Source organism: Pedobacter xixiisoli (assembly GCF_900215335.1).
Classification (GTDB): Bacteria; Bacteroidota; Bacteroidia; order Sphingobacteriales; family Sphingobacteriaceae; genus Pedobacter; species Pedobacter xixiisoli.
Map to the genome: position 1 here is coordinate 403,700 of NZ_OCMT01000003.1, position 115,343 is coordinate 519,042.

Below are 115,343 nucleotides of genomic sequence, written 5' to 3' on the forward strand. Positions count from 1 at the left end.
AGCGACTTAATTTAGCACGTAAATCATTCATGTCATTGTGTGCGTACTTAATAGAACGAGAGAACGATAACCTACTGCCGTCAATAATTGAAGCATGATCATATTCGTCTAAAATCAAATAATCGTTTCTGTCTAATAAGCAAGAAATTACGCCCAAATTTACTTGAAAACCTGTACTGAATAATACCGCTGCAGGCTTATCTACATAAGCAGCTAATCTTTGTTCCAATTCAAGGTGGATATCAAGTGTGCCGTTCAAAAATCTAGAGCCTGCACAGCCAGTTCCATATTTTTCAATCGCTTTTTGAGCAGCTTCTTTAATTTTTGGATGGTTGGTTAAGCCTAAGTATGAGTTCGAACCAAACATCAAAACTTCTTTGCCATCAATGATAACTTCTGTATCTTGCGCAGAAGATATAGAGCGGAAATAAGGATAAAGCCCTTGCTCTTTAATTCTTTTGGCATCTTGAAATGAAGCTACCCTATCTTGTAATTTTTTACGCATATAGTCCCTGTGTGTATTAGATATTAATCCCTCTGGTGGTCAAAAGAATAACTTCGATACGAAGTTAGACTATGGTCATGTTAAACTTGTTACTCTTTTGATAACATAAATTTAACGATTTAATAAATGGGAATTAATAAATTCTGGCAAATTTAACAAAAGTTTACTTCTGGTGCGGTGGTTTAAAAGTACGGCTTATTGGTCAAAAAGTATTATTTTGGTAAATCTGACATTTTGCAAACAAATTTAAAGGCTAGTTGTTTAACAATGTTAATTGTTTCTTTTCTGCATTTAACAGCTTATTCACGGTAAAAAACGTTAAATTTTAATCATTTGATTAATTGGTAGTTTTGTAATTCTAGTGCAGGCTTAAAACTATTGAAAAAATTTATCAACGTATCCATTAATGATTGCCGATAAAAGAGCAATTGCCTAAGTTTTTGTGAAAGTAGAGAGTTTTAAAACTTTTATTTTTGGATTAGCTTGTTAAAGTGATGTCATTAAACGGGATAAAATCATATTTTATTATTTTTTTCGATTTGGTTAACGACCTTTGCTGATAATAATTTACTCTTTTAGCAGTTAACTTCTTCATATGAATAGCATAGTAGAACAAAGATGCATGGAAAAGGATTTGGTAAATGGTGGCAAGATGAACGTGCTCACTAGTGCCGAGATTAAACCTTTGATGATATTCAATGAACCTTTTCGATCAAATTCGTTTGCTGTAATTGTGGTTCAAAAAGGCTCTTTTGTATTCCAGAACAATTTCGTGAAGAACACGATGAATGCCAAAGATGTGTATTTGGTTACACCTGGAAGTTTATGTGAGCTGCATGAAATGTCTGATGATCTGGAATTCATTAGTATGGGCTTCAAAAAAGAGTATCTTAAAGAACAAGGTGTTTTTTTAAATGGAGCGGAAATAGTTCATCTTTTTTCTTCTGATTTAGTACACAAATTTTCGCTAAATGACGAAGAGTTTGAGGAAATGGTTTTTTCGCTTCGCTCATTAAAAAGAAAAATTAATCTTCCAGCCAGTACACCGCATTTCAGAGATGTAATTCGCCACAGTTTTATTTCTGTGCTTTATGAGGTATTAATTGTATACAGTAAGTATCGTGTCTTTATTCCCGTAAAATTAAATAGACAAGAAGAATTAACTACTCATTTTTTGAATTTATTAAGCGATAACTTTAAGGAAGAAAAACGTGTGCAGCATTATGCGAAAGAGCTTTTTGTAACCTCTAGGCATTTATCTCAAGTGGTAAAACAGGTGACTGGGAAAACGGCTGGAGAAATTATCGATGAGATGGTGATTAATGAAGCAAAGGTGTTGCTTTCTTCTCATGTAATGAATGTATCGCAAGTTGCGGATGAGTTGAGGTTTAGCGACCAATCATTTTTTGGTAAGTTTTTCAAAAAGTACACTGGTATTTCTCCATCCATTTATAGGTCTAATAGTACTATTGCGATTAACCCTCCTTTTTAGATGAAATAAAGTTTTAAGGAGCTGTGTTTTTGCAAAATAATGGGGTAAAAGAGAAGATAAAAACTGTGAAATTTGGTTGTGTTATAAAATGATTGTAAAATCGTTAATAAAACTTCAATATTATTACATAATAATTTGATTTTAAGCGCTAAATTTGTGAAAATTCTAGACTATGGCAACATCGAAAATAATCTATAACGGAGATTTAAGAACAACATCTGTACATCTTAAATCTGGTAAGGAGATTATTACAGATGCCCCAACGGATAATCAAGGTAAGGGAGAGGCATTTTCGCCAACAGATTTATTGGCAACATCTCTAGGCAATTGTATGTTAACTATTATTGGTATTGCTGCCAAAAGCCATGGTTTTAATATAGATGGAACTACAGCTGAAATTACGAAGGTAATGGCCGAAAATCCGCGTAGGGTAGGAGAGATTCATGTTGGTCTGCAATTTCCAGCAAACAACTACACTGATAAGGAAAAAGCGATTATTGAAAAATCTGCCAAAACTTGCCCCGTAGCGTATAGTTTGCATCCCGATATTAAGCAAGAAGTAACTTTTAGTTATTGAATTTTATAGCCCTCGATTTTAATTGAGGGATTTTATATTTGGTTTAAAATGAGTAGAAAAAAAAAGACGGTTGTTGAAACCGACGCAGATGTTATTTTAATAGGAGCTGGCATCATGAGTGCAACGCTTGGCGTACTGCTCAAAGAGCTTAACCCTGATTTAAGTATAGAAATTTACGAACGTTTAGATGTAGCAGCCGCAGAAAGCTCTGATGCTTGGAACAATGCAGGAACTGGGCATTCGGCATTTTGTGAATTGAACTATACACCTCAAAAAGCTAATGGTACTGTAGATGTAAAGAAGGCAATTTCTATTGCCGAATCTTTCGAGGTTTCCAAGCAATTTTGGACTTACTTACTAGATAAGGGAATTTTAAACGACCCTTGTTCATTTATCAGAAATATTCCTCACTTAAGCTTTGTGTGGGGTGAGAAAAATGTAGATTATCTAAAAACTCGATATACTAACCTTAAAGCTTGCAACTTGTTTAACGAGATGCAATACAGTGAAAATCCAGCAGAGATTAATGAATGGATTCCATTGGTTATGGAAGGTAGAGACGAAACCGAGCCTATCGCCGCTACCAAAGTGGATTTAGGTACGGATGTGAACTTTGGTGCTTTAACTAGAGAAATGTTTAATTACTTAGCCAAGCAAGAAAAAGTAGCACTTCATTTTCATCATGAAATCCGTGATTTAAACAAACAAGATGATGGAAGCTGGGAAATAAAGGTTAAAAATTTAGACAGTGGAAAGAAAAAGAAGCGCTTAGCTAAATTTGTGTTTATTGGTGCAGGCGGCGGTTCTTTATTGTTGTTAGAAAAAGCAAATATCAAAGAAGGTAAAGGTTTTGGCGGTTTTCCTGTAAGCGGGCAATGGTTAAAATGCACTAATGAAGAAGTTATTGCTCGTCACCATGCTAAAGTTTATGGAAAAGCTGCCGTAGGAGCACCCCCAATGTCTGTCCCGCACTTAGACACAAGAATTATTAATGGTAAACAAGCTTTATTGTTTGGTCCTTATGCAGGTTTTTCTACTAAGTTTTTAAAGAATGGCTCGTATTTCGATTTGGCAGCTTCTTTAAGATTCAGCAATATCCGTCCTATGATTTCAGCAGGATTGAAGAGCATAGATTTAACGAAATATCTGATTGAACAAGTTCGTCAATCGCCAGAGGATAGATTTAAAGCTTTACAAGAATACATGCCGAACGCTGATATCAAAGATTGGGAATTGGAAGTTGCTGGTCAGCGTGTGCAGGTAATTAAAAAGAAGCCGAGTGGTGGTGGCATTTTGGAATTTGGTACCGAAGTAGTAAGTGCTGGCGATGGCTCTATTGCAGCTTTGTTAGGCGCTTCTCCAGGGGCGTCAACAGCGGTTTCGATTATGATTGAGCTAATGAACAAATGCTTCAAAAAAGAGATGCAGACTGCAGATTGGCAAAGTAAAATTAGAGAGATGATTCCTAGCTTTGGACAGAAATTAGCTGAAGATGATGAGCTTTGTCAAGAAACTCGTCAACGTACATCAGCTGCGCTAAAGTTAAGTGAAACAGTGGTGGCTTAATTAGAAAGCTGCCTTATATAGAAAAGCTCTGAAATTAATTTCGGAGCTTTTTTTATTTTTTGATGCCATCTTGAGCTTATTAAAGCATATTAGTCAAATTGTCTTCAAGGTTAGACTGAAAAGTTAAAATTATTTGCTCATTACTTCGGCCACTTCATCTGCAGAAATATCACTGTGTGAAGCATCTAAAATACAATCGCCATTTTTAATTAATAAAAGTTGTGGAGATTCGTGGTGTACTTGAAAAGTTTCGGCAATATGGGCAGAAATATCACGATGATTGATCAAATCAAGGAAATAAAAACTAACGTTAGTAGGTATGGCATCCCAATCTCTTTCGAAAGTTCTTTTAGCCATTAAACTGATAGAGCAGCGTGTGCTGTGCTTGAAGATTACGGTGTAACCCTCCGCCGCTTTAATTTCTTCTATTTGCTGAATTTGATTTAAATCAATCCAATTATTCATTTTTACCTTCTTCTTTTTGAGTCCGGATAAGTGCTATATGCGGGACAAAGTTTATTAGAGCATGATTCTAAAACTGCGATAGCGCAGAATACAAATAACAATAGTATAGCTACTTTCTTCATTTTATTGAATTTTGAGCTACTAAGTTAAATAATAGAAATGTACTTTACAACCTACAGGAGTAATCGGCCATTTTTAATGCGGTTATTGCTGCTTCATCTCCCTTGTTTCCGTGTTTGCCTCCTGCTCTATCAATAGCTTGCTGCTCATCATTGGTAGTTAATACCCCAAAAATTACTGGCTTACTGTATTTGATGCCAACATTGGTAATACCTTGAGCAGCTGCATCGCAGATAAAATCAAAATGTTTTGTGTCACCTTGAATTACGCAGCCAATACAGATTACTGCATCAATATCACTCATTTTATTTAGTAGTATATCTGCTGCGCCTGCAAGTTCAAAAGTGCCAGGTACGGTTAAAGAAAGAATATTTTCTTCACTTACTTCGTGTTTTATTAATGTATCAAATGCACCTTGGTAAAGTGCACCGGTTATTTTTGCATTCCACTCGGCTACAACAATTGCAATTTTAAAGTCTTTACCCGAAGGAATAGTAGTATGTGAAAAATCTGATAGATTTTTAAGATGTGTTGCCATATTTTTAAATGTTGGGGCGAAAAATCTTCGCCCGTAAGAGAAATATTTATTTTGCGAAAATCCTTTCGACCTTATCTGTTATATAAGAAAGCCCCGGAATTTTCCGAGGCTTCTTTATCCATTTTATAGAAAAATTATTTTACCTGAGCTGCAACTCTAGCGATATAAGAATCAATCATTTGAGCTTCTTGGCTTTCAGGGAACTGGGTTTTTATTTTAGTATAAGCTTCTTCAGCACCTTTTAAGTCTTTCAAAGTCTCGTTTACCAAACCTAATTTCTTAAGGAACATAGGAGAAGTAAATTTGTTGGTAGACTTATCAATTGCTTTTTTGTAATAAGTAGCAGCTTGTTTGTAGTCTTTTAACTCGCTATAAGCATCACCCAATAAACCTAAAGCTAAAGGATCTGCTACTGGGCTACCTGTTGCACTGTATTTACTCAAAGCATCAACTGCTTTTTTGTATTCGCCTTTACGTAAGTAAATACCACCTAAGTATAAGTTAGCTAAGTTAGCTGATTTAGTATTTTCGTATTCTGCTGCAATTTTCTCCAAACCTGGGTAACCACCTTCGCCGTTAATTGCTTTGTTAGCTAAAGAGTCAACGCCTACAAATTGTTCAGCTTTGAACATTTGATTAGCTGCATCTTCGGATCTGTTTTTTAAATAAACACCTTGATACCAGATAAAAATTCCAACTAAAACGATGATAGCTACAGCTATAAAAGCTAAGCTCTTCGTGTTTTCTTGTATAAATGAACCTTTTTTAACTGGTTGTTCTGTTTGTTGCTCTGTTGAAGACATTTGTAGTTTAAAATTATAGGATTGCAAAAATACATTTTTCATTCAAAGTATCAACTCTTTTTAAATCATTTAATTAAGGGAAGTTAAAAAAGGTAATCAGATGGAAACATAGGTTTTCTTTTCAAACTGTTTGCTTTGCCTTTCTATTTGTATTAAAATATCTCGTTATGATAGGGAATTAGCAGTTCTATATTTCTATGTGGTTAATAAATCTATGAGATGTGTAGGTGATGCTATAAAAATGGGTAACTTTGAAAGTCTGATATGTGGTTAAAAAATCTTACCCTTTTAAATTTTAAAAATTACAACGCTGCCGATTTGAGCTTCTCGAAAACGGTAAATGCTTTCGTAGGTAATAATGGCGCAGGAAAAACCAATCTCCTCGATGCGATACATTACCTGTGTTTGTGCAAAAGTTATTTCAATCCGATAGATAGTCAGCAGATAAAAACGGGCGAAGAATTATTTTTGGTGCAGGGTGATTTCGATAGAGATGATAAGAAAGAAAAAATCTCCTGTGGGTTGAAACGCAATCAGAAGAAATCTTTCAAACGAAATAAGAAGGAATATGATAAACTGGCAGACCACATTGGTTTGTTTCCAGTGGTGATGATTTCGCCTTACGATATCAACCTAATTATGGATGGAAGCGAAGAACGTCGTAAGTTTATTGATAATGTAATTTCGCAGACCGATAGTAGGTATCTTGATGAATTGATTGTTTACAACAGACATCTCCTCAATAGAAATGCCCTATTGAAGCAAGTTGCTGCTACTAGGAAGCTGGATGTGGCTTTGCTTCAAATACTAGATGAGCAGTTAATTCACTCGGGAAATGTGATTTTTGAAAAACGGAAACAGTTCTTGTTAGATTTTATTCCGTTATTTGATAAGCATTATCGTTTTTTAACAAATGAGGCTGAACAGGTTTCGCTAACTTATCATTCGCAACTAAATGAGCAAAGTTTTGAGAATCTACTCAGTCAATCTATAGAAAAAGACAGATTGTTAGAGCGTACCACAACGGGTATCCATAAGGATGAGTTACAATTTGAAATTGCGGGAATGCCCATGAAAAAATTCGGTTCGCAAGGACAGCAAAAATCTTTCTTAATTGCGTTGAAATTAGCTCAATACAGCTATCTGCAGAAGTTCAAGAGTTTTAAACCCTTGTTATTGCTCGACGATATATTTGATAAGTTAGATAATCATCGTGTTCATAAACTAATGGAAATGGTTTCGCATCAAGATTTTGGGCAGATTTTTATAACAGATGCAAATAAGAGTAGAGTAGAGGCAGTTTTCAATGAAATTGCGGTAGAAATAAATTTGTTTGAAGTTAATGATGGAGGAGTAAGCAATGCGTAAGCCAAATGATATCACACTAAAACAGGCGATAGATAAACTCCTGAATCATTACAAACTTCGTGGTAAATTTGACGAAACTGGTATTGTTGCTATGTGGCCAGAGATTATGGGTAGTGCGGTAGCTAATAGAACCAAGCAGATTTATATCCACCAAAAGAAACTATTTGTTAGAATAGAATCTTCGGTGGTTAAAAATGAATTGCTTATCGTAAAAAGCGCTATCGTTGATAAATTAAACGAGAGATCTGGCTCTAAGGTAATTACCGATATTGTTTTTTTGTAGTTAATCCTTTCTGCCGCCAAATAATTTCGCAAACAGCCAAATTACAATGGCAATAACGACTACCACAAGGATAACTCCAGTCCACATACCGGCTTTAAAAATTCCTTCGACTAATTCGCAGCTACTAAGTGTAGTTACCAATAATGCGACAAGCGCTAGGGGCATCAATTTTTTCATCTGTTCAGAATTTGTTTTTAAAGGTGATGAAGCTACCAAGGTTTTGTAATGTATAATTAGTTACCCGTGGCGGTTTCCTATCTGTAAATTTTGATAACCTAACAGCAAAATAAGGAAAAAGGTTTGCGGAAATATATTTTGATGCTCATAAAAAAGGCTTACGAAGTTCTGAAACCTCGTAAGCCTAATCATTATCTGCAATTGCTATGAGCTGCTATTGCGCTTTATCCTTCTCGCCAACCTTAATTAGTTCAACTTCAAAAATTAAAGTGCTATAAGGAGGAATATCCTGTCCTGCACCCCTTGAGCCATAGGCTAATTTGTAGGGGATAAAAAATCTATATTTTCCACCTTCTTTCATCAACGCTACTCCTTCAGTCCAGCCTGGGATAACCTGATTTAAACCAAAAGAAGTAGGTTCGTTTCTTTTGTAAGAACTATCGAACTCTTTCCCATTTAATAGCATGCCTTTATAATGTACGGTAACTTGATCTGTAGCTTTTGGCTGTACACCAGTTCCTTCGGTAATTACTTCGTATTGCAAACCACTAGCGGTTGTTTTAATGCCAGCTTTAGTTTTGTTTTGAGCTAGAAAAGCTTCACCTTCTTTAATTGTAGGCTCAAATTTCGACTTGTCTTTCTCTTCGCGAACCTTGCTTAAGCTTTCGAACAAACTGTTGATGGCACTTTGCGAAACCTGCTCGGTCATTAGTGGTTTAGCATCTTTGTTAAAGGCATCCTTTAAGCCTTTGGTTAATAGGTCGTAATTTAAACTTTCTAATCCGCCAGCTTTTAAATTACTAGCCATAGCTAAGCCAAAAGCATAACTGGCAGAGTCTAATTTAGTTTTGAAAACAACTGGTTTCGCAACAGGTTTAGCTGCTGTTTTTTTTGTTGGAACCGCTTTTTTAGTGATGGTAGTTTTAGGTTTGGTTTGTGCTGTAGCGTTAAAAATAGCTGCAGAAGCTAATGCTATAAAAAATATTTTCTTCATTATTTATGTTAAAAGGCGAAATATACAACAAAAAAATAAGCACCCGAAAGAGTGCTTATCTATACTTTAATCGTTTTTAGAATATATTTTTCTAGAAACGTTCTCTAAAAATGTTTTCTAGAAACGCTCGTCTGCCGAGAAGAAGAAATCACCTTCAATTTGAGCATTCTCATCAGAATCAGATCCGTGAACAGCATTAGCATCAATTGACTTAGCATATTTCTGGCGGATAGTTCCTTCAGCAGCTTCAGCTGGGTTAGTAGCACCAATTAAGTTTCTGAATTCTTCAATTGCGTTATCTTTTTCTAAGATTGCAGCAACGATAGGACCAGAAGACATAAAGCTTACCAAGTCGTTATAGAAAGGGCGCTCTTTGTGCACAGCGTAAAATTCGCCAGCTTTTTCAGCAGAAAGTTTAGTGTATTTTAAAGCGATGATTTTGAAACCAGCTTTAGTGATATCATTTACGATTGAACCGATGTGGCCATTAGCAACAGCATCAGGCTTAATCATGGTGAAAGTTCTATTTGTGCTCATTTTTTATAAATTTTTTGCAAAAGTACGATTATCGACTTAAATAATTGAGTGTGAAGTAAGAAAACTTCTAAACGTGGTTAGAATAACAATGCTCGATGAACTTTTGTTCCGATAGGCCTGCTTTCCGCTACAATCAGGTTTGATTTACAACGGATGGCATGGTTTGCAAAAACCTTTCAACATTCCAATCCCGAACAGTTGGGATTTAGCTAAGCTCAGCAACAAATCAATCCATCAACTAAACAATTAACCAAATCAAACAGTTAACCAATAAATCACTAACTTCGCCACTTATATAATTATGATATCAGTTCCCGAACTTAAGAAACTACTTTCTACGCCTCAGCAAATTGTAATTACCACGCACCATAAGCCCGACGGCGATGCGATGGGTTCTTCGCTAGGTTTATATGCCTATTTAATCCAAAAAGGACATCACGTTAGTTTAATTACGCCAACAGATTATCCAGAGTTTTTGCACTGGTTGCCCAACAATTCGGATGTAATTATCTATACTGAGCAGGTAGAAAAATCAATCCAATTGGTTAACGAAGCGGCTTTGATTTTCTGCTTAGATTTCAACACCTTGAGTCGTATTAACGAATTGGGCGAGCACATTAGAAATACTACTGCAATAAAATTGATGATCGACCATCACTTAGAGCCAGAAGATTTTGATGATTATCGTCATTGGGATATCAATGCTTGTGCTGCCGCTCAGCTGGTTTATGATTTCATTGTTAATGTGATGGAAGAGCCAGAGAAAGTGAATAAAGATGTGGCTACTTGTTTGTACACAGGTATTATGACAGATTCGGGTTCATTCCGTTTCCCGTCAGCAACATCTACCGTTTATCGTATCGGAGCCGATTTGATTGACTTAGGTGCTGAACATTGGCGTATCCACCAATTGGTGTATGACAATGTTTCTGAGAACAGGTTAAAGTTTTTAGGCTATTGCCTATCAAGTAAATTAGAAATTTTAAGAGAGTATAATACAGCTATTATCAGCGCTACCAAAGAAGAACTGCAAAAATATAACATCGTAACTGGCGATACAGAAGGTATTGTGAATTACGCACTTTCTATCAATGGAATAAAGTTAGCTGCCTTTATCATAGAAAGAACTGATAGAGTTAAATTGTCGTTACGTTCTACGGGAGACTTTCCTGCTAACGAGATCTGTAAGAAATATTTCCAAGGTGGTGGCCATAGAAATGCTGCAGGTGGCGCTTCTGATAAGAATTTGGAAGAAACCATTGCAGATTTTAAAGCTATTTTACCAGAGTATAAAACCCAACTACTACAATAGTTTAGAAATTAAAAATAAAATATTAGAAATAGAATAAAGCTAGTTAACTTAGCGGGCTTTAAAAAAGAAATAAAAAGACAATTAAATAAATAAATGAAAAAAAGTTTAGTAATTCTGTTTGCTGCTACATTAGGTTTAGCTGCTTGTAACACAGAGAAAAAAGGACCAGGTGGTTTATTGTATAAAATCCACAAAGATGGCGGTAGCAAAGATAAAATTAAAGAAGGTGATATCGTAAAATTGAACTTCATCCAAAAAAATGAGAAAGATTCAATCTTAGGTAGTACCTACGATAATGACCAAGCGCAAGTTTTTCCGGTAGGTAAAAAACAATACGCTGGTGATATGCAAGATGTATTAACCCTTTTCGGAGAAGGCGATAGTGCTACTTTCAAAATCAATTTGGATACCATGGCTGCACAAACTAAACAGCCTAAACCAGAGCAGTTCAAAAACGATAAATACATTGTTTTCACTGTAAAAGTTGAGAAAGTATTCAAAAAAGGTCCAAAAGAAGACGATGCTACTTTCCAAAAACGTGCTAGCGATTTCTTCCAAGCAGATTTTAAAGCTGATATGGATAAAAAGAAAACTGCTGAGCCAGCAAAAATCAAAGCTTACGTTGAGGATAATAACTTAAAAGTGCAAACTTCTGCAAGTGGTTTACAGTATGTGATTGAGAAACCAGGAGATGCGGCAAGAGCTGTAGAAGGTGACACAGTAAATGTAAACTACACTGGTAGATTCACTAAAAAAGGTGATGATAAAAAATACAAAGTTTTCGATACTAGCGACGAGAAAATTGCTAAGGAAGCTAAAGTTCACCAACCAGGAAGACCTTATGGTCCAACTAAAATGGTAATCGGTAGCACTGTTCCAGGTTTCACTGAGGCTTTAAAATTAGTAGGAAAAGGTGGTAAAATCACTGCTATTATCCCTTCTAAATTAGGTTACGGTGAGCAAGGTGGTGGTCCAATCGCTCCTTATAGCCCATTGGTATTCGAAATCGAAATTATTGATATCATTAAACCAAAAGCAGGTGCTGCTCCAGCTGCAGCAACTCCAGTAGCTCCGGCTGCAGGTCACTCTGCAAACGATGGTCATAACCACTAATCAAAATACTTAATTTGTAAAAGCCATTCGCCTAGCGGATGGCTTTTTTTATGCCGTTTTCTCCCAATAAACTAAACAACAAACCAACCAAACAACTAACTTTGCATCATGTTATTTACCGATACCCATACCCATCAATACTACGAGAAGGATTTAGAAAAAAGAGCAGAGCAAATGCAACGCTGCTTTGATAATGGTGTAAAACGATTGTTTTTACCTAACGTAGACGTCGCTTCTATCGCCATGATTGATGAAATGGTTAAAAGCTATCCTGACAACTGTTTTGCTATGGCAGGCTTGCATCCTTGCGATGTGAAGGAAGATTACCAATCGGTTTTAGAAGCAATCTATAACAGCATAGCTGATAGAAAAATTTACGCGATAGGCGAAATTGGTATCGATTTGTATTGGGATAAAACCACATTGGCTATTCAACAAGATGCTTTCAAGCAACAAATAGAATGGGCTAAACAACTTGATTTGCCTTTTGTAATCCATTGTCGGGAAGCTTTTGATGAAGTTTTTGAAGTACTAGATGAGATGAAGCACGATAAAATGAGAGGCATCTTTCATTGCTTTACAGGTAACGTTGAACAGGGCAGAAGAGCAATCGATTTGGGTTTTTACTTAGGTATTGGCGGTGTAGTTACCTATAAAAAATCAGGTTTGGATTTGGTGCTGTCTGACATTCCTTTAGAGCATATCGTTTTAGAAACAGATTCTCCTTATTTAGCGCCAGTGCCATTTAGAGGGAAGCCAAATGAGAGCAGTTACTTGTTGCACGTAGCACAGAAAGTGGCAGATATCTATGTAATGGATCTTGAAGAAATAGCTGAAGTTACTACTGAAAATTCAAGAAAGATTTTTGGGGTTTAATCTTTGGCTGAACCACAAAGGTACTAAGGCCACAAAGTTTTTAGTATTAAATTTTTACATCAACAGTAAGGTATAGAGAATACCGCATGTAACAAGCTAATGAATAAATCTAATAAAATAGATTTCTTGTGCCTCGAAATGACAGGCCGTTATAGGATTTAGTGAAATACTAAGCAATTTAAAGAGGGAAATAACGTCCTTTGTGTTCTTCGTGTCTTGGTGGTTACAGATTTTCAGACAAAATGCCATTTTCATTTATATATTTCTTAATCTATTGCCCAAATGGTTAATTATTTGCTAAATCTTTGTGAAATTGTAAAAAGCTGTGGGATTGTTACTTAATTTGTAACCAGAACCCAAAGCTGTACTTTTTTAATGACCAAGATACTTATCATCTACACTGGAGGCACCATAGGCATGGTAAACGATGCCAAGACTGGTGTTCTAATCCCTTTTGATTTCGAGCAGATTAAAGAAAACGTTCCTGAGCTTGCCCGTTTGGATTACGAGATGGTGGTACACTCATTTGTGCCAATTATTGATTCTTCAAATATGCATCCAGACCAATGGAAGATTTTGGCAGAATTAATTAAAAGTAATTATGATGAATTTGATGGGTTTGTAATCCTACATGGTTCAGACACCATGTCTTTCACCGCATCGGCCTTAAGTTTTATGTTAAAGAACCTGGCAAAACCAGTGGTGCTAACAGGTTCTCAATTACCAATCGGCGAAATCCGTACAGATGCCAAAGAAAATTTAATTACAGCGTTGGAAATTGCAGCAACAAAAAGCAAGGGAAAAGCAGTAGTGCCAGAAGTTTGTATCTATTTTGATAACCAGTTATTCAGAGGTAATCGTTCAATAAAATACAATACCGAAAAATTTGAAGCATTCCGTTCGCCAAACTATCCAATTTTGGCAGAAGCTGGTGTGCAGTTATCTTTTTTTCATAATGATATTCTACCAGTTCCAACTGAGCCTTTTTATATCCAAACAAAGTTTGATGCCAATATCGGAGTATTAAAAATCTATCCAGGAATGACTGAAGAAGTGGTTTACGCGGTAACTAGGTCAAAGGTTAAAGCTATTGTGTTAGAAACTTTTGGCTCGGGTAACGCGACTACTGCTAAATGGTTTACTGATGCTTTGGCCGAAGCCATTGAAAATGGAAAGCACATTGTTGATATTTCTCAATGTCAACGTGGTTCGGTGCAATTAGGAATGTACGAAACTAGCAGCGAGTTAAAGAAAATGGGTGTAATTAGTGGTTACGATATGACTTTTGAAACTGCAGTGACCAAATTGATGTATCTTTTAGGCGCAGATTTAACCGCGGAAGAAATTAAAGCACAAATGGAAGCGCCAATTGCAGGCGAGTTGACAAAATAGTTTTTTGGATGTTTTGTTTTTTAGAACGCTAAATCTTTTTTGGACTTTCCGTCTAGTAACTTTCCGACTTCATTAAGTAAAACTTCTGCAATTATGACCATCGTCACTGCTTCAACAAAGCAATAATCTTAACTTTGTAGATGATGCGAGACATCTCATGTCTCAAATCTCAATACTCATATCTAAAGAGAAAATGAAGATAGAACAAATATACACCGGATGTTTGGCTGAAGCTGCCTATTACATAGAAAGCAATGGCGAAGCTGCTATTATCGACCCGCTTCGCGAAGTTGGCCCTTATCTTGCAAAGGCAGAACAAAACGGAGCGAAAATTAAATATATCTTTGAAACCCATTTTCATGCAGATTTTGTTTCAGGTCACGTTGATTTGGCGGAGAAATCTGGTGCTACTATTGTTTACGGACCAACGGCTACCACTGCTTTCGAAGCGCATATCGCAACAGATGGCGAGCAATTCAAAATTGGCGATTTAACTATCACTGCTTTACATACACCAGGTCATACGTTAGAATCTACCACATATTTACTAACCGATGCTAATGGGAAAAACCATTGCATTTTCTCTGGAGATACCCTGTTTATTGGTGATGTTGGCCGCCCAGATTTAGCGCAAAAAGGCAGCCTAACCATGGATGATTTGGCGGGCATGCTTTACGATTCACTAAACGAAAAAATAAAACCATTAGCAGATGAAGTGATCGTTTATCCTGGTCATGGTGCAGGTTCTGCTTGCGGCAAAAGTATGAGCAAGGAAACTTTCGATACTTTGGGACACCAAAAGCAGGTGAATTATGCGCTAAAAGCCGAAACAAAAGAACAATTTATCAAAGAAGTAACTGACGGCATTTTGCCTCCACCACCATATTTTGCAAAAAATGCAGCCATGAACAAAGGCGGCTACGAAAGTATCGACGAAGTTTTTGAAAAAGGTTTAAATTCTTTGCAGCCTCAAACGTTTGAAGATTTAGCCAATCAAACCGATGCTTTAGTTTTAGATACTCGCGACCCACAAACTTTTGCAAAGGCATTTATCCCAAATGCCATCAACATTGGTTTAAACGGACAATTTGCACCTTGGGTAGGCGCTTTAATTCCAGATTTAAAACAAAATATTTTATTGGTAACTGACGAAGGTAAGGCCAAAGAAACCATTACCCGTTTGGCTCGTGTAGGTTACGACAATACCATTGGTTATTTGGGAGGCGGTATCGAAGCCTGGCAAAATGCTGGAAAAGAAACAGATCAGATCACTTCCATTTCTGCAGAAGATTTCGAAAAGGCTTATCAAGAAAATCCAGCAGTTTTAGCTTTAGATGTACGCAAACCTGGAGAATACGAAGCAGAGCATTTAGAGTTTACGCATCCACGTCCTTTAGATTATATTAATGATTGGACACACAAAGTAGATAGCAATAAAACTTATTATGTGCATTGTGCAGGCGGTTATCGCTCTATGATTGCAGCTTCAATCTTAAAAGCAAGAGGCATTGATAACGTGATCGATGTAGCTGGTGGTTATGGCGCTATAAAAAATACAGGCTTAAAACGTACAGATTTTGTGTGCCCGAGTAAAGTAGCGAAGGCGTAGTTTCATGATTTTGGGGCGAAAAATGTTTCGCCCGTACGATGGTAGCTTTTTCTCTAGGGTTTAGAAAAACGAAATGACTACCAATCGCCAATTTCAGCCCCGCTTTACGCTATATTTTTTTGTGTACCTTTTATCGTCATTTCGAACGTATGTGAGAAATCTAAAAAGATGCTGATTAAAGAAAAGATTTCTCCTCGTTCCTCGTCGAAATGACGAAACAAAAAAGATAACGCTCCAATCGGGTTTAAAAATTAAAGAAACCAAAACGTGGCAACAGAAAACCAACATTACGACGTGCTCATTATCGGCGCTGGCCCCATCGGTCTGGCCTGTGGTATCGAAGCACAAAAAGCAGGAAAGAGCTATATCATTATAGAAAAAGGTCCACTGGTAAATAGCCTGTACCACTATCCAGTTTTCATGACTTTCTTTTCTACCTCGCAAAAATTGGAGATAGGAGAGGTGCCCTTTGTGAGTATCAGCAATAAGCCTAATCGCAACGAAGCTTTAGAGTATTATCGTCGCGTAGCCGAGAAGTTTGAATTAAACATCCACCTTTTCGAAACGGTAAACAGCAATAAAAAGCTTGCGGATGGTAGTTTTGAAGTCAATACAAGCAAAGCAAAGTATTCCGCTAAAAATGTAATTATCGCTACTGGTTTTTATGACGTACCAGTACTTATGAATATTGCTGGTGAAGCGCTACCGAAAGTAAAACATTACTATCAAGATCCACACTTGTATGCTTTTAGTAAGGTATTGGTAGTTGGAGCCAACAATTCGGCTATCGACGTAGCTTTAGAAACCTATAGAAAAGGTGCTGAGGTAACTTTAGTGATTCGTGGTAATGAAATTGGTTCTTATGTGAAATATTGGGTGCGTCCAGACATAGAAAACCGAATAAAAGAAGGTGACATCAAAGTTTATTATCAAAGTGAACTTGCTGCTATCTCGGAAACCACAGTAACCATAAAAACTCCAGAAGGTAAAGTTGAACTAGCCAATGATTTTGTACTAGCAATGACCGGCTACACACCAAATTTCGCTTTGCTTAAACAATTGGGAGTAGAGCTAGATACGACTAATTATCCCGAGCATAACCCAGAAACGATGGAAACTAACTTGCAGGGATTGTACTTGGCAGGCGTAGTTTGCGGTGGTGTTGATACTCATAAGTGGTTCATCGAAAATTCGCGAGTGCATGCAACGCAGATTATGGAGCATATTTTGAGTAAGCACTAGCGCCCGTCATTTCGAGCGTAGCCGAGAAATCTTTTGAGTTAGCAACAAATAAGGTTTCAAAATTCAAAGATCTCTCCATTTCGTTGCAATTCAGTCGAGATAACGATAGTACAGCAGAGGTTCAATAAACGGGATTTTAACGGAAATCCTTTTTGGAATTCACTTCGAACGCAGAGAGAAATCTCAAAAATAAGTGCTTTTAAGTAACAGATTTCTCTCTGTGTTTAAAATGACGGCAAGAGAATACAAAAAGATTGTAGCCTAAAGCCCGACTTTCGGTAGTACTCAGCATAAGCACTGCTTTTCTATAAATTATCGGCGTTTTTACTAACTTTGCGGTTTCAAAATTGTTTGAGATAATGAGTGTATAGATGCTTCGCATTTAAATACTAAATACTAATATCTTTTAAAGAATGAGCAAAGTAAAAGTAGGAATGGTACAGATGACCTGTACTGCCAATAAGCAGGAAAACTTAGATAAAGCGATTGCACAAGTGAGGGAAGCAGCTGCAAAAGGTGCTCAAATTGTGTGTTTGCAAGAGCTTTTTACGTCGCTTTACTTCTGTGACGTAGAAGATTACGATAATTTCGATTTGGCGGAGAAAATCCCTGGTCCATCTACAGATGCTTTGCAGACGGTAGCCAAAGAATTGGGCGTAGTAATTATTGCTTCGTTATTCGAAAAACGTGCAGAAGGTTTATACCACAATACCACTGCAGTTTTAGATGCTGATGGTAGTTATTTAGGTAAATATCGCAAAATGCACATCCCTGATGACCCTGCTTATTACGAGAAATTTTACTTCACACCAGGCGATTTAGGTTATAAAGTTTTCAAAACTAAATTTGCAACCATCGGTATTTTAATCTGTTGGGATCAGTGGTACCCAGAAGCGTCGCGTATTACAGCATTAATGGGTGCCGATATCATGTTTTATCCTACAGCTATTGGTTGGGATACCACACAAGACGAAGAAACCAACGAAGATCAATACAATGCTTGGCAAACCATCCAACGTTCGCATTCGGTAGCTAATGGATTACCGGTAATCAGCGTAAATCGTGTGGGTTTCGAGCAAGAAGGACGTATGAAGTTTTGGGGAGGAAGTTTCGCAACCAATGCGCAAGGCAAATTATTGTACTTGGCATCACATGATAAAGAAGAAACCACAGTAGTAGATATCGACTTGAAGCAAAGTGATTATATCCGCAAACACTGGCCTTTCTTGAGAGATAGAAGAATTGATTCGTATCAGCCAATTACGAAGAGATATATAGACGAGGATTAAAAGGAAGTCCGCAAGTTTTTAGTCCGTAAGTCCGAAAGAGATTTTCAAAGACAATTTGTATATTTCAGTTTACCTTAGAAATAATAACTTATGTCATTTAAATTTGAAAAACTAAAAGTTTGGCAAAAATCGCTAGACTTAGCTGACGAAATTGATAAATTAACAAAGACATTTCCAAAAGAAGAACTATTTATTCTAACATCGCAAATTAAAAGGGCCGCAGACTCAATCTCTTTAAATATTGCTGAAGGAAGTACAGGTCAGAGTAATGCAGAATTCACCAGATTTTTACGATATGCATTACGTTCTGATATTGAAGTAGTGGGTTGCTTACACCTTGCCAAACGTAGAAAATATTTACAGGAAGAACATTTTACAAAGCTCTATGCTTCTTGCGAAGAGGTGTTAGTGATGATAAATGGTCTAATAAAATCATTAAAATAATGTCTAAGTATACACACCATAAGTCTGAGCACCGTGCTTCTGGAATCAAATCATCGGACTTTCCGACTTTCCAACTTTCTGACACGCCTAAGAAACAAGGGTTTGCATTCCCAGCAGAGTGGGCAAAACATGAAGCTACTTGGCTAAGCTGGCCGCATAAAGAAGCTTCTTGGCCCGGTAAAATTGAAACTATTTACCAGCCTTATTGTGAGTTCATCAAGATTGTTGCTACTGGAGAAAAAGTACGCATCAATGTAAAAGATGAGGCAATGAAAACTTTTGCTACTGCCGAATTGGAAAAAGTGAGTGCTGATTTAAGTCAAATAGAATTTTATTTTAACGAAACTAACGATGCCTGGTGTCGCGACCACGGACCTGCATTTGTGGTAAAAGCAAACGAAAAAGCAGTTGTAGATTGGGGTTACAATGCTTGGGGAGACAAATATCCTCCATACGATTTAGATGATGTAGTACCGACTAAGATAGCTCAGCATTTCAACTTACCATTGTTCACTCCAGATATTGTAATGGAAGGTGGTTCGGTGGAGTTTAATGGTGCAGGAACTATCTTAACCAGCGAAGCTTGTTTGTTGAACGAAAATAGAAATCCGCATTTAAACAGAGAGCAGATAGAAACTTATTTGAAAGAGTTTTATGGTGCAGAGCAGATTTTATGGGTAGGCGATGGTATTGTTGGAGATGATACAGATGGCCACATTGACGACATCACTCGTTTTGTAAATGAAGACACTGTTTTGACGGTAGTAGAAAGCAATCCGCTAGACGAAAACTACTTGCTGTTAAAAGAAAATTTGGAGCGTTTAAAGGAAATGACTTTGTTAGATGGTAGAAAATTTAAAATTGTCGAGTTGCCAATGCCGTCACCAGTAATCTACGACGACACCCGTTTACCAGCTTCATACGCTAATTTTTACATCGCTAATGCTGCGGTAATTGTTCCAATTTTTAATGATGTGAACGACCAAAAAGCTTTAGATATTATTCAAGGTTGTTTCCCTGATAGACCTGTAGTTGGCATCAACTCGGTAGATATCATTTGGGGATTGGGTAGTTTCCATTGTTTAAGTCAGCAGGAGCCAGCAGTTTAGTTTGCAGTGCCAACAGTTAAATAACCACTGCCTTTGTCATCCTGAGCCTGTCGAAGGATTATGCAAAAGTAATGATAGTCTTCGACAAGCTCAGACTGACAAGCGTATTAAACCAAAGAGTAATTTTTTATCCCAAATATCCATAATTACTTCGTTTACATATTAGAATGTGCAGATGGAAGTTATTATGTAGGCGTGACTAATGATTTAGAAATTAGAATTGAGCAACATGATAGCGGTTATGATCCAAAGGCATATACTTTTACTCGGCGTCCTGTAGTGCTTAAATATTATCAACGATTTACTTTGATAGAGCAAGCCATCGAATTTGAAAAGCAATTGAAGGGTTGGAGTAGAAAAAAGAAAGAAGCACTTTTCAATGAAGATTGGGACGAAGTAAAAAGATTATCCAACCTTAAAAAGAAATAATAACTTTGTGCAAATTGTCTTCGACGACTTGTTCCACGACACTAAGGATTAAAGGAACTCCTTAAATAGGTGTCATCCTGAGCCTGTCGAAGGATATTAAAAAGATAAATATTAAGTCTAAAGTTAGTCTTCGACAAGCTCAGACTGACAAACTGAATAAAAATGAAATTACTAGAAGGAAAAACAGCACTAATTACAGGTGCGTCAAAAGGAATAGGAAGAAAAATTGCAGAAGAATTTGCAAAACATGGCGCTAACGTAGCTTTCACTTATCTATCATCGGTAGAAAAAGGACAAGCTTTAGAGCAAGAATTGCAAGCTTTCGGCACACAAGTAAAAGGTTACCGTTCTGATGCTTCAAAATTTGATGAAGCAGAGCAATTAATCAACGATATCGTTGCTGATTTCGGCGCTTTAGATATCGTAGTGAACAATGCTGGGATCACAAAAGACGGTTTATTGATGCGCATGAGCGAAGAAAATTGGGATGACGTGATTAACGTAAACTTGAAATCTATCTTCAATGTAACTAAAGCTGCTTCTAAAGTAATGATGAAGGCTCGTAAAGGTGTTTTCATTAATATGAGTTCTGTAGTTGGTGTACAAGGTAATGCTGGTCAGGCTAATTATGCGGCTTCAAAAGCGGGTATTATCGGCTTTACCAAATCGGTAGCTAAAGAGTTGGGTTCTCGTAACATCCGTGCAAACGTAGTTGCGCCAGGTTTCATCAAAACCGAAATGACAGAGGTTTTAGACCCTGCGGTTGTTGCTGGTTGGGAAAAAGATATTCCATTGAAACGTGCTGGCGAAACAGAAGATATCGCTAATGTTTGTGTGTTTTTAGCTTCAGATATGAGCGCTTACGTAACCGGACAAACGCTTTCTGTTTGCGGCGGAATGCTGTAAAATAGGGATAAGGAATTAGGTAAAAGATGCAAGTTATTCTAGTCGTCATTGCGAGGAGGAACGACGAAGCAATCTTTCATCAATAAAAAAATGCATAGTTGTAATTAGCTATGCATTTTTTATGAATATTAAAATTTGAAAGTGAAAGCCAGTAGCTCTTGGCTTTTTTAGTCCGGCTTTCCATTACTCCCGATGAAAAATCGGGATTCATTTCAATCGGGCTTATTTAACAAAGGTTTTTTTACAAAATCCAACCACACTTGCCAATAAAGCTGATGCTGACCTGTAGCGAAGCGAAAAGCTACAAAGTAAAATAAATTCAGCATGACGGGACGCACATCTATCGTCAATGCTGCTACTCGACATTTGTAATGTCGAACTTCTTATCTCAGGATTATTTCATGAACTCTCTTTGCTCGGTTTGTAATCCTGTTGTATTAATTCGGATTAGAAATCCGATGATACAGCTTCGGGATTGCAAATCCCGAAGAGCAGAAGAGCAGATGGTTTTAGCTACTCGTCATTCCCGCGTAGGCGGGAATCTTAATGCGATATGGGGTAAGTTGTAAATTAGTGTTACTTTACAACATACTTCCCGCCCACCTGCGTTACTTTTGCCATCTTTTTGTTCTTCTCAAAATAATCAAAACCTAGCTGCAAAGTTTTCCAAAATGCTACATGCTGTTGGTATTGTTTTGAATATTTAGACATATTCGCATTTGTCATCCTAAAAGGAAAAATATAAACTGGAATATCTTTTTGACCACTATTTCTTGCCTCCACAGCTAAAACATAAACTTCCCTAATTTTATCATCCGTTAACGGAATACAGCCAATGGTTACACAGTCACCATGAATGTAAATATCTCCTCCTGTTTTTCTGTCTTTTCCGGTTCTTGCTTTATCTACCGCATTAGGATAATCAACACCTAAAGAAAGATGGTACAAACTCATCGGGTTAAATACATTGATTTTATAGAAACCTTCTGGCGTCTGTAAATCGCCCTCAATTGCTTTCGGACCTAAAGTGCCAGATTTGGCGCAAGCATTGTAAGTTTTAAAAAGTGTGAATTTATCTTGCTTTGCAGTCTTTAACCAAATTTCAACTTTTCCTTCGGCTTTGTAGGCATTCATTAGCATTTCAAATCCATCGCCAAAACCAGCTTTTTGTAGCTCCTTTTCTAAGAGTGTCCATTTCAAATCGTAGGCAGTTCTCACACGTTCAAACTTCAGCTGTTCTTGCTTAAAGCTTTTTTGAGCTTGCATAGGTAAGGTCATTGTTGCTAATGAGATAAATAGAATTAAGTATTTCATATAGATAGTTTGGTTTCTTAGGCAATTTACAATTTTACTTGGTTCATTAGTCATCAGTTCACTACTTCATTTGAATTTGAAAGTTAATGATTATAAGTACTCTAATCGGTCCTTGTTCTTTAATCTTTTTACTTTTCCCTTTCAACTTTTAACTTAAATATAGCATCTTTACAATTAGCGTATGACTAGTTTCTTTTCGTTTTCTACATTAATTATTTTGCTTGCTTGCCTTGCTTTGGGAGCAGGTTATGCTTGGGTGTTGTATGGTGCCAATAAGAATCTAGATAAAAAACTACGAAGTGCGCTAGCTGCTACTAGAACTTTAACAGTAGCCGCATTAGTGTTTTTGCTACTTGCACCTTTAGTCCGTCGCATTAGCCATACGCCAGAAAAGCCTGTTATTGTCATTGCAAACGATAATTCTATATCTGTAAAAGCCATACAGCCATCAGGGTTTGATGCCAAAAAATACGAGCAAGATTTAAGGCAACTGGCGGATAAATTGAGCGAAAAATACGAAGTAAAAACCTACAGTTTTGGAGATAGTGTAAAGCAGGGTTTATCGTTTACGGGCACTGCCCAAATTAGTAACGGTACGGCATTGGTAAACCAACTGAATGATGAATTACTGAACAGAAATGTAGGCGCTATAATTATGGCAAGCGACGGGATTTTCAACCGTGGAGGAAATCCAATCTATGAACTTAACAAAATAAAAGCGCCGGTTTACACCATTGCCATGGGCGATACCATCCCGAAAAGAGATGTTTTGGTGGCTAATGTAAATTACAATAACATCGTTTACCTCGATAATGAATTCACTTTAGACGTGCAAGTACAAGCTTTTGAAAGCAAGGGCGAAAATGTAAAATTGGCTGTACTCGAAAATGGTAAGCAGGTAGCAGAACAGTCTCTTGCTATTGGCAGTACTTCTTTTGTGAAGGATGCTCAAATCAAACTAAAAGCCAATAAAGTTGGGGTTCATCGTTATACGGTAAATGTTTCAACGGTTAAGAACGAAATCACGACCAAAAATAACAGTCAAACCATTTTTGTAGAAGTAATTGATGGACGTCAAAAAGTTTTGTTGGCTTCGGCCATACCGCATCCAGATTTGGCAACCTTTAAGCAAGCTATTGAGCTGAATAAACACTATGAAGTCAGTACTGCAATTGCTGAAGAATTGGAGCGTGTAGACGTGTATAAATACAATTTGGTAATCTTGTATCAGTTGCCAGCTGCAAATTATTCTGCAACATCCTTAATTAACAAAATAAAACAACAAAAAATTTCTGCTTGGTTTGTTCTGGGAGCACAAACGAACCTGCAAAGCTTCAATCAAATTCAGACTCAAATAAATTTTACTAGACCAAATGGTAGCTTACAAGAAGTATTTCCATATGATGAGAAAAACTTTACTGCTTATAATTTAAATAAGGATGCGCTGAAACAATTGGATAGTTACGACCCGCTGCAAATTCCTTTTGCTAATATGATGATTAAAGGGAATTACACTGCGGTGCTCAATCAACGAATTGGAAAGGTAAATACGCAAAGTCCTTTGTTGTTTTTTGCAGAAGAAGATGGTAGAAAGCTAGGCTTTTTAATAGGAGAGGGGATTTGGAAATGGAAGTTGGAAGAAGCAAAAAATGAAAATAGCTATCCCTTGGTAGCAGAGCTGATTTCGAAAACGGTACAGTACCTTGCTGTGAAAGACGATAAGCGTAAATTCAAAGTTTATACCAATAAAAGTACTTTCGAAGAAAACGAAAATGTACTGCTCAATGCAACTTTGTATAATGATGCTTTCGAACCTGTGAACGCTTCCGAAGTAAAGATTCAAATCAAAAATTCGGAAGGTAAAGCATATCATTATACATTCTCAAAAGTAGGCAATGCTTATCAGCTAGATGCCGGTGCTTTACCACAGGGAAATTATACTTATGCAGCTTCTACCAGTTTAGGTGATAAGAAATACATTGCTAACGGTGCATTTTATGTAAATGCAATAATTACAGAATATCAGCAGACTACCGCCAATCATCAGTTGTTGAACACTATTGCGCAGCAAACGAAAGGTAAAATTTACATGCCAACAAATCTGTTAAACATTGTTGATGATTTGGAGAAGAGTGGTCAGGTGAAAACCATTACGTATGAAGACAGAAGATACGAAGAGATGATTAACCTAAAATGGATTTTTGCTGTTATCTTGGTGTTCTTGACTGTAGAATGGTTTTTTAGAAAACGTAATGGGGAAGCATAATGGATTTTAATACCACTGATATCATTGAAGTATTAGGAACTATTTCCTTTGCTATTTCTGGTACATTTGCTGCGGTGCAGAAGCGATTAGATCCTTTTGGTGTGTTAATTATCGCTTTTGTAACTTCCATTGGCGGTGGTACGGTTAGAGATTTATTGTTGGGGGATACGCCAGTTGCTTGGATGCGTGATGTGAATTACTGTCTGCTAATTCTGGTTACGTCTATCCTTACACTTTTCTTCAAACATCAAATCAAAAAGTTTAAAGTAACCTTGTTTCTGTTCGACTCACTTGGATTGGGCCTGTTTACTTTGGTAGGGGTGCAAAAAGGCATCGTTTTTGGCTTAGAACCAGGGATGTGCGTTGCCTTAGGTACAATTACAGGGTGTTTTGGAGGGGTAATTAGAGATACCTTGCTAAATACCATTCCATTAATTTTTAGAAAGGAAATTTATGCTACCGCCTGCATTGCCGGTGGTGCATTATATTTTGGTTTGTTAGAATTGAGTTTAAAAGCAGATATCGCCAAGATAGTTGTGATTGTTTTTATCGTTACCTTAAGGGTTGTTGTCGTTCGCTATAAGTTGGCCTTGCCAAGGTTTGGGTATTGATTAAGAAATGCATCATTAACTTTCTTTAGATCATAGTGAGCAGCCGAAGCGCTACGAAGTAAAATCTTTGAATTATTAAGCTGTCGTAACGAAGAGGAAGATTTAACTTCGTTGTTTTGCAATTCTCCGCTCGCTTCGCTGCGGTCGAAATGACGATATCATAACGTCCCTCTAATGTCATTAAGCTTTAATGATAAAGAAACTCCTTCAGCTTCCCGTTTTTCGAAGCGTCATAAAGCTGCCAAAGCTCTTTTGTCCAGCTTTTATTATCACTTTGTTGGTAAAGATAGGGAAGTACTATATTCATCGCTCCTAAAGCTTGTGTTCGCTTTTCTTTTTCTGCTGGATGTTCTAGTGAGAATTTAGTTAATGCCGCCATGTACATCAGCAGCAAATCAGAATCGGTATTGAAAAAGCTAGTTTCCTTTTCTTCGAGATAAAAAATATAGTCGGGAGTGCCATTCATCCACTCTATCAAAAACTGTCCTGCATTATTTCTAGCTTTGTTTTTTTTGTCTATCGGAGTTTTAAAAAGATATGCTACCACTTTAATAACGGTAGGTTCTGCCTGCTTGTAGCTAACCCTTTTGTTTAATTTTACAGTTTTTAGGTTGGGAAGTTCTTGCCCGTAAGCGTAACTTTTAATGGAGAATAAAAGGAAAAATACAAAAATGGTTTTCCTCATGGGAGCAATTTTTATTTCAATCTAAAATAGGAAAAAAGAAGCTATTTTTTCTCTTCTTCTTTCACAATTACAAACACGTCCTCGTTTGCCTTTTTCATGAAATATTTCTCTCTAGCAAATTTTTCGGCACTATTTAAATTGCTATCTAGCTCTTTTAAATCTTTCTTCACTAAAGCAATCTCTTTAGTATAGAAGTCTTTTTCCTGCTGCATTTTGTTTACTTGCGCATTGTATTCATATTGCGCAATAATATCATTTTTATCGAAAAAAAGCATCCATACACCAAATGCGGCAATGGCAAGGAAATATTTATTGCGGAAAAGGTCTATTAATCGCTTCATTAATTCAAAAGTAAAAATTAAAAAATCAAAATACGTAAGTGGCTCACATTTAAATGTCGATTTTTCAAATGCGATAAAATAAAAAACATCCGAAGGTTTTAAATCTTCGGATGTTCTACAAATGTATTTTATTAACTTGTTAACACTGATCTAGTGTCACATTGAGCCTGTCGAAACGTCTTTGTCCTTCAATGAGTTCAGGATGACGCAGCCAGACACAATTTATTTTTTCGCAAACTTGAAGTTTTTGCCGATGAACCTTGCAGCTTCACCTAACTCTTCTTCAATACGTAACAATTGGTTGTATTTTGCAATCCTATCTGAACGAGAAGCTGAACCAGTTTTAATTTGACCGCAGTTTAAGGCAACAGCTAAATCAGCGATAGTAACATCTTCAGTCTCACCAGAACGGTGGCTCATTACCGAAGTATAGCCACTGTTTTGAGCTAAACTCACTGCATTGATAGTTTCAGTTAAAGAACCAATTTGGTTTACTTTTACTAAAATTGAGTTTGCAGTATTGGTATCAATACCTTGTTGTAAACGTTTAACGTTAGTTACAAATAAATCGTCACCAACTAATTGTACAGTAGCACCAACTTTATCAGTTAAGCTTTTCCAGCCGTCCCAGTCATTCTCATCCATACCATCTTCAATAGAAATGATTGGATATTTAACTGTTAAATCTGCTAAATATTGAGCCTGTTCTTCGCTAGAACGAATTACACCTGTAGCACCTTCAAACTTCGTATAGTCGTACTTTCCGTCTTTGTAGAATTCTGAAGAAGCACAGTCTAATGCTAAACAAATTTCTGAACCTGGTTTGTAACCTGCTTTTTCGATCGCTTTCAATACAGTCTCAATAGCATCTTCAGTACCATCGAAAGTTGGCGCAAAACCACCTTCGTCACCTACTGCGGTAGATAAACCTCTATCGTGTAGAATTGCTTTTAAGCTATGGAAAACTTCAGTTCCCCAACGTAAAGCCTCAGAGAAAGAAGGAGCACCAACTGGCATGATCATAAACTCTTGGAATGCGATAGGCGCATCAGAGTGAGAACCACCGTTGATGATGTTCATCATTGGGATTGGTAAAGTATTTGCGTTTACCCCGCCAATGTAGCGGTATAATGGTTGGCGGCTTTCTTGTGCAGCAGCTTTTGCTACAGCTAAAGAAACACCTAATATTGCGTTAGCACCTAGGTTACCTTTGTTTTCGGTACCATCTAGGTCTATCATTAATTTATCAATTAAGTTTTGTTCAAAAACATCAACACCTTGCAAAGCCTTCGCAATTTTAGTATTTACGTTTTCTACTGCTTTTAAAACACCTTTACCTAAATAGGTCTTTTTGTCGCCATCACGTAACTCAACAGCTTCATATTGACCGGTACTTGCTCCAGATGGAACAGCAGCACGGCCCATAAAACCATTTTCTGTCATTACTTCTACTTCAATAGTAGGATTTCCTCGCGAATCGAGAATCTGTCTTGCATGGACATCGATTATTAAACTCATTTTATATTTGTTTTGAATTAAAAATACCCTTAGTGTATAAAATACAATTAGTGCAGGGTTTTTCAAAGTTATAATACTTTTTTAAACTTAGGTAAACAATTGGTATTTTTTTATCAGCCTTATTGGATTTTGAGGAATAAAAAAAGGCAGCTACTTTTCAGTAAACTGCCTCTCCATAGGTAACTGATAATTTTTTTGAATTAAGAACGTTTTACGTTGTGTTGGGTGAGGGTTTACAATGAGCACCTCTTCCTAATCCTTCCTTAAAAGATAGTGGGGAACTATCTCCTAACAAAAGTCGTTTAATCAATAAATGTAATCGGAGATTAACCGTTTATAAACGGTTATATTCGACTAAACCCCCTTAGCGGCTTTTAAGGACAAAATTTATTTGTAGTTTTATTAGGTACAAGCCGATATAATAACTATGATTCGAATTTGCTTAGATTGCCACACCGAGATAAAAGGACGTGCGGACAAGAAGTTTTGTGATGATCAATGCCGTAATAATTATAACAATAAACGTAAGAGTGAGGACGGAGTATTTGTTAAAAAAATCAATCAAATCTTAAATAAAAACCGAAGATTATTGAAAGATGAGAACAATGCAGGTAATAGTAACGTAAAAAAAGATAGTTTAGCAAAGAAAGGTTTTGATTTCGATTACCATACCCACTATTATCTTGCAGATACAGGAAATGTCTACGTTTTCTGTTATGAGTATGGATATATGTTCGCCCAAAACGATGATGTGATATTGTTAAAAAAGGAATAAAAGCTAGGTGATGATTTCTAACTTTGGGAGAAAATTTCGCATATGTTAGATTTTATCAAAGAACCTTGGCCTTGGTATATTGCCGGACCATTGATTGGACTTACTGTACCCGCTCTCTTAATTCTAGGCAACAAATCTTTCGGAATCAGTTCTTCCTTAAGACATATCTGCGCAGCCTGCATCCCTGCTGATATCAATTTTTTTAAGTATGATTGGAAAAAGGAAGTGTGGAATCTATTCTTTGTCTTTGGTATATTCTTGGGAGGTATTATTGCCATACAATTTTTGGCCGATCCAAATCCAGTACAAGTAAATGTCAAACTGGTAAAAGAACTGGGTGAATACCGTATTGCTAATTTTAATTACTTGGTGCCAATAGATGTAATGAGCTGGAATTCTCTGTTAACTCTTCGAGGATTCTTGCTCATGGTAGTCGGTGGGTTTTTGGTGGGTTTTGGCACTCGGTATGCAGGTGGTTGTACAAGTGGTCATGCCATTATGGGCTTGTCCAATTTACAATGGCCATCGTTAGTTGCCACCATTTGTTTTATGGTTGGAGGTTTTGTGATGGCTAACCTTTTATTGCCAGTCATTTTATCCTTATAAAGATGGAGAATAGAAATACAAATTGGTTGGCTAACCTAAAATACTTATTGGTGGGTGCCTTATTCGGAATCGTATTTGTGAAAGCGGAGATTGTAAGTTGGTTCCGCATTCAAGAGATGTTCAGGTTACAATCTTTTCATATGTATGGCGTAATTGGAAGTGCGGTTTTAGTGGGGATGATTTCTGTATGGTTAATTAAAAAGTTTAAAGTGAAAACGTTAAATGGTGAACCGATTACCTTACAGGCAAAGCAATTTAACAAAGGTCAAATTTATGGAGGGCTACTTTTTGGTTTTGGCTGGGCAATGACAGGCGCTTGTCCAGGACCATTGTTTGCACAAATTGGAACAGGTGCAACAGTAATTGTTGTTACTTTGCTAAGCGCAATTGCAGGGACTTGGTTTTATGGATTAATGAAAGATAAATTGCCACATTAAATGGAAGAAATACTAATTATTACTGGAGGCAGTAAGGGAATAGGAGAAGGAATTATTGAAGCTTATTTGTCTAATGGCACAACTGTGTTTTCGATTTCGAGGACAACCAACATAGAGTTGAGCAAAAGAGGAGTAACTCAAATAGAACTAGATTTAACCGAGACTGATAAAATAGAACTTGAATTGCTAAGAGTTTTTAAGCTATTGGATATGACAAAGGTTGCTAAAATTACCCTGATTAATAATGCGGGTACTTTAGGGAAAATCGGACCTCTTGAAAAACTAGATGCAACAACGATAGCACAAACTATTCAATTAAATGCTGCAGTTCCCTTTATACTGAGTTCGGCGTTTATCAGTTATTTTCAAGATTGGGAATCGGATAAAACGATTATTAATATTACTTCTGGCGCAGCATTGAAACCTTATTTTGGTTGGTCTATTTACTGTAGTAGTAAAGCAGCAATTAATATGCTAACCCAAACCATTGCGTTAGAGCAGGCGGATAGAAAGAATGCCGTGAAGGCTTTAGCTATTGCGCCAGGAGTGGTAGATACCGCTATGCAAGCAGAAATTCGCCGAAGCAATAAAAGTGATTTTAAAGATATTGATCGATTTATTTCCCTTAAGAAAGATGGAGCCTTGAACGATGTTTTAACTGTAGGCAAGAAAATATTCGAGATGGATAACGATTCGAGTTTACAAAGTGGTGCTATTTTAAGGGTTGGAGGTAATTAAATCTAAGCGAAAACATTTTTCAAATTTCAATGTTCTCTTTATCAACTAAAAACTAAATGGAAAAAATGAGAATTATTGGTGCATTAATCATATCAGCGTGTTTGTTCTCTTGCCAAGAAAGAACCAAGGTAACTGGGAAAAAAGATAAAAACGATACCACAGCAACAAATATTCCTGTTGCCGAGCAAACTTGCTACGCCTATGTTAAAGGTAAAGATACTGCGCAGTTAACTTTAATTACTACTGGTATAGTTTCTACTGGCGAACTCAATTATAAGTGGTTCGAAAAAGATAAAAATATGGGCAGTATTGAAGGCGAAATGCATGGAGATACTTTAATTGCTAATTATACTTTTAATTCGGAAGGAAAACAATCCGTTCGTCAAGTGGTTTTGCTTAAAAAAGGTGATCAATTTGTGGAAGGATTTGGTGACGTGGAAGAAAAAGATGGCAAAGTTAGGTTTAAAGACTTGTCTAAAGTGACATTTGATAATGCTATTGTCTTTGAAAAAACCGTTTGTAAATAATTAGAGGAACACTCTTCTAGTAACAAAAATGTAATTTTAGCCAGAGTTTAAGTTCGCACTAATACTTTGCGTATTTTTGTGGGCTCTCCTCAAAAACGTATGGCTAAAATTATATCCTATTGCTACACTTTTCTTATATTTTTAGGCTTTGGTTTTTTAAGCTTAGCTGTCCATGCTCAAAAAGTAGTAGCGATACAAGATAAGGTCGAACAACATATTTTCAACTTTTCGGAGATTGAAGTGCTGGAAGACCAAAAAAATCAGTTTAGCTTCGATGAAATTAGCAGTGCTGCTTTTTCGCCCCAGTTTAAGGCTAGCTTAAAAAGTACTCCTCAAACTACAAATTTCAATACCACTTATTGGTTTAGAATTAAAATTAAGCATAATAGTGAAGCCGGAAATCGTTTTTTGCTAGAGCTTTTTGATCAAACTATAGACCATCTTACTGTTTATATTCCCAAAAGTAATGGAACTTACGAGGTAAAAGAACTCGGAGACCGCCTCCGTTTTAAAGAGCGGGACTTATCTCATAAGAACTTCGAAATTTATATAGATAATGATGGTAACGAGGTTCAAACTTACTACTTCAAAATACAGTCTTCACAAATAGCAGATGTAATTATTGTATTGCGATCGGTAAATTGGTTTATATCCTATGCCTTAGATGAGTATTTCTATTTTGGCATTTTCTATGGTATGATTCTCGTTTTCAGTTTTTACAACCTGATCATGTATGTCGCCATAAGGCAAAAGCAATATTTGTTTTACGTACTGTATAATTTAAGCGTGGGTTTGTTCGAGATGAGTTCTGATGGTATCGCCTATCAATATCTTTGGCCAAACGCTCCTGATTGGAATCAGATTGCCTATGCCTTTTTTCTATATGCAACCAGTGTTTTTGCTTTGTTGTTTACTAGGGAGTTACTTTTTGTTAAAGCCAAAGCACCGATACTAAACCGGCTCATTATTGGGGTTATTACAGTTCGTTCCATCTTTTTTCTTTACTGCCTACTCTTTGACCAGGAGTTGTTCAGTTATAAGTTCTTAGAGTTTGTACCGCTAACGGTTGCTTTTTTTACAGGTATTTATATTTTCAAAAGAGGATATCAGCCTGCTCGTTTCTTCGTGTTAGGCTATAGCTTTTTGTTTTTTGGCTTTACGCTGAAGTTTTTAATTATGTTGGGCATATCGTGGTTAAATTTTGGTGTAATAACTTACTACAGCTTAAGTTTCTGCTTTGTGTTAGAAATGATCTTTTTGTCTTTTGCCATAGGCGATAAGGTGCGCATCCTTAAAAAGAAAAAAGACAAAGCGCAACGACAAATGATTCAGCAAATGAGTGTTAATGCTAAACTTAAGGATAAGCTAAATCAAGAGCTAGAAGAACAAGTAGACGCTCGTACCAAAGAGGTTTTCAATAAATCGATGATTATTGAGACGCAAAATGAAGAGCTAATAAAAGCAAATGAGCAACTGAAAAAGCAAGCAGAAGAAATCTCGAGGATGAATGTGCTTTTGGAACAAGATAATCAGGAGCTGCAAACTAATGTTGAAAAAATTAGTAGAGATAGGGTGATGTCTGCTGATGTTGACTTTGAAGAATTTAGTAAAATCTATCCTGACAAGGAAAGTTGTGATCGCTTTTTAGCAGAATTGAAATGGAAAAATGGCTACACATGTAAGAAGTGTAAGAATGACCATTTTTATGCCGGACATGCGCCTTTTAGCAGAAGATGCAGTAAGTGTGATTACGAAGAGTCTGTAACAAGTTATACGATTCTTCACAATACCCGTATTCCAATCAATAAAGTGTTCTATATGATATTCCTTATCTATTCTACCAAGGGGAAAATCTCGTCTCATAAGCTTTCTGAGATTTTAAATATCAGACAGAGCACTTGCTGGACTTACGGAACTCGTATCAAAACAGTGATGGAAGAAAGGAAAAACATCCTCAAGAAAGCCAATAAAAATGGCTGGAGTCTGCTTGTCTTAGATTAAAAACTACATTTATTGCCCTAAAACGTATTTTTTTTCAAAAAAAAATGTAAGGTGCTTAAGCGTATCAACCTGATAAGGTAACGACTATGCTAAATGTAGTTTACAAGCTGTAAATCAACACTAAATCTTATTTATGTTTAAGGGGTTATAGCGTATCAAATAATTTACAAATTATTGTTTATCAGGTAGTTGTGTGTTTTAATTTTCATAAAACCCTTGCGTTTAACATATAAATGACCTTAACTTTACCCTCGCTAAATATTAACTGTAAAAAGATGATGAACAAAAAAATCACACTACTTGCAGCGTTACTTTTTAGTTTCATGAGTTATGCCATGGGACAAGAAATTACGATAACTGGTCAAGTAAAAGATCAACAAGGTCTGCCTCTACCTGGGGTTTCAGTAAGAGTTAAAGGTACCAACTTAGGTGCATCAACAGAAGCTAATGGAGCTTATAAGTTGAAAGCCAAAGCGGACGCCATTCTTACTTTTTCATTTATAGGTTTTAAAACAATAGAAGAACCTATTAACAATAGAACAACACTTAACATCACACTTGCAGAAGATGACAACAAACTGAACGAAGTTGTGGTTGTGGGTTATGGTACAACTACTAAAAAGGATTTAACCACAGCAGTAGTTTCTGTATCATCAAAAGATTTAGAGAACCAACCGATCACCAATCCTTTGCAAGCTATCCAAGGTAGGGCAGCAGGGGTGCAGGTTACTTCACAATCTGGTAAGCCTGGAGCCGGTATCTCTATTAGTATTCGTGGTAATACTTCAGTTTCTGTATCTAACAGTCCGTTGTACGTAATTGATGGAGTTACCTCTCGCGACGCAAGTTTCGTAAATGCAAACGACATCGAGTCAATGACTATTTTGAAAGATGCGTCAGCAGCTGCGATTTATGGTTCTAGTGGTGCAAATGGTGTAGTTTTAATTACTACTAAAAAGGGTTCTGCTAATAAACTTCAAGTAGGTTTTAACGCATTTACAGGTTTCTCTAATTTCTGGCAGTCGCAAGATGTGCTAAACAGAGATCAATATATTGCTTTGATGACAGAAATGGGTTACACTACGTTTGGTGGTAATAGTAACACTGACTGGCAAAAGGAAACCTTCGGTACAGGATCTCAAAATCAATATCAAGTTTCTTTATCTGGTGGTGTTAAAGGTGGACAATATTACTTTTCTACCGGTTACCAACAAGACAAAGGGGTGGTGGCTCCTGCGAGATTAGATCGTTATACTGCTAATTTCAATGGTTCACAAAACCTTACTCCATGGTTAAAACTTACAGGTAATGCCATTTTAACGTCAAGCAAGTCTATTGATGTAGGCGATAACAGCAGTGTTTCTCGTGGTGGTGTAATTTTAGGTGCTTTAACTACGCCTTCAACTATCGGTATTTTTGAACCTAACGGACAATACACTACTATTCCAAATGCAGGTGGATGGGATAATCCATTAGCATTGGCTTTTGGTTCTGATAACAAAACAAGAAACTTTAGGTTTATTGGAGCTTTTGGTGCACAGGTTAACTTCACCAAAGATTTATTCTTTAAATCAACAATCAGTACTAATGTAAATAAGAACAATTACCGTTATTACACAGATAATTTTTTAACTACCTATGGTCGTCAAGAACGTGGTGTTCTACGTAAAAATATAACTGACGATAACGTTTGGTTGAACGAAAATATTTTAAACTATACCAAAAACGCAGGTAAGAATGCTTTCACTGCTACAGCTGGTTACACTATCCAAGCATCAGATTGGAAATACAATCCTAATGAGAGCAACCGCTTTTTCGATACATCGGGTAATCCTATTGCACCTTCTGTACTGCTAACTGTACCACAAAGAACTCAATGGAGTAAGCGATCTTACTTAGCTCGTTTAACTTATGCTTACGATAACAAATATCTATTCAGTTCTAACTTTAGAGCTGATGGTTCATCGAGATTCCCAACTGAAAACAAATTTGGTTACTTCCCATCTTTCTCTGCGGGTTGGAGAATTTCGGGTGAGAATTTTATGAAGGATAGCAAAACCATTGACGATTTGAAACTTCGTGGTAGCTGGGGTAAAGTAGGTAATGATGAAGGAATTGGAGAGTATTCGTACCTGAAATTATATGGTATCAATGGACAAGGGGAGTATAATCTTCAAAGTCCGGCAAACAGCGGTTTAAAATGGGAAGAAACTACGCAGACCAATATAGGGTTAGATTTGACCATGTTTAACAACAGATTAACATTTACTGCTGATGCTTATTTGAAGAAAACTAATGATTTATTAGTTGCCGTACAATTGCCACCTTCGGCTGGCTTCGGCGCTCAAGCCTATAACGTTGGTTCTATGGAAAATAAAGGTTTGGAATTTGTGTTGTCTACTAAAAACGTAGATCGCGAAAAGTTCAAGTGGACTACAGATTTGAACTTGTCAATTAACAGAAATAAAGTAACCAGTTTAGGCAATGATACTAAATCTTTAGACTTTGCTGGTATTTACGAACGTGATGCAGCGGTACGTGTAGTTGCAGGTAAGCCTTTAGGTAGTTTTTATGGCTATGTGTTTACAGGTGTTGATCCAGCTACTGGAGCAGCGCAATATGCCGACTTAAATAATAATGGCGTTAGAGATGCAGAAGATAGAACGTTTATCGGTTCAGCTCAACCTAAGTTTATCTATGGCGTAACTAACAGCTTAACTTATGGCAACTGGAACTTGAACTTATTTTTTCAAGGTGTTCAAGGCAGTCAATTGTTTAATGCTACCAGAATTGATTTAGAGGGTATGTTCGATTCTAAAAATCAATCGGCAGCGGTATTAGATAGGTGGACAACTCCTGGTCAGATCACTGATATTCCGAAGGCTTCTAGAGCGGGTACAGACAATTCTTTAACTTCTAGTCGTTTTGTTGAAAATGCTTCTTACTTACGCTTAAAGACAGCAACAATATCTTACAGCTTTGCTTCAGCGGCTTTGCAAAAGTTGAAAATGAGCAAACTAACTTTATTTGCTAGTGGCTACAACTTGTTAACCTTTACAAAATATTCTGGTTTAGACCCTGAAGTTAATGTGAACGGAGCAAATGGCCCTTCTATGGGAGTTGATTATGGTACTTATCCACAATCAAGAAGTTTATTGTTCGGTGTTAATGTTGGATTTTAAGAATTAAAGAGATGAAACTAAATAAATATACTTTAGTAGCAATTGTAGCGGCGACATTTAGCTTACAGAGCTGTAAAAAAGATTTCCTAGATAAACAACCATTTAATCAGGTAACTGAAATCACTACCGCAGATGGTGCTGAGCGATTAATGGCAGGCGTTTATGGTGGAATGTACAATGATTATCATATTTGGGATTACATGGTTAATGGCGATGTAACTTCCGATAATGCATATGCTGGTGGTGATAACCCTGCTAATATTCAAATTGATGTATTTGATGTGAATGCTACAAACGGCAATATTGGGCGTGATTGGGGAGGTTTATATTCTAACATCAAAGATGCAAATGAGGTGTTGGAGAATATTCCTAACATTCAAGATGCAGCTTTAACCAATGATAGAAAAACACAGATGTTGGGAGAAGCAAAAACCATGAGAGCCTATTTCTACTTCCATCTAGTACGTTTGTGGGGTAGTGTGCCATTGATTTTAAAAACACCAACAAACTTGCAGGAAATGCAACAACCTCGTTCTACTGTAGATCAGGTGTATGCTCAAATTATCAAAGATTTGGAAGAAGCTTTGCCTGCGGTACGTACCACAGCGACTAATAAAGGTATCATTACCAAAGGTGTAGTAAATGCTTTGTTGGCGAAAGTTCATGCTTCTAAACCAACTCCAGATTGGACAAAAGTAAATCAATACGCAGATGCGGTAATTGCTGGTGGCTATGCTCCAGTTGGAAATTTCGATCATTTATTTGATGGTGCGCACAAGAATAATTCCGAATCAATTTGGGAAATGCAGTACGACGGATGGGGTGGGCCCAAAGGTCGTGGTAACTGGATGACCGGCGTAATTGTAGGTACAGGTTGGAAGCGTTTCTGTACACCAACTAATGACTTGGTAGCTTTGTTTGATGCAGAAGGTGATGTAATTCGTAAAGCATCGAGCATTAGCTTCAGAAATGTATCTAGTGATGGCTGGTCTGATATTTATTGGACTAAAGCAAACTATCCGTTCATTAATAAATACCGTAACGATGATTTGGCTAATTCTTACATTCTTCGTTTAGCGGATATTAAATTGTTAAAAGCAGAAGCGTTAAATGAATTGACAGCTACAGGTTGGTCATCAGCTAAAACCTTGGTAGATGAAATTCGTGGGCGTGTAAATTTAGGCGGAACTCCTGCAAACACCCAAGCTGCAATGCGTTTGGCAATTGAAAAAGAGCGTAGGTTAGAGCTTGCTTTCGAAGGTCACCGTTGGTTTGATCTGTTGCGTACCAACCGTGCTGTTGCAGTAATGAATGCACAAAAAGACAACAACGGTGCAACGCTGTACAATATTTCAACTGCGAAGTTGTTATTCCCAATACCACAAGCAGAACGCGATCGTAATCCGAATCTGTAACTATATCATTGTAGTATGCAGGCTTAGGTTTGCATACTACAATACTACTACATCATCATGTTTTTTAAGCGTATCGTTTCAAAGCACAGGATGATTTAAAAGCTGCTTTTTAAGTTAACTAAGGTGGTTTTTCTTGAGGATTTAAGCGTGTCAGACTTTCAACAACTCCAAATTTTGATTCGATTGAACACTTATAATACTTTCATTAAAGGGGATTAGCTTCCTATTTTTAGGGCATCAAATCACCTAAAATAACACACATATGAACATTAAAAATTTTAGTTTAGCGCTTGTTCTTAGTTTAGCCGGTACTTCCGTTTTTGCACAACAGAAAATGAGCAAAGAAGCTATCGACAAAAAAGTTGATGCGCTGTTATCAAAAATGACGATTGAAGAGAAAGTAGGCCAAATGGCTCAAATCACTTTAGACGTGATTGGTAAAGGTAAAGATCGTTACACCAGCGATGAACCTTTCTCTTTAGATAAGAAAGAAACCGAAAAAGCTTTATTGCAGTATCATGTTGGTTCGGTATTAAATACCTCTAATAATAGAGCTAGAACGCCACAAGTTTGGTATAACATCATCAACGAAATTCAAAATGTAGCCGTTAAAAAAGGAAAAAACAAGATTCCAGTAATTTACGGCGTAGATGAGGTTCATGGTGCTACTTATACAGCCGGAGCTACCATGTTCCCACAGCAAATTGGTCAGGCGGCTACTTTTAACAGAGCTTTAGTAAAAGAGGGAGCTAGTGTTACCGCTTACGAAACTCGTGCAAGTGCCATTCCTTGGAACTTCTCACCAATCTTAGATTTAGGTGCTGATCCTAGGTTCCCTCGTCAGTGGGAGAGTTTTGGAGAAGACCCTTTCTTGGTTGCGCAGTTGGGTAAAGAAATGATCAAAGGTTTAGAAGGCGATAACAACGATGTTTCCAACCCTTTCAAAGTAGCTTCTTCTATCAAACACTTTTTAGGTTACCAAGTGCCAGTTTCTGGTAAGGATAGAACTCCAGCAATCATCTCCGATCAAGCTTTGAGAGAATATCACTTACCTGCATTTAAAGCAGCTGTAGACGCTGGTGCAAAAACCATCATGATCAACTCAGGTTTGATTAACGGTGTGCCAGTACATGCGAACTACAAAATATTAACCAAACTGCTAAGAGAAGAGTTAGGCTTTAAAGGTTTGGTAGTAACCGATTGGGGAGATATCGAAAATCTTCACAAACGTGATCGCGTAGCTAAAGACAATAAAGAAGCGGTAATGATGGCGATCAATGCAGGTATCGACATGTCGATGATTGCTTATAACTACGAGCCTTTCTGTGATGATTTAGTGGCTTTAGTTAAAGAAGGTAAAGTAAAACAATCTCGTATTGACGATGCGGTTAGAAACATCTTGAGAGTAAAATACGAATTGAACTTGTTTGAAAAACCAACTACTAACATCAAAGATTATCCAAAATTTGGAAGTAAAGAATTTGAAAAAGTAGCTTATGATGCGGCGGCAGAATCAATGACTTTATTGAAAAATAACAACAATACATTGCCTTTGAGTAAAACTGCTAAAGTTTTAGTTACAGGTCCTAATGCTAATTCAATGAGAACTTTAAATGGCGCTTGGACTTACTCTTGGCAAGGTGAAAAAGTAGAAGAATTTGCTACGAAATATAACACCATCGTTAAAGCAATACAGAATAAAGTAGGTGCAGTTAATGTTACTTATTTGCCAGGCGTGAGCTATAAAATGGACGGCAAGTATTTCGAGGATTTTGCTGACAAAATGGATGAGACTATCGCAGCAGCTAAAAATGCAGATGTGGTTGTACTTTGTTTAGGTGAAAATACATACACCGAAACTCCAGGTAACTTAAGCGATTTATACATTTCTGATTTACAAACTGAATTGGCTAAGAAATTAGCTGCTACTGGTAAAACTATTGTGTTGGTTTTAAATGAAGGTAGACCAAGAGTAATCAGCAAGTTCGAGAAAAACATGAGTGCGATTTTGCAAAGTTATTTGCCAGGCAATTTTGGTGGCGATGCCATTGCAGATGTATTGTATGGTGATGTTAATCCATCTGGGAAATTACCTTATACATATCCTCAATTCCCTAATGCTTTGTTCACTTACTACCACAAACCATCAGAGTCTAGAGAAACTACAGAAGGAGTTTACAACTACGATGCAGATTACAACCCTCAATATGTTTTTGGTCACGGTTTAAGCTATACCACTTTTTCTTATAGCGATATCAAATTAAGTAGCAATACTTTGAAAAAAGGCGAGACTTTAGAAATCAGCGTGAATGTGAGCAACACCGGTAAAGTAGCTGGAAAAGAAAGTGTATTGCTTTATATTTCTGATTTAGTTGCACACGATATCAGCCCTGATGTGAAACGTTTAAGAGGCTTTGATAAAATCGATTTAAAAGCAGGCGAAACAAAGACTGTTACCTTCAAAATTAAACCAGAAGATATTGCTTATGTAAATGCTGAGTTGGTAACCACAACTGGCGAAGGTGAGTTTACCATTCAGTTGGGTAACAAGAAAGCAAACTTCAATTATACACCTTAAAATTAAGATTTGATGAAGAAATTTATAGCGAGTTGCGTAGCGTTTTCTATAGTAATGGCTTCTTGCGCTAGCAAGAAAGGGCAAACTATCAATAACAATCAGACAGGTAGCGATGTTGCTTTTTGGCTTACCAAAGGCGACCAATCTGTATTGCTGAAAAAACAAGAAGTAGCTTTAAATTTCGGTACCGCTGCAAATACACATAAAACGATTACCGTAGATGAAAACCAAACCTATCAAAGTATTGATGGGTTTGGCTATACTTTAACTGGTGGTAGTGCTACGTTAATTAATAAGTTGCCAGAGCAAGAAAAAGATGCGTTATTGAAAGAGCTTTTTTCGACCGAAGGAAATGCCATTGGTGTAAGTTATTTGAGAGTAAGTATTGGCGCATCTGATTTAAGTGCGAAGGTTTTTACCTACAATGATTTGCCTGCTGGTGAAACCGATGTAAAAATGGAACGTTTCTCTATCGCAGAGGAAATGACAGATTTAGTGCCCGTTTTAAAAAGGATTTTGGCGATTAACCCTAGCATTAAAATTTTAGGTTCCCCATGGACTCCTCCAACTTGGATGAAGACAAACAAAGCTTTTAAAGGTGGAAGTTTGTTGCCAGAGTTTTATCAAGCCTATGCTAACTATTTTGTGAAGTATATTGCTGCCATGAAAGCGCAAGGTATCACTATTGATGCAATCACCATTCAGAACGAGCCTCTGCATCCAGGCAATACGCCAAGTTTGCTGATGCTCGCTAACGAACAGGCTAATTTCATTAAAACGGCTTTAGGTCCAACTTTTCAGAAAGCAGGTTTAAAAACAAAGATTATTCTTTACGATCATAATGCAGATCGTCCAGATTATCCGATGAGTATTTTAGCAGATGCCGAAGCCAGCAAATATGTTGATGGCTCTGCTTTTCACTTATATGGAGGAAAGATTGATGCGCTTAGCCAAGTTCATGATGCTTACCCAGATAAACACATTTACTTCACAGAACAATGGGTTGGTGGTCCAGGTAATTTCGCGGAAGATTTGAAATGGCATGTGAGCACCTTAATTGTTGGAGCAACCAGAAACTGGAGCAGAAATGTGCTAGAGTGGAATTTAGCAGCAGACGCAAACTACGATCCACACACGCCAGATGGTGGCTGCACCAATTGCTTAGGTGCCTTAACCATCGCTCCAGCAGTAACTAGGAACGTAGCTTACTATGTAATAGCTCATGCTTCAAAGTTTGTGAGACCAGGTTCGGTAAGAATTAATTCTTCTGCGGATAATACCCTAAGCAACGTTGCTTTTAAAACTCCCGATGGTAAAAAAGCTTTGATTGTGATGAACACCAGTAATAGCGACCAAACTTTTAATATCAGTTACCAAGGGAAATTGGTTACACCAACATTGCCAGCAGGTGCGGCAGGCACATTTGTTTGGTAAAAGATTTTCATCCTAATATTTGATTTATTTGGTTAACCCCGCGAAAGCGGGGTTTTCTTTTTTTTAGCGCTTTGCTAAGCATCACGTTATTGCGAGGCACGAAGCAATCTTAAAGCGGGCAGTTAATTCTGACAACCTTACTTCGCCTTCTCGTCATTTCCGCGTAGACGGGATTCGTAATGCGGTTAGTTAAAATAGAGACCTGCGTGGCAGATGCTGAAATAAATTCAGCATGACGGAGCGTAAATATAGCGTCACCCTCGATTTATTTCAGGGTCTGATTAGATATATTATAAGCTATTCAACAAGACAGTTATGTTCTAAAACTTCTCAAACTTCTCCCAAAAGCCATCCTTTGGAAGCTTGGCGAAAATTTTAATTGGTTCTTTCTTTACAGGGTGTACAAACTCTAATTGGCGAGCATGTAAACAAATGCTACCTTTTTTGCTACCACGAGGATAACCATATTTATTGTCGCCGACTATTGGACAACCCATGGTAGAAAGTTGTACCCTGATTTGATGAGATCGGCCAGTTAATGGATTTACTCGTAGCAAGTAATAACCATCTAATTCTGTGAGCAGCTGATAATCTAGCTCGCAATATTGACTGCCTTTTGCTTCGTAGTCATAAGCCTTTACAACATTTTTCTTAGGATCTTTAATTAGCCAATTGATGAGCTTTCCTTGCGGTTTTGCCGGTTTTTTTCGTACTACCGCAAAGTATGTTTTTTTGATTTCGCGGTTTTTAAAGATGGCGTTCATCCTGTCTAAAGCCTTGCTGGTTTTAGCGAACAGGATTAAACCACTAACTGGCCTATCCAAACGATGGGCAACGCCAAGAAAAGCTGTGCCAGGTTTGTTGTACTTAGCTGCTAAAAACTCTCTAACCATGTCATCTAATGGCTTGTCTCCAGTTTCATCTACTTGTACTACATCGCCAGCTCTTTTGTTGATGGCAATGAGATGATTATCTTCGTAAAGTACGTCTGCTTCGGTAATGGCCATGTTTTGGTTAACTGTTTAAATTGATAAATGGTTAATCGGGGTTTCGCTCGGTTTAAGTATCTTGCAGTGTTATTTGTTAGCTAAACCCGATTGGAACATTGTCCTTTTTGTTGTCGCTGCCTATCGTTTCGTATATGCTGAGTTTCCCCGAATAGTCGGGAAAAGTAATCGAAGCGTTTTTGCTATAAAAATCCTTCGACAGGCTCAGGATGACAGAAGTGGTAGCAAAAAGATAAAAGTGTAAAGCGGGACTGATTTAACCGAGAAGTACTGAAATTGCTTTTCAAAAAACCTCTTTGCTACTTTATCCTTATTCCTTGCTCTTTTATCCTTTCTCCAATCTAATATTGTTCTTTTTCGTTCGGGAAATCGTTCGCTTTTACATCGGCAATATAAGATTGTGCCGCACCTTTAATGCCTTCGTACAAATCTAAATATTGGCGTAGGAAACGAGGTTTGAAGCCTTTGGTTAATCCAATCATATCATTTACCACTAATACCTGTCCGTCGCAATGCGGACCAGCACCAATACCAATTGTTGGAATATGTAAGCTCTCAGTTACTTCTTTGGCTAGTTTAGCAGGTATTTTTTCTAATACTACTGCGAAACAACCTGCATCTTGTAAGGCAAGAATATCTGTTTTTAACTTGTTTGCCTCTTCATCATCTTTTGCTCTAACAGTATAGGTGCCAAATTTATAGATAGATTGTGGAGTTAATCCTAAGTGTCCCATTACAGGAATACCTGCGGTGATGATACGTTGGACAGATTCTACAATCTCTACGCCACCTTCTAGCTTTACACCGTGTGCGCCGCTTTCTTTCATGATACGGATGGCAGAATTTAAGGCTTCCTTAGAATTGCCCTGATAAGAACCGAAAGGTAAATCTACTACTACAAAAGCTCTATTTGCACCACGTACCACAGACTGGGCGTGATAAATCATTTGGTCTAAAGTAATAGGTAGCGTAGTTTCGTGACCGGCCATTACGTTAGAGGCCGAATCTCCCACTAGAAGTACATCTAGGCCGGCATCATCTAAGATGGTAGCCATTGAATAATCGTAAGCGGTAAGCATGGCAATTTTTTCATTGCGCTGCTTCATTTCTTGCAAAGTATGCGTAGTGATACGCTTAATTTCTTTGTTTACCGACATGCTTTTTGTTTTGGTGTGTACAAAATTAACTTTTATTATTTGGAATAAAGAACAAGGAACAAGGATTAAGGAGTTAAGGCCAACCAACCAAAAAACCAAACAACTAACAACCCGATATTTTTTTTAAAAAATCTTGAAAAAAATCGTTGAAAACGTATACCTTTGTACTCCGAAATGAGAGAGTTCAATCATACGGTTTTATCATCCTACAAAAACGGTTTATCCGTTAAAAACTCCCATTCCTTTTTATCATTTTTTATCCCCAATTTTTATTGTAATTTAAATGACTAACTACACTAAGTTACCAGCGATTTTGTTATTGGCCGATGGCACCGTTTTTTATGGCAAGGCTGCTGGGAAAATAGGAACTACCACCGGTGAAATCTGTTTCAATACAGGTATGACTGGCTATCAGGAGGTTTTTACGGATCCTTCTTATTTCGGACAGATTATGGTAACTACCAATGCACATATTGGTAATTACGGCATGCACCGCGATGAGATAGAATCTGAAGGAATTAAAATTGCTGGTTTGGTTTGCAAAAATTACAACATCAATTATTCTAGAAAAGAAGCTACGGAGTCTATCCAAGATAACTTCCAAAATGAGAACATCGTAGGTATCTGTGATATTGATACTCGTGCTTTGGTTCGTCATATTCGTAATAAAGGAGCGATGAATGCTATCATTTCTTCTGAAATTACTGATTTGCAACAGTTGAGAAAGAAATTGGAAGAGGTGCCTTCTATGGATGGTTTAGAGCTTTCTTCGGTAGTTTCTACCAAAGAGCCTTACTATTACGGTAATCCGGAAGCTTCAATCAAAATTGCTGCTTTAGATTTAGGTATCAAAAAGAACATTCTTCGCAACTTCGACGATAGAGAGCTTTACATCAAAGTATTCCCTGCTAAAACTACTTTTGAGGAAATGAATGCTTGGGGAGCTAATGGTTATTTCATCTCTAACGGTCCTGGCGATCCATCAGCAATGCCTTACGCTATCGAAACGGTGAAGGCAGTTTTAGCAGCTGATAAGCCATTATTCGGTATTTGTTTAGGTCACCAGTTGTTGGCAGAAGCTAACGGTATAGGTACCATGAAAATGTTTAACGGTCACCGTGGATTAAACCACCCAGTTAAAAATATCATCAAAAACCACTGCGAAGTAACTTCTCAAAACCACGGTTTTGGTGTAATTCCAGAAGAAGTAAAGGCTTCTGATAAAGTAGAAATTACACACGTAAACTTAAACGATGATTCTATTGAAGGTATCCGTGTAAAAGGCAAGAAAGCATTTTCGGTGCAATATCACCCAGAAAGTTCTCCAGGTCCACACGATTCACGTTATCTTTTCGATGATTTCGTGAGCATGATCAAAGGTGAATTGGCTTGGTAACAGAAGGCTAAAAGGTATAAGTTTTCCTTCCTCAAACCATATTTAAGGATGTTTGCTTGTGCAAACATCCTTTTTAATTTAAAGCAGATTTGTGCATCCTAGTTCCAAAAAACTAACCAACCAACCAACTAACCAGTTCATTCATCATTTCATCCTCATAATTATTCCAATTAGCGAAAAAGCATAGTCAATTTAACATAGGCTTCTTACTTTTATACCAATGACAAACAAACGACCAATTATCAGCGTAACTAATTTAGTAAAACACTATGGCGAGTTCAAAGCTGTTCAAGGGCTTTCGTTCGAGGTTTACGAAAATGAAATATTTGGATTGCTTGGTCCAAATGGCGCAGGAAAGACAACTACCTTAGAGATTATAGAAACTTTACGCAGTAAAACTAGCGGCGAAGTTTTAGTAGATGGATTGAATGTAGATACCGATGCCAATGCCATTAAACAACTTATTGGTGTACAATTACAGGCTGCGGGTTATTATCCAAACTTGAATTTGGTAGAGCTTTTGGAGCTTTTTGCTGGGCTTTATGGCGTAAGTGTAACTCCGATGGAAATGCTGGCAAAAGTAAACTTGCAAGACAAAGCTAAAGCCAAGTACAAAGAACTTTCTGGCGGACAAAAGCAACGTTTCTCCATCGCAACCACCTTAATTAACTCACCAAAAATAGTCTTCTTAGATGAGCCTACCACAGGTTTAGACCCACAAGCACGTAGAAATCTTTGGGATTTGATTAGTGAAATAAGAAACAACGGTACTACGGTAGTGATTACTACGCACTACATGGACGAAGCCGAGCAATTGTGTGATAGAGTAGCCTTCGTGGAAGCAGGAAAAATCATTGCCTTAGATACGCCAGACCAATTGATAGATAACTTAATTGCAAGTGGCTTCGAACGCAAAAAAGAAGTAAAAGCCGCCAACTTGGAAGACGTGTTTATCAATCTTACCGGCAAGGAGTGGAGAGAGTAAAATTAAGTTAAAAGTAGAAAGTTAAAAGTCAAAAGCACTTATATGTCGCAACCTTACAATCATACAAAAGCTACGCTAGCTTTAGCAAAAGCAAGTTTTCGGTCAATTACCCGAAGTCCATCTGCGGTAATTTTCACCTTAGCATTCCCGCTGATATTCATTGTTGTTTTCGGCTTTATTGGCGGCGGCGGTATGAAGCTCGATGTAGCTCTTGCACCAGGTTCAGATTTGCAAAATCCGGTAATTACAGCTTTGGAAAAAACTGGTGTAATTCGCTTAACCAAAAACGATACGCAACAAAATATCGAAAAGAACCTAGAAAAAGGAGCTTACGATGCGGTGATTAACATAGAGAAAAATCCGGATGGTTTGCCAGCGTATTTTACCAATGTGAAATATACTTCAGCCTCTTTAACCAATGGAAATGTACTGAAATCAGTATTGAACGACCTCGCACATCAACTGAATACGGTAAATCAAAAACCTACCGTAACAGAGATTAGAGCAACCACCATTACGGGTAGACTACATAGAACCATCGATTTTATCTTGCCAGGACAGTTGGGTTTCTCTTTGTTAAGTACAGGTGTTTTTGGTACCGCATTTATCTTCTTCGCCCTTAGACAAAACTTGGTGATTAAGCGCTTTTTCGCTACGCCAGTTAGGCGTTCGAGCATCGTGTTGGGCGAAGCTATTGCCCGTATCGGTTTTGCGCTATTAGGTGCGCTGTTTATCATTATTATCGGTCACTTTGCTTTTAATTTTACGCTGATCAACGGTTTCGTCACCGTATTTAATATGATTGTGCTGGCTACTATTGGTATCATCGTTTTCATGGGTTTTGGTTTCGTCGTTTCGGGCTTGGCAAAAAGCGAAAGCACCATTCCGCCAATCTCAAATATCATTACCCTACCTCAGTTTTTGTTATCGGGAACTTTCTTTTCTATCAACGCATTTCCAACTTGGTTGCAGCCTATCAGTAGAGCCTTGCCTTTAACTTACCTAAACGATGCCATGCGTAAAGTAGCTTTCGAAGGCGCAAACCTTTGGGATGTAAAACAGCAGATTTTAATTATGGTCGTTTGGGGTATTGGCATCTATGCCGTTGCCGTAAAAACTTTTAAATGGGAATAAAATAATTAGAAGCGCAATTACTGTGTTTCTTTTGTTCCGAAAGTCCCGCTTTTCGTTACAATCTTTTTGTGAACGGCACTGGCCTTCTTCAGACTTCGTAAGTTTTTAAAACTTACGAAGTCTTTTCTTTTGTGCGCCAAAAAGTATTTCACTGCAATCGGGGCTATCGAACAACTTTTCCTCTCAAACAACTCAAGTTTTGCCATCACAAAGCTGTGGATGAATCTGCGATGTTTGTGGAAAAGACAGATACAATCAAACAACAACTATAGTTATTCGTTAACTTAGATGTACCAACAACTAATCAATCATGCCGAAAATAGCCATCATATCCGCCAGTGTTAGAAAAGGACGCAAAAGCCACAGCGTAGCTTTATATTTTCAAAGGTATTTAGCGGAAAAGCAATTAGCAGAAACAGAAATCATCGATTTAGATGCATATAACTTTCCAATTTTCGAAGAACGTTTACGCTTAATCGAAAACCCAACGGAAGAAATGTTACAATTGGCTAAAACCATTACCGAGGTAGATGGCGTAATTATCGTTACTCCAGAATATAATGGCGGCTATCCAGCGAGTTTAAAAAATGTGATAGATTTACTTTATTCCGAATGGAAGCGTAAGCCAATTGCCATTGCCACGGTTTCAGCAGGTGCTTTTGGCGGTTCTCAAGTAATTACATCATTGCAGTTCAGTCTATGGAAAATAGGTGCATTAACCGTTCCTGCAATGTTTCCAGTGCCTACAGTTGAAAAAACTTTTAACCAAGATGGTATTCCTGCAGACCAAGAAGCTACCGATAAAAAAGCTGGAGTTTTTGTTAACGAGCTGTTATTCTGGATTAAAGCTAAGCAGGCTACAGCCTTATAAAGTTTATAGTTTAAAAATACATCAAAATAAAATTAATATTTTTTTAAAATCCATTTGTATCAGAAGTAAAAATGTTTATCTTTGCAACCTCGTTAGGAAGTCCTCGGATTCTCTAACTGAGAGAAAAGAAGATACCAAAGTTCGGGATGTAGCGTAGCCCGGTATCGCGCCACATTTGGGATGTGGAGGTCGTAGGTTCGAATCCTGCCATCCCGACTAACAAAAAGCCCTTTAGATTTTATCTAGAGGGCTTTTTGCATTTATCCATGAGTTTTTTGTCGTTATAGACCTGGCGTTTATCTCTTGCTTTACGCCTATTCTTATTAACATTGTCTTTGGCCTGAGGTGCAATTCTGTTTACTAGTTTCTATCGTCGATGTCTTAAATTGGTTGAAAAATAACTTCAAATGCTTTCTTAAGTTGTAAATAGCATTTGAAGTGGTTGACTTTATTTGATTTAAACAAATATGGAATGTTTTTATTTATTTTTGCTCGATTTGTCGATAATGAAGATATTTTTTTATAACTGGGTTATGTAAAATATGTTTTATGATTGACGAGTTTGAAATTTTTCATTTTAATCAGATGTTTTTATATTAAAAAACAATTTTAAGCTTAAGTTTGTTGAGTAAATCTAAATAAACAATTCACATGCTTAAAATTAGCCTTTCACGGTCCTTGGCGGCCTTATTATGTCTTGTAGCTTCGCTCGGCATACAAAAAACAAATGCTCAGCTTGTAGCTGGAGACATCCTTTTTACAGGTCTAGATTCTCAGCCAGGAATCGCCGCCACTGGCCCTCGATTTGACAGAGTTTCATTTATAGCGATGAGAGAAATTCCCGCAAATACAGTCATCTATTTTACTGATAGAGGCTATAAGGCAGGGACCTGGTTCCCAGCTAATGCCAATACTGAAGGTTCGGTAAAATTTACTGTTACTACTAAAATTAATCCGAAAGATGAGGTGCTGCTAATTTTGACACCTGCTTTTTATGATGCACTTGTAGCTGGTGCGAGTGTTGGAACGGTGCAGCAAGAAGTATCTCGTCTGTCGCTCGGCAATAGTGGCGATCAGCTTTTCGCTTATCATAGTAGTAATGGGCAACCAAATGGCCCAGGTGCAGTGCTAATTGCAGGACTACATTGGAATTATACATCGGTAACCAACGATGCGGGTTGGGACAACCTAACTACTGGAAGTAATCCGATGCTAAGTACAGTCAATTCAGATATCCCACCTGGGTTAGTCGGTGGACAAAGTGCCTTCTGGATAGGGACTACAGCTTCAGCATCAACCGAATCAGGATCTTTCAATGGAGCTGGCAAGCCTTATGGCAGCTTGGCACAGATAAGAGTTGCAGTTCTTAATAGAAGCAATTGGACAAGATATGATTTTGGCAATGGCAGCGCAAACGCAACGGTGCCTACCAACCATTTTTTTGATGCGTTGCCCGTAACCTTAACCGATTTTTCTGCTACACTTAAAAATGGTATACTTAAGGCAACGTGGAAAACGCAATCTGAAATCAGTAACAGTCATTTCATAGTGCAGAGCTCAACAGATGGAAATACATGGAAAGATATTGCGACTAAAAATGCAGTGCCTAATGCAACGAGCGGCGCTAGCTACGAGTTGGAAGCCTCAATCGAAACAATGAGCTTAGCGGGCTTTGGACTACTGGGCTTGCTTTTGTTGCCACTAACAAAAAAACGTTATCGTATAATGGCATTACTATTATTTGCTAGTTGGTTTGTTTCCTCATGTGCAAAAGAAAATGCTGATGAAGATGGATTCTTCGATAATAAACCTAAATCCCATAGAAATATTTATATACGGCTGGCCCAAGTGGACCTTAATGGAACTATAACTTATAGTAACGTCGTTAATCTAAAGATTGATTAGGATATAAAAAAAAGCCCTTTAGATTTTATCTAGAGGGCTTTTTGCATTTTTGTGCAGTCTTACAAAAGGTTGACCAAATCTTAACAATATGGTCAATAATAATTTAAACAAACTTCAATGTTCACGCCGGAGTTACAGTGAGAGTTTCAAGCGGTTAGTGGTAGAGGAATACGAGAGCGGTCATTTGAATAAAGACCAGCTACAACGTAAATACGATATCCGCGGGAACCAGTGCATCCAGAATTGGTTGCGGAAATATAGTAAATTAGCCTATCCAATATATAAAAGCATTGGCAGGCCTATGAAAGACCAAGATCAACAGCGACTCAAGGAGCTCGAGTCCGAGCTAAAGGAAGAGAACAAGGCATTGGAGAAGCGGTTGAGGGAAGCAGAACATCAGCTTTCGATGTACAAGAAATTTGTTGAGATCGCCGAGCGGGAACTGAACATCGAGATCCTAAAAAAGTCTGGCTCCAAGCAGTTCAAGAAATAGCACTTCTGTCCACTAAGAACACTATTAGTAAGTTGTGCAAGCTGTTTGGTTACACGAGGCTTTTTATATAAGGCAAGATGCAATAGCTCAAGAAAGACGGTTGCTGAGCAGGAGATCAGAGAGATGGTCTTGAACATCCGGCATAAGCTACCGCGGACCTGAGTCCGTAAGCTGCATGTGATGCTAAGGGAAAGCATGTCCCACAAGAACATTACGGTTGGACGCGACAAACTTTTTGGGATATTAAGATCACAGCATCTGCTGGTCCAACGTAAAAGCAAGTATACCAGAACAACCGATTCGAAGCGTTGGATGAGGAAATACCCCAACCTAACAAAGGGGCTGGAACTTACCAGGCCTGAGCAGCTATGGGTTTCAGATATAACCTATCTACAAACAGTTGGGGGAAATGAATATCTGCATCTGGTTACCGACTCAGGCTCTAAGTTAATAATGGGCTATGAAGTCTGTGGAGATATGAAGTCTGCATCTACGAAAAAGGCGTTGGAGATGGCCATAGGCAAGAGGGAGTATAAACATAAGCTCATCCAACATTCCGACAGGGGGGTACAATATTGCAGCTACGATTATATCAGGCTTTTATCGAAAAACCACATCAAAATCAGTATGACTGAAAATGGTGATCCATATGAAAATGCAGTCGCAGAAAGGGTCAATGGAATTTTAAAGGACGAATTTGGATTGGACGGAGTCTTTCAGGGGAAAGATCAATTATATGAACAAGTGCATCAGGCGATCGAATTATACAACCAGATGAGATTACATTCCTCGATAAATATGTTAACGCCAAGGCAAGCGCACTCAAAGCCCAAAATATTTGTGAAAAGGTGGACGAAAAAAGAACCATCAAAATAGATTTTAATGGTTCTTTTAATTTTATAATTTAGTAAAACAAATAGTCGACTTTTCCAAGGACTAGACACCGTGAGCTTTGCATAATTTCTAGTACGAACGGAGGTTGCTATTTTCCAGGATACACAAATAAACACTTAATTTTCATAAAGTTATTGAAAGTGGAAATCAATCTTTAAAAAGGAATTCATCAAACAGGTTTTTATTTGTTACAAAAAAGATTAGTTTTGCTTCACGCCCTTCTAACCAAACAAAAAAATACAATTGTCTTCAGTGACTATGAAATCTCATTATTTAAAAAAAGGATTCTTTCTTTCATAATGGAAAATAGAGATATTATTCTTGGTCTTAAAGCTGGCGATAATGATGCGTATAAAGTTTTATATGACCAACATTATAGTGCACTTTGCTTATATGCGTATAAAGTTACAGGGAACTCCTATACTGCTCGCTCCGTAGTTAATGATGTGATTTTTTCGATTTGGAAAAATCGTTCAGAAGTGCAGATTCAAAATCTGAGAAGTTATCTATTAACAGCCGTACGAAACCGTTGTTTCAATAGTTTAATGGCAGAAAAAAGGCGGGGCTATATCCATGCTGAACTTCCTGAAGACAATTCTTTTCAAAATGAAGAAATGTCTTATGATAAAGAATCTACCCCGATGGATTATTTACTCGCCAAAGAATTAGACACTAAAATTTTACGTAGTATTGATAAGATGCCTCAACAAACCCGTGAGATATTCTTGTTAAGTCGATACGCTGATTTAAAGTATCACGAAATAGCAGATAGATTAGCTATTTCAGTAGATGTAGTCAAATATCATATCAAACAAGCGCTTTTTAGGCTGCGAGAAGACCTTCAAGATTATTTTTTCAAAAAAAAATAACATTAAGTTTACCCTAAGTTCTTTTTGAATTGTCTTTTAATTGTCAGCACCTCCCAAAGGGACGACAAAACTTAAATGGAAGATAGATCAAAAGAATATTGGTTGGAGCTAATTTATGATGCTCTCACTGGAAATATAACTAAAGATGATGCTGATCAATTGGCGGCATGGTCTATGCAATCGGTTGAACACAAAGTTTTTTATGAGGAAGCTGTTGCTTTTTTTGAGATGATGGAATTTGGTCAGCAGTTGAGTGATCATGAAATAGAAGCAGCATACAAAGAGTTCTTGGATAAGAAGGAAGTAAAATCTGTGCCTTTGTATAAACGTATACTTCCTCATATCTCTGTTGCCGCTGCGCTTTTGCTCGCATTTTTTATTGGTCTTTATGTGTCTGAACTTAAAAGCAATACGGTTGTTGAAACCGTTTTCGCTGTCGATAAAGGCTCAAAATCAAAAACTATTTTACCTGACGGTACAGAGGTATGGCTTAACTCGGCAACAAAGCTTATTGTTAATCGAAATTTCGGTAAAAAAGATAGGAGGATTAAATTAGAGGGGGAAGCTTTTTTTGATGTAGCCCATGATAATGAGAAGCCTTTTATTGTCGAAACATCTGCTCTAGATGTAAAGGTACATGGTACGTCTTTTAACCTATCTTGTTATCCCAAAGAAGAGACTCGGGTAGCCTTGTTTAAAGGTTCTGTAGAATTGCTTTCCGTTAATGGTAAGTCGGTGATGATGAAGCCCGATGATGTAATTGCTTACAGGGCGGAAACAGGCAAATTTCGTGTGATGAATGAAACTTTAGAAAAGGAATATGCTTGGAGAGATTCGAAAATTATTTTTAGAAACGAAAAATTTGAACAGATAGCTTCTCGTCTTGAGCGACTGTTTGATGTAGATATATCAGTAATGAATAAAGATATTATGAGTAAGAAATTCACAGGGGATTTTGTTCAAAATGAGCCTCTTCCAGAAATTCTTGGGATTATGTCTAAAGTAGGAGGATTCTCCTTTAAGATAAAGGGGCGTCAAATAGTAATTTATTAATGTACAAAGGTTTCTTTAGCGAAACAAAAATTCTAACCATAAATTGTAAACCATTAAAAACCTGATTATGAATAGAGAAAAGACCTAAAGATAAGATCAAAAAAAAGAATCGGAGGATATTCGCAGTATCCCCGATTCTAAAATTTAGAATAAACTTAATTCGTCTAAACTTCAATTATTTCGCATAATGTACAAAAAAATACACTGTGATGGATATTTATTGCCAAAAAAATGTCGCCACGGTATTATCAAGACAATGAAAGTAACTGTACTTTTGATGTTTGCCCAAGTGTTTGCGGCCGTAGCATCGGTATATTCGCAAGACGCCCGTGTGTCGCTGAATATCAACAATCAACCCCTTTCAACAGTAATATCAACTATCAAAGAGCAAACTTCCTACTCTTTTTTCTTCGATGCCGAAGAAGTTGATGTCACGAGAAAAATAAGTATCTCTGGGAAAGATATCAAAGTTAAGGATGCACTAGAAAAGGTGCTAAAACCTGTAGGACTTGAAACAAGAATGAGCGGTAATCACATCCTGATTATTAAAAAAGAAGCTCCAGCTCAGCAAAAAGAGGTGAGAGGAGTGGTTAAGGATGATAAGGGATTGCCTATAGGTGGTGCTTCTGTAGCTGTAAAAGGTACTAGTGGAGGAGCCCTAACAGATGCCAATGGAAATTTTCGCTTATTAGTTCCTTCTGCTAATTCAGTTTTAGTGATTTCATATATAGGTATGAAGACTTTGGAAATGCCTGTAGGAACAGAAACTGTTTTGAACATTACGCTTCAAAGTTCTGAAATTGTAATGCAGGAAGTGGTTGTAACCGCTTTAGGTATTAAGAAAGAGGCAAGGTCACTTTCTTACCATGTGCAACAACTGAGCGCAAATGAGGTTAACAGGGTTTCTGATGCTAACTTCGTTAACAACCTGAATGGTAAAGTTGCCGGTGTCACCATCAACAGTTCTTCATCTGGTGTTGGTGGTTCATCTCGTGTGATTATGAGGGGGGTGAAATCTATTTCCGGTAATAACAATGCGCTTTACGTGATCGATGGTGTACCAATGCCTAATTTATCAACCACGCAACCTGAAGGAGTGTTTGCTGGAGCAGGACAGACTGGAGATGGTATTTCCAATATCAACCCAGAAGATATCGAAAGTATCTCTGTATTAAGTGGTCCTTCTGCTGCTGCATTATATGGTAGCTCTGCTGCTAATGGTGTTGTTTTGGTTACCACTAAAAAGGGTGTTCAGGGAAAATTGTCACTTAATCTTTCAAATAGTACTACTTTTTCTAGTCCATTGATTTTACCTGAATTTCAGAATACCTATGGACAAACGGAGCAGGGCAGTTACTACAGTTGGGGCGATAAACTCGCTACACCTTCGAGCTATAATCCATCAGATTTTTTCCAGACTGGATCGAACGTTACCAATTCAGTTAGTTTGTCTACTGGAACTGCTCAAAATCAGACCTATTTTTCTGCAGGTACGGTAAATGCCCAAGGAATTATTCATAATAACGACTATACCAGGTTAAATTTCTCTGTTCGCAATACTTCAAAATTTCTTGATGATAAGATGACCATGGATCTTGGTTTTATGACCAGTAATGTGAAAGAACAGAACATGATTTCACAAGGTCTGTATTTCAATCCATTGGTTGCTATCTATCTTTTCCCTGCAGGTGATGATTTTGCGAAAGTAAAAAGCTTTGAACGTTACAATGCTTCGAGAAACTTTCAGACACAATTTTGGCCCTATGGTGACCAAGGTTTATCTATGCAAAACCCATACTGGGTGACCGAACGTAATTTGTTTATGAATGATAAAGGCCGTTACATGGCTAATGGGTCTGTTAAGTATGAGTTTGCTAATTGGATCAATTTAAGTGCTCGTGCTAAGATAGATAAGAGCAATGATCGTTTTGAAAAGAAATACTATGCTTCGACCAATACTTTGTTTGCGTCAGACAATGGTTATTATTCATTAAACGGAACTAGCACCCGTCAAGTATATGGAGAGGCGTTATTAAATATTAATAAAAATTTTAACGATAATATGTTTGGCCTGACAGCCAATATAGGTGCCAGTATAGAGGATGTTAAGCATGTTCAGGATATGTTTGGCGGAAGATTACACGGTGTAGCTAACTTATTTACATCCGCAAACGTGAATAGGACTACGTCAGAGTATGGCCAGTCAGGATTTCGTAGACAAAAAAACGCTGTATTTGCGAGTTCGCAATTAGGTTATAAAAGCATGGCCTACTTAGATGTAACCGCTCGTAATGATTGGGCTTCTACACTGGCTGGCTCAGATGTTAACTCATTTTTCTATCCAACGGTAGGTCTTTCGGGTATCATGACAGATATTTTTCCAATTAAGAGCAATGCCTTGTCTTACTTGAAGTTAAGGGTTTCTTATTCTGAAGTTGGAAATGAGCCTAATGTATTCTTAACTATACCTACTTACTTGTTGAGTGGTAGGTTGCCAAACACTAGAACGAGAATGCCTAATACAGATTTGGTACCAGAGCGAACAAAATCATGGGAAGCTGGAGCCAACTTGATGTTGTTTAAGAGTAAGCTGAAATTAGATGCTACGGTTTATAAATCAAGTACCTATAATCAGTTCTTTGAGCCAACTTTATCATCTTCATCAGGCTTCACCAGTGTAATTGTAAACGCTGGACAAGTTGACAATAAAGGTATTGAGGTTTCTGCCCGTTACAGCGACAAGTTTGGTAAATTAAACTGGACTACAGGTGTAACTTACTCCCTTAACAGGAATAAAATCATTGCATTGTTACCAGGTTGGGTAAATCCATTAACTCAGGAGGTAATTAGCTTATCTGAGGTAAATAAGGGTGGAACGGCAAGTTACAGGATGATATTGAAAGAAGGCGGTACAATGGGTGATATCTATGTAAATACCTTGAGAACGGATGAGCATGGAGCGATTTATGTACATCCTTCAGACCAAGTGGTGGTAGCCGACGCAAATAATTTTGTGCGTGCTGGAAATACTAACCCTAAGTACAATCTAGCTTGGAACAATAGTTTCGATTGGAATGGTCTCTCTCTGGGATTTTTATTTACTGGCCGTGTAGGTGGTATTGTAGTTTCAAATACACAGGCGGTATTAGATGCTTTTGGTGCTTCCAAAGCTTCTGCTGATGCAAGAGACCAAGGAGGTGCGTTAGTAAATGGATACAGAATTCCTGCGAGAGAGTATTACCAAACTGTGGGTGGTGGTTCTTCGGGTATCGGTTCTATGTATACTTATAGCGCTACGAATGTGCGTTTGGCAGAGCTTTCTTTAGGATATAATATTCCAATAGAAAAATGGACTAAAACGATCAAAGGTTTAAATGTATCTATGGTAGGTAGAAACTTATTCTTCCTTTATAACAAAGCGCCTTTTGATCCAGAATTAACTGCGAATACATCAACTTATTATCAAGGGATAGATTATTTCATGCAGCCAAGCCTTCGTAACCTAGGTTTTTCTGTAAAGGTTCAGTTTTAATATTTTAATAAAAGAAATGATGACAATAGATAAAATATTCTCATTGAGGAGAAAGCTATTCCTTTCATGTATTTCACTGGCATTATTTAATTCATCTTGTAGCAAATTTGAAGAATATAATACCAATCAGCATGATGCTACGGAATTGATTATGACTTATGATGATCTTAAAACAGGTGCTTTTTTTGCGCAGATGCAAAAGAATGTTGTTTTGTTTAAAGATGGTTCAGGAGAAGGAAGCAATCAAACGAGTGACTATCAGGTTGCACAGGGGCTTACCAGCGATTTGTATTCGGGATATATTGCGCCAACAGGTACTTGGTACGGAGGTGTACACAATGGTTCTTATAATTTTATAACAGGCTGGATAGAGAAAACTTTTACTTCCGGATTTGTTGGTGTAATGCCTGCATGGCAGGAAATTGTTAAAATAGCAAGAGAACAACAACGCCCACAGGTGGCTGCTTTGGCAACTGTAGTTAAGGTAGAAGCGATGCACCGCGTTGCTGATGCTTATGGACCAATTCCATACGTCAATTTTGGAACTGGTACACTAAGAAATAATTACGATGGATTGGAAGAAGTATATACCAAGTTTTTTGCCGAGTTAGACGAGTCTATTGATGTATTGACCAACTATGTACAAGGTAATCCTGGGGCTACAATTTTGCCAAAGTACGACGTGGTTTATGCTGGGGATGCAACCAAATGGGTTAAATTTGCTAATTCACTCCGCTTACGCTTGGCTATGCGTATAGCTTATGCTAATCCTAGTTTAGCAAAAATAGAAGCTGAAAAGTCTATCAATAACCCTATAGGTGTAATTACCTCAACAAACGATAGAACCTCTTTAAAGCATTCGATTGACTTGGTGTATTACCATCCTTTATTCGAAATTTCGACTACGTTTAATGCAGGGGAAGCCCGTATGAGCGCCTCTATGGATGCTTACATGAATGGTTATAATGATCCTCGTTTAGCAGCTTACTTTACTAAAGCTACAGGTGATGGTGGTTATCATGGTGTACGCTTAGGTATTACTTCTTCTGTTTGGACGAGGTATGTAGATCCAACTAGGATTTCTGGCTTGAACATGAATCAGAGTTCTACCGAAATCGTTTGGATGACTGCTGCAGAATCCTATTTTCTGAGATCAGAAGGAGCACTTAGAGGATGGTCTATGGGTGGTACAGCTCAAGAACTATACGAAAGAGGAATTAGTACTTCATTTGAAGAAAATGGTGTAGCTGGGGCAGCTACTTACATTGCTAATGCTACCAATACGCCAAGGGCTTTCACAGATAATGCAGATGGATCTAGTTTTAATGCAACGCAACCAAGTACCATTACAGTAGCGTGGAATCCAGCGGCTTCTACTGAGCTTAATCTAGAGCGTATCATCACTCAGAAATGGATTGCTATGTATCCTGATGGACCTGAAGGGTGGGCCGAATTTAGACGTACAGGATATCCTAAGTTAATTCCTGTTGTAACCAATAGCAGTAATGGAACCATCAATACAGCTACACAGGTTCGCCGTATTCCTTTTCCTCAATCAGAGTACAATAACAATCGTGCTGGAGTGCAGGTTGGTGTATCTAAACTTGGTGGACAAGATAACGGCGGTACTAAATTATGGTGGGACAAGAAATGATCGAATATTCAACAATAAATTTGAGTAAGATGAAAAAAACTAAAATTCAAATATTTGGCATGTTGCTGTTCACTTTGTTTGCTTCGTTGTTATTTACAGGTTGCGATACAGAAGTGGAGGCTTTGCAAGTTCAGAAGTTAAAAACTTACGATGAGCAGTATTATAAAAACTTACGTGAGTTTAAGAAAAGCAAGCATGAAATCAGTTATGCTTATTATGAGGCGTGGTCTCCGGTAGAAGGTGTTGGCGGTACCAAATATCCCGCATCTTGGGGGGAGCGTATACTTGGCTTACCTGATAGTCTTGATATCGTAAACCTTTGGATGGGCATCCCAACAAAAGATACTCACCCGCTGGCGTATGAAGATATGAAGATATCGCAAGAGAAATTGGGAACACGTTTTGTGATGCACGCAGATGCTTCCCACTACAGACATAAGTTCACCGTAGATGGCGTAAATTATGATATGGGAGGCGACGGTAACAACATCAGTGATGCTACCATGGCAGCCTATGCAAAATGGATTATCAACCAAGTGTTGGAGCCAGGTCTTGATGGGGTAGATGTAGACTGGGAAGGTTGGAATGGACCTAACTTGGTTAGACTGATTAACGAACTTAGTAAAGAGTTTGGGCCTAAAGGAAAAGACCCAAGTAAATTATTGATCGTTGACTTTTTTAACAGCAATCCGCCAACATCTATCATCCCTTATTGCGACTATTTTGTAAGTCAATCTTACTCTAATCAAACCGGGGGAATATACCATCCGGCTGGTTTCCCTTATGAAACAATGATTTATTGTGAGACTTTCGGCGTTTTCTACGCCACAGGAGGTAGGTTACTTGATTACGCAAGATGGCAACCCTCAAGTGGTCGTAAGGGAGGAGCAGGAGTTTTCTTCTTGGGAAGAAATTATTACTCTTCGTCAGGTATACCTTATAACGAGTTCAGAAAGGCTATTCAGATCATGAATCCGGCGGTACACTAATGCCAATGCTTACCATTCAAGAATAGATAAACAATTATATTGAATAGATATGAAAAAGAAATTTAACTTAAAATCGAGCCTATATGTTGTGTTTAGCTTGTTGCTAATCACAGTGGGGTGTAAGGATTTTGACTATAATAAAAATGTAATCCTCGTAACTGGTACAGATAGTAATCCTGTTACAAGGTTTGTGGTAGAGAATACCCCATCATCTTATACCGTAACTGCTTCTACAACAGATAAAGTTTCACAAGATGTGACAGTGAATTTTGCGGTTGATAATTCATTGATAGAAGAGTATAACCGTACGCACCGAACCAGCTATTATGCAATTCCGGCGTCGGCTATACAAATAGATGGATCGCAGGGCGTAATAAAAGCAGGAAGTGCGGCTTCAACAGGTATTACTGTTAGAGTGGTGTCTACGGCAGATTTTATAGATGGGCGTACTTATGTTATTCCCGTTACGATAAAAAGTATAGAGGGTGCTAAGATTGATATTTTGGAGCCATCTAGGACTATCTTTTTAAGAGTGTCGAGGGTAATCAATTTCAACTCATTAAACATGAATAACACTAACTTGTATAGTAATTTCATATTTGAGGATAATAAGGCTGTTAATTTGGCTAATTATACTTATGAAATTAAGTGCTATGTAAATGCTTGGCATACCAGTCCTGAGCCAATTAGTCGTTTGTGCAGCTTTACAGCTAAAGACGAGTCTAGATCGAACATGCTTAGGTTCGGAGAAATTGGCCAAGATATAAACTCTCTACAATGGGTTAGTCCGGGTGGAAGTTTAATTTCTGCCAAACGTTTCAATCCAGGTCAGTGGTATACGATTTCTCTAACCTTTGATGGCAAGAAATATGTGATGTATGTTGATGGTGTAAAAGATGCTGAATTGATAGGTACTACACCTTCTACCTTCCAAAGATTTGAATTAGGAATGTCTTGGGAAAATTATCCATCGAGACAGTACTTTAACGGCCGTGTTGCAGAAGCCCGTGTTTGGAACAGAGCTTTGACCGCTAACGAGCTACAATTAGGAATATGTGGTGTAGATCCTAAGTCTACAGGTTTGGTTGCCTATTGGAAATTCAATGAAGGTACTGGATATATCTTTAAGGATGCTACAGGAAATGGCTACGATATGGATTGGTCTAAAACCGTTAGGGACAATACTGGAAATGGTACCTTAAACACATTTGATAAGAGAGCTTTTGTGGGTTGGCAATTTGATGGCGTAAATAAATGCAGTCAATAAATTAAAATTAGTATGATGAACAAACATATTTCAATAAACATCAGGTTTATAATAGTTTCATTTCTTACTGTCAGTGCAGCTGTATTTCAATCATGTAGCAAAAAGGAAACTTACGACGTTACAGGAGATACTGAAACTAGGATCTTTATTAATTCTGAGGGGCGCAGTTCACTGGCCAACCTCAAAAATAGTTTTACTTATGCCATACAGCATACGGTAGAAGGTTCTACCAGTAATGCCGATATTCAGGCTAAGTTTCCTGTTTTATCTACCAAACCGGTAAGTAGTACCGTTACGGTAAATGCGGAAATTGACAATTCTTTAGTAACAGCTTATAACGCGGCTAACAATGTTTCTTATGAGAAATTGCCAAATGGTTTTGCTACGCTTACCAAGACATCGGTTACTATAGAACAAGGTAGTAGCATTTCATCAGATCAGATATTGGTTTCAGTTGATCCTTCTAAATTTGCGCAGTTGACTGCTCCTGCTTATCTTATTCCTATCAAGTTGTCGTCTATATCAAGTAGCTCGGCGAAAATTAGCACAAATTATCAGACAGCATATATTGTGATTAATACTAAAGAGGTAATTGTTAAGCCTAACGTAGCTGCAACTGGAATGTTTGGAGCCCTTGTTACCAATTATTCGGCATGGGGAATTACAGCCAGTGCCACACCTAATACAGGAGTTGCAACACAAATGTTTGATAATAGTACAACAACTCGTTGGGGTTTTGCGACACATCCTTTAACAATTACTGCTGACATGATGGAGACCAAGACTATTGGCGGATTAAGGTTGTTCGCTTATCGTGCTGCAACAGGCTTTCTATTCAGTAATGTTATAGTATCTGTTAGTAACGATGGCGTAAATTATACTGAATTGGGTACAGCAACCAACTCGACAATGGTTAATGCTTCAGGTTACCAATACATTGGTCTTTATAAAACTGTTCAGGCCAGATATATCCGCTTGGCATTAACTTGGACATCTACAAGTCAGCGAGGAATTTCTGAATTGGGTGTTTACGTACAGTAGCCAATAAGAATTGATGTATTTAAGAATTTAGTTACACCAAATTCTTTCTGAGAGGCTGTCTCAAAAGCCATAAAAAGATCCTGAATTAAATTCAGATTGGCATTTATAAAATTTTGAGACAGCCTCTTTTTTTTGTAGCACCACGATATAAAGAAATCAATGCATATTCAATTTGTTGTTGACGACAACTATCCTGAATTGTCTTTTTGTTAATCTTTATCAAGTGAAACTTAAAGAGAATAGAACGAGAGTGTCTATATAACAATCAGAATTTACCTCACATCATCTTAGTGGGTTTGGGATGATAAGGAAGCATAAATAACCAAAAAATAATCAATGAGCAGGAAGTTAATTCTTAAAATTACTCTTATATCTATATTTCTGACTAGTTTTTCTATTACAGGTTACGCTCAGAAAAAACATACTTTCGAGATCAAAGACGGACATTTTTTATACGACAGCAAGCCTGTTCAACTCATTTCGGGAGAAATGCATTATCCCCGTATTCCTCATCAATACTGGCGTCACAGGTTTAAGATGTTAAAGGCGATGGGATTAAACACTGTTGCGACCTACGTATTCTGGAATGCACATGAAACCGAAAGTGGCCAATGGGATTTTTCAGAAGATAAAAACCTACGTCGTTACATTGAAATTGCTGGCGAAGAAGGGCTGCATGTGATCCTTCGTCCAGGACCTTATGCCTGTGCCGAATGGGAGTTTGGTGGCTATCCGTGGTGGCTGCAAAAGGTAGATCAACTCGAACTTCGTAGTGATAATGCAGCATTCTTAGCTGCTACAAAGAATTACCTCAAGCGTTTATATCAAGAAATTGGTGATCTACAAATTACAAAAGGTGGACCGATTGTAATGGTGCAGGTAGAGAATGAATTTGGTTCTTACGCATCTCAGCGAAAAGATATTCCGTTAGAGCAACATCGAAAATATAACCAAAAAATAAAAGATCAATTGGTTGAAGTCGGGTTTGATGTTCCTTTTTTTACTTCTGATGGAACTTGGTTATTTGATGGAGGAGCTATTGATGGCGTGCTGCCAACGGCAAATGGAGAGGGAAATATCACCAACCTAAAAAAAGCAGTTGATCAATATCATAATGGTAAAGGACCATACATGGTTGCCGAGTTTTATCCTGGTTGGTTAGCGCATTGGGCAGAGCCTCATCCAGCCATAGATGCGTCTATCATTGCTCGTAAAACAGAAGAATATCTACAAAATGAGGTGTCTTTTAATTTATATATGGCTCATGGAGGAACAAACTTTGCCTTTACAAGTGGCGCCAATTACGATAAGAAGCATGGCATTCAGCCTGATCTTACCAGTTACGATTATGATGCCCCTATTAGTGAAGCTGGTTGGGTAACACCCAAGTTTGATTCCTTGCGTAACGTCATTAAAAAGTATGCTAAATACAGTATTCCATCTGTTCCTGCACCTCATAAAGTAATTGAAATACCAGCTGTTAAATTAACTAAAGTAGCAGATGTTTTAAATGTTCTGGCAAAGCAGAAAGCTGTTCAGCACAATAAGCCACTTACTTTCGAACAACTGAATCAGGGATATGGCTATGTACTATATTCTCGAAAGTTCAACCAACCCATTTCTGGGGAATTAAATGTTCCAGGTTTACGTGATTATGCCGTTGTATATGTTAACGGAGAAAAGGTAGGCGAGCTGAATAGGTATTACAACCAATACTCCATTACTGTAGATATTCCATTTAATTCTACACTTGAAATTTTAGTGGAAAATATGGGAAGAATTAATTATGGAGCTGAAATAGTTCATAATACTAAAGGAATTATACGGCCTGTCACTATTAATAACATAGCGCTAGAGGGTAACTGGGAAATGTACAAATTACCAATGGAGCAATCTCCTGTTTTGGATAATCTTTCAAAATCTGATGTTTATAACGTAGGAGAGACCAAGGCTAAAGCATTACAAGGAAGACCAGCTTTTTATGAAGGTGCTTTTACTCTTTCTGAAGTAGGAGATACTTTTCTTAATATGGAAGATTGGGGCAAAGGGATTGTTTTTGTGAACGGGAAAAACTTAGGTCGTTACTGGCAAGTTGGACCTCAGCAAACTTTGTTTGTACCAGGGGTATGGCTCAAAAAGGGCGAAAACAAGATTGTCGTTTTCGAACAGATCAATGATAAATTGAAAACAGTTGTCGGTAGTACCAAAGTTCCGGTTTTAAACAAGTTGAAATAAAATATAGCATAAGTATTATGAATAATAAGAATGTATGCCTGTTTAGCTTGGCACTACTTACAGCTGTGTTTTTTTCATGTAAGAACATAGGCTCGGTAGCTCCTCCTCAAACGTATGGCGCTATTCCTTCTAAACCTCAATTGGAGTGGCAGAAGATGGAGTATTACATGTTTGTCCATTTCGGTCCAAATACTTTTACAGATATGGAATGGGGAAATGGAAAAGAAGACCCAAAAATTTTCAACCCTTCTGCATTGGATTGCCGTCAATGGGCAGCTACAGCAAAAGCTGCGGGAATGAAAGGAATTATTATCACCGCTAAGCACCATGATGGCTTCTGCCTTTGGCCAAGTAAATACAGTACACATACGGTTAAAGAAAGCCCTTGGAAAAATGGTAAGGGCGATGTGCTGAAAGAACTTTCGGCGGCTTGTAAAGAATATGGTCTTAAATTTGGCGTGTACCTTTCACCTTGGGATCGTAATCATCCAGCTTACGGTACACCAGAATACAACCAGATTTTTGCAAATACTTTATCAGAAGTATTGTCTAATTATGGAGATGTGTTTGAGGTTTGGTTTGATGGTGCCAACGGAGAGGGGCCTAATGGCAAACGACAAGAATACGACTGGGACTTGTTTAGAAGTACAGTGTATAAACATCAACCCAATGCAGTTATATTTAGTGATGTTGGTCCTGGTTGTCGTTGGATAGGAAATGAAGCAGGCTTTGCAGGCGAAACCAATTGGTCGCGATTGAACGTTAAGGGCTTTGCTCCCGGTCATTCTCCTGCCTTAGATACTTTAAATTCGGGGAATAGATATGGTGCAGCTTGGGTGCCAGGAGAGACGGATGTTTCTGTCCGTCCGGGATGGTTTTACAGCAAAACCACAGATGAGAAGGTAAAATCTTTAGATGATTTATTAGGAATTTACTTTGCTTCGGTTGGCCGTAATTCTAACCTGTTGCTTAACGTTCCAGCAGATAGGAGAGGGTTGATTCATAAAAATGATTCACTTCGTTTAATGGAGGTGAAACAGGCTTTAGATCAATCTTTCGATAAGAATTTGGCGGCGGATAAAAAAGCAGCTTCAAAAACCGTAAGAGGAAACAGCGAAAAGTATGCTGTAGCAAATTTGTTGGATGGTGATTACGATTCTTATTGGGCAACAGATGATGATGTACTTACCGCTGCTGTGGAAATAGATTTAGGTAGCAGAGTGGATGTGAATACAGTAGTATTGCAAGAGTATATCCCTTTGGGGCAGCGTGTTGCCCGTTTTAATATAGAGGTATGGAACGCTAACAAAAATTTATGGGAACAGGTAACTGAAGCAAGCACTATTGGCTACAAGCGTATCATCAGATTTAAAACTCGTAGAACCAATAAATTAAGATTAAACATATTGGAGTCTTTGGCATGCCCAGTACTCAATAATGTTGGCGTATATCATTTGCCAGAAGCGTATTTGCCTAAAGAAGCAAAGCAACAAGTTGTAAGCGAAAAAGGAGATTTACCTGTTGATCAATGGAAAGTTCTGTCTCCTTCTACTGCTAATATTTCTGAAATTATAGATGGAAAGGCGGCTGCGATAGCTTTAGCTTTTAAAGCTCCTATTGTTATTGATTTGGGTGAAGAAAGCAATTTTAAAGGCTTCTTTTATGTGCCAGAAGCTAAGGTAGCTGCGGCTAATATAGCTCGTTATAATTTTATGGTGAGTAGCGATGGTAAAAATTGGAAAGCATTGAAGAGCAATGCCATGTTCGATAATATCCGTAATAATCCCATTAGGCAAAATCAATTTTTTGAAGATCCTGTAAAAGGGCGTTACATCAAATTGGAACCATTGGAGTTGGCTCATTCTTCAGATAAATATCTCATTGCAGAGATTGGACTTTTAAAGTAGTTAATTTTTAAATAAAGCGTCGTTAAAAGAATAATTGTAGAAGTAATGAAGAATGCCTGTATTCATTTTATGTTTTTACTAAGCTTTTTGATAACAACAAAGGTTACATACGCTCAGGATTCTAGCTGGAGAAAAGGGATATTAGTGGATGAATTTATTTATGATACTGCACCTTTTTCCTCTGTACATGCTGCAACTATAGCAGAAACAAAATCGGGAATAATTACAGCCTTTTTTGGAGGGGAACACGAAGGGCACAAGAACGTAAATATTTATGTAAGTAAGCAAGTGAAAAATAAATGGACACCTCCCGTAAAAGTAGCAGATGGAGTGGTGAACGACACGCTAAGAAAAGCTTGTTATAACCCTGTCTTGTTTTATTATCCAGATGGAGAGCTGCTGTTATTTTATAAAGTTGGTAAAAATGTTCAGGATTGGACCGGACATTTGATTCGTTCTTTTGATGACGGATTAACTTGGTCTGCTCCTGAAAATTTGCCCAAAGGATTTTTAGGCCCAATAAAGAACAAACCAGAACTGATAGGCAATAAGTTGCTTTGTCCTTCTAGTACAGAGAACAATGGTTGGCAGGTACATGTAGAAATAACGGAAGACAGAGGTAAAACTTGGCGGAAAACTGCCACAATTAACAGTAAACCATGGAATATTATTCAGCCAAGTATTTTAAAACTTAGGGATAAACGTTTACAACTGGTTTGCCGTTCGCAAAATGAACATCTTATATCTTCTTTTTCTTCTGATAATGGTGAAACTTGGAGTGATCCCGTAGCATTATATCTTCCGAATAACAATTCGGGTACAGATGCGGTAACACTTCGCAATGGAAAACATTTGTTAGTTTACAATCATGTTGGTGTTAAAGAGAGTGCCTATATTGAAAAAGCCCGTACACCACTTAATGTAGCCATTTCTGATGACGGAATTACTTGGAAGGCAGCGGCAATATTAGAGGATTCTGTTATTGGAGAATATTCGTATTCATCGGTCATACAAGGATATGATGATACTGTTCATATAGTTTATACATGGCGTAGAAAAAAAATCAAATACGTAAAAATTAACCCTTCTAAATTATCAGAAGAAAATATTACTAATTCTAAGTGGCCCGAATAATCACAAATCATTGCTAAACCCATTTTTATGTTGTTTAAGAATATTAAACTTACCGTTGTTGTGTTGCTTTTTGTAGTTGTAAAAGGCTTCTCGCAAAATAATTATAACCTTATTCCTTATCCTCAGCAGCTTGCTGTGCAGAAAGGAAATTTTGTGTTCCCTTCAAAAATTCATGTTGTGGGTGAGCAGAAATTGAATAAAGAGGTAGCTTATCTTCGTTCTCTTTTATCTTCTTATCAAATAGAAACAGCTGCAAAATCAGGTGCATCACGTATAGAATTGAGATTGTCTGCGGATGTTAAAGGCGAAGAATCTTATCAGCTTCAGGTTAAACCAAATTTAATTTCCATTGCTGCTGCTACTCCTTCGGGCATTTTTTACGGTATACAAACTTTAAACCAGTTGATGGTGCTTAACCAAATTGGAATTCATCAAAAACAAATACCAGCGCTTAACATAAATGATCAACCAGCTTATAGTTGGCGAGGATCGATGCTAGATGTATCGAGGCACTTTTTCAATATAGACTACCTTAAAAGACATATCGATAGACTTGCCTTTTATAAGATCAATAAATTTCATTTTCACCTTACGGATGATCAGGGCTGGCGTATAGAAATCAAAAAATATCCAGCATTAACAGAAAAAGGAGCTTATCGCACTTTCAACAATCAGGACAGTGTATGTATGGAACTGGCAAAAGAGAACCCTGATTTTGAGATAGACCCTCGTTTTATTAAAGTAAAAGACGGAAAACAAATTTATGGTGGATATTATACACAGCAAGAATTGAGAGAATTGGTAGCTTATGCAGCCGAACGTCATGTAGAAATTATTCCAGAAATTGATATGCCAGGACATATGATGGCGGCTATATCGGTTTTTCCTGAGCTTGTTGATGGAAAAATTGGCTGGGGCGAGTTGTTCTCTACACCTCTTTGTCCATGTAAAGAGGAGGTGTATACTTTTGTAGAGAATGTATTAAATGAGGTCATCTCCATTTTTCCTTCGCCATATATCCATATAGGAGCAGACGAAGTGGATAAAACTAGTTGGGAGAAATCTGAATTGTGTAAAGCGATGATGAAGAGAGAGGGGATGAAAGATGTGCACGAATTACAAAGTTATTTTGTACACCGTGTGCAAGAAATGGTGGAAAAGAAAGGGAAAAAAGCGATTGCGTGGGATGATGCTTTGGAAGGAAAAATAAACTCAGATATTACGGTGATGTATTGGAGAGGATGGGTTTCTGACGCACCACTAAAAGCAGTACAAAATAACCATCCTGTGATTATGTCACCTACTAATCCGCTCTATTTTGATTTTTTTCCAGATAAAAGTTCGCTGAGGAACGTTTACAACATGAAGGTTGTTTATGACAATATTCCTGCCGATAAAACCCATTTAATCAAAGGTGCCCAAGCTAACCTATGGGCAGAAAAAGTGCCTTCAGAAAATAGAGCAGACTTTTTATTATTCCCTCGTTTAACAGCACTTTCTGAAAGATTATGGACAAATAAGGACATATTTGAAGATTATAGTAACCGCTTGTTAGCTCATTATCCAGTATTAGATCAAATGAAGGTTGCTTATCGCTTACCCGATTTATGCGGTTTTGCCTTAGAAAGTGTCTTTGTAAAAGATGCTGTTTTGGAAGTTAAAAATCCGCTGAAAGGAAAAAATATACATTACACTACAGATGGTAGTACGCCGACAGCACAGTCGGCGGTTTTACCAAATAACTCTTTAGCTATAACCAAGCCTACCACCATTAAATTTGGACTTTTCAGTAAAGATGGAGCGCAGTCTAAAGGAGATATTTATACCGTTAACTATAAGCAGTCGACTTTTGCAACAGCAGTTAAACCTTCTGCGAAATTGGAGGGAGGCCTGTCTTGCGATTTCTATAACCAACCGATAGATAAAGTAGCAAAGATCGCAGGTAAGCCAGATAAGCAATTTTTGGTGAGCAATATCGAAGTGCCAAAAGAAGCGAAAGCTCCACAGTTCGGCTTAAAATACGATGGATACATCGAAGTACCCGAAACTGGTATCTATACTTTCAATCTTACCTGTGATGATGGAGGGATGTTATACATCGCCGATAGACTGGTAATAGATAATGAAGGTCCTCATTCTCCTATTGAAAAAAGCGGGCAAGTAGCATTGGAAAAAGGCCTGCATCCTTTCCGTTTGGATTTTGTAGAAGGCGGTGGAGGATATACGTTGTTGCTACAATATTCAAAAGATGGCTGCGACGCAAAAAATATTCCCGACAGTTGGTTTCAACGTGAATTAAAATAAGGAAATGAAAAAATACTTGTTATTATTTGGTTTGTTTACAAGCGTAGTTGCTGTGTATGGGCAAGCCGAAATTAAATATAAGAACCCGAAATTAAGCTCTGACGTTCGTACATCTGATTTAATCAGTCGTATGACTTTAGCTGAGAAGATTGGTCAGTTGCGTAGTCCTTTAGGTTGGGAAATGTATGATAAAAAGGGAAATGCAGTTATTCACTCCAAAAAATATGAAAAGCAACTCGATTCTATTCATACAGGCATGTTTTGGGCAGTTTTCAGAGCTGATCCTTGGACTAAAAAGACTTTATCCAATGGTTTAAGCCCTGAGCTTGCTGCTAAAGCTGCAAATGCCCTTCAGCGTTATGCATTGAAAAATACCCGTTTGGGGATTCCAGTGTTTCTGGCAGAAGAAGCTCCTCATGGGCACATGGCGATTGGTACTACTGTTTTTCCAACAGGTATAGGCCAGGCCTCTACTTGGAATACGGAGTTATTGCAAAAAATGGGAGCTGTTATTTCCAAGGAGATTCGTTTGCAGGGTGGACATATCAGTTACGGACCTGTGATTGATATTTCGAGAGATCCCCGCTGGTCTAGAGTGGAAGAAACTTTTGGGGAAGATCACGTGTTAAGTGGCAATTTGGCTGCGGCTATCACGAAAGGTAATGGCGCTGGCCAATTGCATAAGGAATTTAGTACTATCACCACATTGAAGCATTTTATTGCTTATGGAATACCAGAAGGTGGACACAACGGAAATTCGGCCATTGTTGGAAAAAGAGAATTGCATGAAGTTTTTTTACCTCCGTTTAAAGCAGCAATAGATGCAGGTGCTCTGTCTGTGATGACTGCATATAACTCCATAGATGGTATTCCCTGCACTTCAAATAAAGAATTGCTTACGGATTTATTACGTGATGATTGGAATTTTAAAGGCTTTACCATTTCTGATTTGATCAGTGTAGACGGATTAATGGAAAACCATCATGTTGCGGGAAGTCTTGAAGAAGCAGGCGCCTTAGCTCTTAATGCCGGAGTAGATGTTGATTTGGGAGGTAATGCCTTTGCAAAATTAGAGCAAGCCTTAAAGAATGGTTTAGTTAATGTTTCTGCTATTGATACTGCTGTTTATAGGGTATTAAAGTTGAAATTTGACATGGGTTTGTTTGACAATCCTTACGTAGATCCCAAAAAAGCAAAAATAGGTATACGCACAAAAGAACATATCGCATTGGCACATCAAGTAGCTCAGGAGTCGATAGTCTTGTTAAAAAACAAAAGCAATGTATTGCCTTTAGCTAAAAACTTAAAAGTTGCCGTTATTGGGCCTAATGCAGATAGTCGCTATAATATGCTTGGCGATTATACAGCGCCACAAGAGGATGGAAATATTAAAACGATACTCAATGGTATTCAATCGAAATTAAATCCTCAACAAATTACTTATGTAAAAGGCTGCGCTATTCGCGACACGGCTGATGTAGAAATAGATAAAGCTGTAGCGGCAGCTAAGCAATCGGATGTGGTAGTTGTAGTTGTTGGAGGTTCTAGTGCCAGAGATTTTAAAACTGATTACTTAGAAACTGGAGCAGCGGTAGTATCTTCTCAAACCATAGGAGATATGGAAAGTGGTGAAGGTTTCGATAGAGCTACGCTGGATTTGTTAGGCAAACAACCAGAATTACTAAAAGCATTAAAAAAAACGGGCAAGCCTTTAATTGTGGTATACATACAAGGAAGACCTTTAAACATGAATTGGGCAAGCGAAAATGCTGATGCATTACTTACGGCATGGTATCCTGGACAAGAAGGAGGAAATGCTATTGCCGATGTGTTGTTTGGTGATTATAACCCCGCTGGTAGATTAGCAGTTTCTATTCCTCGGTACGAAGGGCAATTGCCTGTATACTACAATAAGAAAAATCCTCGTGGACATGATTATGTAGAAATGTCTGCTGATCCGTTATATGCGTTCGGTTATGGATTAAGTTACACTCAATTTGATTATACGGATATTAAAGTTGAACAAAAGGCGAAAGATAGTTTCGAAGTATCGTTCTCTTTAAAAAATACAGGTGCTAAAAGTGGCGACGAAGTAGTACAACTCTATCTCAAAGATGAATTAGCTTCTGTTGTACAACCTGTTAAACAACTTAAAGCTTTTAAGCGAGTACATCTTTTACCTAATCAAGAGCAAAGGTTGTCTTTTCTGCTTACAGCTAAAGACTTGGCGATAATCAATCAAGATTTTAAAAGTATTGTGGAGCCTGGAATATTTACAGTAATGATAGGTAGTGCATCTAATCATATCAGATTAACCAGTAAACTAGAAGTGAAATAATTTATGGAAGACAAACCTATGTTAACAAAAAAATCCCCTATTAAATGGGTGCCTACAGTTTATTTTGCCATGGGACTGCCATTTGTTGTGCTCAATATGGTTTCAGTATTGATGTTTAAAGGCATGGATATTTCTGATACTCAGATTGCTTTTTGGACATCTTTAACTTTACTTCCATGGACATTAAAGCCACTATGGAGCCCTTTTTTAGGAATGTTTAAAACCAAGAAATTTTTTGTGGTATTAACACAGATTGTAACTGGTGTAGTTTTCGGTTTGATAGCTTTATCCTTGCAATTACCTCATTTTTTTGCTTTGTCAATCACTTTGTTATTTATCATTGCTTTTAGTGGAGCGACGCATGACATTGCTACCGATGGCGTATATATCACCGAATTAAGTAAAGAAGATCAAGCAAAATGGATTGGTTGGCAAGGTGCTTTTTATAACTTGGCAAAAGTTGTTGCCTCTGGAGGTTTAGTTTGGCTTGCAGGTTATTTAATTGGACATTTCGGAACAGTAAATGCTTGGATGATCATCATGACGATCTGTGGCGTAATCATGCTGCTGTTAGGTGTTTACCATGTCAAAGCACTTCCCAAAGGAGGGGCTGCAAATGGAGAAGCCAAATCTCTTAAAGAAGGTGGTATGCTACTTTGGGATGTGATTAAAAGTTTCTTTGAAAAAAAATATATCCTGTGGTACATCGCTTTCATCATTCTTTATCGTTTTGCAGAAGGCTTTGTGATGAAAATTGTGCCGCTTTTTTTAAAAGCACCTGTAGCACAGCAAGGATTAGGATTGTCTGAACAGGAAATAGGACTTTACTATGGTACGTTTGGAGCAATTGCTTTCATACTCGGTTCAATTCTGGGAGGCTACTACATTGCCCGTGTAGGATTAAAAAAATCGTTATTCCTACTGTGTTGTACATTTAATATTCCTTTCGCAGTTTACTGGTTATTCGCAATTTTTCAGCCCTCAGCAGGTTGGGTTATAGCTTCTGGAATAGCTTTCGAGTATTTTGGATACGGATTTGGATTTGTTGGTCTTAGCCTGTTTATGATGCAGCAAATAGCTCCAGGCAAATACCAGATGGCTCATTATGCTTTTGCTTCTGGAATTATGAATCTCGGAGTGATGCTGCCTGGCATGCTAAGTGGTTACATGAGCGATACATTGGGCTATAAGAACTTCTTTGCTTTCATCCTATTGGCAACTATACCAGCATTTTTGATCACTTATTTTGTTCCGTTTACCTATACTAACGAAAAAGGTAACAATTCTTCTCTTTAAATATAGATAACAGATAACACTAAAAAATTAAACATAAATGAAAAAGCAAATGCCTTGGGAAGATCGTCCCGCTAATTCTAAAGACGTAATGTGGCGTTATTCAGCCAATCCAATTATTCCACGTAATTTATTGCCAACTTCAAATAGCATTTTTAATAGTGCCGTTGTTCCTTTTGGAAATGCCTTCGCTGGTGTATTTCGTTGTGATGATACGAATAGACGTATGCGTTTACATGTAGGATTTAGCGAAGATGGTATCAATTGGAATATTAAAGAAGAACCGCTAAAGTTTATTTGCGATGACAAAGAAATAGGTGAATGGGTGTATGGTTATGATCCACGAGTTTGTTTCATAGAAGATAGATATTATGTAACGTGGTGTAATGGTTACCATGGGCCAACTATCGGTGTGGCGTGGACAACCGATTTCGAAAATTTCTATCAGTTAGAAAATGCGTTCATCCCTTATAATCGTAATGGAGTGATGTTCCCCCGTAAAATTAACGGCCGTTACGCCATGTTAAGCCGTCCTAGCGATAACTCGCATACCCAATTTGGAGATATTTTTTATAGCGAATCTCCAGATATGAATTTCTGGGGCAAACATCGTCATGTAATGTCTCCAGCCGCGTTCGAGAAAAGTGCATGGCAATGTACTAAAATAGGAGCCGGACCTATCCCGATAGAAACCAGCGAAGGTTGGTTAATGATTTATCATGGTGTACTGCAATCATGTAATGGTTTTGTTTATAGTTTTGGTTCTGCAATATTGGATATTGATGAACCTTGGAAAGTAAAATACCGTTCAGGACCTTACCTTATTTCACCTCAAACTTATTACGAGTGTGTGGGAGATGTTCCTAATGTATGTTTTCCATGTGCGTCGCTGCATGATGAGGCAACTGGACAAATTGCGGTATATTATGGTTGCGCAGACACGGTGACGGGTTTGGCTTTCGGATACATCCCTGAAATTATAGAATTTACAAAACGTACCTCAATTGTATAAATGATATGAAATTGAAAAATCATCTCAAAGCAACTAAGTTGTATGGGCTGGGTGGCATGTGTATGATGGCTTTACTGGTAGTTTTTGTTGCTTGCAAGCAGCAAAAACCTACTAGTTTTACTACATATGTAGATCCTTTTATAGGAACTGATGGTCATGGACACGTTTTTATGGGCGCCAATGTACCTTTTGGACTTGTGCAATTAGGACCAACACAAATGACCGATGGTTGGGATTGGTGTTCAGGATATCATTATTCAGATTCAACGATCGTAGGTTTTGGTCACATGCACCTTAGCGGAACCGGCATTGGCGATTTGGGAGATATCTCATTAATGCCAGTTATGGGGGATGTAAAATTGGCTAAGGGTTCTTTACCAGATCAAAAAAGTGGTTTATACTCTTTTTTTTCTCATGAAAAGGAAACGGCTAGGCCAGGATATTATGCTGTTCATCTAGATCGCTTCGGCATTGATGTGGAGTTAACTGCTACCAAACGTGTAGGTTTTCATTCCTATACTTTCCCGAAATCTACTGAAAATCCTGCTGTTGTAATAGATCTTGAAAGAGGTATCGGCTGGGATAAGCCCACAGAAGCCTTCATCAAAATGGAAAACGACACCACGATATCGGGTTACAGATACTCTACTGGCTGGGCTAAAGATCAACGTATCTATTTTACTGCGGTATTTTCTCAACCCATAAAAAAGTTCACCATCTTGGATACCGTTCGCATGAGTACTACGCAGAAATCGGAGATGCGCAGCGTGTTTGGTAAAGTTGATTTTGATAAAAACTTATCAGCCCCGCTATTGGTAAAAGTAGCTTTGTCTCCAGTAAGTATAGAAAATGCAGCGATGAATTTGAAGGCAGAACTGCCGCATAACGATTTTGATAAAGTGGTTGCTGATGCTGATGCTGCTTGGAATGAACAACTAGGCAAGATTGAGGTAGAAATGCCAAATGAATCCGACAGGAAATTATTTTATACATCGTTGTATCATACCATGATCGCTCCATCGGTATTTGCTGATGTAAATGGCGATTACAGAGGAGCTGATCGGGAAATTCATCATGACAAGTCGTTTAATAACTATACCACTTTTTCTTTGTGGGATACGTACAGGGCGGCACATCCACTAATGACCATTATACATCCTGAGATGGTGGAAGATATCGGTAAAACGATGTTGAATATCTATAAGCAGCAAGGAAAATTACCTGTTTGGCATCTCATGGGAAATGAAACAGATTGTATGGTGGGCAATCCAGGGATTCCGGTATTGGCAGATTTAATTCTAAAAGGCTACAAAGTTGATGAGGAACTAGCTTTTGAGGCAATGAAAAAATCAGCCACTTTAGACGACAGAGGCATGAACTGGTTAAAGCAGTATGGCTACATTCCTTATGATAAAGAAAAGACTTACGAAACTGTTGCGAAAGGTTTAGAATATGCATTAGCAGATTGGGCAGCAGCTAAAATTGCGGAGAGATTGGGCAAGGTGGAAGATGCCAAATATTTTAATCAGCGTTCAAAATCATACCAAAAGTATTTTGATAAAAAAACACAATTCATGAGAGGCTTATCAGCTACAGGTGTTTTTCGTGAACCATTTAATCCATTCCATTCCGTACACATGGAAGATGACTATACCGAAGGTAATGCTTGGCAATATACTTGGTTGGTACCACACGATGTGCCTGGATTGATCAATTTGTTTGGTGGAGAGCAAGCATTTGTGGCTAAACTAGATTCTTTGTTTGTGGCAAAGGGCAATATGGGAGAGAAAGCTTCTAATGACATTACTGGTCTTATAGGGCAATATGCTCATGGAAACGAACCTAGTCACCATATCACTTATCTTTATCCGTACATTGGTCAGCCTTACAAAACGGCAGAAAAAGTAAGATATATTCTTTCTGAGTTATACCATAACAAACGTGATGGTCTTTCAGGAAACGAAGATGTAGGGCAGATGTCTGCATGGTACATCCTTTCCTCGCTCGGTTTTTATCAGGTAGCTCCGGCCGGTGGTGTCTATGTTTTTGGTAGCCCTTTGGTCAATAAAGCAACCATCAAAGTAAAGGATGGAAAAACTTTTACCGTTATTGCCAAAAACAACAGTAAAGAGAATATATACATTCAATCTGCCAAATTAAATGGAAAGGAATACACCAAGTCGTTTATCAAATTTGATAATATTGCTGCAGGTGGAACTTTGGAGTTCGAAATGGGAAATAAACCTTCTAAAACATTCGGTGTAGCTAAGAATGATAGACCTTAATAGCTGCTGTTTTGGGTAGAGATTTTTTCAATACCTCGATATGCGAAATTCCCCTCTCTTAGAGGGGTGCCCAACGGGCGGGGGGCAAATATTCTTTATGGTACTTTAAAGCCAAAGTGAATAGTTGAAACTAGATTTATAAAAATGTCCTGTTATAGTATACAATATAAATAAGAAAATGAAACGAAGAAATTTTATCAAAAATGCAGGAATTGCAACTGCGGCACTGTATATAGGAGATACTAAGGCGTATGCTTTTTCACCTGATTTTAAACAGGTAAGAACTCCATTGGATAAACGTCATTTTAACAGCCCAGCTATTGAACAGGCTATTGCGGAGTTTAGTAAAAATGTTAAAAATAAGGAGTTGGCTTGGCTATTCGGAAACTGTTTGCCAAATACGCTAGACACTACGGTAAACTTTAGTATCAAAAATGGAAAACCCGATACTTATGTAATTACCGGAGATATTGATGCAATGTGGTTAAGGGACAGTACCGCTCAGGTTTGGCCCTATCTTCGCTTCATAAAAAAAGACGATAAATTGCGCTCGCTTATCGCTGGTGTGATTAACAGGCAAACCACTTATATCCTTAAAGATCCCTATGCCAATGCTTTTTATGACGACCCCAATAAATGGGGAGAGTGGAAAGATGATAAAACGGATATGAAGCCCGGTACACATGAAAGAAAATGGGAGATAGATTCGCTATGTTACCCTATTCGTTTGGCCTATTATTATTGGAAAGAAACAGGTGATACCAGCTGTTTTGACGCAGATTGGGAGCGTTCGATCAAAGCTGTGTTGACCACATTCAGAGAACAGCAGCGAAAAGAAAACTTGGGACCTTATCATTTTCAACGCACCACATTCTGGGCAACTGATGGCGTACCTTTAGAAGGATACGGATACCCTGTAAAACCTGTGGGGCTTATTTGTTCTACTTTTAGACCGAGTGACGACGCAACAATTTTCCCTTTTCTAATCCCTTCCAACTTTTTTGCTGTAGCAAGTCTTAAACAGGCTGCGGAAATACTCAAGACTGTTCGTGAAAACAATGAACTCGCAGCAGAGCTTACCGCATTAGCATTAGAAGTAGAAGAAGCCTTAAAACAACATGCGGTAGTCAATCATAAGAAATATGGCGACATCTACGCTTATGAAGTAAATGGATTTGGGAGCTATAACTTAATGGATGATGCAAATATTCCAAATCTGTTGGCTTTACCTTATTTGGGAGCAGTTGAACTAAATGATCCTATTTACCAGAATACCAGAAGATATCTTTTGTCTGAGGATAACCCCTTTTACTTTAAAGGTAGGGCAGGCGAGGGATTAGGTAGTCCGCACACTGGTTTGGATAGGATTTGGCCAATAGGATTGGTTGCTCAAGGTTTAACAAGCCAAAGTGAGGACGAGATACGCAAGTGTATCCAAACCCTACAACAAACACACGCAGGAACAGGTTTTATGCACGAGTCGTTCCATAAAGATGATCCTTCAAAATTCACCAGGTCGTGGTTTGCCTGGGCAAATACTATTTTTGCCGAGTTTTTATGGAAGGTATATCAGCAAAATCCTAAACTTCTTTCCTAATAAAAAGTAAATATTAGCTATGGTCATATATTTTGAAATCTTAAAAAATTAAAGAAACATGATACGAGATAAGTTTGTTGTCTCGCCAAACTTTTTAAGCTACTATGGGCGGGTGAGAAAATCCGCCCAGTTATTCCATTTCGTTGAAATTTTAACAGTTTATGGGTATAGTCTTACAGTAAAAACTGTCGAATTCATCATAAATTTAATTTTAAATCTAAGAGTTTTCCCCTCATCAAAATTCTCTGCATACAGAGATGTATATACATCATTTTATAAACTTTTTCTTTAAACTGATGTTTTTTAAGGAATTCTAATCAACTTCTATCTAATTTAAGCGTTCTAGTTTTTAAGATGGCTAATTGTAAATATTGTAGAGATGAAGTTACTTCACATTTTTATTTTTTGTTGCTTTTTGCAGTATGCCTATATATCCAAGGCACAAAGTGATGTTGTACATCCAATGGCTATACAGCTAAATGTAGGGACACAAGGTATCGGTGCCGCTTTTAATTACGGAGTCACTAAAGGTTTAGCCGTTAGAACGGGATTTAATGCTATTCCTATAAAAGCTAATGATGTTTTTAAAATTTCTGGTTTTAACTCTACCTCTCACGTATCTGCTGATTTTTATAATATTCATTTGCTGGCCGATTATACTCCATTCGAACAGCAAAGTTGGTTTCGGTTAGTCGGTGGGCTCGGATATTTTGTTAAGGCAAAAGGAAATGTTAGAATTATTCCTTCAGATGATTATAAATATGGCGATCTAACTTTAACCGAAGAACAAATTGGTTATGTAGATTTAAATGTGGATTGGCAAGGTATAGCGCCGTATCTGGGATTAGGTTTTCTCCCTAGCTTTCCAAAAAACAAGTTCAATGTAAACGTCGATTTAGGTACTTACTATTTGCCTAAACCAGATGCAAACATAGTAGGGACGGGAATATTATCAGGGAATTCTTCCCAAACAGATCAGTTTAGGTCAAACATTAAAGACTATAGATGGCTACCTATTTTACAGGTCAATTTTAATTATAAATTCTAAATTTTGATTATGAAAGCGATGAGATTGGGAGTTTGGATATCGATACTAGGTTTAATCTCCTGCGGAAAACCTACCGAAGATATTAAGATTGTAGTAGATACAGATATCATTAAATACACAGCTTTGATACAGGTTACCGATGCTCAAACGGGAAATCCTGCGCCAGCTAACGCATCTATTGCCGTAGTAGGAGAAAATGCTGCTAATATCTATGAAATCTCTGGCAAGAAGGATATTAAATTAGTACAGGGAATGGTAACCATAGGTCTGCATCCCAATATTACGCCAACCTCTCAAAATCCAATTACTACAACTGTAGAAATTACAGCCTCTGGTTATACTGCTCAGCGCAAGAATATCACATTTACTTCGGCAGTTAGGCAACAAACAGTGCCAATTGGAATATCTAGGGTCGGCAATACGGCTCCTCCAATCGTTATTCCACCGCCTCCAGTTTATCAGGATGTGTCTTTGAATTTTACTGGTCGCTGTCCTAATAGGCCAGATGTAGAAATTAGGCCGAGCGTTTATGTCTCCTTTAGAAAAGCTGGTACGAACGAAAGTTTTAAGTATTTGGGCTACATGGATAAGGGGAATATTACAACGAATCTATTAGCGGTGGGAGAAACTTACAATTTCCAGATCGTTTATGGTGGAGAGAGTTATACGGTTAGTCAAAAAATAGACCAAACTAGCTATAATTTAACCATTGATATGACTGCGGCTTGTAATTTCTAACACTGAATTTTGTTAGATATATTTACGTTCGGTAAGATGAAAATTCGTCTGAATAGGTACTCGTATAGCCTTTGGGTTTTATAATCAACCAGATTTTTTAATAAAACCAATCTTGTAAATGCTTGTTTTATAAGTTTTAATACATGTTTTGAAGAATTAGTGATTTTTTTTCATTGGGCTATTAATCCTTTCTTAAGCTTACATTGTCTTAAAGACGAACTAAACCAAAAAATATGAAATATCATATCGGCAAATTCTATCTATCTGTAATTTTATTTTGTTGCGCTGTTGTATTTTCATCATTTGTTCGAATGATGGGTACGGCTGACAAATTAGCTATGCCGTATAAAAAGGCGGGACTAAGCAATGAGCAAGCTGCAGCTCATTTGTTGAGCCGATTCACTTACGGAGCAAAACCTGGTCAGGTAGAAGAAGTTGTTAAAATGGGTTTAGAAAAATGGCTTAAGAAACAACTAGATGGGAATTTAGAGGATAAAAATCTTGATCAGATGCTTTCTCAGTACGATGCCATTAATATCTCCAATAGTGAAGTCGAAGATCGTTTTCCTCAAAATCCCAGAGTTACACGTTGGGCAATAAGAGATGGATATTTAAACAAGGATTCTCTTAATACGGGCAATAATAAATATCAGAGAGAGATTATCCAAAATTATATGAAGGAAAAGGGATATCGTCCTCTACAAGATTTGTATCGTCAGTTTTTCAATCAAAAAATACTTAGGGCAGCTTATGGCGAAAATCAGTTTAGAGAAATTATGACTGATTTTTGGTTCAATCATTTTAATGTAGCACTGAATAAAACACAATGTGCCAGCTTTGTGCCAGCTTATGAAAGGGATGTAATTAGGCCAAATGTATTTGGAGGTTTTGAAGATTTGTTGTTAACTACAGCCAAATCTCCAGCCATGCTGATGTATCTAGATAATTCTTCGAGTTCTGGAGTAAATGTACCTATGGCCGACCAAGACATGATGTCTATGGAAGAAATGGGGATGTCTTCAGAACAAAAAGCGAAGAAAAAAGAACGGGTAAAGAAAATTCAACAGCAGATCCAGAATAAGAAAAAACAAGGTGGCTTAAATGAAAATTATGCTCGTGAGGTGATGGAATTGCATACGCTTGGTGTAGACGGTGGCTATACACAAAATGACGTTACTCAGGCTGCTAGAGTTTTAACTGGCTGGACGGTTGCTCCTTTGGGAAAAGAGGGTTATGGTGCAGGTAGCAAGGCTTTAATTGAACGATTAGGGCCGAGCGGTTTACGAGAAAAAGGATTTGTACTAGATGGAGATTTCTTTTTTAATGCAAATCGTCACGATAATGGAGAGAAGATAGTTCTAGGCAAGAAATTTCCAGCGGGTGGTGGTTACGATGAAGGTGTGGAGCTGTTGAAAATGTTGGCTCATCATCAATCTACTGCAAAATTTATCTCTAAAAAATTAGCCGTACGTTTTGTTAATGACGTGCCTCCAGCATCTTTATTAGATAGAATGGCTAAAACATTTACGTCTACCAAAGGAGATATTAAAAGTGTTATCATTACGATGGTTAACTCGCCAGAATTTTGGTCGGAGCAGGCACTAAGAGAAAAAACAAAATCGCCATTTGAACTAGCTATGAGCGCTGTGAGGAGCTTAAATGCAGAAATTACACAGCCTTATGAGTTGTATAGTTGGATTAACCGTATGGGGCAACAGATGTATTACTATCAGGCGCCAACAGGTTTTCCAGATAATGGACAATATTGGATTAACACAGGTTCTTTGTTGAATCGAATGAATTTTGGTTTGGCGCTAGCATCACAACGTATACCTGGAGTTAAATTGAATTTACCGGCTCTAAATAGCAACAAGGAACCAGAAAGCGTAGAAGCAGCATTGTTAACGTATAGCAAGCTAATTATGCCAGAGAGAGAGCTGGGGCAAACTGTAGCAAGATTAAAACCAATGCTTAACGATCCTAACCTACAACAAAAAGTAGCACAGGCGGCAGAGCAAAACAGTGCTAAGAAAGACAATAATAATTCAGGTATGGAAATGCAAAGCATGGACAAAAAACCTGCGAAAGAAGAAAAAATGAAATTGGGAAATGGTAGGAAAGCTAATGAAAATCCCGTAATTAAAACGCAAGCAGGCACAAATACCATGTTGGCACAAGTGGTGGGAGTAATTATCGGTTCGCCAGAATTTCAACGTAAATAATTAGTTATGGTTTCTAGAAGAGCATTTTTAAAAGGTGGCGGTTTGGCCTTATTTGGAATAGGATTAGGCGGCATTCCGGGGTTTCTTGCAGATGCAGTAGCAGGAACGGCAACACCTTCTTTGTTTAAGAAGAAAAAAATAATGGTCTGCATTTTTCAACGTGGAGCAATGGATGGTTTAATGGCGGTTACTCCATTTACCGATGATTACTTGAAAGCCGCTCGTCCTTCGTTATTTATGACGGCAGCTAGAGGTGCTGTTAACGAAAAACCACTGATTGATTTGGATGGTAGATTCGGTTTGCATCCTTCAATGGCAGCATTTGAACCTATGTTTAGAGAAAAGAGGCTAGGAATTGTACACGGTATAGGCTCTCCAAATACTACCCGCTCGCATTTTGATGCGCAAGATTTTATGGAATCGGGTACTCCATTTAAAAAAGGAACGACCAGCGGATGGTTAAACAGAGCAGTGGGTTTGTTAGGACATGACGCCGCTACGCCATTTCAAGGGGTAAGCTTAACTTCTTCATTGCCTAGGTCTTTTTATGGCGAAAATCCCGCAGTTGCGATTAGAAATTTGGCAGATTTCAATATACAGTTGAGAGGAAATGTAGCTGGTGCCAAAATGGCTTCTAAAAGTTTCGAAGATTTGTACGACCAAACTTCATCAGATTTACTGAAAAATACTGGAAAGGAAAGTTTTGACGCTATAAAAATGCTGCAGAAAACGGATGTAAAAAACTACAAGCCAGAAAATGATGTGACATATCCAACAACTGCTTTGGGTAATTCGTTAAAGCAAATCGCTCAACTCATTAAAATGGATGTAGGCTTAGAAGTTGCTTTTGCAGAATCTAATGGTTGGGATACCCACTTTAACCAAGGCAAAGATACTGGAGTATTTGCTCGTAACGTAAACGATTTGAGTAATTGTATGATGGCTTTCTGGAACGACTTGTCGAGATACCAAGATGATGTTACGGTAATGACCATGACCGAATTTGGTCGTACAGTGGCACAAAATGGCACTGGAGGTACCGATCACGGTCGTGCTTCTTGTAATTTTATTTTGGGTAATACAGTAAATGGTGGGGTAGTCCACGGGATGGTAAATCCATTGTCTAAAGATAATTTAGAAGATGGTAGAGATTTGGCAGTGACTACCGATTTTAGAAGTGTATTTAGCGAAGTTGCCGATGTTCATTTGGGCATCGAAAACGATAAGATATTATTCCCTGATTTTGACGGTAAGAAAATTGGTGTGATGCGGGGATAGTTTTACGATTACAGTTTTTTTGAATTAAACCAAGGTGGCAACTGCTATCTTGGTTTTTTTTGTTAGGCTACGGATACACAAATAAAATCATATGACAACATGTCTATAAAAAAAATCTGAGCATTAGTGGCTATATAAAACTTAAACACCTATTTTTGCATAGGTGAAACCGTCGTAATTAAATGGCAGCTTCATCACCTTTGAAAAAAGGAATAATCGATGAAAAATCTAGGTGCATTTTTTCTGTTATTCGTTGTGCTTATTTCATTGCTGCCCTGCACTGATGAAGTTGAATGCACCGATGCGCCTGCAGTAACTAGTTCCCAAATTACACATGGTGATGACAAGGCTGTAGAAACCTGTTCTTCGATCTGCATGTGTGCTTGCTGCGGTCAGCGAATTGTTGCAGTAGAACAAGTGAAATTTCAAATTAAAGCATCAGTACAATTCCCAAATCATACTGTTAAAAACTATCAATTCTTTCTAGAACAATTAGATAGTAACATCTGGCAGCCGCCAAAAATTGCTTAATACTTTTTTATTAAAACCTTATGCTCTTCATTTCTAGTGCATGCAGTTTAATTGTAGAGTTTGTCATTCCGAATTGGAGCTAGAGTCTTTAAGTTGGGAAGCAAAAAGCTTCAAATGCTTATAGTAAAATGATTTACATCGTAACGTACGACCCCATTGGGGTGGCATAAATGTTTATCAATTTTCTCTATAAACGTTAGACCAGTTTGTGGTTCTCATAAAAGTTGTATTCCATAATGAATTTTTCGCTGCGTTGTGAATGGCAAAAAATAGTATTAACATTAAAAAATCAATTATATGAAACTCATATTGTCATTTTTGGCATTATTATTTAGCGGCTATGCTTTTGCCCAAAATACATGGAAAGGCAAAGTAATGGACGCAGACCATAAAGAACCTTTAGCAGAAGTAACGGTTTTTATCAAAGGCACTTCAATTATCTCAAAAACCGATGATAAAGGTTTGGTTACGCTTCAAAATATACCTAACGGCCCTAAAACCATTAGTTTTAAGATTGTTGGTCATCAAGAGAAGTCTATCAATTTGATATTTCCAATCAGCCAAGCTGAAGCACACTTGATAGAATTGGAACACGAAGAAGATGATTTGAATGAAGTGGTAATTACCTCTACTCGCAGTTCTAGAAGTATCAAAGATATTCCAACACGAGTGGAATTTATTGCAGGTGAAGAATTGGAAGAAAAAGCAAATATGAAACCTGGCGATGTTCGCATGATTTTAAGTGAAAGCACAGGGATACAAACACAAACCACATCAGCAACTTCGGCCAATGCGGCCATACGTATCCAAGGTTTGGATGGACGATATACGCAAATTTTGAAAGATGGTTTCCCTTTGTATGCAGGTGCGGCAAGCGGTTTGGGCTTGTTGCAAATTCAGCCCTTAGATTTAAAGCAGGTAGAATTGATTAAAGGCTCTGCATCTACCCTTTACGGTGGTGGTGCTATCGCAGGTTTGGTGAACTTCATTTCTAAAACCCCTAAATTTGAACAAGAATTGAATTTCCATTTAGATGGTACAAGTGCAAAAGGATTAAGTTTGAACGGATTTTATGGTAAACGGAATGAGAAAGTAGGGACAACTATTTTTGCTGCTTATCAAAGTAATTCGGCCTATGATCCCGCAAATATCGATCTCTCTGCCATTCCTAAATATAAACGCTACAGTTTAAACCCTAAATTTTTCTTTTATCCTTCGGAAAAAACAAAGTTGATGGTTGGGATAAACTCTACTTTTGAAGATAGGGTAGGTGGAGATATGCATTATATCAGCGGGAGTAATGACCCATCGCATGGTTATTTCGAACAAAATAAAACCGAAAGGATGAGTTCGCAGCTTGCATTAGACCATGATTTTGGGAAATGTAGCCACATCACCATTAAAAATAGCATCGGGTATTTTAATAGAAGGTTAAGTACACCAGGCTATGTCTTTGATGGTACGCAGTATTCATCTTTTACAGAAGCAAATTATGCAAACCATGGGGAAACCTTAGAATGGATAGCTGGTGCAAATCTTTGGACGGACAGTTTTAAGGAACGAAATACCACATCCGCTTTTCGAAACTATAACCAAACTACTTTTGGTGCTTTTGTACAAAATACTTTTAAGGCCAATGAGTGGTTACACTTTGAAACGGGTTTTCGTACCGATCATGTAGTAGACTACGGAACTGCTTTTCTACCTCGTTTATCAACCCTGTTTAAGTTTACTGATAAGTTCACTTCACGTTTGGGCGGAGGTTTGGGCTATAAAGCACCAACTTTATTTACCGAAGATAGTGAGCGTTTGCAGTATAAAGATGTACTTGGTTTAAATTCGCAAGCTAATAAATTGGAGAAAAGTTTTGGCTTGAATCTGGATTTCAACTACCGTACCAGCATTTTTGATGAAAAGGTTTCTTTTATGATTAACCACTTGTTTTTCTTGACAAAGATTAACGACCCACTACAATTGTTGCCCACCGGAACAGGAAGTTATCAGTTCATCAATGTTGCTGGGAACATCGAAACTAAAGGAACAGAAACGAATGTGAAATTAGGCTACAAGGATTTCAAGCTGTTTTTAGGTTATACTTACACTGATGCACATAGACATGAGGGGGCTTTGATGTTTGCTAATCCTTTAACTGCCAAGCATCGTATCAATTCTGTATTAATGTACGAGGTGCATGACGAGTGGAAAGTAGGTTTAGAGGCTTACACTTTCAGTAAACAGTTGCTAAACGATGGTAGCTATGGTAAAAACTACACGATTATGGGCTTTATGGTGGAAAAATTATGGGAACGTTTTTCTATTTACGTGAACTTTGAAAACTTTACCGATAGTCGCCAAACTCGTTTTGATAACATTTATACGGGTTCAGTTAGCAATCCGCAGTTTAGGGATATTTATGCGCCTTTAGATGGTTTTGTTTTTAACGGAGGTATTAAGTTTAAGTTGTAGTTCTATAATTTTAGCAAACCTATGAGGTTTTTAAAGCCTCATAGGTTTAAAATGAGAGGTAAGTATTTTGGTTGCCATAATTTTACGTTGAGGTATTTAAAATCCGTTATTTTTGCCAAATGAAATCTATAATGAAAAGCATATTATTAATTATTGGTTTGCTCATCTGTAGCAACCAAATGATTATCGCTCAAAATCTTTCACAACAAATTGTGGCAGGTAGAGCTAATGATTCTTCACAAATTAATAAGCCATACGTTATTTATATCTCTGCAGATGGTTTCAGACATGATTATTCAGAAAAATATCAAGCAAAAAATCTACTTGCTTTACGAGAAAAAGGGGTGAAAGCAATTTCGATGAAACCTTCTTATCCATCGGTTACTTTCTCCAACCATTATACCTTGGCAACTGGAATGTATCCATCTAAACATGGCATTGTAAATAATTCGTTTTACGATCCCAAAAAGCAGCAGATCTATGTAAAAACAGATCCTAGCGCCATAAAAGATAGCACTTGGTATGGCGGATTGCCGATTTGGGTGTTGGCAGAACAGCAAAAAATGTTATCTGCAGCTTTTTATTGGTTGGGTTCGGAAACAGCGGTAAAAGGTATTAGGCCAACTTATTGGTACAATTTTAATACTAAAATCCCGATGGATGTAAGAATTACAGCTGTGAAGGATTGGTTGCAATTACCAGCGGAGAAGCGTCCACATTTAATAAATTTTTATTTCCCAGAGGTGGATGTGGCTGGGCATTATTTTGGTAGTAATTCCAAAGAAACAGCTGCTGCGGTAAAATTGATAGATGATTGCATAGGTGAAATGGTGCAACTTACCAAAGAAGTGGGTTTGGATGTTAACTTCGTTTTTGTATCCGATCACGGTATGACCGAAGCGGATAACAAAAATACATTGGATTTGCCATCTGTAATAGACACTGCCAAGTTTATTGTGCCCAACGGCGATGCACTTATTCAAATCTATGCGAAAGATAAAAAGGATATTAGGCCACTTTACAAACAACTTAAGGCTGATGGTAAAGATTACGACGTATATCTAACTAATAAAATGCCTAAACGATGGCATTACAGCGCAAAAGATAATAAAGATGGTAGAATAGGAGATATTATTCTTATTCCTAAACTACCAAAAATTTTTAATTTAACGGGCAAGCCAACATCTATTGGAAAACATGGTTTTGATAACGATATGCCAGATATGCAAGCCGTTTTTTACGCTTGGGGTCCAGCTTTTAAAGAAGCATTAACTATTGATTCTTTCGAAAATGTACATATCTATCCGTTATTGGCAAAAATTTTAGGTTTATCCTACACTCACCAAATTGATGGGGATATCAGAGTGTTGGCTCCGATATTGAAGTAAGATGGAATTAAATTCTCGCTCTTTTTCTAATGTCAGTTAGGTTTTGGTCTACTAAAAGCTTTCCGTCTCTAAAAACTTCTACAAGTTCTCCTGTCTTTTCTGTTTCCCAGTTAACTTGGTCAACAAGCTTGTATTTTCCGTTTTCTATTTCGAGTTTCATTAAACCTTTCGCAGATTTTTTGGTGCCGTCATCAGTAATTGGGTCTTTGAAAATTTCTCTTCCCTCGCCATTTACTTCGCCGTAAGTTGCTTTCATGGCAAAACCAAAAGTATCTCTGGTATTATATTGGTAAGTAAAGGAGCCAATTCCCAGTACCACATTGGTTGATGCAAATCCTTTAGCTTTTAATCTTTCACAAATTTGGGTTGCCCTTTCAATGGTGATGCTATCTCCATAAATGGCGCCAATTTGTGGTATTAATTCTTTAAATCCTTTGGCGTTAGTTGTGCCGCCAAAGCAGTCCCATAAAAGCTCAATTACACCCTTTTGCTCTTGTGTGTTTTTGCCATCGGGCTTGCCACAAAGGATTTCTACAGGGTCGCCACTGTCAGGTCTAATTACCACCTTGCCTTCTCTCGCTACTATTTCCTGTTTTAACTGAGGTAGATATTCTGTTAATACTTTCCACAAATCCCAAGTGTCTGAAACTATCGATAGAATCCCTTTTGGATAAACCTCACAGATTAGCCTTCGGAAGGTTTCTAATTCCCCTTCAGTAGTTCCCATACACATTACCGAATGCTCTGTTGCGGCAACTGACCCTCCAATTAATTCGGTATCAGAGTTTGCGTTGTAGTATTTCTCTAAAAAGTCTATTGCTGGAATAGTGTCTGTACCAGTAAAGCTAAGCAAGTGTGCGGCTGATGAAGTCAGTCCGGCATCAATACCCCCCATACCACGCATTGAAAAATCATGCCCTTGCCAATCAACAAATTCTGGAACAGATGAGGTTTCAAGGGCGAATTTATCTAAAACCTTTCTATACTGCTTGGCAATGGTTGCCGAAGTACAAGGCATCCAAACTACGGCAGATAATAATGTTTCAAAGTAGTTTGTTAGCCAGAAAAACTCGGGCTTGGTGTTATACATGGTAAACATGGGCATCCTCATAGGTATGGCTGCACCTTCAGGTATGGCTTTAAATACCATTGGGATATAACCCAAGTCGTGCAAATCTTCTATGTGTTTGGTGCCAACTTGGTTCTCGCCTAAATAATTGTTAATTCTGCGGCTATATTCTCTTATCACCTTTTCCTTTGGCTGTTTGAAAAAGTAATTCTCAAAATCTTCTAAAATGTATTTTTTGATAAAATATTGTAAGCCGAAAAATGTTACTTCTTCGATGTCATCAATTCTGCTTTTTCTTGGTGTCCAATTAGAATATACTAAAGTCGTTCCGTTTGGATATTGTCTGCGATGGTCAACTTTATAACCATCAGTTAATAATAGAGGGTTCATATATTGGTAGGTTTAAAATGGGTTATTGCCTAAATTTATTTGGTGTATATTGATATGTGCTAAATCTTTAAAAGAATTAGTGGTAAATATTTTTTCGAATGATTTGCCTAGCTCATCAAAACCTTTGCTGAAAATGCCATGGCTTACAGCTAAATATAATTTCCCAGCATTTTTGTTTTTCAGTTCTTCTGCCAAGCCGATAAATGTTCCACCACCATCACAAATATCATCTACAATTAAACAATCTCTACCTTGTAGGTCATCTGCATAAACTTTAAAGCCAGACAGTTTACCTGTTTTTACGTTTCTACTTTTGCTGCACTCCACCACTTCGATACCACCTAGAAATTCAGAAACCTTGTATATTTTTTTCAATGCACCACCGTCTGGCGAAATCAATATTACTTCATTGCCTATTTTTTCAATTACTTCAGCTATAAATTTATGATTGGCAACTACCTCGCAATTGTTCAAAACAGCAGGAGTAACCTCAGAGTGTGCATCAAAAACAATCACTTTTTTAAAGCCAAGACCGTTAATGATATCCGCATAGACCTTAACCGATAAAGGTTCGCCTTTAATCATCACTCTATCTTGTCTCGCCCCAGGAAAATAAGGAATATATAAATTGGCAATTTCCACTTGCATTCTTTTCAATGCATCTACCGCTAAGCATAACAGCCCTAAATCATTAAAAGAGTTTAGTCTATGAGTTATGGTTACGCTTTCTTTAGTATCAAAATTAGGATTGATTTTTAGGTGTGGTTCGCCTCCAGAAAAAGTAAAGCTTTCAAACTGTATTTCTTCGCCATCTAATGGTTTGAAATATGGGTCTAAGTTGATTATCATAATTCTCTAATTTGTGTAATTATTACGCAAAATTATAAGAATTAAAATAACATACAAATGTTTGTGTAAAAATTACGCAAAATAAATATCGAATATAAATCCTTCTTTTGTTAATTTATTGTATTTCAGTTTATTGAATTTAAATAGTTTTGCAGGTCTACCATTTTTCTTATTTCCAAATTTTTCAGTTTCTTCTACAATACCAAAACTCAATATCTTTTTTCTGAAGTTTCTTCTATCTATTTCTTTCTCCAAAATAGTGCAGTATAGGTTTTCCAATTCTGAAAAAAGAAATTCTTTTGGTAACAAATCAAAACCAATTGGCTGATAAGTTAATTTGTTTTTTAGACGTTGTTTCGCCGTATTTAAAATTAATTGATGGTCAAATGCAAGTTTAGGTAAATCGTTAACAGGAAACCATTGCGCATCTTCTGCATCTGTATCTGCTTTTATAATAAGCTTAGTAGAATTCACTAATGCGAAGTAGGCTACAGAAATCACCTGAAATCTTGGGTCTCTATTTACGTCATCGCCAAATGTATAAAGCTGTTCCAGGTAATTCACCTTAATTCCAGCTTCTTCTGCTAATTCTCTGTTAACAGCAGTATGAAGTGTTTCGCCATCTTTCACAAAACCGCCAACCAAAGCCCATTGATTCTTCAATGCACCATATTTCTGCTTAATCAATAATACGTTCAGGCTGTTTTCTTGGTAACCAAAAACAATTGCATCAACTGCTATTTTAATATGCTGATTAAGTTCCATATTTATATGCGTAAATTTTACGCAAAAATAAGTATTTAAATTTAAACAGAGAGTGACAGCTAAGATCCAAGTAACATTTTAGTTCAGTTTAGGCTAACTCAATCACATTGCAGATATTTATGCTTAACAAACCTAAACTTATAAAATGCAGAAAATTTTTACCATTGCCAGTGTGTGGTTATTGTTTGCAAATTTTGCTTTTGCACAACAGCGTACGCAATCAGGAAATAACCAACAGAGAGTAAGTTCGGCAGCGGCAACTCCAGCAAATGCGGCAGCTAAAGAAGAAGTGCCAACTAAAACTAGCACCAACATCGCATCTAGAAACATTGTTCCAGAAAGTTCGGTAGTAACCAATCACTCGGTTACAATTAATGGAAAAGCAGTGCCTTACAAAGCCACAGCAGGTACCTTACCCGTTTGGGATGAAGATGGTAAAACCCTCGCAGGTCTTTTTTACACTTACTATGAAAGATCCGATGTAAGTAACAAAGAAAGCCGTCCTTTGGTCATTTCCTTTAACGGTGGTCCAGGTTCTGCATCAGTTTGGATGCACATTGCCTATACAGGACCAGTAGTGTTGAAGATAGATGACGAAGGTTATCCCGTACAGCCATACGGATATAAAGACAATAGCACTTCGATATTAGACGTAGCGGATATTGTTTATATCGACCCTGTAAATACTGGTTATTCAAGAGCGGTAAATAAAGATGTGCCTACCAATAAATTTTTCGGTGTACGTGCTGATATCAAATACTTGGCAGAGTGGATCAATACCTTTGTGACCCGTACCAACCGTTGGGCTTCTCCAAAATATTTGATAGGTGAAAGTTATGGAACAACCCGTGTTTCTGGCTTGGCTTTAGAATTACAGAGCAATCATTGGATGTACTTAAATGGTGTGGTTTTAGTGTCGCCAACAGAGCTGGGCATACAAAGAGGCACGGCAATGGATGCTGCTTTACGCTTGCCTTATTTTGCCGCAACGGCTTGGTATCATAAAGCTTTATCTAGCGATCTACAAACGAAGAAGCTAACAGATATGCTGCCAGAAGTAGAAACTTTTACCATCAACGAATTGGTGCCTGCCATGGCTAAAGGAGGTTTTCTGCCTATAGAAGAAAAAAGGAAAATTGCTGCTAAAATGGCTCGCTTTTCAGGATTGTCGGAAAAGGTGATTCTACAAAATAATTTAGATGTTTCTACCAATTTGTTTTGGAAAGAGTTGTTGAGGGATAAAGGTTACACTGTTGGCCGCTTAGATTCAAGATACAAGGGAATTGATAAATCGGATGGAGGTGAGCGCCCAGACTATAATGCTGAGTTAACCTCTTGGTTGCATTCATTTACACCGGCTATCAATATGTATCTGCGTAATGAACTTAATTATAAAACAGATTTAAAATACAACATGTTTGGGCCGGTACGTCCTTGGGATAATACTGGTGATAATACTGGTGAAAACCTGAGAGCAGCTATGGCTCAAAACCCATATTTGCATGTATTGGTACAATCAGGTTATTATGATGGTGCTTGCGATTACTTTAACGCCAAATACAACATGTGGCAAATGGATCCAAGTGGCAAACTGAAAGACAGAATGAGCTGGGAAGGTTATGAAAGTGGTCATATGATGTATCTCCGTAAGATAGATTTAGCTTTGGGAAATGACCATATTCGTGAGTTCATAAAGAAATCGACACCAAAAGCTGGACAACCCGCTAAATTTTAATTAAGAGATAAAATAATGGATTGCCCCGTAAACCTTCATAGGGTTGCGGGGCTTTTTTATGGTAGTTTATACTTGACTATTTTGCATCCAATGGTGCGGTTATTACCTAAAATGAAGTAAGCATTAATTTATTATCAATTGTTTCCAGATAAATACGTAATTTTGCTGCCCCACTATGGAACAATTGAAAACATCTTTTGATTTTGAAAAGCCTTTGTCGGATTTGTACCAACAAATCGAAAAGGTTAAGCAAATTGCCGATAAGACTAAAGTAGACATGTCGGCTACACTTGCAGAGCTAGAAGAGAAAGCTTCGCAGACTAGTCAAAGCCTTTATGCTAATCTAACAGGATGGCAGAAAGTTCAAATGTCTCGTCACGCAGAGCGTCCTCAAACACTAGACTATATTAATCTAATCTGCGATGATTTTATCGAATTACATGGCGATAGAACTGTAGGCGACGATAAAGCTATTATTGGTGGTTTCGCTACTATTAATGGCCAAACTGTAATGGTTATCGGTCACCAAAAAGGAAAGAATACTAAGGAGCGTCAATACCGCAACTTTGGTATGGCTAACCCAGAAGGTTACAGAAAAGCGTTACGTTTAATGCGTCTGGCAGAAAAATTTAACAAGCCTGTAATTTCTTTCATCGATACGATGGGTGCTTACCCAGGTTTAGAAGCCGAGGAGCGTGGACAAGGTGAAGCTATTGCTCGCAACTTATTGGAAATGTCTGTGCTTAAAGTGCCAATTCTTTGCTTTATTGTTGGCGAAGGCGCTTCTGGCGGTGCATTAGGTATTGGTATTGGCGATAAAGTTTACATGTTAGAACATACTTGGTACTCGGTAATTTCTCCAGAATCTTGTTCTTCTATTTTATGGAGAAGCTGGGATTTCAAAGAGAAAGCCGCGGAATGCTTGAAGCTTACTTCTGAGGATATGTTCAAAAACCAACTGATTGATGGTGTGGTTAAAGAACCTCTTGGTGGTGCGCATCAAAATCCAGAAGAGATGGCTGGTACGTTAAAAGCTCAGATTTTAGATGATTTGAAAGCATTGAAGAAAATTAATTCAGATAAACTTATTGCATCAAGAATAGATAAATTCTGTGCAATGGGTGTAGTAAATGAGTAATCAGTTTACAAGCTTCAGTAGCTAATACTGATCATAGAATATTAGAAGCACAATCATAATTGATTGTGCTTTTTTGTTATTGGCATTTTTAAAATTGCTGTTATTGATACCTATCCCAACTTCCGTAATTGCGAATGGAAGCCTTGAACTCAAAGAGAAGGGAGCGGTTTTTAGACTTACGAAGTTTCGAAAACTTCGTAAGTCTTTTGATGGCCACCACTTCGAATAATTATTCCTAATTTCCAATATCGCTTTTGGCTAGGAACCTGAGTTAGATTATTAATTCATTGATTTCAGAAATAATATGGCGTTCAGTATGGCCGACCCTGAAATAAATTCAGGGTGACGTTAAATCGATGCTCTGTCGTGCTGAATTTATTTCAGCATCAGCTTGGAAGGCTTTTTAGCGACTTTTATAATCGAACTCAGGTTAGTTAAATATCCACTACTACTTTACCAGAACTATGGTTTTCGCACTTTTCAATAGCTTCATTCATGAGAGAATTTGAACCAATTTAGCTTTCCTGCCGCTTTAGTTGATCATTGAGGTAAAAATTTTAACTGCAGACTTTAAAACAAAAAAGCCGTCCCAATTTAAATCGGGACGACTTTATTTAGATTATAAATTTGTTTACAAAGTCATGAAATCTGGAGGAAGTTCTCCAAAATATTGAGCGAAGTTTCCATGAGTAAATAAAGATTTAATTTGATTTTCCAAATCTTTAGCCAACTTAGGTTGACCGTATTGTGCGGCAACTTTAGCCATTGGCATTAATCCGTAAAACAAACCAATTTGGATAGGTTGTTGACCAACCAATCTGTTTTTGCTTTTCGAAATATCGCCCAAATAAGTCACTTCTTTTCCGATGTAGTCAGCGTATTTTTTAATTAACTGATTTGCTTTTTCGGTTTCACCTAAAATATAAAGGTTTTGTGCCATTGTTGGTGCTCCCATAGCAGCACGCATGCCGTAAATCTTAGTCGGAATTACTTCGTCATACCTCTTCATCACTTTTTTAGCGTCTTCTAATCTACCGGCTTTAATTAAACCAGTAGTTAAACTATTAAAGATATTGTTGAAGATAGAGATGTCATCAGCAGATTGAATATCTAAATAGTTGGCATTTTTAATATTGCCCCACTTAAATTTATTCATTACGTGCTCGTACATTGGCTCTAAGTTAATAGGCTGCTCTTCTTCGCCTCTTTTGGCAGGGTCTAAAGGCAATAATCTCAATGCTAAACCCTCGCTGTATAGATATTTATCTAAACCGTTAAACTGGTCTGAAGGTACGGTACTCGCAAAATAAATTGGACGTTTCCAGTTATTGTGCGCTAAGATATCCAACATGGCTAAAGTACCTTTGGTCACATAGCCCTTGTTAAAATCCCAAGTTAAGCTAGGCACAATTTCTCCGGCACGGTTTGCAGGTAAAGTTTTAGTGTTGATTACATCTTGTGGATTAACCGTTAACTTAAATTTCTTAGTAGGGATGAAGTTGGTTGTGGTACCATCCTGTAATGGCAGCTTGTCTTCAGCATCTTCTGATAACAATAAATCTACAATTTGCTTTAACTCAACCGGATCTGCTATGCCCATATCTTTGTGATACATTACATCTCTTACTCCAGAAACATATTGTTTTTCTGTCATCGATAATGGTAATGCTTCAGACTCGTGAACCTTACGTTTCATACCATTGATATACCAATCTGTATCGAATAAACTTAAGTTTACCAATCTAATATCAGGCCTGATGCCTTCAACTTCTTGTGCGTACCATAGCGGATAAGTATCATTATCGCCGTAAGTAAATAGAATGGCATTTGGTGCGCAAGATTCCATGTAGCTAATGGCTATATCGCGAGCTAGTGTTTTTTCAGAACGGTCGTGGTCATTCCAACCTTCCTTCGCCATTAATACCGGCGCTGCTAATAATCCTATCACACTTGCTGCAATAGCACCAGTTTTCGGATCTATTTTCTTTAGTAGCCACTCTTTGATAGCGATAATTCCTAAGCCAATCCAAATGGCAAACGCATAGAAAGAGCCCACGTAGGCGTAATCCCTTTCCCTTGGTTCCATTGGTTTTTGGTTAAGGTAAATTACAATGGCCAATCCTGTAAAGAAAAACAAAAGACCAATAATACCCGCATCTTTGGAATGACGGTTGAAATGCCAAATGGCGCCAATTACGCCTAAAATTAGTGGCAAGAAATAGAAACGATTATACGAATTACTTTCTTTAATAGATGGAGGTAAATTGCTTTGATCTCCATAAAGCATGGCATCAATAGGCTTCACTCCGCTGATCCATTGGCCTTCGTAAATGCTACCTTGCCCTTGCTCTTCGTTTTGGCGACCAGCAAAATTCCATAAGAAATAACGCATGTACATAAATCCAACCTGATGGCGCATAAAAAATCCAACATTGTCGAAGAAACTAGGGAAATGCTCATCGCTAAAGCCCATCATGTCCTTATAGTAGTCAATATGTCTTTGGTCGTCGCCGTACATACGAGGAAATAAAACCTCATGTTGCAACCTACGTATACTGTCAGGGAAGGTTTCATTCTCGCCGTAGATACGCTTTGATTTGACTCCCGAAACTTCATATTTAGTATCCCCTTTGCGGTAAGATTTTCCAGTTTCTACAATAATAGGAGCAGAACCATCTTCTTTATATTTAGGGATAGAATTGTAGTTAGGTCCAAAAAGTAATGGTCTATCTCCATATTGCTCTCGGTTTAAGTAGCTCAAGAAAGAGAAAGCATTGTCTGGATCGCTATTGTTTAGGTTTGGTTTTGCCTGTGCCCTAATTAAAATCATAGCGAAGGACCCGTAACCAAAAATGATGAGTACAGTAGATAACAATGCTAAATTTAAAATTCTTTTTTGGTGTTTGATAGAATATCTGATGCTCCAAACAAAGCCACCAATAATTAAGAGCACAAAAAACAATACACCAGTTCCAAAGCCTAAGCCTAAGGTGTTTACAAAGAAAAGGTCAAAGTAAGCGCCAAATGAAACTAGATATTGGATAATGCCATATTGTACAACTGCTAAAATTAAGATACCGATGCCTAAGGTTTTAAAAATACCTGCGGTAGTTGGTTTTTGTTCTTTTTTGAAATAGTAGACAAAAGCAATAGCTGGTATGGTTAAAAGGTTTAATAAGTGAATACCGATGGATAAACCCATGATATAGGCAATAAAAAGTAACCATCTATCCGCTTTAGGCTCATCGGCAACAGCTTCCCATTTTAAAATGCCCCAAAATACAATGGCGGTAAATAAAGATGAAAGTGCGTAAACCTCTGCCTCTACAGCAGAAAACCAAAAGCTGTCTGAGTAGGTATAAGCTAAAGCGCCAACTAAACCAGCACCCATAATGGTAATTAAGTTTGCAGTACTGATTGCTTCACCTTTTTTAATGAGTACTTTTTTTGCTAGTGCGGTAATCGTCCAAAATAAGAAGAGAATAGTAGCGCCACTTGCTACCGCAGAACCGAAGTTCATGAAATAAGCGATTTTAGTTTTATCGCCCATGGCAAATAATGAGAAGAAGCGTTCTATCATTAAAAATAGCGGAGCTCCTGGTTGGTGTACTACCTGCATTTTATATGCAGAGGCGATAAACTCACCGCAATCCCAAAAACTTGCGCTTGGTTCTAACGTTAAAACATAGGTAAGGGTGGCTATGAAAAAACAGGCCCAGCCAATGATATTGTTTACTTTTGAATAGTTCATATTTGTGATATGATGATTTCTAATCCTTATAGTTTGATGCATTAAAATGCTGCCGAAAATAAAGAAATAGATTGATATAGGAGTGTGCGATTAGCCTTATTTAACAAAAAATAACTAAATCTCGTTGATAGTCAGTGGAGGTAGAAAATAATTTGAAATTTTTTGCGCAAGATATTTGCAAGTTTCAAAAATGTGCGTACATTTGCATTCCCTTTCAGCAACACGCTTGATAGAGCGTTTGAAAGAGAGATTGTCCGATAGTATAAGGGTAGTACGACAGTTTTTGGTACTGTTTGTCTTGGTTCGAATCCAGGTCGGACAACAAATCACTTCGGGTTGTGAATAAAACCGCAACCCGATTTTTTATTAACAAGCATTGATACCCGCAAATCATGCCATTGCAATTTAACCCTGTTAAAATTTTCCCCGGAAGTGGAACCAAGGACCTAGCTAGTAAAATAGCTGAAGAATATGGTAAACCTCTAGGTAATGTTACCCTAAGTAAATTTAGCGATGGCGAATTTCAGCCTTCATTTGATGAATCGGTGAGGGGATGTGACGTTTTCTTAGTACAATCTACTTACCAACCAAGTGATAATTTAATGGAACTTTTGTTAATGGTTGATGCAGCTCGTAGAGCATCTGCGCATTACATTACAGCTGTTGTTCCTTATTATGGTTTGGCCCGTCAAGATAGAAAAGATAAGCCAAGGGTGGCAATTGGTGCTAAATTAGTAGCAAACTTGTTAAAAGCTGCGGGTATTCACCGCATTATGACCATGGACTTGCATGCGGCGCAAATTCAAGGTTTTTTTGATATTCCGGTAGACCACTTGGATGGGGCGGTAATTTTTGTACCTTATATCAAAAGCTTAGGTTTAGAAAACTTAACTATTGCTTCTCCTGATATGGGAGGTTCATACAGGGCTAGAACTTTTGCTAAATATTTTAATGCTGAAGTTATCATTTGCGATAAACGTCGTAAACGTGCCAATGAAATAGAATCAATGTCTATTATTGGTGATGTTACTGGACAGGATATTGTTTTGATTGACGATATCTGTGATACTGCTGGAACTTTAGCGAAAGCTGCGCAGTTGATTATGGATAACGGTGCAAGAAGTGTTAGGGCAGTTTGTACACACGCTGTATTGTCTGGTAAAGCTTACGAAACCGTAGAAAACTCGGTTTTAGAAGAGCTGATTGTAACAGATACTATTCCTTTAAAACAGCAAAGCGCTAAAATTAAGCAGCTAAGTACTGCTAAATTGTTTGCAAAAGCTATTGCTAGTGTAAATGAATACGGCTCAATCAGTGAGCTTTTTAAAGTGTAATTAAAGGTATGAGGTAAAAGGTTTAAGGCGTAAGTCTTGATACTCGATACTAAATACTTGATACTAATAAATAAATAAATAAATATAATATGAAAACTATCGCTATTAGCGGTTCTCTTAGAGAGAGCGTAGGGAAACGCGATGCCAAAGAGCTTCGCTACGAAGGTAAGGTTCCCGCTGTATTGTACGGAGGTACTGAACAAGTACACTTTGCTATCACAAGAACTGATTTAAATGATGCTATCTACTCTCCAGAAGCTAGTTTCGTTGAAATTACTGTTGGTGGAAAAGCTGTTAAAGCTATCGTAAAAGATGCTCAATATCACCCACTAACTGACTTGTTATTACACGTTGATTTTCTTCAATTATTTGATGATAAAGAAATCAACATGGAAATTCCTGTTAAATTAACTGGAACTTCTCCAGGTGTTAAAATGGGTGGTAAGTTAGTTCAAAAATTACGTAAACTACGTGTTAAAGCATTGCCTAAAAACATGCCTCAAGTAGTAGAAGTAAGCATTGATAAATTAGAAGTAGGTAACTTATTCCGCGTTCGTGATTTACAAAAAGGCGAATACTTCGTAACTAACACTCCTGAAGATACTATCGTTTCTGTAGGTATGTCTAGAGCATTGAAACAAGCTGAGAACGAAGCTAAAGGTAAAAAATAAGTCAAGATTTCTTGATTTACAAGAGAAGCGTTCCGATGAAAATCGGGACGCTTTTTTTTTTGATTCTCTCTGCCCATTGGCCATCTCTCCCAGAGGTAGATAAATTTGCAGGCGACAAATATAAATTTTGCTATTTCTCTCACTATCGGAGAGTTGGTGTAGCCAGAGAGGGATTGATAATGTATATGTTCATCAAACATCAAAGGTTTTGCTAGTCGCTCTTCCAAATCAATGACATACTATTATCTTTGTCCTTATGAAATTTCTGATTGTAGGTTTAGGCAACATTGGTGCCGAGTATGTGGGCACAAGACATAATATTGGTTTTGATATTGCAGATGAATTGGTTGATGGCTTGGAAGGCAGTTTCGAACACGGTAGGTTGGCTTACCATGCAGAGGTGTCTCACAAGGGCAAAAAGCTGCATGTGATTAAGCCTACTACGTACATGAATTTAAGCGGTAAAGCAGTTAACTATTGGATGAAGGAACTGAAAATTGCTCCTGAAAACGTATTAGTTTTAGTTGATGATTTGGCTTTACCTTTAGGGAAGTTGAGAATGAAACTGAAGGGCAGCAGTGCAGGCCACAATGGACTAAAAAGTATTGAAGAAGTTTGCGGTGGACAGGATTATGCTCGCCTTCGTTTTGGTATTGGAGATGATTTTCCGAAAGGAAGACAAGCAGATTTTGTACTGGGACAGTTTGATAAAAATGAAAAAAAAGAACTGCCCGTATTAGTAAATAGGGCAGTTAGTATGATTAAAAGTTTTGCGACTATTGGCGCAGCGCAAACCATGACCTTGTTTAATAAATAACAAAGCTATTTTTTGGTAAGCCTAGTGATTTTTTCGTGAAGAGAACCAATTTTAAATGGTTTCCCAATAATGTCATCAGCGCCTACACGCTTTGCAGTTTCTTTGTCAGAATCTAGCACGCCTGCCGAAAACGAAATGATTGGTGTATTTTCCTTTCCAGGAATATGACCTTCTCTAATTTTCTGTATAGCCTCTAATCCGTTCATTACTGGCATGTAGGTGTCCATCAATATTAAATCAAAGTTCTCTTTTTCCAGTGCTTCTAAGGCAGCTGCACCATTGGTAACTACTGTAGATTGAACTTTCCAGTCATTTAATATTTTAACAATTAGGAAGACGTTGATAGAATTGTCTTCTGCTACTAAAATCCTCAAACCATCTAGCGTAGGGAGTTTCTCGGGAGCTTTTTTAATATCTACCCTTTCTTCCTTCTCTATTATTTTATACCATTTGGTGAATGAGAAAGTACTCCCTTTGCCCAGTTCACTTTTTACATCTAATTCTCCGCCTTTTAATTCGGCCAGTTTTTTAACAATAGACAAGCCTAATCCTGTGCCACCATAAACTCTGGTATGTACGTTTTCAACCTGCTCAAAAGAGTGGAAAATAGTTTTAATGTTATCTTCAGCAATACCAATCCCCGTGTCAATTACTGAGAATCTAAGTAATGCGGTGTTGCCTCTGTTTTCCAGCACTTCTAGTTTAAAAGTAACCTCGCCTTCGTTTGTGAACTTTACCGCATTGCTTAACAAGTTCATGAAAATTTGATTCAAGCGAAGTGAATCTGCCATAATGTATTTTGGTACATTTTGTTCGATAATGAGCTTTAAACCAATGTGTTTTTCTAGCGCTTTAATATTTAGCAAATTTGCAGCTTGGGTAGCTAACTCTTTGATGTTTGTTTCCGCAAAACTGATGGTGTATTTGCCAGCTTCAATTTTAGAAAGGTCTAGAATGTCGTTGATAACACCTAACAAAGAATTAGAAGATATATCGAGTAGGCCTACAATTTCTTTCTGATCCTCTGTTAATTCCTGTTGGTTGAGTAGGTGAACTAGCCCTAGAATGCCATTAATAGGCGTACGAATTTCGTGGCTCATGTTGGCCATGAAACTCTCTTTTGCTCTTTTTCCCTGTTCAGCTTCTTCTTTTGCCTTAATTAAATCAGACTGTATTTTTTCGAGCTGTTGGTTTTTAGTCTTAATCTCTATTTGTGTTTTAACCAACTGGATAAATGAATCTACCTTCGCAGAAGTGATATATGGATCTAAAGGCTTGTATAAATAATCAACAGCACCGGCACTTAAACCTCTAATTGCATATTTGGCCTCGGTAGAAATTGCAGTTACAAAAATGATTAATATATCTTGTGTTCGAGCATTGTTTTTAAGTATTTCAACCAATTCGAAGCCATTCATTTCTGGCATTTGTACATCTACAAGGGCAATAGCAATTTCTTTCTCCCAGCATATGCGTAGCGCATCATTGGGCGAAGTAGTGGTAATGATATTAATATCGTTCCTATTTAATAAGGCTTCTAAAGCAATGATATTCTCCTGCTTATCGTCAACAATTAAAAGGTTAATTTTGCTCATTTATGTGTGTGAATTAGCTGATTTTTTGATAAATGTTATTCTTTTTATCTACTGCTTTAAACTTTTTAGCAATCTGATAATCACGAATAGCTTCTTTTCCGCCTAGGCATAGAAAGCCAAAGTTAGCAAGACTATTGTAAAATAGGTTAATTACGCTCTTTTGTAACTCTGGATTAAAGTAAATTAATACATTTCTGCACGAAATTACCTGAAATTCGTTAAACGGACCATCGGATACTAGGTTGTGCATAGAGAACAACACGTTTTTCTTCAAGTGCCTAGAAATAGAGGCGGCATCGTATTGGGCGGTATAATAATTAGACAGCGATTTTCCACCGTCAATAGCATGATAATTCTCTGAGTATTGTTTCATCTTTTGGAGGTCGTAAATACCTTCTCTAGCTGTTTCCAATACTTTATGGTTAATATCTGTTCCATAAAAGAAACTACGATCGTATAAGCCTAGCTCCTCAAATAAAATGGTAAAAGAATAAAGTTCTTCGCCGGTAGAGCAGCCTGCATTCCACACTTTAAGGTGTGGGTATGAGCTAAGGTACGGGATAACGTTTTCTTTTAAGGATTTGAAGAACTTTGGATCACGGAACATTTCGGTTACGTTTACCGTTACTTCGTTTAAAAAATCGTGAAAGAAATCTTCGTTGTTGGTTAAAGTACTTCTAAGATCAAAAAAATCGAGGCGTTTCAATAGCATGATCCTATCCAGTCTTCGTTTTAGGGACGCTCTAGAGTATCCTTCAAAATCAAAGCCATAGATGTTTCTAGTAATAATTACAATTTCTTCTACTTGTTCGTCTGTGATTAATTCTTTCGTCATGTACGCTAAAAAAAAATACTTAACTCAACCAAACCCTTAACATCGATAGTAATTTGTCGATATCTACCGGTTTAGAAATATAGTCGCTGGCACCTGCTTCCATACATTTTTCTCTATCGGTTTTCATTGCTTTTGCGGTTAATGCAATTACAGGAAGATTGGCCAGATGTCTTTTTGACCTAATTTGCCTCATCGCCTCGTAGCCATCCATCTCTGGCATCATAATATCCATCAACACAAGGTCAATCTCTTTATGTTCTTCTAATTTTTCTAAGGCTTCAATACCGTTATTGGCTATAATTACCTTTATTTCATAATCTTGCAACGCAGATGATAAGGCAAATATGTTACGCATATCATCATCAGTAATTAAGATGGTTTTATTTTGTAAAGCCTTTTCTATGGTTGGCGCATAGTTCTTTGGAGCTTTGGTAATCTTAACGGTGTCTTCTTGCTTAGGAGCATCTGCCTGCAGTTTGTTCATAAACAAGCTAACCTCGTCCAAAAGTCTATCATTAGATTTGTTGCTTTTTAAAACCATTGCCTGCGAATAACGCATAATATGCGCCATCTTCTCCTTGTCGAGTTCCATCGCGGTATTAATAATTACCGGCACTTCTTTAGTTTCTGGATTAGACTTAATTTCATCTAACAAATCGAAACCAGAAATGTCGGGAAGCTTAAGGTCTAAGATGATACAGTCGAAAGTGCTTTCTTCCAACATTTGCCTAGCCTCTGCACCAGTATAGGCTTGCGATACTTTTGCTCCTTTTTTAATCAGTTGCTCGGTAAGCTCGTTGCTTTGTAAAATCTGGTCTTCAATTACTAAAACGTTATGAAAATCGTATTTGTACTGGTTAGAAAGTAACTCAAATGCGTAATCTAACTTTTCTTTGTCTACAGGTTTTTTGAGGAAACCGATAGCACCTTCTTTCTTCGCCTTACTTGCTTTTTCATCACCAGCCGACATCATATGAATTGGAATGTGTTGCGTAGCTGGATTAGCTTTAAGCTGTTTCAAAATGCTCCAGCCGTCCATTACTGGCAGCATTACATCCAATACTATTGCGTCTGGAAGTTCTGAAATTGCTAACTCTAAGCCAGTATCACCACTGTGTGCCAAGATAGGTTCAAATCCTTTTTCGATGGCGTAAGCTTTTAATATTTCTGCAAAATTCTCGTCGTCTTCTACAATAAGTAGTTTGTTTCCATCGCCACTTTTAAGCAGGAAAGGCTCTTTTTCCGCTACTGGTGCTTTTCTTTCTTCATAAGCAGGGGTACTTTCTTTCTCCACTTGGGCAAATGGCTTTTCTTCTTTCTTGCCGCCCAAAGCTTGAGGTATGAATAAAGTAAACGTGCTACCCATGCCCACTTCACTCTTCAGTTGGATTTCGCCACCTAATAAATTGGCTAATTCTCTGCTAATAGACAAGCCTAAGCCGGTACCGCCATATTTTCTGCTGGTAGAACCATCTTCTTGCTGAAATGCTTCGAAAATAACCTGTAGTTTGTCTTTAGGAATCCCGATTCCGCTATCGGTAACCGAAAAGTAAATTGGTGGCAGTTCGCTATCTAGTAGCGATTTGTTTTGTTTGATTTGGCTTTTCTCACCGATACCTGCTTCTACAACAATGGTGCCTTTTGCTTTCGTAAATTTAAAGGCGTTCGAGAGTAAGTTTTTAATGATTTGCTCTAAGCGAGTTTGGTCGGTTGCAATGGTTTCTGGTAAATTATCAGCTAGCTTAAACTCAAAATTGATTTCTTTTTGATTAGCAACTTCACTAAACAACGATTTGGTATGGCTTTGAATGGTACTAGGTTTAACCTGTTCTATCACCAAGTCAACATTACCTGATTCGATTTTAGAAAGATCTAGGATATCGTTAATCAATGCCAATAAGTCGGAGCCAGCATTGTGGATTACACCCGCATATTTTATCTGTTCGTCTGATAGATTGGCCTGTTTGTTTTCCTTTAAAATTCTAGCCAATATCAAAATACTGTTGAGTGGCGTACGCAACTCATGGCTCATATTAGCCAAAAATTCAGATTTGTATTTGCTGCTCAACTCTAATTCTTCTGCTTTTAGGCTAATGGCTTCTTTAGCTTGATTGATAGAAAGGTTCTTTTCTTCTAAGAGCTGTGCTTTTTCTTCCAATTCTGAGTTGGCCTGCTGTAATTCTTCCTGTTGTACCCTTAGCTCTTCTTCTGAGGCTTGAAGTTCTTCGGTTTTGTGCATCAAATCTTCGTTGGTTACACGAAGTTCTTCTTGTTGTGCCGTAAGTTCTTCTGCTTGCTGTTGTGTTTTCTCAAATAACTCCTGCAATTTAACTTTAGCTTCTGTGCTGTTCACAGAAATGCCGATACTTCTGTTCATTAACTCTAAGAAATTGAGATGATGAGCGAGAGGTGCTGACATGAGTCCAATTTCTAGTACAGCAATGGTTTCTTCCTCAAATAAAATTGGCATGCATAAGATATGGCTTGGCGCAGTGTTTCCAAACGCCGAACTAATTTTAAAGTAACCTTCTGGTACCGGACTAAAAACTTTAGTGCTTTTTTCAAGGGCGGCTTGTCCAGCAAGTCCTTCTCCAAAATGATATTTCTTCCTAGGGAAATCTTCGTTGATAGCAAAAGTACCTCCTACCTTTAGCGTTTTTTGAGTGCGATTGACTAAATAAAAAGCCCCAATGGGATAGCCCAATAAGTTACAAATAGAAGTAATGATATTTTCTCCGAGCTGCTCCATTTCAAAATCGCCCCTCATTGCCTCACTCACTTTTGCTCCACTGCTCAGCGTCCAATTATGCTCATGGTTTTTTATAGAGAGTTCTTCTAATTCTTTATTAGACAATAAAATTTGCCTTTCAGCTTCTTTTTGTTGGTCAAATGTTTTTCTAATGTATCTTAACAAAAACAGCAACAGTCCAAAAATAACTAGTGAACTTGTGATGATTACCGTGATGGTTTGGGTGCCTCTAGTGGTAGCAACATCTTGCCTTTGTTTTAGTAGCCTATATTCCTCTGTAATTAAATCATCAGAAAATGCCAAAAATTTAATTTTATCTAACCTGCCTCTATCAGTTAAAAATTGATTCTTAGCTGCAGCGAAATTGCCAACATTGCCTTTTGCAGCAATTTGTTTCAACTCAGAAACCTTTGCTAAAGCATAAAATTTGATACTGTCTGCTTTTCTTGTTTGTACAGGGTTATCTTCTACTAAATCTATCAATTCTTCTACAGTAGGTAAAATTTTATTGATGTTTTCGTCATAAGGTGCACGATAATCATCTCTTTCTGTTAAAATAAAACCTCGTAAAGAAGCTTCTGTGTGCAAAAGACGTATCTCTAATCGTTCTGCTGTTTTGGCAACTTCTTGCGTGTGCGAAATCCAATCATAACTATTGTTTAATGATTTGATACTGAGGTAAGAAGCAATAGCGGAAATCAGTGCGAAGATTAAAGAAACCGTAAAGCCAGTAAGTATTTGCTGCTTAAAGGAAAGTTTGAGCATATCAACCTTATATTAATATTGAAAAAATGTAGGCTAAGATAGTCATTAAAGGAGTAAAAGCTAAAGATGTAATGATAATTCACCTTGCAAAAGAAGCGTAAAGTAGTTGTTTTTGTTACCTTTATCCACTTAAAAGAATATAAAATAATGAAACTATACGGCATCCCTAATTGTAATACAGTAAAGAAAGCGCAAGATTGGCTAAAGAGTAATGGCAACGATTTCGAATTTCATGATTTTAAGAAAAAGGGTGTTACTGCAGAAAAACTTACCGAGTGGTTTAATGTTTTTGGCTGGGAAAAAGTAATTAACAGAGCAGGTTTAACCTTTAAAAAGTTAAGTAAGGAAGAACAAGCTGCAATTAATTCGGCAGACACAGCAATACCTTATTTAATTAACAACACCAGCGCCATTAAAAGACCAATTGTAGAGGTGGATGGCAAAGCCGTTTTGTTGGGTTTCAAGGAAGATGAATATCACTCGTTACTCGCTAAGTAATAGGCTTGTTAAATTTTGTTAAAAGGATTAGATAGAGGTTAAAGTGCCTTACATTTGGATATGTTGAAGAAGCTATATTTATTGGGTTTACTGTTGTTGCCATTGGTTACATTGGCGCAAACTACTTACATTACTGGAAATGTTTTTGATAACGAGCAGCGAGGTTTGGCCTTGCAGGACGTAGCAGTTAGAAATATTACCACTAAAGCTTTGGTAGTAACTGGTAAAGATGGCCGTTTTGCGTTAGCTGCAAAGGCAGGAGATTTAATTTCGTTTGGGCTTTCGGGTTACCAAACCGACACTGTTTACTTAACTAACTTATTTGCAAAAAACATTTACCTACGATCAGCAGTAAATACTTTAAACACCGTGAACATCACCACAGCTAAAATTTCTCCCTTTTTAGATACTAAAGATCCTGACGCTGTTGCAGCTAGGCAGGTTGATGCTTCTAAAAACAGAGGTGGGTTGCGCTTAGGACTGGGTTACGGAAAATGGCGCAGACAACAAGCAAAAGAACGAGAGTTAGAAGAAGCCGCTGATATTAACGAAGAAATTTCGAAAAACTTTAATAAACAGGTTATTCAAAAATTGGTGGGTTACAAAGAGAAAGATTTGGAAGATTATATTGGCATGTACCGCCCAACTCCTGAACAAATCAAAGCAGAAACGCCATTTAATTATACTTACTACATTGCCACTACGTTTAATGAGTGGAAAAAACTTCCCGCTGAATCTAGAAAGATGCCTTCTTTGCCAAAATTGAAGGGTAATCCTTAGTTATATAGTAATATTCATGTGCTAATTTGAAAATTATTGCTTTTCAAATTACCTTAGCATTAAAATAGTCAAACATGCAAAACACATTCTTGAAAACCTTAACGGTTGTAATAGCCGTTTTATATGCACAATTGAGTTTCGCTCAAGAAAAAGTAGCGAGCAAATATGTGCCAGAAGAAGCTTTTAGTCCTTTGTTTTATACTCAAAACGGTAATGAATATCGTTCTGCAAGTGGTGCTCCTGGGCCTAAATATTGGCAAAACAGAGTAGATTATAACATCAGTGCCAATTTAGATGAAGCTACTAACAAAGTTAAGGCAACTATTACCATCACTTATAAAAATAACAGCCCAGAGAAACTGCCTTATTTATGGTTGCAGTTAGATCAAAATTCGTTTAAATCTGATTCTCGCGGCTTAGCCATTACACCAGCTCGTAGTAGATATGGTGCACAGGGTGAGAAATTTAGCGGAGGTTACGACATTACTAACCTATCTGTTTCTCAGAAAGCAAAAGCCGTAAAGTTTACTTCTTTAGTGGAAGATACTCGTATGCAAATCCGCTTAGACCAACCCATGGCAGCTAATGGCGATGTAGTGGTAATTAAGATGGATTATGTGTATGAAATTCCAGTTTTGGGTTCAGATAGAACAGGTCACTTAACAACAAAAAACGGTGAAATTTTCGCAGTGGCGCAGTGGTTTCCTCGCATGAGTGTTTATGACGATATTTTGGGATGGAACACTTTGCCTTATTGGGGTGCTGGTGAGTTTTATTGCGAATATGGCGATATCACTTTTGACGTAACTGTACCTGGAAACCATATAGTGATGGGGTCTGGAGAATTACTAAACCCTCAAGAAGTATTTACTGCAGAACAATTGAAACGTTGGAATGAAGCAAAGAACAGCGATAAAACGATTCATATTAGATCAGAGGCTGAAGTAACAGATCCAAAATCTCGTCCTGCAAAAGATAAATTAACGTGGAAATTCAAAATTACAAACACTCGTGATGCAGCTTGGTCTTCATCGAAAGCTTTCGTTTTAGATGCAGCAAGTATCAATTTGCCAAGTGGTAAAAAATCCTTAGCGGTATCAGCACATCCGGTAGAGAGTAATGGTGTAGATGGTTATGGTAGAGCGGTAGAATATGTAAAGGCTTCTATCGAGCATTACTCAAAAATGTGGTACGAATATCCATATCCAATGGCAGTTAACGTGGCTACAAACATTGGTGGTATGGAATATCCAGGTATTGTGTTTTGTGGTTGGAAAGCTAAAAAAGGAGATGCTTGGGGTGTTATCGACCACGAGTTCGGCCATATCTGGTTCCCTATGATTGTAGGTTCTAACGAACGTAAATTTGGATGGATGGACGAAGGTTTCAATACTTTTATTAACGATTTATCGAGCACTGAGTTTAACAATGGCGAGTACAAACCACGCCAAATGAATATGAATGCTATTGGTAAAGCCATTATTGGAAATCCGAAATTTGAGAATATGATGTTAATGCCAGATGGAATGGCAGAAAATAACATTGGCTATAACTTGTACTATAAGCCAAGTTGGGCATTACATATTTTGAGAGATCAGATCTTAGGAAAAGATCGTTTTGATTATGCTTTTAAGGAATACATCAATAACTGGGCATACAAACATCCAACTCCTTGGGATTTCTTCCGTACAATGGAAAATGCTGCTGGTGAAGATTTAAGTTGGTTCTGGAAAAGCTGGTTCATCAATAACTGGAAAATGGATCAAGGCATTGCTGAAGTAAAAGAAGTAAAAAATAACGGAGCAATAAGTGCTTACACCATTAAGGTGGATAATTTGGATAAAATGCCATTACCAATAATTTTAGGAATTAAAACTAAGAGTGGTAAAACGGAGATCGTAAAAGTAGCGGCAGATGTTTGGATGAAAAACACCAGTTGGGTAGTGAATTATCCAACCACAGAAGAAGTAGTTGAAGTGGTGTTAGATCCACAGCAAGTATTGCCAGATAGCAATACCGATAATAACAGATGGACTGTAGGAAGAAACTAATCTAGCATTTAAAAATAAAAACCCGTAAGTTTAAACTTACGGGTTTTTTTGTGCCTAAAATTAAATTCGATAATCTTTATAGTTGTGAATGTTAGATATTATTTGATATTTTAGCTTTAACCAAACCAAAGCCGTTTAGGCTTTTAACCAAATATAATCTGATGAAAAAGTTGATTTTTGAGGCTTTGCTATATAGCGAAGGCCTATTCCTTTGCGTAGCAGCTACGCAAAAACCAAACCTTATCACATGTATTTGCCTTAGTCATAACAATTTTTTGGGTAATAAATTATCGAAATAAATAGTGTGTTAACCTTTTGTTATTTCTAAGGTAATATTGTTTTTAACTGGGTTGCTTAAAATTGCAACAATTATCAAATAAGCGCATATCTCAAAATAGATTTAGCTAATCTCAATAAAAGATGTCTTTTAATAAAGTTCAATTATACTCCGATCAAATACTGCTGGATATGCTGAAGCTGGACAAAAGACAGGCTTTTGATGCGATTTACAACAAGTATTGGGAAGGTATTTACTTATACATTGCCAAGATTATTAAAGACGAAGAAGTTGCACAAGATTTATTACAGGAGATTTTTGTTTCGTTTTGGTTGAGATGCGAGGAACTGGAAATAGAATCATTAAAAGCATATTTGTTTACAGCTGCTAGATATAGTTCACTAACTTATATTAAGCAGAATATTAAAAAGAACAACTATGAGGAATCTATGTCTGAGTTTTTCTCGCAACATGATCATTCTTTAGAACAAAACATTGATGCGAAAGAACTTGCGAATTTCATTGATGACCAACTACAACACTTGCCCGAAAAAATGCGGGAAATCTATGTGTTGAGTAGGAAAGAGCTATTATCTCACAAAGAAATATCCGAAAGATTATCTATCTCTGATAAAACCGTAAAAAAGCAAATTGGTAATGCACTAAAAATTTTTAGGTTAAGGTTAAGTGACCTTTATATACTAATTTTACTTTTATATTGTTAATCTCTTAGAACACCTACTACCAAAAGTCTTTTTAATAGACTTGTTAGTACAAGCATGAAAGATAATCGCATTCTCAAAATTTTATCAAGGTATCTTAACCATCAAAGCGATAGCGCCGAGAAGGTAAAGGTAGAGGCTTGGTATGACCATGAATTTGCTAAAACAGAGCTCAAGATAGACGATGCTAAGCGAGCCTTTTTGAGAGATAAAATGAAGCGGGAGATTAATAGAGAAATTTCCGACCAAAAATATACTTTAAAACACATGGTTTTAATGGTGGCTTCGGTAATCTTGGTATTCTTAAGCTTTATCTTCTATTTCAGCGTTAACCCAACTATCGACACTGCAAAGTACATTACTAGAAAGGTAGATATGGGTAAGAATTTGATTATCCAACTTAATGATAGTTCTTTAGTTACGCTTAATGCAGGTAGTGAAATTCGTTATCCAGAGCGCTTCTCCAAAAAAGATAGAAGGATTTATTTGATTTCGGGAGAAGCATTTTTTGAAGTAAAAAAAGATAGCAAGCGACCATTTATAGTAGAAGCTGGCGGAATAGAAACCAAAGTGCTTGGCACTAAATTTAATGTGAACTATTACAGTTTTTACGATAAAATATCGGTAACTGTAGCGAGTGGAAAAGTTAAGGTAAGTAAGCCAGATAGTTTAAAATCTTCGGGAGATTTGGCAGTTTTTCTGTTGCCTAATCAACAAGCCATTTTTGATAAAAATAGTAAGCTGCTCACTAAAAGAGAGATCAATGCCAATAAAATTAAAGGTTGGATGAATGGCGAGCTCTATTTTGATAACGAAAAGCTTTCTCACGTAGTTGAAGTGTTAAAAACCCGATTCAAGAAAGATATTATTTTCGACAACCATTCCATTAAAGAATATCGAATAACTTTAGGTTTTACTAATAACGATTCTTTCGATGGGATTTTGTTCGCAATTAAAAAAGCAAACAATCTTAAGTCTTTAGAAAAAGATGGTAAGGTTGTTTTGATGCTAAATCAATAATTTTCTTTGCTTTGCTGCTCATTTTGCTGCTTTCTTCTAAAAGTTTAATTTTTTTTCGTTTTTGTCTACTACCAAGTGTGTTCATAGTGTACTTATATATGAACCAACAAAAAAACGATATGAAGAAATTTTTACTTTTATCTCCATCACTAGTAGCTCTATCTCTAAGCGCTACATTTTAATGATTCCCCAACCTAATAGTGAACAATAATTATTATCAATCTTTTATGAAGAAAAGAGAAAGTAGTGTTTCAACTGCAAGAAGAAACATTATGAAATTTTTATGTTTTGGTACGCTGTGCTTGGTGCTGTTGTGTGGCAGGCCTTTACTTGCACAAGTGGTAAAAAGCCAAAACATCAGCGCAAATTTCAATAAGAAAAACCTTAAAGAAATTTTGGTATCGCTACAAGAAAAAAGTGGTTATCAGTTTGTTTATAACGATGCTTTGATTGCTCGTTATAAAGATATCAGCATTTCGCTAAACAAAGAAGCAATTGACCAGTCTTTGAACAGAATTTTGGGTAACACAGGATTGTCTTTCACCAAACAAGGTAATAAGATTATCATTTCTGAAAGAGCTAAACAGGAAATTACACAAACCCTTAAAGGTAAAGTTGTAGATGAAAATGGTGGGCCTATGCCTGGTGCTACAGTACAAATACTGGAGTTGAAAAGAACTGTTGTTGCCAATAACGATGGTGATTTTGAAGTGAAGGTACCGCTGGGAACTTATGCTATCGAAGCAAGCTTTATGTCCTACCATCCTAGAAAAGTCTCGGGTATAAAGGTAGATAAAGCAAAAGCTGTAGAACTTAAGATAGAGCTTATTCCGCAGGTAAATGCATTAAATGAAGTGGTGGTAACGGCACTCGGTATAAAAAGGGAAGAAAAAGCATTAGGTTTTGCTATTACAACGGTGCAAGGTGAACAGCTAACTGAAGCACTTTCTAACAACTGGACGGATGCCTTGTCTGGAAAGGTTGCTGGCTTAAATTTATTGAGGTCTAATGCTGGTCCGGCAGGTTCTAATCGTATTATTTTGAGAGGCGAGAATTCACTTTCTGGTAATACAGAGGCATTAATTGTGATAGATGGCGTAATTGTGAGTGGATCAAGTGGTAGAGCTACTGGTAATGGAAGTGCTTACATGGGCGACGATTCTCCAAGTGATTACGGCACGAGCGTTAATGATATCAATCCTGCAGATATTGAGAGTGTTTCGGTGTTAAAGGGCCCAGGCGCAACAGCATTGTATGGTGCTAGAGGTTCAGGTGGCGCCATTATCATTACTACTAAATTGGCCGATCCCAAAGTAAAAGGCATTGGCATTACTTTTTCATCTAATGCTGCATTTGAACAAACCTCAAGATGGCCAGATTATCAGAATGAATATGGGCAAGGAGATGAGGGCGTAGACTATTATTCGTATGGAGATACAGAAGATGGCAGTAGCCAAAGAGGTACAAGTAATGCTTGGGGAGCTAGATTTGATGGACAAAGTTTTTATCAGTACAATCCAAATAGTAACTCGGGGGCAACCGTAAGAACGCCTTGGGTAGCCTATCCAAACAACAAAAAAGATTTCTTTGAAACGGGCTCTACTTTTACCAACAATATTTCGCTAGAAGGAGGCAATAAAGCAACTTCCGCAAGGTTGTCTTACACCAACTTAAATAATACTTGGATCATTCCAAATACAGGTTACGAACGCAATACAGTTAGTTTCAATGTGAATCAGAAAATAACAAGCAAACTTACTGTAGCTTCAAAGGTATCGTATACGAACAGGTTTAGCGACAACTTACCATCGGCGGGATATAATAACCAAACCATTATGTATTGGATGGCGAGAGCAGTACCTAGTGCCGATATAGATTGGTACAAAGGTTACTGGGTTCCTGGTTTCGAAGGGAGCAGTCAGGTAACGCCTTTTTCTTCAAATTTTGATAACCCTTACACTATTACTTACGAAATGTTGAACAAGCAAACTCGTAATAACGTAACTGGAAATATCAACGCTACCTACAATTTTACTTCAGATTTATCCCTGATGGTAAGAACATCTATGGACATGATGTACGATAAGAGGTCGCAACAAAGACCAAAAGACACTCGTAAATTTAGAGATGGGATGTACCGCACCCAGAATATTTTTACGCAAGAATTAACCACAGATTTTTTCCTGAAGTATAAAAAGAGCATTTCCGAGAAATTTGATATTGATTTAACCTTAGGTGGTTCTACCTTAAAGAACAAATATATTAGGGACGAAATAAGGGCAGACAGGTTATTTGCTCCTGGTATATTCAATTTTGCCAATAGTATGGATGTGCCTTTGGCTTATCAAACTTTAAGTAATTACGGCGTAAGTAGTGCTTTTGCATTAGCTAGTATCGCCTATGATAATTTCTTGTTTTTAGATTTAACTGGCAGAAGAGATTGGTCTAGTACATTGGTTACGTTAAACTCTACTTCAGTTCGTCCGTTCGATTATCCTTCGGCAAACTTAAGTTTTATCCTTTCAGAAAAATTAAAGCTGCCAAAAGCATTCTCATTTGTAAAACTTAGGGCTTCTTACGCAGAGGTTGGAAACGGAGGTACTACACCTTACCTTACTTCTTATGTATATAATTCGGAAACTACTTTTCCATCAGGATTAACCAACCCTAATTCGTTAGCTAACCCTAATTTATTGCCAGAAAGATCTAAGAGTATAGAATTTGGTGCGGATATCAGAATGTTTAAGAATAAACTGAACTTAGATGTTACTGTTTATCAAAACAATACCGATAAGCAGATTCTTAACGTGCCTGTAGATCGAGCTTCGGGTTATTCTACTGCCGTTTTAAACTCTGGCGAAGTGCAAAACAGAGGCTTAGAGATTAGCGGCAATGCAAATATCATTCAAGGTAAAAGAAATGGTTTTGCTTGGAAAATGTTCGCCACATTTACTGCAAACAGAAATAAAGTACTTTCACTGGCGGATAGTGTAGAAACTATTATTCTGCAAACTGGTCCTGGTTCTAGAGGTTTTGTGGAGGCTAGAGTGGGCGGCAGCATGGGCGATATGTATGGCCTAGGTTACGAGCGCTCTCCCGATGGACAAATCGTCTACGAAAATGGTTATCCGGTAAAAACCTTAGAGTCTAAATTTTTAGGAAATGTTTATCCAAAAGGCAAGTGGAGTGTAGGTAATGAATTTAGATACAAGCAGTTTAGGTTAAACGTATTGTTTGACGGACAGTTTGGTGGCAAAGCCTATTCACATACCCACGCTAACTTGGCACAAGGCGGTAAGCTAACTAAAACCTTACCGGGAAGATATAATGGCATTATCGGTAATGGTGTAATTGCCAACGGTGATGGTACTTATCGTAAAAACGATGTAATTGCTCCGGAAATATGGACCTACTATTTAGAGCATTTCAATCCAGATAATATTGAAGGGAACTTATTTAAAACCGACTTTATTAAATTTAGAGAGGCTCGTTTAGATTATACTTTTTCGAACAAATTGGTAAAATCGTTAAAGCTTCAAAAAGCAAGTATTGGCATTTGGGGGCGTGATTTATTGATCTTTAGCAAATGGCCATCATTTGATCCAGAGTTCGGTACGCTGTCAGATGGCATGATCAGATCAGGATTTGAAATTGGACAATTCCCTGCCACCAGAACCTTCGGTGTAAACCTTAATGTTAGTTTCTAAATTTCCCTACATCAAATGAAGAATTTAAAAGTATTAGCAACAGTATTGGTTATCCTTTTAGGATCATGTACCAAAGCTTACAAAGAATTAAATACCAATCCAAATGGTGTTGCCGTAGCGGTGCCAGAAAGATTGTTGAACCCTGCAGTTTATTCGGTGGCACAATTTGGTCCAACCAGAGCCCACACCATCAACAATGATTTGATGCAGGTTTGGGTTTCGGTAAAT

The 115,343-nt window shown here is 37.5% G+C and carries 88 protein-coding genes, 1 tRNA gene and 1 pseudogene (2 of these 90 running past the window's edge); 70 read left to right on the top strand and 20 right to left on the bottom strand.

Translation table 11 applies throughout. From position 1 onward, the window contains the following. Positions 1 to 505, bottom strand: partial view of a serine palmitoyltransferase gene (spt, locus tag CRO54_RS13840; RefSeq protein WP_097132668.1) — the 5' portion only. 701 nt of this gene lie to the left of the window's left edge; only the first 505 of its 1,206 coding nucleotides appear in the window; its start codon is at positions 503 to 505; its stop codon lies off the left edge, out of view. Between the two features lie 595 nt (positions 506 to 1,100). Here spt and CRO54_RS13845 point away from each other — a divergent pair. The 3 genes from CRO54_RS13845 (at position 1,101) to CRO54_RS13855 (ending at position 4,140) form a co-directional block, all read left to right on the top strand. Then, positions 1,101 to 1,997: a helix-turn-helix domain-containing protein gene (locus tag CRO54_RS13845; protein WP_097132669.1), complete on the top strand. Its 897-nt coding sequence runs from the start codon at positions 1,101 to 1,103 to the stop codon at positions 1,995 to 1,997. A gap of 172 nt (positions 1,998 to 2,169) precedes the next feature. Beyond that, positions 2,170 to 2,574 (top strand): OsmC family protein, encoded by a 405-nt coding sequence (locus CRO54_RS13850; RefSeq protein WP_097132670.1) that lies wholly within the window; start codon positions 2,170 to 2,172, stop codon positions 2,572 to 2,574. A 48-nt stretch (positions 2,575 to 2,622) separates the two neighbouring features. Next, complete coding sequence (locus CRO54_RS13855) at positions 2,623 to 4,140, top strand: malate:quinone oxidoreductase (protein WP_097132671.1); 1,518 nt, start codon at positions 2,623 to 2,625, stop codon at positions 4,138 to 4,140. A 129-nt stretch (positions 4,141 to 4,269) separates the two neighbouring features. Here the strand turns inward: CRO54_RS13855 and ytxJ are convergent, their stop codons facing one another. The 3 genes from ytxJ to CRO54_RS13870 all read right to left on the bottom strand — a co-directional run bounded on the left by ytxJ (position 4,270) and on the right by CRO54_RS13870 (position 6,066). After that, entirely contained in the window at positions 4,270 to 4,605 is a 336-nt protein-coding gene (gene ytxJ, locus CRO54_RS13860; protein WP_097132672.1) for a bacillithiol system redox-active protein YtxJ, read from the bottom strand. A gap of 166 nt (positions 4,606 to 4,771) precedes the next feature. Continuing rightward, positions 4,772 to 5,263: a 6,7-dimethyl-8-ribityllumazine synthase gene (gene ribH, locus CRO54_RS13865; protein ID WP_097132673.1), complete on the bottom strand. Its 492-nt coding sequence runs from the start codon at positions 5,261 to 5,263 to the stop codon at positions 4,772 to 4,774. A gap of 134 nt (positions 5,264 to 5,397) precedes the next feature. Further along, entirely contained in the window at positions 5,398 to 6,066 is a 669-nt protein-coding gene (locus tag CRO54_RS13870; RefSeq protein WP_097132674.1) for a tetratricopeptide repeat protein, read from the bottom strand. A 264-nt stretch (positions 6,067 to 6,330) separates the two neighbouring features. On the opposite strand from CRO54_RS13870, the gene recF reads away from it, so the two are divergent. Together recF and CRO54_RS13880 are read left to right on the top strand one after the other, a co-directional pair. Further along, positions 6,331 to 7,434 carry a DNA replication/repair protein RecF gene (recF, locus tag CRO54_RS13875; protein WP_097132675.1) on the top strand — a complete coding sequence of 368 codons (1,104 nt, stop codon included), beginning with the start codon at positions 6,331 to 6,333 and terminating at the stop codon, positions 7,432 to 7,434. After that, positions 7,427 to 7,717, top strand: a complete 291-nt coding sequence (locus tag CRO54_RS13880; RefSeq protein ID WP_097132676.1) for a DciA family protein — start codon at positions 7,427 to 7,429, stop codon at positions 7,715 to 7,717. The genes recF and CRO54_RS13880 overlap by 8 nt, the downstream gene beginning before the upstream one ends. On the opposite strand, the gene CRO54_RS21235 is transcribed toward CRO54_RS13880, so the two are convergent. The 3 genes from CRO54_RS21235 to CRO54_RS13890 form a co-directional block, all read right to left on the bottom strand. Beyond that, entirely contained in the window at positions 7,718 to 7,882 is a 165-nt protein-coding gene (locus CRO54_RS21235; protein ID WP_171047894.1) for a hypothetical protein, read from the bottom strand. A gap of 226 nt (positions 7,883 to 8,108) precedes the next feature. Further along, the gene (locus CRO54_RS13885) at positions 8,109 to 8,888 is read right to left on the bottom strand and encodes a BamJ family beta-barrel-assembly machinery protein (RefSeq protein ID WP_097132677.1); all 780 of its coding nucleotides are present in this window, start codon (positions 8,886 to 8,888) and stop codon (positions 8,109 to 8,111) included. Between the two features lie 117 nt (positions 8,889 to 9,005). Next, positions 9,006 to 9,425: a nucleoside-diphosphate kinase gene (locus CRO54_RS13890; protein ID WP_097132678.1), complete on the bottom strand. Its 420-nt coding sequence runs from the start codon at positions 9,423 to 9,425 to the stop codon at positions 9,006 to 9,008. A gap of 301 nt (positions 9,426 to 9,726) precedes the next feature. On the opposite strand from CRO54_RS13890, the gene CRO54_RS13895 reads away from it, so the two are divergent. The 11 genes from CRO54_RS13895 (at position 9,727) to fabG (ending at position 21,146) form a co-directional block, all read left to right on the top strand. Further along, a complete protein-coding gene (locus CRO54_RS13895; RefSeq protein WP_097132679.1) occupies positions 9,727 to 10,737 on the top strand; it encodes a DHH family phosphoesterase in 1,011 nt (336 codons plus the stop codon). Between the two features lie 93 nt (positions 10,738 to 10,830). After that, a complete protein-coding gene (locus tag CRO54_RS13900; protein WP_097132680.1) occupies positions 10,831 to 11,850 on the top strand; it encodes an FKBP-type peptidyl-prolyl cis-trans isomerase in 1,020 nt (339 codons plus the stop codon). A gap of 108 nt (positions 11,851 to 11,958) precedes the next feature. After that, positions 11,959 to 12,726 (top strand): TatD family hydrolase, encoded by a 768-nt coding sequence (locus CRO54_RS13905; RefSeq protein ID WP_097132681.1) that lies wholly within the window; start codon positions 11,959 to 11,961, stop codon positions 12,724 to 12,726. A 375-nt stretch (positions 12,727 to 13,101) separates the two neighbouring features. Continuing rightward, complete coding sequence (locus tag CRO54_RS13910) at positions 13,102 to 14,118, top strand: asparaginase (protein ID WP_097132682.1); 1,017 nt, start codon at positions 13,102 to 13,104, stop codon at positions 14,116 to 14,118. Positions 14,119 to 14,311: 193 nt separating this feature from the next. Further along, on the top strand, positions 14,312 to 15,727 hold the full coding sequence (locus CRO54_RS13915) for an MBL fold metallo-hydrolase (RefSeq protein WP_097133100.1): 1,416 nt from the start codon (positions 14,312 to 14,314) through the stop codon (positions 15,725 to 15,727). A gap of 267 nt (positions 15,728 to 15,994) precedes the next feature. Beyond that, on the top strand, positions 15,995 to 16,969 hold the full coding sequence (locus tag CRO54_RS13920; RefSeq protein ID WP_097132683.1) for a YpdA family putative bacillithiol disulfide reductase: 975 nt from the start codon (positions 15,995 to 15,997) through the stop codon (positions 16,967 to 16,969). 413 nt (positions 16,970 to 17,382) lie between these two features. After that, positions 17,383 to 18,258: a carbon-nitrogen hydrolase gene (locus CRO54_RS13925; protein ID WP_097132684.1), complete on the top strand. Its 876-nt coding sequence runs from the start codon at positions 17,383 to 17,385 to the stop codon at positions 18,256 to 18,258. 90 nt (positions 18,259 to 18,348) lie between these two features. Next, a complete protein-coding gene (locus tag CRO54_RS13930) occupies positions 18,349 to 18,702 on the top strand; it encodes a four helix bundle protein (protein ID WP_097132685.1) in 354 nt (117 codons plus the stop codon). After that, on the top strand, positions 18,702 to 19,811 hold the full coding sequence (locus CRO54_RS13935; RefSeq protein ID WP_097132686.1) for an agmatine deiminase family protein: 1,110 nt from the start codon (positions 18,702 to 18,704) through the stop codon (positions 19,809 to 19,811). Before CRO54_RS13930 ends, CRO54_RS13935 begins: the two co-directional genes overlap by 1 nt. Positions 19,812 to 19,949: 138 nt before the next feature. Beyond that, positions 19,950 to 20,240, top strand: coding sequence for a GIY-YIG nuclease family protein (locus tag CRO54_RS13940; protein WP_097132687.1), 291 nt, complete (start codon positions 19,950 to 19,952; stop codon positions 20,238 to 20,240). A 162-nt stretch (positions 20,241 to 20,402) separates the two neighbouring features. After that, positions 20,403 to 21,146, top strand: coding sequence for a 3-oxoacyl-[acyl-carrier-protein] reductase (gene fabG / locus CRO54_RS13945; protein ID WP_097132688.1), 744 nt, complete (start codon positions 20,403 to 20,405; stop codon positions 21,144 to 21,146). A 576-nt stretch (positions 21,147 to 21,722) separates the two neighbouring features. Here fabG and CRO54_RS13950 read toward each other — a convergent pair. Next, entirely contained in the window at positions 21,723 to 22,460 is a 738-nt protein-coding gene (locus CRO54_RS13950; protein ID WP_097133101.1) for a L,D-transpeptidase family protein, read from the bottom strand. Between the two features lie 181 nt (positions 22,461 to 22,641). On the opposite strand from CRO54_RS13950, the gene CRO54_RS13955 reads away from it, so the two are divergent. Together CRO54_RS13955 and CRO54_RS13960 are read left to right on the top strand one after the other, a co-directional pair. Then, positions 22,642 to 24,726, top strand: a complete 2,085-nt coding sequence (locus CRO54_RS13955) for a hypothetical protein (RefSeq protein ID WP_097132689.1) — start codon at positions 22,642 to 22,644, stop codon at positions 24,724 to 24,726. After that, positions 24,726 to 25,337, top strand: coding sequence for a trimeric intracellular cation channel family protein (locus CRO54_RS13960; protein WP_097132690.1), 612 nt, complete (start codon positions 24,726 to 24,728; stop codon positions 25,335 to 25,337). Before CRO54_RS13955 ends, CRO54_RS13960 begins: the two co-directional genes overlap by 1 nt. Positions 25,338 to 25,524: 187 nt before the next feature. Here the strand turns inward: CRO54_RS13960 and CRO54_RS13965 are convergent, their stop codons facing one another. The 3 genes from CRO54_RS13965 to eno all read right to left on the bottom strand — a co-directional run bounded on the left by CRO54_RS13965 (position 25,525) and on the right by eno (position 27,881). Continuing rightward, positions 25,525 to 26,022, bottom strand: coding sequence for a hypothetical protein (locus tag CRO54_RS13965; RefSeq protein WP_097132691.1), 498 nt, complete (start codon positions 26,020 to 26,022; stop codon positions 25,525 to 25,527). A 41-nt stretch (positions 26,023 to 26,063) separates the two neighbouring features. Further along, positions 26,064 to 26,363, bottom strand: a complete 300-nt coding sequence (locus CRO54_RS13970) for an FtsB family cell division protein (protein WP_097132692.1) — start codon at positions 26,361 to 26,363, stop codon at positions 26,064 to 26,066. A gap of 222 nt (positions 26,364 to 26,585) precedes the next feature. Continuing rightward, positions 26,586 to 27,881, bottom strand: coding sequence for a phosphopyruvate hydratase (gene eno, locus CRO54_RS13975; protein ID WP_097132693.1), 1,296 nt, complete (start codon positions 27,879 to 27,881; stop codon positions 26,586 to 26,588). Positions 27,882 to 28,308: 427 nt separating this feature from the next. On the opposite strand from eno, the gene CRO54_RS13980 reads away from it, so the two are divergent. The 10 genes from CRO54_RS13980 to CRO54_RS14025 all read left to right on the top strand — a co-directional run bounded on the left by CRO54_RS13980 (position 28,309) and on the right by CRO54_RS14025 (position 41,574). Beyond that, a complete protein-coding gene (locus tag CRO54_RS13980) occupies positions 28,309 to 28,656 on the top strand; it encodes a hypothetical protein (protein WP_097132694.1) in 348 nt (115 codons plus the stop codon). A gap of 42 nt (positions 28,657 to 28,698) precedes the next feature. Beyond that, positions 28,699 to 29,262 carry a YeeE/YedE family protein gene (locus CRO54_RS13985; protein WP_097132695.1) on the top strand — a complete coding sequence of 188 codons (564 nt, stop codon included), beginning with the start codon at positions 28,699 to 28,701 and terminating at the stop codon, positions 29,260 to 29,262. Positions 29,263 to 29,264: 2 nt separating this feature from the next. Next, positions 29,265 to 29,699 carry a DUF6691 family protein gene (locus CRO54_RS13990; protein ID WP_097132696.1) on the top strand — a complete coding sequence of 145 codons (435 nt, stop codon included), beginning with the start codon at positions 29,265 to 29,267 and terminating at the stop codon, positions 29,697 to 29,699. Then, positions 29,700 to 30,437 (top strand): SDR family NAD(P)-dependent oxidoreductase, encoded by a 738-nt coding sequence (locus tag CRO54_RS13995; RefSeq protein ID WP_097132697.1) that lies wholly within the window; start codon positions 29,700 to 29,702, stop codon positions 30,435 to 30,437. Between the two features lie 56 nt (positions 30,438 to 30,493). Next, on the top strand, positions 30,494 to 30,964 hold the full coding sequence (locus CRO54_RS14000) for a hypothetical protein (protein ID WP_097132698.1): 471 nt from the start codon (positions 30,494 to 30,496) through the stop codon (positions 30,962 to 30,964). 99 nt (positions 30,965 to 31,063) lie between these two features. Beyond that, positions 31,064 to 32,965, top strand: a complete 1,902-nt coding sequence (locus CRO54_RS14005) for a 7TM diverse intracellular signaling domain-containing protein (protein WP_097132699.1) — start codon at positions 31,064 to 31,066, stop codon at positions 32,963 to 32,965. Positions 32,966 to 33,243: 278 nt separating this feature from the next. Continuing rightward, the gene (locus CRO54_RS14010) at positions 33,244 to 36,147 is read left to right on the top strand and encodes a SusC/RagA family TonB-linked outer membrane protein (RefSeq protein ID WP_097132700.1); all 2,904 of its coding nucleotides are present in this window, start codon (positions 33,244 to 33,246) and stop codon (positions 36,145 to 36,147) included. 11 nt (positions 36,148 to 36,158) lie between these two features. Further along, entirely contained in the window at positions 36,159 to 37,562 is a 1,404-nt protein-coding gene (locus CRO54_RS14015; RefSeq protein ID WP_097132701.1) for a RagB/SusD family nutrient uptake outer membrane protein, read from the top strand. Between the two features lie 262 nt (positions 37,563 to 37,824). Beyond that, a complete protein-coding gene (locus tag CRO54_RS14020) occupies positions 37,825 to 40,140 on the top strand; it encodes a glycoside hydrolase family 3 N-terminal domain-containing protein (protein ID WP_097132702.1) in 2,316 nt (771 codons plus the stop codon). A 12-nt stretch (positions 40,141 to 40,152) separates the two neighbouring features. Continuing rightward, positions 40,153 to 41,574: a glycoside hydrolase family 30 protein gene (locus CRO54_RS14025; protein ID WP_097132703.1), complete on the top strand. Its 1,422-nt coding sequence runs from the start codon at positions 40,153 to 40,155 to the stop codon at positions 41,572 to 41,574. 320 nt (positions 41,575 to 41,894) lie between these two features. Here CRO54_RS14025 and CRO54_RS14030 read toward each other — a convergent pair whose 3' ends face one another. Together CRO54_RS14030 and panB are read right to left on the bottom strand one after the other, a co-directional pair. After that, positions 41,895 to 42,581 (bottom strand): RluA family pseudouridine synthase, encoded by a 687-nt coding sequence (locus tag CRO54_RS14030; RefSeq protein WP_097132704.1) that lies wholly within the window; start codon positions 42,579 to 42,581, stop codon positions 41,895 to 41,897. 341 nt (positions 42,582 to 42,922) lie between these two features. Beyond that, positions 42,923 to 43,738 (bottom strand): 3-methyl-2-oxobutanoate hydroxymethyltransferase, encoded by an 816-nt coding sequence (gene panB, locus CRO54_RS14035; RefSeq protein ID WP_097132705.1) that lies wholly within the window; start codon positions 43,736 to 43,738, stop codon positions 42,923 to 42,925. Positions 43,739 to 44,021: 283 nt separating this feature from the next. Here panB and carA point away from each other — a divergent pair, with 283 nt between their 5' ends. From carA to CRO54_RS14195, 30 genes and pseudogenes are all read left to right on the top strand, one after another. Then, positions 44,022 to 45,134, top strand: a complete 1,113-nt coding sequence (gene carA / locus CRO54_RS14040; protein ID WP_097132706.1) for a glutamine-hydrolyzing carbamoyl-phosphate synthase small subunit — start codon at positions 44,022 to 44,024, stop codon at positions 45,132 to 45,134. 220 nt (positions 45,135 to 45,354) lie between these two features. Next, positions 45,355 to 46,119 carry an ABC transporter ATP-binding protein gene (locus CRO54_RS14045; RefSeq protein WP_097132707.1) on the top strand — a complete coding sequence of 255 codons (765 nt, stop codon included), beginning with the start codon at positions 45,355 to 45,357 and terminating at the stop codon, positions 46,117 to 46,119. 42 nt (positions 46,120 to 46,161) lie between these two features. Further along, entirely contained in the window at positions 46,162 to 47,253 is a 1,092-nt protein-coding gene (locus tag CRO54_RS14050) for an ABC transporter permease (protein WP_097132708.1), read from the top strand. Between the two features lie 310 nt (positions 47,254 to 47,563). Next, entirely contained in the window at positions 47,564 to 48,124 is a 561-nt protein-coding gene (locus CRO54_RS14060) for an NADPH-dependent FMN reductase (RefSeq protein WP_097132710.1), read from the top strand. Between the two features lie 142 nt (positions 48,125 to 48,266). Beyond that, positions 48,267 to 48,340: transfer RNA gene (locus tag CRO54_RS14065), tRNA-Pro, on the top strand. A 435-nt stretch (positions 48,341 to 48,775) separates the two neighbouring features. Beyond that, positions 48,776 to 50,029 carry a hypothetical protein gene (locus CRO54_RS14070; RefSeq protein WP_138765834.1) on the top strand — a complete coding sequence of 418 codons (1,254 nt, stop codon included), beginning with the start codon at positions 48,776 to 48,778 and terminating at the stop codon, positions 50,027 to 50,029. Positions 50,030 to 50,117: 88 nt separating this feature from the next. Next, a pseudogene (locus CRO54_RS21730) lies at positions 50,118 to 51,398 on the top strand (IS3 family transposase). A 203-nt stretch (positions 51,399 to 51,601) separates the two neighbouring features. Beyond that, positions 51,602 to 52,285: an RNA polymerase sigma-70 factor gene (locus CRO54_RS14085; RefSeq protein ID WP_179747346.1), complete on the top strand. Its 684-nt coding sequence runs from the start codon at positions 51,602 to 51,604 to the stop codon at positions 52,283 to 52,285. A 75-nt stretch (positions 52,286 to 52,360) separates the two neighbouring features. Continuing rightward, positions 52,361 to 53,338, top strand: a complete 978-nt coding sequence (locus tag CRO54_RS14090) for a FecR family protein (RefSeq protein WP_097132715.1) — start codon at positions 52,361 to 52,363, stop codon at positions 53,336 to 53,338. Positions 53,339 to 53,525: 187 nt separating this feature from the next. Further along, the gene (locus CRO54_RS14095) at positions 53,526 to 56,870 is read left to right on the top strand and encodes a SusC/RagA family TonB-linked outer membrane protein (RefSeq protein WP_205943992.1); all 3,345 of its coding nucleotides are present in this window, start codon (positions 53,526 to 53,528) and stop codon (positions 56,868 to 56,870) included. Positions 56,871 to 56,889: 19 nt separating this feature from the next. Continuing rightward, entirely contained in the window at positions 56,890 to 58,524 is a 1,635-nt protein-coding gene (locus CRO54_RS14100; RefSeq protein ID WP_097132717.1) for a RagB/SusD family nutrient uptake outer membrane protein, read from the top strand. Positions 58,525 to 58,553: 29 nt separating this feature from the next. Then, on the top strand, positions 58,554 to 59,513 hold the full coding sequence (locus CRO54_RS14105) for a glycoside hydrolase family 18 (protein ID WP_097132718.1): 960 nt from the start codon (positions 58,554 to 58,556) through the stop codon (positions 59,511 to 59,513). Positions 59,514 to 59,562: 49 nt separating this feature from the next. Next, positions 59,563 to 60,780: a BT_3987 domain-containing protein gene (locus CRO54_RS14110; protein WP_097132719.1), complete on the top strand. Its 1,218-nt coding sequence runs from the start codon at positions 59,563 to 59,565 to the stop codon at positions 60,778 to 60,780. A 15-nt stretch (positions 60,781 to 60,795) separates the two neighbouring features. After that, positions 60,796 to 61,821 carry a BT_3987 domain-containing protein gene (locus CRO54_RS14115; protein WP_171047916.1) on the top strand — a complete coding sequence of 342 codons (1,026 nt, stop codon included), beginning with the start codon at positions 60,796 to 60,798 and terminating at the stop codon, positions 61,819 to 61,821. A gap of 336 nt (positions 61,822 to 62,157) precedes the next feature. Next, positions 62,158 to 64,056, top strand: coding sequence for a glycoside hydrolase family 35 protein (locus CRO54_RS14120; protein WP_097132721.1), 1,899 nt, complete (start codon positions 62,158 to 62,160; stop codon positions 64,054 to 64,056). 17 nt (positions 64,057 to 64,073) lie between these two features. Next, a complete protein-coding gene (locus CRO54_RS14125; protein WP_097132722.1) occupies positions 64,074 to 65,963 on the top strand; it encodes an alpha-L-fucosidase in 1,890 nt (629 codons plus the stop codon). A gap of 87 nt (positions 65,964 to 66,050) precedes the next feature. Further along, positions 66,051 to 67,097, top strand: coding sequence for a sialidase family protein (locus tag CRO54_RS14130; protein WP_240775115.1), 1,047 nt, complete (start codon positions 66,051 to 66,053; stop codon positions 67,095 to 67,097). A gap of 27 nt (positions 67,098 to 67,124) precedes the next feature. Beyond that, a complete protein-coding gene (locus tag CRO54_RS14135) occupies positions 67,125 to 69,401 on the top strand; it encodes a family 20 glycosylhydrolase (protein WP_097132724.1) in 2,277 nt (758 codons plus the stop codon). 4 nt (positions 69,402 to 69,405) lie between these two features. After that, positions 69,406 to 71,739 carry a glycoside hydrolase family 3 N-terminal domain-containing protein gene (locus tag CRO54_RS14140; RefSeq protein ID WP_097132725.1) on the top strand — a complete coding sequence of 778 codons (2,334 nt, stop codon included), beginning with the start codon at positions 69,406 to 69,408 and terminating at the stop codon, positions 71,737 to 71,739. A gap of 18 nt (positions 71,740 to 71,757) precedes the next feature. Continuing rightward, entirely contained in the window at positions 71,758 to 73,035 is a 1,278-nt protein-coding gene (locus CRO54_RS14145; RefSeq protein ID WP_205943994.1) for an MFS transporter, read from the top strand. Positions 73,036 to 73,072: 37 nt separating this feature from the next. Further along, complete coding sequence (locus CRO54_RS14150) at positions 73,073 to 74,044, top strand: glycoside hydrolase family 130 protein (protein WP_097132727.1); 972 nt, start codon at positions 73,073 to 73,075, stop codon at positions 74,042 to 74,044. Between the two features lie 5 nt (positions 74,045 to 74,049). Next, entirely contained in the window at positions 74,050 to 76,329 is a 2,280-nt protein-coding gene (locus CRO54_RS14155) for a GH92 family glycosyl hydrolase (protein WP_097132728.1), read from the top strand. Positions 76,330 to 76,507: 178 nt separating this feature from the next. Beyond that, positions 76,508 to 77,926 carry a glycoside hydrolase family 125 protein gene (locus CRO54_RS14160; protein WP_097132729.1) on the top strand — a complete coding sequence of 473 codons (1,419 nt, stop codon included), beginning with the start codon at positions 76,508 to 76,510 and terminating at the stop codon, positions 77,924 to 77,926. 379 nt (positions 77,927 to 78,305) lie between these two features. Beyond that, on the top strand, positions 78,306 to 78,974 hold the full coding sequence (locus CRO54_RS14165) for a hypothetical protein (protein WP_240775116.1): 669 nt from the start codon (positions 78,306 to 78,308) through the stop codon (positions 78,972 to 78,974). Positions 78,975 to 78,983: 9 nt separating this feature from the next. Then, positions 78,984 to 79,712, top strand: a complete 729-nt coding sequence (locus tag CRO54_RS14170; RefSeq protein WP_097132730.1) for a hypothetical protein — start codon at positions 78,984 to 78,986, stop codon at positions 79,710 to 79,712. 233 nt (positions 79,713 to 79,945) lie between these two features. After that, the gene (locus CRO54_RS14175) at positions 79,946 to 81,934 is read left to right on the top strand and encodes a DUF1800 domain-containing protein (protein WP_097132731.1); all 1,989 of its coding nucleotides are present in this window, start codon (positions 79,946 to 79,948) and stop codon (positions 81,932 to 81,934) included. 6 nt (positions 81,935 to 81,940) lie between these two features. Further along, positions 81,941 to 83,212 (top strand): DUF1501 domain-containing protein, encoded by a 1,272-nt coding sequence (locus tag CRO54_RS14180; protein ID WP_097132732.1) that lies wholly within the window; start codon positions 81,941 to 81,943, stop codon positions 83,210 to 83,212. Between the two features lie 219 nt (positions 83,213 to 83,431). Further along, entirely contained in the window at positions 83,432 to 83,743 is a 312-nt protein-coding gene (locus CRO54_RS14185; RefSeq protein ID WP_097132733.1) for a DUF6660 family protein, read from the top strand. Between the two features lie 297 nt (positions 83,744 to 84,040). Beyond that, positions 84,041 to 86,209: a TonB-dependent receptor gene (locus CRO54_RS14190; protein WP_097132734.1), complete on the top strand. Its 2,169-nt coding sequence runs from the start codon at positions 84,041 to 84,043 to the stop codon at positions 86,207 to 86,209. A 131-nt stretch (positions 86,210 to 86,340) separates the two neighbouring features. Further along, positions 86,341 to 87,597, top strand: coding sequence for an alkaline phosphatase family protein (locus tag CRO54_RS14195; RefSeq protein WP_097132735.1), 1,257 nt, complete (start codon positions 86,341 to 86,343; stop codon positions 87,595 to 87,597). A gap of 7 nt (positions 87,598 to 87,604) precedes the next feature. On the opposite strand, the gene CRO54_RS14200 is transcribed toward CRO54_RS14195, so the two are convergent. The 3 genes from CRO54_RS14200 to CRO54_RS14210 form a co-directional block, all read right to left on the bottom strand. Then, entirely contained in the window at positions 87,605 to 89,056 is a 1,452-nt protein-coding gene (locus CRO54_RS14200; RefSeq protein WP_097132736.1) for a nicotinate phosphoribosyltransferase, read from the bottom strand. Positions 89,057 to 89,068: 12 nt separating this feature from the next. After that, a complete protein-coding gene (gene prs, locus CRO54_RS14205) occupies positions 89,069 to 89,905 on the bottom strand; it encodes a ribose-phosphate diphosphokinase (protein ID WP_097132737.1) in 837 nt (278 codons plus the stop codon). A gap of 72 nt (positions 89,906 to 89,977) precedes the next feature. Further along, entirely contained in the window at positions 89,978 to 90,670 is a 693-nt protein-coding gene (locus CRO54_RS14210; protein WP_097132738.1) for an NUDIX hydrolase, read from the bottom strand. 145 nt (positions 90,671 to 90,815) lie between these two features. Here CRO54_RS14210 and CRO54_RS14215 point away from each other — a divergent pair, with 145 nt between their 5' ends. Both CRO54_RS14215 and CRO54_RS14220 read left to right on the top strand, forming a co-directional pair. Further along, positions 90,816 to 92,405, top strand: a complete 1,590-nt coding sequence (locus CRO54_RS14215) for a S10 family peptidase (protein WP_097132739.1) — start codon at positions 90,816 to 90,818, stop codon at positions 92,403 to 92,405. Positions 92,406 to 92,580: 175 nt separating this feature from the next. Then, the gene (locus tag CRO54_RS14220) at positions 92,581 to 93,543 is read left to right on the top strand and encodes an acetyl-CoA carboxylase carboxyltransferase subunit alpha (protein WP_097132740.1); all 963 of its coding nucleotides are present in this window, start codon (positions 92,581 to 92,583) and stop codon (positions 93,541 to 93,543) included. A 631-nt stretch (positions 93,544 to 94,174) separates the two neighbouring features. Here CRO54_RS14220 and CRO54_RS14225 read toward each other — a convergent pair. Next, positions 94,175 to 97,294 (bottom strand): protein O-mannosyl-transferase family, encoded by a 3,120-nt coding sequence (locus tag CRO54_RS14225; RefSeq protein WP_097132741.1) that lies wholly within the window; start codon positions 97,292 to 97,294, stop codon positions 94,175 to 94,177. 392 nt (positions 97,295 to 97,686) lie between these two features. On the opposite strand from CRO54_RS14225, the gene CRO54_RS14235 reads away from it, so the two are divergent. From CRO54_RS14235 to pth, 3 genes are all read left to right on the top strand, one after another. After that, positions 97,687 to 98,628, top strand: coding sequence for a ribose-phosphate pyrophosphokinase (locus CRO54_RS14235; RefSeq protein ID WP_097132742.1), 942 nt, complete (start codon positions 97,687 to 97,689; stop codon positions 98,626 to 98,628). An 89-nt stretch (positions 98,629 to 98,717) separates the two neighbouring features. Then, entirely contained in the window at positions 98,718 to 99,299 is a 582-nt protein-coding gene (locus CRO54_RS14240) for a 50S ribosomal protein L25/general stress protein Ctc (RefSeq protein ID WP_097132743.1), read from the top strand. A 256-nt stretch (positions 99,300 to 99,555) separates the two neighbouring features. Next, positions 99,556 to 100,116 (top strand): aminoacyl-tRNA hydrolase, encoded by a 561-nt coding sequence (gene pth / locus CRO54_RS14245; RefSeq protein WP_097132744.1) that lies wholly within the window; start codon positions 99,556 to 99,558, stop codon positions 100,114 to 100,116. A gap of 5 nt (positions 100,117 to 100,121) precedes the next feature. Here pth and CRO54_RS14250 read toward each other — a convergent pair whose 3' ends face one another. From CRO54_RS14250 to CRO54_RS14260, 3 genes are read right to left on the bottom strand one after another with little or no spacing between them, the layout of a single operon-like run. Next, complete coding sequence (locus tag CRO54_RS14250; RefSeq protein ID WP_097132745.1) at positions 100,122 to 101,711, bottom strand: response regulator; 1,590 nt, start codon at positions 101,709 to 101,711, stop codon at positions 100,122 to 100,124. A 13-nt stretch (positions 101,712 to 101,724) separates the two neighbouring features. Then, complete coding sequence (locus CRO54_RS14255) at positions 101,725 to 102,546, bottom strand: CheR family methyltransferase (protein ID WP_097132746.1); 822 nt, start codon at positions 102,544 to 102,546, stop codon at positions 101,725 to 101,727. 19 nt (positions 102,547 to 102,565) lie between these two features. After that, positions 102,566 to 106,060 carry a response regulator gene (locus tag CRO54_RS14260; RefSeq protein ID WP_097132747.1) on the bottom strand — a complete coding sequence of 1,165 codons (3,495 nt, stop codon included), beginning with the start codon at positions 106,058 to 106,060 and terminating at the stop codon, positions 102,566 to 102,568. Positions 106,061 to 106,207: 147 nt separating this feature from the next. Between CRO54_RS14260 and CRO54_RS14265 the strand changes: the two genes are divergently transcribed. The 7 genes from CRO54_RS14265 to CRO54_RS14295 form a co-directional block, all read left to right on the top strand. After that, positions 106,208 to 106,558, top strand: coding sequence for a Spx/MgsR family RNA polymerase-binding regulatory protein (locus CRO54_RS14265; protein WP_097132748.1), 351 nt, complete (start codon positions 106,208 to 106,210; stop codon positions 106,556 to 106,558). Between the two features lie 60 nt (positions 106,559 to 106,618). Further along, positions 106,619 to 107,338: a hypothetical protein gene (locus tag CRO54_RS14270; protein ID WP_097132749.1), complete on the top strand. Its 720-nt coding sequence runs from the start codon at positions 106,619 to 106,621 to the stop codon at positions 107,336 to 107,338. A gap of 74 nt (positions 107,339 to 107,412) precedes the next feature. Then, positions 107,413 to 109,389: a M1 family metallopeptidase gene (locus tag CRO54_RS14275; protein WP_097132750.1), complete on the top strand. Its 1,977-nt coding sequence runs from the start codon at positions 107,413 to 107,415 to the stop codon at positions 109,387 to 109,389. Positions 109,390 to 109,809: 420 nt separating this feature from the next. Beyond that, positions 109,810 to 110,391 carry an RNA polymerase sigma-70 factor gene (locus CRO54_RS14280; RefSeq protein WP_097132751.1) on the top strand — a complete coding sequence of 194 codons (582 nt, stop codon included), beginning with the start codon at positions 109,810 to 109,812 and terminating at the stop codon, positions 110,389 to 110,391. A gap of 54 nt (positions 110,392 to 110,445) precedes the next feature. Then, positions 110,446 to 111,408, top strand: coding sequence for a FecR family protein (locus CRO54_RS14285; protein ID WP_097132752.1), 963 nt, complete (start codon positions 110,446 to 110,448; stop codon positions 111,406 to 111,408). A 227-nt stretch (positions 111,409 to 111,635) separates the two neighbouring features. Beyond that, entirely contained in the window at positions 111,636 to 115,115 is a 3,480-nt protein-coding gene (locus tag CRO54_RS14290; RefSeq protein WP_138765837.1) for a SusC/RagA family TonB-linked outer membrane protein, read from the top strand. Between the two features lie 15 nt (positions 115,116 to 115,130). Next, a protein-coding gene (locus CRO54_RS14295; RefSeq protein ID WP_097132754.1) for a SusD/RagB family nutrient-binding outer membrane lipoprotein crosses the window boundary here: on the top strand, positions 115,131 to 115,343 show its start. The gene runs 1,257 nt beyond the window's last position; the window shows 213 of its 1,470 coding nt (coding positions 1–213); it begins with the start codon at positions 115,131 to 115,133; the stop codon falls past the right edge of the window.

Excerpts from the sequence above, each read along its gene's own strand:
- CRO54_RS13910 (WP_097132682.1), top strand. The coding sequence starts at position 13,102 with ATGACCAAGATACTTATCATCTACACTGGAGGCACCATAGGCATGGTA.
- CRO54_RS14155 (WP_097132728.1), top strand. The coding sequence starts at position 74,050 with ATGAAATTGAAAAATCATCTCAAAGCAACTAAGTTGTATGGGCTGGGT.
- CRO54_RS14140 (WP_097132725.1), top strand. The coding sequence starts at position 69,406 with ATGAAAAAATACTTGTTATTATTTGGTTTGTTTACAAGCGTAGTTGCT.
- CRO54_RS21235 (WP_171047894.1), bottom strand. The coding sequence starts at position 7,882 with ATGCCCCTAGCGCTTGTCGCATTATTGGTAACTACACTTAGTAGCTGC.
- CRO54_RS13930 (WP_097132685.1), top strand. The coding sequence starts at position 18,349 with ATGTCATTTAAATTTGAAAAACTAAAAGTTTGGCAAAAATCGCTAGAC.
- CRO54_RS14105 (WP_097132718.1), top strand. The coding sequence starts at position 58,554 with ATGAAAAAAACTAAAATTCAAATATTTGGCATGTTGCTGTTCACTTTG.
- CRO54_RS14265 (WP_097132748.1), top strand. The coding sequence starts at position 106,208 with ATGAAACTATACGGCATCCCTAATTGTAATACAGTAAAGAAAGCGCAA.
- prs (WP_097132737.1), bottom strand. The coding sequence starts at position 89,905 with ATGATAATCAACTTAGACCCATATTTCAAACCATTAGATGGCGAAGAA.
- CRO54_RS13915 (WP_097133100.1), top strand. The coding sequence starts at position 14,312 with ATGAAGATAGAACAAATATACACCGGATGTTTGGCTGAAGCTGCCTAT.
- CRO54_RS14215 (WP_097132739.1), top strand. The coding sequence starts at position 90,816 with ATGCAGAAAATTTTTACCATTGCCAGTGTGTGGTTATTGTTTGCAAAT.
- CRO54_RS14195 (WP_097132735.1), top strand. The coding sequence starts at position 86,341 with ATGAAAAGCATATTATTAATTATTGGTTTGCTCATCTGTAGCAACCAA.
- ytxJ (WP_097132672.1), bottom strand. The coding sequence starts at position 4,605 with ATGAATAATTGGATTGATTTAAATCAAATTCAGCAAATAGAAGAAATT.
- CRO54_RS14220 (WP_097132740.1), top strand. The coding sequence starts at position 92,581 with ATGGAACAATTGAAAACATCTTTTGATTTTGAAAAGCCTTTGTCGGAT.
- CRO54_RS14015 (WP_097132701.1), top strand. The coding sequence starts at position 36,159 with ATGAAACTAAATAAATATACTTTAGTAGCAATTGTAGCGGCGACATTT.
- CRO54_RS13885 (WP_097132677.1), bottom strand. The coding sequence starts at position 8,888 with ATGAAGAAAATATTTTTTATAGCATTAGCTTCTGCAGCTATTTTTAAC.
- CRO54_RS14095 (WP_205943992.1), top strand. The coding sequence starts at position 53,526 with ATGTACAAAAAAATACACTGTGATGGATATTTATTGCCAAAAAAATGT.
- CRO54_RS13895 (WP_097132679.1), top strand. The coding sequence starts at position 9,727 with ATGATATCAGTTCCCGAACTTAAGAAACTACTTTCTACGCCTCAGCAA.
- CRO54_RS14030 (WP_097132704.1), bottom strand. The coding sequence starts at position 42,581 with ATGGCCATTACCGAAGCAGACGTACTTTACGAAGATAATCATCTCATT.
- CRO54_RS13880 (WP_097132676.1), top strand. The coding sequence starts at position 7,427 with ATGCGTAAGCCAAATGATATCACACTAAAACAGGCGATAGATAAACTC.
- CRO54_RS13950 (WP_097133101.1), bottom strand. The coding sequence starts at position 22,460 with ATGAAATACTTAATTCTATTTATCTCATTAGCAACAATGACCTTACCT.
- CRO54_RS13985 (WP_097132695.1), top strand. The coding sequence starts at position 28,699 with ATGTTAGATTTTATCAAAGAACCTTGGCCTTGGTATATTGCCGGACCA.
- recF (WP_097132675.1), top strand. The coding sequence starts at position 6,331 with ATGTGGTTAAAAAATCTTACCCTTTTAAATTTTAAAAATTACAACGCT.
- CRO54_RS14275 (WP_097132750.1), top strand. The coding sequence starts at position 107,413 with ATGCAAAACACATTCTTGAAAACCTTAACGGTTGTAATAGCCGTTTTA.
- CRO54_RS14235 (WP_097132742.1), top strand. The coding sequence starts at position 97,687 with ATGCCATTGCAATTTAACCCTGTTAAAATTTTCCCCGGAAGTGGAACC.
- CRO54_RS14270 (WP_097132749.1), top strand. The coding sequence starts at position 106,619 with ATGTTGAAGAAGCTATATTTATTGGGTTTACTGTTGTTGCCATTGGTT.
- CRO54_RS14050 (WP_097132708.1), top strand. The coding sequence starts at position 46,162 with ATGTCGCAACCTTACAATCATACAAAAGCTACGCTAGCTTTAGCAAAA.
- CRO54_RS14240 (WP_097132743.1), top strand. The coding sequence starts at position 98,718 with ATGAAAACTATCGCTATTAGCGGTTCTCTTAGAGAGAGCGTAGGGAAA.
- CRO54_RS13900 (WP_097132680.1), top strand. The coding sequence starts at position 10,831 with ATGAAAAAAAGTTTAGTAATTCTGTTTGCTGCTACATTAGGTTTAGCT.
- CRO54_RS13960 (WP_097132690.1), top strand. The coding sequence starts at position 24,726 with ATGGATTTTAATACCACTGATATCATTGAAGTATTAGGAACTATTTCC.
- CRO54_RS14210 (WP_097132738.1), bottom strand. The coding sequence starts at position 90,670 with ATGGAACTTAATCAGCATATTAAAATAGCAGTTGATGCAATTGTTTTT.
- CRO54_RS13970 (WP_097132692.1), bottom strand. The coding sequence starts at position 26,363 with ATGAAGCGATTAATAGACCTTTTCCGCAATAAATATTTCCTTGCCATT.
- CRO54_RS14185 (WP_097132733.1), top strand. The coding sequence starts at position 83,432 with ATGAAAAATCTAGGTGCATTTTTTCTGTTATTCGTTGTGCTTATTTCA.
- CRO54_RS14255 (WP_097132746.1), bottom strand. The coding sequence starts at position 102,546 with ATGACGAAAGAATTAATCACAGACGAACAAGTAGAAGAAATTGTAATT.
- CRO54_RS14225 (WP_097132741.1), bottom strand. The coding sequence starts at position 97,294 with ATGAACTATTCAAAAGTAAACAATATCATTGGCTGGGCCTGTTTTTTC.
- CRO54_RS13955 (WP_097132689.1), top strand. The coding sequence starts at position 22,642 with ATGACTAGTTTCTTTTCGTTTTCTACATTAATTATTTTGCTTGCTTGC.
- CRO54_RS13850 (WP_097132670.1), top strand. The coding sequence starts at position 2,170 with ATGGCAACATCGAAAATAATCTATAACGGAGATTTAAGAACAACATCT.
- CRO54_RS13905 (WP_097132681.1), top strand. The coding sequence starts at position 11,959 with ATGTTATTTACCGATACCCATACCCATCAATACTACGAGAAGGATTTA.
- CRO54_RS13990 (WP_097132696.1), top strand. The coding sequence starts at position 29,265 with ATGGAGAATAGAAATACAAATTGGTTGGCTAACCTAAAATACTTATTG.
- fabG (WP_097132688.1), top strand. The coding sequence starts at position 20,403 with ATGAAATTACTAGAAGGAAAAACAGCACTAATTACAGGTGCGTCAAAA.
- CRO54_RS14025 (WP_097132703.1), top strand. The coding sequence starts at position 40,153 with ATGAAGAAATTTATAGCGAGTTGCGTAGCGTTTTCTATAGTAATGGCT.
- CRO54_RS13845 (WP_097132669.1), top strand. The coding sequence starts at position 1,101 with ATGAATAGCATAGTAGAACAAAGATGCATGGAAAAGGATTTGGTAAAT.
- CRO54_RS14145 (WP_205943994.1), top strand. The coding sequence starts at position 71,758 with ATGTTAACAAAAAAATCCCCTATTAAATGGGTGCCTACAGTTTATTTT.
- carA (WP_097132706.1), top strand. The coding sequence starts at position 44,022 with ATGACTAACTACACTAAGTTACCAGCGATTTTGTTATTGGCCGATGGC.
- CRO54_RS14165 (WP_240775116.1), top strand. The coding sequence starts at position 78,306 with ATGAAGTTACTTCACATTTTTATTTTTTGTTGCTTTTTGCAGTATGCC.
- CRO54_RS13870 (WP_097132674.1), bottom strand. The coding sequence starts at position 6,066 with ATGTCTTCAACAGAGCAACAAACAGAACAACCAGTTAAAAAAGGTTCA.
- CRO54_RS13855 (WP_097132671.1), top strand. The coding sequence starts at position 2,623 with ATGAGTAGAAAAAAAAAGACGGTTGTTGAAACCGACGCAGATGTTATT.
- CRO54_RS14200 (WP_097132736.1), bottom strand. The coding sequence starts at position 89,056 with ATGAACCCTCTATTATTAACTGATGGTTATAAAGTTGACCATCGCAGA.
- pth (WP_097132744.1), top strand. The coding sequence starts at position 99,556 with ATGAAATTTCTGATTGTAGGTTTAGGCAACATTGGTGCCGAGTATGTG.
- CRO54_RS14045 (WP_097132707.1), top strand. The coding sequence starts at position 45,355 with ATGACAAACAAACGACCAATTATCAGCGTAACTAATTTAGTAAAACAC.
- CRO54_RS14260 (WP_097132747.1), bottom strand. The coding sequence starts at position 106,060 with ATGCTCAAACTTTCCTTTAAGCAGCAAATACTTACTGGCTTTACGGTT.
- CRO54_RS14005 (WP_097132699.1), top strand. The coding sequence starts at position 31,064 with ATGGCTAAAATTATATCCTATTGCTACACTTTTCTTATATTTTTAGGC.
- CRO54_RS14060 (WP_097132710.1), top strand. The coding sequence starts at position 47,564 with ATGCCGAAAATAGCCATCATATCCGCCAGTGTTAGAAAAGGACGCAAA.
- CRO54_RS13935 (WP_097132686.1), top strand. The coding sequence starts at position 18,702 with ATGTCTAAGTATACACACCATAAGTCTGAGCACCGTGCTTCTGGAATC.
- CRO54_RS14135 (WP_097132724.1), top strand. The coding sequence starts at position 67,125 with ATGTTGTTTAAGAATATTAAACTTACCGTTGTTGTGTTGCTTTTTGTA.
- CRO54_RS14115 (WP_171047916.1), top strand. The coding sequence starts at position 60,796 with ATGAACAAACATATTTCAATAAACATCAGGTTTATAATAGTTTCATTT.
- CRO54_RS14170 (WP_097132730.1), top strand. The coding sequence starts at position 78,984 with ATGAAAGCGATGAGATTGGGAGTTTGGATATCGATACTAGGTTTAATC.
- eno (WP_097132693.1), bottom strand. The coding sequence starts at position 27,881 with ATGAGTTTAATAATCGATGTCCATGCAAGACAGATTCTCGATTCGCGA.
- CRO54_RS14120 (WP_097132721.1), top strand. The coding sequence starts at position 62,158 with ATGAGCAGGAAGTTAATTCTTAAAATTACTCTTATATCTATATTTCTG.
- panB (WP_097132705.1), bottom strand. The coding sequence starts at position 43,738 with ATGTCGGTAAACAAAGAAATTAAGCGTATCACTACGCATACTTTGCAA.
- CRO54_RS14090 (WP_097132715.1), top strand. The coding sequence starts at position 52,361 with ATGGAAGATAGATCAAAAGAATATTGGTTGGAGCTAATTTATGATGCT.
- CRO54_RS14250 (WP_097132745.1), bottom strand. The coding sequence starts at position 101,711 with ATGAGCAAAATTAACCTTTTAATTGTTGACGATAAGCAGGAGAATATC.
- CRO54_RS14285 (WP_097132752.1), top strand. The coding sequence starts at position 110,446 with ATGAAAGATAATCGCATTCTCAAAATTTTATCAAGGTATCTTAACCAT.
- CRO54_RS14150 (WP_097132727.1), top strand. The coding sequence starts at position 73,073 with ATGAAAAAGCAAATGCCTTGGGAAGATCGTCCCGCTAATTCTAAAGAC.
- CRO54_RS13965 (WP_097132691.1), bottom strand. The coding sequence starts at position 26,022 with ATGAGGAAAACCATTTTTGTATTTTTCCTTTTATTCTCCATTAAAAGT.
- CRO54_RS14125 (WP_097132722.1), top strand. The coding sequence starts at position 64,074 with ATGAATAATAAGAATGTATGCCTGTTTAGCTTGGCACTACTTACAGCT.
- ribH (WP_097132673.1), bottom strand. The coding sequence starts at position 5,263 with ATGGCAACACATCTTAAAAATCTATCAGATTTTTCACATACTACTATT.
- CRO54_RS14110 (WP_097132719.1), top strand. The coding sequence starts at position 59,563 with ATGAAAAAGAAATTTAACTTAAAATCGAGCCTATATGTTGTGTTTAGC.
- CRO54_RS13890 (WP_097132678.1), bottom strand. The coding sequence starts at position 9,425 with ATGAGCACAAATAGAACTTTCACCATGATTAAGCCTGATGCTGTTGCT.
- CRO54_RS13925 (WP_097132684.1), top strand. The coding sequence starts at position 17,383 with ATGAGCAAAGTAAAAGTAGGAATGGTACAGATGACCTGTACTGCCAAT.
- CRO54_RS14190 (WP_097132734.1), top strand. The coding sequence starts at position 84,041 with ATGAAACTCATATTGTCATTTTTGGCATTATTATTTAGCGGCTATGCT.
- CRO54_RS14100 (WP_097132717.1), top strand. The coding sequence starts at position 56,890 with ATGACAATAGATAAAATATTCTCATTGAGGAGAAAGCTATTCCTTTCA.
- CRO54_RS13995 (WP_097132697.1), top strand. The coding sequence starts at position 29,700 with ATGGAAGAAATACTAATTATTACTGGAGGCAGTAAGGGAATAGGAGAA.
- CRO54_RS14290 (WP_138765837.1), top strand. The coding sequence starts at position 111,636 with ATGAAGAAAAGAGAAAGTAGTGTTTCAACTGCAAGAAGAAACATTATG.
- CRO54_RS14160 (WP_097132729.1), top strand. The coding sequence starts at position 76,508 with ATGAAACGAAGAAATTTTATCAAAAATGCAGGAATTGCAACTGCGGCA.
- CRO54_RS14180 (WP_097132732.1), top strand. The coding sequence starts at position 81,941 with ATGGTTTCTAGAAGAGCATTTTTAAAAGGTGGCGGTTTGGCCTTATTT.
- CRO54_RS14010 (WP_097132700.1), top strand. The coding sequence starts at position 33,244 with ATGAACAAAAAAATCACACTACTTGCAGCGTTACTTTTTAGTTTCATG.
- CRO54_RS14000 (WP_097132698.1), top strand. The coding sequence starts at position 30,494 with ATGGAAAAAATGAGAATTATTGGTGCATTAATCATATCAGCGTGTTTG.
- CRO54_RS14175 (WP_097132731.1), top strand. The coding sequence starts at position 79,946 with ATGAAATATCATATCGGCAAATTCTATCTATCTGTAATTTTATTTTGT.
- CRO54_RS13980 (WP_097132694.1), top strand. The coding sequence starts at position 28,309 with ATGATTCGAATTTGCTTAGATTGCCACACCGAGATAAAAGGACGTGCG.
- CRO54_RS14020 (WP_097132702.1), top strand. The coding sequence starts at position 37,825 with ATGAACATTAAAAATTTTAGTTTAGCGCTTGTTCTTAGTTTAGCCGGT.
- CRO54_RS14070 (WP_138765834.1), top strand. The coding sequence starts at position 48,776 with ATGCTTAAAATTAGCCTTTCACGGTCCTTGGCGGCCTTATTATGTCTT.
- CRO54_RS14280 (WP_097132751.1), top strand. The coding sequence starts at position 109,810 with ATGTCTTTTAATAAAGTTCAATTATACTCCGATCAAATACTGCTGGAT.